Here is a 115,343-nt window from a genome sequence, read left to right on the forward strand (position 1 = left end):
GCGCGCAGTTGGTAGAGCAGACGTTGGCTTTCATAAAGCCGAACCGGCCGTAGCACCCAGCCCTGCCAGCGTGACTGGTTGTTGAGTTGGTTGCGCAAACGTTCCAGTTCGCGAGTTGAGATCAAACGCTGGTCCAGAAGATAACGACGCAGTTCCGGCCACTCGCCGCAGATCCCAAGCAATTCGGCACTAATCAGTTCGGCATTGCGGACCAGCCAGTTGCTGACAAGGGTCTCCAGTTGCAAAAGAGCCCTGGGATGGTCGGCGGGGAGGAGCTGACCGTCCACAAGAACGGGTTGGTCACGTAGCAGTGGATCGAGCATCCGGCGTGGATCAGGCAGTTCTTCATCCCGTTGGCTCAGATCTGAATCGTCAATCAACTGCTGCGCGACGCTCTGCAACGCTTCACCACGAGGAAGGCGCACATAGTTTCCGGTCATCGCTTGGATCGCCTGGCGCCTCAACTCGGGTTGGAGACTTAGCCATTGCTCTTCAACGTCCGTGGGCTGGATCGAGCTGGTCTGGGTTCTCAGACGTTCGATGACCTGGTCGAGTTGGTTGAGAAGGGCAAGCAGCAGATCACGTCGGCGTTCTGGATGGAGACCCTCAATCGCTAGCAATCTGCCGGTGCCATTCCCCAAACCAGTGACTAATGCGGTCTGGACCCGCTCTTGGATCGACGCCCAGACCGCCATCGCATTGCGTTCTCTCACGGTGATGGCCATTCCCGATCCAAGCGGCGCAGGCTGCTCGGAGTGGGTGTCGCTACCCGTGGTTAAACCGTGATGTGCCAAGGGTTGCGCGTCTGCAAGCCCAACTTGCAAGGGGCCCCAGAGCCAAAGCAACAGGTTGCGGGCGCTTCTCAGCTCCCGCTGACGGCCTTCCAGCAAAAAACGGAGGAGCAGGTTCTCCGGTGGGGGGATCAACAGAGCATCGATCAGTTGAAGATCGTTGCTGATCTGTTGCAGCCCACTGCTGAGCAGCCATTGGCCGAGCCCCATCGGAGCTTGTTGTTCTGGTTGTGCTGCTGCTGAGTCGAAGAGGCGAATGATTCGGCCGCCATTTAAAAGAGTGGAGATCCCCTCACGCAGAGTGGGTAGGTCTGGAGCCTGAAGCAGTCCAGGACAGTCCAGATTGAGCAGATCGCTTGTGGATAGTCGCAGAGACTTCGGCAGCAACAACAGCAACGGTGAGGGTTGCCAGTACTCCTGTAGCTTGATCAGTTCCGCTTGAAGCAGGCTGAGCGACTGCACATCTTCGACGGACCAAACCACCAGACAGGGGTGCGATTTGAGCTGATCTGCCCGTAGACAGACAGCGCATTCAGGATCGTCGGCTGTGAGTTGGAGAGCTAGCGACTCACCCAGAAGTCCAGGAGCCAGCAGCAGGATCTCGGCTTTCGCAGCGTTCACCGGGTCACCAGCAGGTCCAACTGCTTCAAACGTAACGAGCAAATGGAGGGATCTCCAGTGCCGAGTGCAGATCAGTTTCCGCTTCGCCGACCGTTGAGCTGAAGGGTGTAGGACTCAATGCGATAGCCGGTAACGGTCTCGATCCGTTCCAGCAGATCTGCGGGGAGTTTCACATCGATGTCTTCGATACGCCCACTGTCGAGGCAGGTGAGGTGACTGTGGGGATCGCTCCGGTAGCCGTAAAGCCGTCCATTGGCCCGGTCGAGGCACTCGATCACACCCGCGGATTGAAGCGCTTCGAGGTTCTGATAAACGGAGGTGTGGCCAATACTCCGGCCCCGGGCATTCAACTTCTCAAAAATGTCACGTGCACTCATATGGCTTGCTTCACTCCACAGCAGATCGAGCACCATGCGGCGCTGTCGACTGAGGCGCATACCAAGCGTTCGACAGCGTTCGAAGGCGTCATGCACCCCTTGACCGATCAGTGACGGTTCAGAAGGCGAATTGTCACCAGATCTGCCCGTCACAGTCGTTGATGAAGTGACTTCACCTTAAGAGGACGGTTCTCTCAATGCACGTCAGGCCAGAGCGTTCATGCCAGTGTCTGGATCCTGAAGGCGGCCTTCTCCGATGGCCTGAATCGCCTCTTTCAGCGTCACTCGGCCGTCGTAGAGCGCGCGACCGACAATCACGCCAGAGACGCCATGTGCGGCAAGACCAAGCAGTGCCAAGAGATCGGCCATGCAGCCCACGCCTCCGGAGGCGATCACAGGAACTGAGCTGGCTTCAGCCATGCAGCGAAGGGCATCGAGATTCGGCCCGGCAAGAGTTCCGTCTGTGGCGATATCGGTGCTGATGATGGCAGCAAGACCGGTGCGGCTGAGCTCGCGGGCTAGGGACGTGGCTTCCACATCACTCTCCTTCAACCAGCCTCGTGTGGCGACCTTGCCGTCTCGGGCGTCAATCCCCACCACGATTCGTCCGGGGTGTTTGTCTGCCAGATCTTTCACCAGACCTGGATCCTCGATCGCTGCGGTGCCAAGGATGACCCGATCAAGGCCGTAATCCAGCAGGGACTCTGCCCGCTCGAAAGAGCGCACCCCACCGCCCAGCTGTACAGGAATCGATAGCGCTTCAGTGATCCTGCGCACCATGGCGTCATTGACCGGAGCACCACTTTTGGCACCATCGAGATCGACAAGATGGAGACGGCTTGCGCCTTGCTCTTGCCAGCTCAGGGCCTGGGTGACGGGGTCATCGCTGAATTGGGTGACCTGGTCGTAGTCCCCCTGATGCAGGCGCACGCAGGCTCCATCGAGAAGGTCGATGGCGGGGATGATCTCCATGCGTCTGGTCAGTGATCTCTTGATCATCCTGCAGTGCTGAGTCACGACACACGCTTCAATAGCGGCGAGTGGCGCTGATGTGATGAAGATCCTTGTGATGGGTGGAACCCGTTTTGTGGGGAAGCCTCTGGTGGCATCCTTGTTGGCTCAGGGGCATGAGCTCACACTCTTCACCCGAGGGCGTCAAGCCGCTCCTGATGCTGTTGTGCATCTCAAAGGCGATCGCACCAATCCGGAGGATCTGCTGCAGCTCAAAGGTCAGCACTTCGATGTGATCATCGATAGTTCAGGTCGTTCACTGGGTGACACCCAGTCGGTGGTGGCCGTTACCGGCGCGCCTTCACACCGGCTTCTTTATGTCAGCTCTGCGGGTGTTTACGCCGGTTCGGATGTTTGGCCGTTGGACGAGCAGGCGGAGGTGGATCCTGCCAGTCGTCACGCTGGTAAGGCGGAAACCGAGGCTTGGTTGCTGCGGGAGGGGATCCCCTTCACCAGCTTCAGGCCGACCTACATCGTGGGCCCGGGCAACTACAACCCTGTGGAACGGTGGTTCTTCGATCGTGTTTGTCATGACCTACCGGTGCCGATGCCCGGTGATGGAACCACGATCACGCAGTTGGGGCATGTGGACGACCTCGCCGACGCGATGCTGAAGTCTCTGGCCGTGGATGCAGCGGCGAATCGGATCTACAACTGCTCTTCTCGCAAAGGAATCACCTTCTCTGGTGTCGTGAAGGCGGCTGCTCTGGCCTGCGGTAAGGATCCCAGCACTGTGGACATCCGTCACTTCGATCCCAGTGGTCTGAATCCAAAGGCTCGAAAGGCCTTTCCGTTACGGCTTGACCATTTCCTTACCGACGTGAGCCGCGCCGAACGAGAGCTTGCCTGGGTGCCTCGCTTTGATGCCATCTCAGCGTTCCAGCACAACTACGATCTCGACTACAGCCAACGACCATCAGCGTCCCCCGATGTCAGTGGTGATGCGGCCTTGATCGGCTTGGCCTGAGGTACCCCACCGCTGAGTGAAGGGCTAAAAGCAGCGAAGGCCAGAACAGCCACCACCCCAGTTGTTGCAAGGTCAGGATCAGAGGCTCTGGCCCCCAAGCATCGGGCCAGAGCAACAAGAGCAGGCTGATGAATTGCAAAACGGTCTTCGCTTTTCCCCATTGCGACGCTGGCGCCCCATCGTCGGCATCCCTGCGCCAACCTGAGATCAACATCTCCCTGGCGAGTAAGAGCCAGACCGCCCACAGAGGCAGGGTTTGATGTGTCGCCAACCAGATCAGAGGAGCGGCGAGGAGGAGCTTGTCGGCGAGTGGATCAAGCCGAGCTCCCCAGCTGCTGCCCCCACCTGCTCGTCTCGCCATCCAGCCATCAAGGGCATCGCTGATACCAGCCAGTAGAAGGAGGTTCCAGGCCAGGGCTTGTTGCTGGGCGATCAGCGCGATCAGCAAAGGAAGACCTGCTATGGCCCTGAATACGGTGAGGCGATCGGCCCAGGTGCGCCATCGGGATTCCAAGCTCAGAATGCATGCAGTTGGTTGCATTCCATGGTGCTTCAGCAGACGGTCCGTGATGTGATGACCTCTCCGGTCTTGACCGTCACGCCTGAAACCGAGCTTCAGGAAGCTGTGAGATTGCTCAGTCAGCATCACATCAGTGGGCTTGCAGTGGTCAACGGCAAGCGTGAACTGATCGGTGAATTGACCGAGCAGAATCTGATGGTGCGAGAGAGCGGTGTGGATGCCGGTCCTTACGTCATGCTTCTGGACAGCGTGATTTATCTGCGCAATCCACTGAACTGGGACAAACAGGTCCACCAGGTACTCGGTAACGCGGTGCAGGATCTGATGGTTGATGACACGCACTCCTGTGCCGAAACACTGCCTTTGCCTAAGGCAGCTGCTCTGCTGCATGAGCGCAGTACCCAACGTCTTTATGTTGTGAATGAAAGCAAGCAACCTGTCGGCGTGATTACCCGAGGGGATGTGGTGAGAGCTCTCGCTGATCAGGGTGGTTGATGCGTAACGCTTTGATCAACGCGATCCGTCCTGCTGCTCTGATTCTCCTGGCGCTGGGGACGACACTTGGACTCCCTCTCCAGCCGGCACAGCCGCAGGCTTCACGTCGTCCTGTCGATGAAATGGAAGAAAGTGATTTCCTTGATCTTGTTGATCAGGAAGGGCTTGTGCTGATCACTGCCATCGGTGTGGAGGCGGTTGATGCAGAGGCTCGTCGGCAACGGCTCAGCCTTCCTGCTTTGGGTTACTGGTCACCTGATGGAGGTTGCTTCCGCCGTCCTCCGCAGGATGACTGCAATGGAATTTTTAACCCCTGAAATCTCCTTAGGGCATTGGTGGAGGCAGCAGTGGCGGCGGCGGCGCGTCATGGAATTGTTCCGGCTGTTGATCCGCGGAAAAATCGTTTTCAGCTCTCTCGCCCATGCCTTCGGTCTCACTGGGTTGGGGGATGGCCACGGGGTCAGGCATGACAAGCGGGGGTGGCAAGTCAGGTGGCAGGGTCGGGCGGAGAGTTGGTTCAGCAGGAGAAAGTTGCTGTTCGGCAGAGTCTCCGGGAATGGGGTTGGGGGCGGGGCTGAGACTCTCTCTCAAGACCAGAGGATCTGCGGTAATCGGTGGCTCAGGCAGAGGGGAGCGATCAGAGGGGATCTCCAATGTTTGCTCTGCTTGGCGATCCGGTCGTTGAGCAGGCCCCGATCTTGGTGGCCAGATCATGCGTGCAACCGGTTCTACGCCTTGTTCCATCACCCGGTTCAGTCCTGCGAGAGAGCGGTCTAAGAGCCGTCCTGCAAACCATTGACTGCAGTCCAAGGGATTGGAACAGCGTTGATTCATCCTGATTTTCAGCCCGATGTTGTCCATCAGGTCACCGCGTAAGGGGGCGCGACGTTGACTCAAACGCAGCAGGTATGGAACGTGCACGAAACTGGTCGCGCCGCCACTGATCCAATTGGCGTCCTCTTCTGTAAAACCTTTGACCCCAGGAATAATCAGTCGGCTCTTGGAGGCGTGATCGGGTAGATAGGCGCTCACTAGCCCGCGACGTCTTGCCAGGTCTCGTGTTTGCTCGAGTGTGAGGCCGTCTTTGCTCATCAACATCTCAAGTCGGCCGTCCTGACGGAGCCCGAACACCATCCGGATCCTTGGCAGGTAGTAGCGGATCCGTTGGCCCATGCTGATGCTGTAAGCACCTGTGTAAGCCGCAGGCGGCTCTTCCAAGTCGTTGTAAACGCTGTGAAGCCCCCCGATGAATGTGTCGTAGAGCGCGGATTTCTCCGCTGTCAGTTCGCCATAACTGAAATCGACTCCTCCGTCTTTGCGGATGCCGATCGAAGCGCGTTGACGCGCAGCGGTGCGGTTACGCCCCTTCCAGACCTTTTGACCGAACTTGAGGTCTCCCAAGGGCACGGTGATCTCCTGGCCCCCTGCTTCGAGGTGACGCTCGTACATCGGCCCGGTGACGTAGGCCAGAGCAGCCGTGTCCTGGAAGGCATCCTGTTCACGGTCCCATCCCTCCAGCAGTCCGATCCTCACTTTGCGGGGATCGAAATCAAGGGCGTAAACCTCATCATCAGGCACGTAGCGAAACGCACCTCCGGCCTCGCCCAGATTGTCGAAACTTGCGCTGGTGCCCTGCTCCCCTGGGCCAGGAGTGTCGGGTGCTAGGGCAATGAGCGTGGCGAACGTGATCAGGGGTAAGCCAACAATCCAGAGCCGTTTGCGCAGTAGCCATGGACGCCTCCTGCGGCGTGCTTGCCGCCGGCTCTTGGTCTTTGGAAGGCGTTGTGGCGATTCAGGCTGAGGCTTTCGTGCTCTGGCCTGGGCCGATTTGGAGAGAGTGCTGGTCACCTGGCCACCCTCGCTTCATCCCGGTTGGGATGGGGTTCAAACCAAGGCACGATGGCATGGTCCGCCACGAGCCATTTGCGATATCCCTCGTCGCAGTGATGACCACCCGTCAATTGCCCAAAGGCCGGAATCAGCAGACGCTGTTGAGAAGGGTTGTAGGCAAAGCAGGGAAGCCTGAGCCTGTCGCAACCGTTGCCAATGCCGGCAACTGGATGAACATGACCGCAGACATTGAGCAGCTGATCCTGCTGTTTAGGCGGTGTTTCCGGTTCATGGCTTAACCAGAGGTCTCCGCATCGATAACTGGGCTGTTGAGGCAGGCCCTCGATCCGGCTGGAGCGGTCGTGGTTGCCTCCGATCAACCTCACAGGGCAGCCACAGAGATCTGGAAGCGAGCGCAAGATTTGGCGCAACCTCTCGGTGAGCCCCAGTTCGCCATGGATCAGATCCCCAAGCACGATTAGCAGTTGAGGGCTGAAGCGTTGGCAGAGCTCGATTAAGGGGTTGAGGGTGCCTTGATCGCCATCGCTAGGGATCGGGATGCCATGGCGTTGAAACAGTTCGGCCTTGCCGAGATGCAAATCAGCGACGAACAACTGGCTGGCCTTGGGTCTCCACAGAGCACGATCGGCCAGAAAAACCAGCTCCTCACGTTGCCATTGCCAGGTGTGACTTATCCCCGGCATGGGTCGAGCCTGATGTCAGATCCGCAGTGCATTTGAGCATCTTGGCGAATAACACCTGTATTGGCCAGCACATTCCTTGAAGAAATGCCAATGTGCGTCCATGTAATTGCTGTGATTTCCGCATGACCCTGGCATTGCTTCTTGCTCTGGCTGGTTCGCTTGTGGCGATGGGCCTGATTGTGCGACGTCTCGATCAGGGTTGAAGTTGTCATGCAGCATCTGCGTCTTCTGCTGCTCGCGGTCATCCTTCTGGCCACCACACCTGTCGATGCCTTTGCAAGGGTGCTTCGGGTTGGAATTAGTGGCACAGCTCCCTTTGTCGTGAGAGAGGGGAGTGTCTACAGCGGTATCAGTGTCGAAATCTGGCAGGACGTATCCACTCGCTTGAATCAGCCATTCGAGTGGGTTGGTCAGCCCAATACCGATGCGAGCCTGCGTGCACTTGCGAAGGGCGATCTTGACCTTGCTGTCGGTCCGATCAGCATTACGCCTCAGCGACTGGCTGATCCGCTGATTGATTTCACCCAGCCCTACTTCCTGGCCGAAGAAGGCTTGTTGGTGCCAATCACTGCGCCGAGCCTGTTCCGTCGCCTCCAACCGTTCTTTGGGCTGGCGGCACTCTCCTCTGCTGGAATTTTGGTCTTCCTGCTGTTTGTTGTCGGCAACCTGATCTGGTTGGCTGAACGTCGCCGCAACAGCGATCAATTCCCCCGCGCCTACGCCCATGGTGTTGGCAATGGCATGTGGTTCGCGTTGGTCACACTGACCACTGTTGGCTACGGCGATCGTGCCCCCCAGTCCCGCACCGGCAGAGCGATTGCCGGTGCCTGGATGGTTCTTTCCCTCGTTGCCCTTTCCTCGATCACCGCGGGCCTGGCGACCGCCTTCACCGTGTCCTTCTCAAGGACGGCGCCATCAGGGATTGAGTCTCTCGATGACCTCAGCCAGATGTCGGTCGCAGTGGTCAAGGGCACCAGTGGCGAATCGCTCGCACGCTTCTACCGGGCTAGGTCTGAAGTGGCGGAGACCCTTCCGGAGGCGGTCAAACTGCTCAAGAGCCACCAGGTGGAGGCCGTGATGTTCGATTCCGTTCAGCTTCGGTACTACCTCAGTCAAAATCCGAGATCTGGGCTCAAAGTCTCTCCGTTCTCTGTCGCCAAGCAGGCTTACGGATTTTCAGTGCCTGTAGGCAGCCCATTGCGCACACCGATTGATGTGCAGTTGGTCAATATGCAGCTCGACGGCAGGATCAAAAACATCACCCGTCAGGCCTTGAAGTAAGAACCTTTCGGGCTTTGCAGAGCAGGGGACGGTTTCACACAAGGCTTTGGTGACGTCGGAGCCCATCCTCAATCAGAAAGGAGGCCAGGCTGCTGCAGCTGCGACCTTCTCGAAGGGCATGTTGCTTGAGTTGTCCCATCACCCCTCCCGGCAATGTCACGTTGAGACGTTCGGACTCAGCTGCCTCGGCGACGTCTGCGGCGGAAGGTGATGGGGTCTCTGCTTCGAGGCGTTCCTGGAGCTCCTTCAGCAGTGATTGGAGGATTGACACGTTTGCGTTACGGATTGGTAACCAAATCGTAGCTCCTGTCGTTCGTCCGGCGGCTGAGGGTGCACGCGTTAATCTGTCCCGGACTTAAAGGGAGTTGTGATGCGATCTCTGGCTATGAAGCTTGCCCCTGGCCAGGATCTGCGTCATGTCCTCGAAGCCCTGGCCCTCAGCCACAACGTGTCGGGTTATGTGCTTGGTGTGGTCGGCAACTTGTCGAGAGCGGCTTTTCAATGCCCAGGCCAGTCGGAGCCCAATGTTCTTGAGGGTGACCTCGAAATCATCACGCTTCAGGGCCATTTCTCACCCGATGGAGCTCATTTGCACCTGAGCCTTTCGGATGCTGCTTGCCAGGTGTGGGGTGGCCATCTCGAGCCGGGCACGCTTGTGCTCAAGGGTGCTGACCTTCTCTTGGGTCTGCTCGATCAACCTCTCCCCCAGGCTCCATCCACTCTGGATCCCAACCAACCGACTGAGGTTGAGCCGAAGCCTGTTGCACCCCTTGCTACTCCCCGCGTGGAGGTGGCCGTGCTTCCAGGTTGTCCCTGGTGTACACGTGCTATTCGCATTCTGCGCAGTCTCGACATTGCTCATGCGTTGATCACGGTCGACAGTGATGAGACCTACAACGCATTGCATCAACGCAGTGCAATGACCACGTTCCCTCAGGTGTTCATCGACGGCGCTGTGATTGGCGGATACGACGCTCTTGCCCAGCTGCATGCGGATGGATCTCTGGACCAACTGCGTTGACGGACCCTCCTTCTCCCCAGGCCTCATCTGATCAAACTGCTGACCTCTGGGCCCTCAAGCCCTGGTGGTGTCAACCCTGGTCAATCCTGCTGACAGGCCTTTGTATTTCGTTGGCCAGTTGGTGGTTCTTTCACCTTCTCTGGCTCACCATTGCCGTTTCGCTGGCGGTGTTGCTTTGGTGGCTGTTGTTTCTGGTGCTTGCACCGAGTGCTTATCGCTTGGCGGCGGAGCAAGACCAGTTGGATCGGAACATCCCATAAACCCTGGTCTGAGGTGTTGGTTGAGCAGACGCTTGGTTAGGGCTGCTGCTCTAGCCGATAGCGCTGCTTTTCGCTCATCAGCTCGTTTTCCAATTGACCAATCAATCTGCTGACGAGGGTTTGAAATTCGGGTTGGCATCCGCGGAATGCTGCTTTGTGGCGGATCGGCTCGTTGCGGGTGCGTAGATCGGTGAGCATCAGCTCCAGGGCGTCGATGCTGGCGTTGCTGTTCATGGCTCGGATCCACGTTCCCGAGAGGCTATGACAGGGGCATGACCTGGCGATAGCCACCAGCTTCGATCACCTGCAGCGACGTGTCGAACAACGTCGTCAGCGCTTGGCCGTTCAGGATGTGATCCTTGGGGCCGTCTTGCATCACAGCCCCATCTTTGAGACAGATCACACGCGTGATCTCGGGGATGATGGCCTCCACCTGATGGGTGATCATCACCAAAGTGGTTTGTGATTGACAGAGCTGACGCAGTTGGTTGAGCAGGCGGTGCTTTGCCCTGAGATCAAGTGCATTGGTCGGCTCGTCAAGCACCAGCACATCCGGTTGGTGGACGAGTGCCCTCGCGATCAGCACGCGACGGCGCTGGCCATCGGAGAGACACGTCCATCGTTCCTGGGCAAGCTCGGCGATGTCGAAGAGCTCTAAAAGCTGGAAAGCTCGATCCAGCTGGGTGTTGCTTGGTGTTTGATCTTGACGTAGCCCAATGGATCCAAAGAAGGCGGAAAGAACCAGATCGATCACACGCACGCGGCGGGGGACACGCTGCTCCAGTTCGGTTGATACCAGGCCAATCCGCCGCCGCAACTCCCACTGCAGGGGCAAGTCAGACCCGAGCAGTCGTAGGTGAGAGCCTGGTTTCACCACAGGATGAATGCTGCGGTCAATCAGTCGTACTAACGTGCTCTTCCCCGATCCATTCGGTCCGAGAATCGCGGTGTGCTCACCGGTGCGAAGGCTGAGAGTGAGATTGTGGAACACACATCTGGTTTCGATCCAGGCTTCAACGGCCTCCATCTCAAGCCAGGGGTGAGTGCTTTCTGTCACTGAGTTGTTGTTGATGTCGGCCGTCTGTTCGCAGTGTGGATCAAGATCATGGCGAGCGGATCGCTCTCTCGGTGGTCGCCTTGTTTGTGCCCGATGTGGAGCGCCTCAGGGCTCTGTTGTGGTTCGCTCTAGGCCTCGGGGTTCTCAACAACGCATCCAGATCAGCTGGTGGTGGTGGTTGCTGCTGGGTCTTGCTTTTGTGGTCATCCTCCAGCTTCTTTGATCGGGTTCAGGTGGCTGTCAAAAGGGAGATTGGAGCGCAGCTGTTGAACCACCAACTTGAGGCAGCCTGCAAGCGCACGATTTTCGTTGAGTTGTCTGCTGTAGATCCTTCCTCCCTGGATCTGGCCCATGCTCGCAAGGGTTAGATCTTGTCCTTCCATCAGATTCAGTGACTCAACCGCCACTGGCAGTGGGCCCACGAAAACGTGCAACAGTCGCTCCCTGTTGTGGTGGGTGAACCAGGGCGTCAAGTGGCTGGCCCGCAGATTGATCTCTTCCAGCAATTCCCGTCTCAATCCAACTTCAGCAGACTCGCCTGCTTCGAGATGACCCCCGAACAGACCCCAACATCCGGGGGCAATGATCCCTTCGACGTCATCTCGGAGTTGCAGAAGCCAGCGGTTGTTCTGATGCAGCATGGCGACGGCTACCTCGGTGCGAGGAGTCATGGTTGAGCGGTTGTGTCGCTGTCATCAGCTTGATTCAGATCATTCACCTAGTCCATTGGCTCAAAGTGAAGTGTTGGTCAGATCAACTCGGGATGGTTGGGATCACCCTTGAAGGGGCCAATGACGGCTGAGCTGATCCAGCCTCCATAGAAGCCTCCCGGTTGCGGTATCACCGCTTCGTCATTGAGCCAGCACCCATCCATCAGGCCTGGGTAAAGAGCGAACCAACCTCGTATCGCCGCAAAGGGAGGTGACGGTTGGTGATAACACCACACAGCTCTGGGCACTGTTCGGCTTTGGCTGCAGACGTCGAAGTAACTGGCGACACCTTTCCATTCGCAGAAACTGTGACCAGAGGTTGGCCGCAACAGTTGCCTCTTCGTCTGGTCCGGTGGAAGGTAATAGGTGGGTGGGTGAAAGGTCTCCAACACCTTCAAACAGCCAGTACCATCGAACAACACGTCATTGCCGATTTTTACAAGAACGTGTTCAGTGGCCTCTTCAATTCTGGGAGGACGTGGATAGTCTCGGACATGTTGCAAGGAGATCAGCTGCATCAGCGTTCACCGATGATGGCGACGGATGGTCAACACTGAGATGCCCAAATCTCCTCCCTTGCAACCGGTGGTCATCCTTGGAGGTTTCTTGATTACTCCGGAGGCCTATGCCGGTATCGCCTCTTGGCTACGTCACCAGGGTGCGGAGGTGGAGGTCGTGCCAGCCAGCCGGTTGGATTGGATGCTCACCACCTGGGCGTTGGGCTGGACGCGTTTGCTGGACAGGGTGCATGAGCTTGTGACGCACCTAGCGCGTCATTCGCCAACGGGGAAGGTGACACTCATCGGCCACAGTTCAGGTGGCGTGATGCTCAGGCTTTATCTCACAAACGAGCTCTTCGCTGGTCGCTGTTATCGGGGCTCGGACGTCTGCAATCGACTGATCACCCTTGGTAGCCCTCATCAAGCCCAGCGCGCCACCCCGCTTAGGGCCATGGTTGATCGTCGCTTCCCTGGTGTAGCCGTCGACGGCATTGATTATTTGGCTGTCGCCGGTTGCCTTGATCTTGCCTCCGCGAATGCGAGTGGATTTAGCCGCCGCAGTGCTTCTGGTAGCTACCGAAACATTGCCGGAACGGTTGATGTCGACGGTGATGGACTGGTGCCCGTCGAGTCAGCGCTGCTGACAGGAGCACGCCATTTGGTGCTGGCTGACACGGCCCATGGCGGTTTGTTTGGTTCGAGCTGGTATGGATCGGATGACCGGATTGGCTTGTGGGCGAATCAGATCGGTTTGTAACCGACCCAGTCGGGTTGGAAGCTGCAGGACGTTTGATTCGGAGCGGGGACCAGATGAACCTGCCAACCTTGTAAGTCGTCGATGGGTAGGCAGTCGTCGACTCCCCCCAGCTGATCAATGGCATGCAAGTCGTCTTTGTGCTGCTGCAAGGCACCACACAGCCAACGTTGACGAGCTCTGGATTTGGCTGCCTCAGCAGTGGGTGCCACCACACACCCGCAATGATGCAGCTCCTGTAACGAATGGGCTTCATAGGCGCCCATGTTCACGAACCAGAGGCGCTGTTTCACGGCTCCACCAGGACTGAATGGCGGCTTGCTTTGGCGTTGCCCCACCCGTTTCAATTCAATCGCATAGCCATCAACACAATGCATGGCGACGTAGCTGTCGATGTGCAGACCTCTACGACTGCCGAACCATTGCAGCTTCAGTTCTGAAAAGGTGTCGTCGATCCTCTCGCCAGCCACCCAACGCACGTCATGAAGCTCAACATGCGACTGGCGTGTGCGGCCACCGAGGACGACTAAAAAAAGAACCGTTTTCGTTCTCATGGCATCAGCGACCGACATGGCTGCAGCGGAGAGACGGATGCTGACCGTAGCTTTCTCTGGGGAATTGGCCTGGTGCTGCTTGGCTTGCCGAAGCATTTCTAGGTCGGTACGGAGAAGCAGCCCTTAAACATTCGATCTCATTCACCATGCCAAGACATGCAGAACGGTCCTATCCCTCACGCTTCAAGGCATCGGCCTGCATGCGTTGAATCCGTTCCAGTATGGATTCATTACTCATCCTGTTGTTCAGTCTCTCAACAAGAAGAGGGAAGGCCAGTGGCCCTGGTCGCGGTGTTGGTTGATGGATGATGTCGCTTTGAACCATCCGTTCTAGTGATGCCTTGAGGCGGGGTAGTTCCAACTGTTCCTTCAGCACTTCCTCGCGGGCTTGGCGTAAGAGCAAGCTTGAAGGCTCATGTCGATTAAAGACATCGAACAGGAGAGACCCGCTGATCTGGAGCTGACCCGTACTTTTGCTCTTACCCGGGTAACCCTGCACCAGCAGCCCAGCCACCTGGGCAATACTGCGGAATCGTCGCTTACACAGTTCTGAGAGATTGAGGGCTTGTTCCAGATCCTCCTCCAGGCATGCAACATCCAAAAGATGTTCCATGTGATGGTTGATCAGCTCAGCAAATGGATAGTGGCGAGTAGCTAGTAGCTCGAAGCCGTAATCGTTCACCGAGACGGTGACCGTGCCTCGATGCAATCGTGTCAATCGGGTGGCAAACAGGAAGCCCAGTCCTTCGTGCACAAATCGGCCTTCAAACGGAAAGACGTAGAGATGGCTCCCTTCCTTTGTTTCACACGTTTCCAGCAGCAGCTGATCCGCCTGTGGAAGGACCGAGAGATCTTGCTGCCTTACAAACAACGGTTCTAAGGCTTGTAATTCGGCATTGTCCAACTCCCCTCGACCGGCCCTAGCAACCTCTTCCCGAAGCTGGTGGGTGAGGAGATCAGAAAGGGCCATCTGACCTCCGGCCCAGGCAGGAACAGTGGTGCTTTTTCGTGTGCTTGCTTTCACGTATGCGGTCATGTCGCGCAGACGGACAAATTCCAGTTGGCGGCCCGCGAAGAAAAAAACATCCTTCGCTTTCAGTTGACTGATAAAGGTTTCTTCCACATGCCCGAGAACAGCACCTCTGACAAAGCGGACTCGTATCGATGGTGCTGATGTGATCGTGCCAATGTTGAGACGGTGTAAGCGTGCGATGGGACTTTGCTTGACCACCAGTCGTCCCTGTTCGTCGACCTCGAGCTTGCGGTAGCGCGAATAAGCACCAAGGCATTCTCCGCCGTGCTGCAGAAAACGTAGACACCAGTTCCAGTCCTGATCACTGAGCTGGCGGTAAGTGGCTGTGCCCCGAATGGCATGCAGGGTCTCCTCTGGGTGGAAGCCTGGACCGCAGCCCAGGGTCGTGAGATGTTGCAGCAACACATCAAGGGGTTGATCGGGGGGGTGACGCTCCTCAACCAAGCCGGAGCAGAGCCCACGCCTCACGGCGCTCAGTTCAAGCAGCTCCAGGGCATTGGTTGGCATGAAGAGCACCTTTGAGGTGGCGCCTGGACGATGGCCGGATCGACCCGCCCGCTGCAGCAAGCGAGCCAGATTCTTGGGCGAACCGATCTGCACAACCCTCTCCACAGGTTGAAAGTCAACGCCGAGATCGAGCGAACTTGTGCAGACCACCCAAAGCAGTGTTCCCGCTTTGACGCCGGCTTCAATCGCTTCTCGTTCCTGTCGATCAACGGCGCTGTGGTGCAGGGCAAGCAACCCCTCCATCTCGGGGCAGGCGAAACGAAGACATTGAAACCAGCGTTCCGCCTGGTTTCGGGTATTCGTGAAAAGCAGGGTGCTGATCGTTGGCACCAGCTGTCCCACCAGGTCTTCGTAACGACGGAGTCCGAGATGCCCTCCCCAAGGAAAACCATCGATGCTGTCTGGAAGGACGCTGCTCACTTCAAAACAGCGTTGTCCTCCTCGCGTGATCAGGACGGGCTGATTGTTTGGGCCGAGAGCATGGTGGGCGGCTGTCTGCAGGTTGCCGATCGTTGCGCTGATGGCCCAGGTCTGAAGCTTCCTGTTCTGCTGCCTCAACCAGCTCAGGGCCAGCTCCGTTTGGGTGCCACGTTTGCTGGCGATGAGCTCGTGCCATTCGTCCAGCACCACCGTGGTTACAGCGGCGAAAAGGCTGTTGGCATGCCGACTCGCCAACAGCACGCAAAGCGATTCTGGTGTGGTGATCAGGATCTGCGGTGGTGTCTTGATTTGTCGATTGCGTTCAGTTGTGCTGGTGTCGCCATTGCGGATGCCGACCCGCAATGGCCAGTTCATCGTCTTGATTGGTTCCTCTAGGGCGCTGGCCAGATCACGGCTGAGGGCACGCAATGGCGTGATGTACAAGAGCTGAATACCCTCTCTCGCTGGTGTTGCAGCGAGCATTTCCGCCATGGGCGCCATCACTGCGGCGTAGGTCTTTCCCGACCCTGTTGGCACCTGAATCAAGCCGGAGTGTCCAGCCAGATGGGACTGCCAGGCCTCCCGTTGAAACTGTTGAGGACTCCAACCCTTATGACTGAACCAAGCATGGATTGGCTCCAGAATCGACGTATCTGGGGTCAACGTCTCTCACCTCGTGGGCTGTTCAACAACTGCTCCGCACTCTCTAAGCAATCGGCACTTTGCGCCGTGCGGTCGTGGCGCCAACGCAGGATGCGTGGGAAGCGCACGGCTAGTCCGCACTTGTGTCTTTTGGAAGGTTGAATCCCCTCGAAGCCGAGTTCAAAGACCAGTTCTGGTTCCACGACCCTTGTCGGTCCGAACCGCTCGCGGGTATGGCTCCTGATCCAGCGGTCAAGCGTCAGAATTTCAGCATCCCCAAGGCCGGAATAGGCCTTGGCGAAGGTCACCAATTTGGGCTTGTTGTTATCCGTCGCCCTGCAATCCCAAAGAGCGAAGGTGTAGTCCGTGAAAAGGTTTGCGCGGCGACCACTGCCTGCCTGGGCGTAGATCAAGACAGCATCCAGCCGCATGGGGTCAAGCTTGTATTTCCACCAGTGACCTCGTTGACGTCCTGCCAGATAGGGCGAACTCAGTTGTTTGAGCATCAACCCTTCGGCACCGCCTTCCCCTGCAATTGTGCGCAGCTGCGCCAAGTGGTCCCAACTCTCTAGGCGATGGCCAGCACTGCGTTGCAGACGCCAGCTCTCCTCAATGTCTGCAACAGAGTTCAGGGCATTAAGCGCAGTGAGGCGCTGAACAAGAGGATGTGCTCGGAGGTCCTTACCCTCTTGCTCAAGTAGGTCATAGGCGATGAACTGCACCGGGCATTCCTGACGAATCTTTGCCCCGACATGCTTACGGCCGATCCGGCGTTGAAGGTTGCTGAAAGGAAGGGGACGGCATTGATCACGTTCCCAACAGATCACTTCACCATCAAGCACAGTGTTGACCGGTAATGCTTTGGCCATCGTCACCAGCTCAGGGAAGCTGACATTCACCAGTTCCTCACCGCGGCTCCAAAGAAAGACGCCCTCTTTGCGATGGATCAGCTGCCCTCGGATCCCGTCCCATTTCCATTCAACCCACCAGTCTTCCGCTGGTGTGCAGACCATTCTCTCTAGTTGCACCGGACTAGCCAGAAAGAAGGGGTAAGGCACAGCCCCTCGATCGCGTCGCGTCTGCTTCGCCGGTGCTGTTAGTTGATCAAACCACTCGGCACTGGGTTCAACCTCTCCCATGAGTCGTTCCAGCACATCGGTGTTGCGTAGAGAGAAGGCAGCGGCAATGGCTTTCACCACGAGGCCGCGGGCCACACCAATGCGAAACCCACCGGTGATCAGTTTGTTGAGGAGCCAATGATGCTCTTCCGGAACCGTCGCCCAAATCGAGAGCATGGCCTCTTGTTGCTGGGTTGGGGAGGAACGCGCCAAGGACGGCAATAACGTCTCCATCCACCAATGCAAGGCGGGTTTGTTCGCCACTGCTGCGAGGAGCTCGCGGAGTTGTGGATCCTTCAGTTCAGGCCGTTGGAGGCATTGATCCTTCAACTGTGGCCATAACAGGCAGATCGTTTCAGCTGAATCGCCGACGTGGCTGTGGCATTCGTTGAATAACCACTCTGGAAATGCGACTGACTCTTGCAGGATCTCGCGTAATCGCCGCCCCGTCAGCATCCGACGTCGGCGTTCCCCGAGCAGCAGTGCCAAGGCCCAGCATCCATCCTTGGGATCAACGGCGACGAGGTAGTGCTTGAGCAACTCCACTTTGCGCAAGGAGCTGCTGGTGCCATCCAAGCAATCGATTAATTCACCGAATGTTTCCACCGATCGGGGTCAGGCTGAGGCCAAGGGCAAGGTGTTGCAGGTGTTGGCTGAGCAGAACAAGGACCAGCACAGGATTGACGAGCCGAGGTTGACGTTAGGTCAACTGAGTTCGCTGAGGGGAGTGGCGTCGATTCCTTCGACTTCCTTGAGGTAGCGCACCAGCACATCGTTCTGGCCGTGGGTCACAAACACCTTTTTCGCTTTGCTCTCCTTTACGGTTTGGATCAGTCCTTGCCAATCGGCGTGGTCACTGAGAACAAAGCCACGTTCATACCCCCGTCGGCGTCGCGCGCCGCGCACAGCCATCCAGCCTGAGGCAAAGCCGGTTTGTGGTGATTGAAATCGGCGCATCCAGCTCGACCTGTGGGCTGATGGTGGTGCCAGCACGAGTCGGCCAGCCAGGCTTTCGTTCTTAGCGACTTCACTCACTGGACGACTGGGCAACATCGCGACCTTCGCTGAGCGGTAATGACGTGTGACGGTCTCCACGGCTCCGTGCAGCAAGACCTCATCATCAAGGCCAATTGCGGCGAGCTCTGCGAGGATTCTTTGGGCTTTGCCGAATGCATAACAGAACAGCAGAGACGGTCGCGTTGTGTCGCTTTTCCACCAGTTGCAGATGTCGTGCGCTATCGCTGCGCCATCAAGCCAGCGATAGATCGGTAGAGCGAACGTCGCTTCTGTGATCAACACATCGCAGCTCACAGGTTCGAAGGCAGAGCAGCTTGGATCGGCAGAACGTTTGTAATCGCCTGTGACCACCCACACCTCTCCATCGACCTCCACACGGATCTGAGCGCTGCCGAGAACATGGCCAGCACTGTGAAAGGACAGGGTTGCCGCTCCGATGCGGTGCTGTTCCCCATAGGCCAGGGTCTGGAGATTGATGTTTTGCCCGAGACGTTGGCGCAGGATTCCAGCACTATTTGTGGTGGCCCAGTACTCCTCACACCCCGCCTTGGCATGGTCTGCATGCGCGTGGGTGATCAAAGCTCTACGCACGGGGCGGTGCGGGTCGATCCAGGCATCAGCCCTGCGGCAATACAGACCGCTATCGGTGAGCTCCATGACTGGCATGCAGACATTCTGACCTTGCGATCACTGGGATTGAGAGCCGATCGTTTGGGTGGAGTGCTGTTTGCTCGGCTTTGGCGAGCTCCGATTCAAGGCCGTTCTCCGCTTGGGATGCCCGGTTGTCGATCGCGTCGGCACCATCCCAGCCCCTGTCCTGCCGCAATGGCGTACGGGGGCGATGACGTGTTCGTCGGAACGTCGGTGCTACGTATCTCAGAACGGCTGGTTCCGATCAGCGACTCATCTCGAGCATTCGCTGGATCGGTGCTTCCGCTTGGGCGCGAAGGGATTCTTCCATGGTGATTTCTGGCGAGAGAGACACCAAGCACGCATGAAGCTTTTCGAGGGTATTGAGCCGCATGTAGGGGCAAGCGTTGCAGCTGCATCCATCAGTGCCAGGAACATCGAGGAAGTGCTTCTGAGGAAGCCTCCTCTTCATTTGATGAATGATCCCAGGCTCAGTCAGAACGATGAACGTCTCAGAGGTGCTGGTTTCGGCGTATTGGAGAAGTTTGCTGGTGGAACCAATGAAATCTGCCTGTTCAAGCAGGGATTGGATGCACTCTGGATGGGCGATCACTTCGGCATCGGGATGACGCAGTTGCAATTTGAGAAGTGCCTCCTCGCTGAAGGTTTCATGCACGATGCAGCGTCCAGGCCAAAGAGTGAGATCTCGGCCGCTCTGGTTCTGAACCCAACGGCCAAGATTGCGATCCGGAGCGAACAGAATGGGTCTGTCATCAGGAAGCTGTCGGACAAGATCAACGGCGTTGCTGCTTGTGCAGATCAGGTCGCTTTGAGCTTTCACCGCAGCACTGCAATTGATGTAACTCACCACCAGATGATTGGGATGCTGCGCCTTAAAGGCAGCGAATTCATCCGGAGGGCAGTCATCGGCTAAGGAGCAGCCTGCCTCGAGATCAGGCAAGAGAACGGTTTTAGCTGGACTGAGAATTTTTGCTGTTTCTGCCATGAAGTGAACACCGCAAAACACGATCACATCGGCGTCGGTGTTGGCTGCCTTGCGTGAGAGTTCAAGCGAATCTCCGATGAAATCGGCGATGTCCTGCACCTCTGGCTCCTGGTAATAGTGCGCCAGGATCACCGCGTTGCGTTGGCGCCTCAGGGCGTCAATCGCCGCTGCCAGTTCCGTGGGTGGCGGAGGGGCTACCACGGCCGATGCGGGAACAGAAACAGCGGTCATTAGGACCATCTGCGGCAGGATGGGGATCAGCCTAGGCACCCCCCCTGACTGCAACGTCCCCAAGCCTGCGTGTGGCCATCGCTGGTGATCTGCATGGGGTTTGGTCTGATGCGGATGCACGTCTGCTTGATTGCCTTGCCCCCGATGCCGTTTTGTTTGTAGGTGACCTCAGCGACGGGGACCGACGCCTGACGAAGGCGATTACACGTCTCTCTTTTCCTGTGGCGGTGATCCTGGGGAATCACGATCGCGGCCGAGATCGCAGTGGGGCTGTTTTTCAACAACAGATTGATCTGTTGGGTGATCTGCACTGTGCCTGGCGGATGCGTCACTGGGACACCCCCTGCTTGGGTGTTGTTGGCTGTCGTCCAGGTACGGCTGGTGGAGGTTTTCACCTCTCCCCTGCTGTTGAGGCGGTTGTTGGTCCGCTCACCATGGAACAGTCGGCCGATCGGATTGTGGAGGCATGTCGTGCGGTCCCTGACGATTGGCCGCTTGTTTTACTTGCGCACTGCGGACCGACCGGACTGGGGTCTGAGGCTGGTGATCCCTGCGGCAGGGATTGGAAGGCTCCAGCCTGTGACTGGGGGGATGGTGATCTCGCTTTGGCCATCGATCGCCTGAGCTGCCAACGTCGTCCCCAGTTGGTGGTGTTTGGTCACATGCACCATCAATTGAAAGCGAAACAAGGGCAGCGCCGCACTTTTTACCGCGACCGTCATGGCACTGTTTACCTCAATGCGGCTTGTGTCCCTCGTCGAGGCCTGGATGGGGACGATCGCACCCTGACCCACTTCTCCTGGGTCGAGTTCGGGCATGGTCAGCTCAATCATGTGAGTCATCGCTGGTACCTGCCCGATGGATCTTTGGCCTACGCCGAAACCCTTTATCAAGTTGGCGAAGGCATCCCGTCATGAAGGTGCTCGTTTATCTCGCTCTCAGCAGTCATGGCTACGGCCACGCTGCCCGTCAGGCGGCCGTGGTTTCGGCTTTACATGCGTTGCATCCGCTCTGGCGCTTCGTCGTCAGTTCCAAAGTGGATCCAGCTTTCCTCAAGCTTGTTTTCGCGGGTTTGCCCGTTCTCTTTCGGCAGCTGCGCTGGGATGTGGGGATGGTGCAGGCCGATGCTCTCCATTGTGATGAGCAGGCCACCTTGATGGCTCTGCGGACCCTGGAACACCATCTCCCGGAGCAGATTGACGAGGAAGCTCGCTGGATCAGGGCTCAGGGGCTGCCTGTTGTGGTGCTCGGGGACATTCCACCTGCGATCAGTACGTTGGCCCGACGCATCCATGCCCAGCTGGTATGGATGGGAAATTTTGGCTGGGACGACATTTACTCCCCGCTGGGGAGAGCCTTTCAGCCTCCCTGCCTTGAGGCCAGGGAGGCTTATGCCAGCGGTGATCGTCTGTTGCGCATGCCTTTCGATCTGGCGATGGACTGGGGTGTGCCTGAACGCAGCATCGGACTGATTTCGGCCCAGCCCAGACCTGTGCCTTTGGATTTTCAGCATTGCCTCAGCAGCCTTCAAACCCGATTGGTGTTTGTTGGCTTTGGTGGTTTGGGCCTCTCGATTGATCCCCGATTGTTTGATCTCTGGCCCGACCATCATTTCCTGATGGCGCCTCCTTCAGATCCCCGTCATGCCGACAACCTGCGGGCCATCACCAACGTGACGTTGCTTCCAGCTGGAGTTCGACCTGTCGATGTCATGCCCATGTGTGAGCGCTTGCTGGGCAAACCTGGTTTCAGCACTTTCTCTGAGGCGCTGAGCGCTGGGTTGGGTTTGCATGTCGTTGAGAGAGAGGGATTCGCAGAGGCGAGGGCGTTGATGCAAGGTCTGCGTCGTCATGGTTGTCATCGTCTTCTCTCAGCCCGCGGCTTTGCGGAGGGTGATTGGCAGCTGAATCAGCCCTTGATTCCATCCACGGAATCACCGTTACCGGCGAACGGTGCTGAGGTTGCAGCCCTGGAGATTTCCCGCCTTGTGATGCGGGGATCCGCTTAAACCACTCTGAGATAAGCCTTTCTTATTCAAAAGCCGCATGGTTTCTTGCGTCGGCTCAAAGCCAAGTCTCAAGGGCTAGCTGAGCGGCGAGATGCGATTCAAAAACCGACATCAATGCCAGGACGGTTGCCTCACTGTCCGGCGTGGGATGGGCAATGGTGATTCTTTCGGGAGAGTTCGGTTGACAACGGACATGAGTTTTTCTGCTTAATTCAGAAATCTCTTCCTTGTTGTGGGTTCCATCCGCTTCTGGTTCTCCACTGGTGTGTTCAACACCGTTGCTCCCTGAACGCAATTCATGACTTTTCTTGCTCCGACCACCTGCCGTGTTCTTGCAGGGGCCGTCGCAAGCACTTGTGTCTTCATTCCATCGGTTGCAGGGCAGGCAGCAACCATTCCATTCCCTTCTCCTGAGACCTCAGCACGTTCTCTCTCCGTTCAATTACCCGAGGAAGCCCCGGCAATCGGGCTTCCTTATGTGATCACACCTGAGCGCCGTGCCCTTCTCAATACCATCCGTTTCGCTGAAGGAACCTGGAAGGGAGGTCTTGACCTTGGTTATCGCGTCATGTTCGGAGGCGGCCTGATGGCTTCCCTCGAACGTCACCCCAACCGCGTGATTTATTCCTCTCGTTATGCCAGTGCAGCTGCGGGTGCTTATCAATTCATGCCCTTCACCTGGGAGATGGTGCAACGCAGCATTGGCGTGCGTGGTTTTGGTCCTGAAGCCCAGGACCAGGGCGCGATTTATCTGATCCAACGCCGGAAGGCCCTTCCCTTGGCTGATACCGGCAACTTGACCCCCAAACTCGCTGCTCTGCTTGCTCCTGAGTGGGCCTCGTTCCCAACCCTTCGCGGCGTCAGTTACTACGGACAACCGGTGAAACGTTTTACCCGGTTGCATAGCTTTTACAACGTTAGCCTGGCTCAACTTCGTCGTGTGCGCGATCAGCGCCGAGAAGCTCTCTCTACAGATCAAGACGAGACTGCCAAGCCTTCAGGTCCTGTTTGCAGGCCTCCGACCATCCTCTGCGGCTTCTGATTTCCGCTGCTCACACACCTTCAGCCCCTTCAGGAACCATCGGATTCTTCCAGCTTCCGACCAACGGTCGCCTGTGCAATCAAATAGGCCAGCACGGCACCTCCAAGGAATCCCATGCCATTGCGAAGCACGGGCAGTAGATCACTGGTTCGGGTCACCACCGGTGCGATTCCGAAGATGCCAAACAACATCACCCACAAAGGAGACAGCAGCAGCAGCCACGGCCAGGCGATCAGATCGCTTTTCTCTCTGGGGTAAGCAGCGAATCCGGCGATCAACCCACCCAGCACAGAGGTGGTGAGGGTCCAGAGCCACTGCTCCAGCGGTAGCCCCGGTACAACCTGGCAACCGCCACGATCCAGGCAAACCTCAACGGCATCTAGGGCTGCATAGATCGATCCGTCTTCACCGTTGTCACGCACATAGAACTGATTGCCGTATCGCGTCTGCAGTTCCACCCACCAGGTGCGTGGCATCAGAGCGAAAAAGGCATCACCCACATTGAAATTGAGCAGGTTGCCGCCGCGAGGATCTGCGATCAGCAAAACGCTGCGCTCATCAAGGCCCCAGAACTCCTTGACCGCCACTCCCGGAGTGCGCTCGTATTGAGTCAGCACACGCAGCTTCCATCCGGTGCGTTGCTCAAATGCTGTCAGGTTGGATTCGAGCTCTGTGCGCTGCCGATCGCTGAGGGCTCTTGCCAGATCGATGACGGGGGTGGGGTGATCCGGCAGCAATTCCGGATTGTCGCTGGCCCAGGCCGGACTGCCTGCGATGAGCAGAACAATCAGGGAGAGCATCGCCAGGACAGGGCGAAAGCCTCGGTGTGCTCCCATAGCTCCAGTGCAGTGAACGGCATTCTCTCGAATGGAAAGCCTCGGTGCGCCTTGTCCGGCCTGGATGGTCACGCGGTTTGAAGAGGCCGGCGGCACCATCTCCTTCCGTCGCTTCATGGAGTTGGCTCTGCATGATCCCGACCATGGCGCCTACGGAGCCGGAATCCTGCGCGTTGGGCCTGATGGCGATTTCGTGACCTCTCCATCCATGGGTCCAGATTTCGCGGCTCTCTTGGCGCTGCAACTGGTGCAATGGTTCGATCAACTGGCGGTTCTTCATCCAGAGGTTCCTCTTTGCCTTGTGGACATCGGTCCGGGAGAAGGAGATCTAGCCGCTGATCTCATCACTGAGTTGAATCGCTTGCAACCGGAGTGGCTTGATCGCCTTGAGTTGATTCTGGTGGAACTCAATCAAGGGATGGCTGCTCGCCAACGGAAGCGCCTCGATCAGGTCGACTCGCTGGCGGTGACCTGGCGCAGTCTTGAGCAATTGTCTTCGCAACCGCTCATCGGGGTCTTTCTGGCTCACGAATTACTCGATGCACTGCCCGTGGAACGACTTGTGAATCGAGAGGGAGAGCTGAATCAGTTGTTGGTCACTGCAGCCATGGGGTCTGATCAGACAGTGCGGCTTCAGTGGGCTGAGCAACCTTTGCCTGAGGCTCTGGAACAGCAACTGCAATGGGCAGAGCATCAGTGCGATTTGGTCCTGCCTCCGGCGGGCGCCCCAGAGGGTTGGACCACGGAATGGCATCACAGTGTTCCCGACTGGCTCCAGTCAGCGGCAGGTGCCTTAGGCCAGGGAGTGCTGCTGATTGTTGACTACGCCCATGAGGCAGCTCGTTATTACAGCGCCCTGCGCAGCGCCGGTACCTTGCTTGCCTACCGCCATCAGAAGGTGTCGAACGATCTGCTCGGCCAGGCAGGTTTGACAGATCTGACAGCGCACCTTTGCATCGATACACTCATCGCCCAGGCGCGCCAGCGGGGCTGGCTCTGCCTGGGTCACTGCCGACAGGGGGAGGCACTGCTGTCACTCGGCCTGGCTGAACGCTTGCACAATCTGCAGAGATTGCCCACGGACCAGTTGGCTCTCGCTTTGCAGCGCCGGGAGGCATTGCTTCGTCTTGTGGATCCTGGTTCTCTTGGTGACTTTCGCTGGATTGCTCTGCAGCGTTGCCGAGATCTTTCGGACGATCCTCTGCCTTTGCAGGCGCGATTCCTGGAGCCTCCGTTGGAGATCAGCTGAGACAGTCCAGACAAGATCTGATTTCTTCGCTGCTGACATCAGAAGCGATATGGACAGAACCGATGGTGGAGGGAATCACGAATCTGACTCGACCGTCTTGAACCTTCTTATCTCCTTGAAGGGTGTCGAGAACGGCATCCTGTGCCAAGGCCGGCCAAATCGCGGGTAAGCCGCATTTCCGCACCAATCGGCGTTGTCGATCTGCATCGAGGCGACTCCAGTCGCCACGTAGAACCGCAAGCTCTCCAACGGCCACCATGCCGATGGCAACGGCTTCTCCATGCAGCCAGGTTCCGTATCCAGTGAGATTTTCGACCACATGCCCGAAGGTGTGACCGTAATTGAGGATTGCGCGGCGACCGCCCTCGCGCTCATCGGCCGCTACCACCTCGGCCTTGGCCTGGGTGGATCGTTCGAGAATGGTTTGCAGGTTTTGTTCGCCTAGACCAGAAGCATCACTGAGTGTCTCGATGTTTTCGAGAAGAGCAAACAGCTCGGGATCTCCGATCACTCCGTATTTGATCACTTCTGCCATCCCGGCACGGAATTCCCTGGCTGGCAGTGTGTTGAGTGTTAACGGATCAATGAGCACCAGTTTGGGTTGATGAAAAGCCCCGATCAGGTTTTTCCCCCCCGGGTGATTCACGCCGGTTTTTCCTCCGATCGCTGCATCCACCATTGCGAGCAGCGTGGTTGGCACCTGCACAACCGCGATACCCCTTAACCAGGTTGCCGCTGCAAAGCCCGTCATGTCTCCGACGACCCCACCACCGAGGGCAACCATCAAGGAACCGCGTTCGAGCCGTAAGCGATGGGCTGCATCGTGAATCCTGCTCACCGTGTCCAGATGCTTCTGGTCTTCTCCGGCCTCGATGACCAGCAGTTCCGGTTCGTAGCCGCTTTCTCGCAGGCTCTTCAAGCAAGTCTCCCCATAGGGAGCGGCCACATCCGGGTTGCTGACAACAAGCACCTTGCGAGGTGCAGGGCGATCTGTGCGCAGAAGCTCCTCGCCCAGACTCTGAAGTGATCCACTCCCGATCACAACGTTGTATGGGTTCAACGCGAGTTTGACGGGGATGCGTTGCATCAGAGGGCAATCAGCGCCATGGGGCGCGGCTGAAGACCGCTCCACTCTGCCGTCTAGATCGGCCATCCCGCCTAACCTCCGCGAAGAATGCTGAGAGTGCATGGGCCGCAGGCTTGATCTAGGCAAATGGCGCCAGACAATCACGGCTTGGTCTTTTCTCGTACCTGCGCTGGTGTTGTTGGCCATTTCGGTGCTCGTGCCCGCTTTGATGGCCTTGGTGATGACCTTCACCCAGACAGGCCTTGATGTTTCCGAACCACTGCGTTTTGTCGGCTTCGCCAATCTGCACAGGTTGAGTTTGGATCCGATGTTTTATCGGGTGCTCATCACCACGTTGCTCTATTTGATTGGGATCGTTCCCCCCATCGTTTTGGGGTCACTCGCTCTGGCGGTTCTGGTCAACCGTCGTTTACCGGGCATGTATGTCCTCCGTGCAGGCTTCTACACACCAGTGCTCGTTTCGATTGTGGTGGCAGCCATCGCGTTCCGATGGCTCTACGCCGAAAACGGTCTGGTGAACGGCTGGATGGTGGCGTTGCTAGGAGACGCATTTGCGCCAATCGGGTTTCTCACTAACCCGCTTCTGGCACTCCCCTCGGTGATGCTCGTGACGTTGTGGAAGGGGCTTGGGTATTACATGGTGATTTTTCTCGCAGGCTTGCAGGGCATCCCTCAGGAGCTCTATGAAGCTGCTGAGCTGGATGGCAGCGATGGCTGGCGTAAACATGTTGATATCACTCTTCCCCTTTTGCGCCCGTATATCACTCTTGTTTCAGTGATTTCTGCGATCGCGGCCACCAAGGTTTTTGAGGAGGTGTTTCTCATGACCCAGGGTGGGCCAGCCGATTCGACCCGCACCCTTGTCTATTACGTCTATGACCAGGCGTTTTCGGAACTCGAGATCAGCTATGCCTGCACAGTTGGCTTGGCCTTATTCCTGCTGGTGATGGTCCTGACTCTGTTTCGTTTGGTTTTCGCCGGCGAGCGAGGATTGATCTGAACACCATCAGCCACAACCCCCTTTTCATGACCAGCGCAGCAGCTGACAACCGACTCTCCCGGATAGGCGTCGTTGGCGGTGGTCAGCTGGCACGGATGCTCGTTGATGCCTCTCGTCAGCGGAATGTGGAGGTGATCGTCCAGACCCCTTCTCTGGCTGATCCAGCTGCCCAGATTGCGGCGGACGTCATTGAGGCGGATCCTGTTGATGCTGACGCCACTCAGGCATTGCTGAAGCGATGTAGCAGCATCACCTTTGAGAATGAGTGGGTCAGCATTGAAGCCCTGACAGCTCTTGAGCGCAAAGGAGCTCGGTTTCGGCCCTCGCTGGCCAGTCTGAAACCCCTGGTGAACAAGCTTCACCAACGTCAACTGCTCGATCGGTTATCCATTCCAAGTCCTGACTGGGTTGAACTGATCTCTATCGATCCAGGTGCTCCGTCATTACCCAAGGGCTGGTCGTTCCCTGTAATGGCCAAGGCCGTGACCGGTGGCTACGACGGCAGGGGCACCAGGGTGTTGAAAACCATTGACTGCCTGGCTGAACTGTTGCGATCTGTCGATCCTGACGACTGGATTTTGGAAGCCTGGGTCGATTACGAGAGCGAACTGGCCCTGGTGGTCAGTCGCGATCAGTCCGGCCGGGTTCGGGCTCTGCCTTTGGCTCAGACGCACCAATCGAACCAGGTTTGTGATTGGGTGTTTGCGCCGGCCGATGTTGAGCAGCTCGTTGAGGCCACTGCATACAATATTGCTGCATCCCTTCTCACCACATTGGACTACGTGGGTGTGATGGCGATTGAGATGTTTTACGGATCTAAGGGGTTACTTGTGAATGAAATTGCTCCACGCACTCACAATTCGGGCCATTTCTCGATTGAGGCCTGTCACAGTAGTCAGTTTGATCAACAACTTTGCATTGCAGCTGGCCTCGACATTCCCGATCCTGTCCTCAAGGTGCCCGGGGCATTGATGGTCAATCTGTTGGGGTTGCCTGCCGATCAAGCGACTCCTCTGGATCAACGCCTTTCAGCCCTGCGTGCTGAACCTTCCCTCAATCTTCATTGGTATGACAAGCACGGTGAAAGTCCTGGTCGAAAACTGGGTCATGTCACTGTTGTGCTCGATGGCGAGGACGCATCCAGTCGCTGGCGTCAGGCCATGGACGCCTTGCAACGGGTTCGCTCTATCTGGCCTTTGCCCTTAAATTGATGAGGGACTGCTGTGTTGGTGACGGCCTTTCTCTAGTGCTCTGATCTGACTCTCTATCGACTTGGGGCGACTGTCGTGACGGTGCCGTAAACCGGCCTCGTAGCCGGAAACGAATCCCCGCTTTGTTGCCCCTTCTGGTTCTTCCAGGTCGATCACTGGGGCTCGCACGGCACAGCGGTTCACCCTCCTCAAAACCTAAGCTCTGACAAGGTTTAGCTCTTTGCGTCTGTTGAAGTGGAATACTCAAACCACTAACTAAGAGCACTAACCAGAGCAAAACAAATGACGATTGATGAAATGTCCCTCTATGGGCTTCGCAAGTGAGGGGGCTGTCCCCTTGCCGTCTGGCAGCAGGGAGTGAGCACAGCTCGCCCTTATGGGCTTCGCAGAAGCTCAGCTACGAACTCACCAGCGGGACGTATGGCGACGAAGGCGGCATCGAGCCACTCCCTAGAAGCTCATTCAGGTGAGTTCTATAGCGCTTCGACACCTACGTGCAGAAGGCTCGGCCGCCGAACCCCAAGGAGTGACAAGCGACTGGGAAGAGACCAAACCTCATCTGTCGTAACTCTGCTTCACCCCCTGCAGAGGCCAAGAACAGGGCTACAAGTCCACCAGCTCACAGTTATGGATATTGCCATCACAGCAGTGATTGCTGTCAGCCGCACCCAGAGTGGAACCATTGCCTTCAGTGAGATCGGAAGAGATAGCCCCAATCAGCTCAGACCTTGGGCACTGACGCCACGAGCACCAGCTCTTAAGGCAGCGATCCTGCCTCCGACATTCTGGTTCTGAACTTTGCCTAGATGGTGACCCCCAGCCACCTTCTTCAGTTCTTCATTTGAAAGATCTTCTCTGCTGCCTTCCTTGTTGAATTGGTCTTCTGACATGGGATAGGTACGAATACAGTAGTCATAGCAGCGTTTCCTTAGCTAGGCTGCTTGGCATCGAGTTAAGTAATTAGTAGAACCAGGCAAGGGTCGTGAATCACAACTAACTTTGGAAGAGAGTATTAATACCCATGCCTGAAAAGAACTCTGACAAGGAACTCTCAATTGATGAGCTGAAAACTATCACTGGCGCTGGATATAGTCCGGAAGACGATGACCTAGAGTTTTCAAACTTTGTAGGTACTGAAAATTGCAACGAAATCCTTGGTCAGGACAAGGCAGTCAGGAAGATATCAAATGACAAAAAATTTGTAGGCAATCCTTATCCATCACCAATTGCTTAGAAAAGCATGATGATTATTAGACCATCGAATGAGTATGAAAAGTTCGCTTCAGAGATGGCCTTAGAACAAGAGGAGGCTGGTGTAGTGGGGTTGTGCCTTAATCCATATGCATCCCCCTTCTAGGCCCTTAATTAGATAAAATTAGTAGCTAGGTAGCTAGGGATTATCAGAGCAGTTTTTCGTAATCTGTAGGGTTCATGGAATCTCAGTTGTGTTGTGTATTCAGTGTTCGTTAGTGATCGTTATGGGCGATGACCTACTCAGTTCTCCAAGTTATTAAAAACCCCCGCATCGCGAGGCCAATCTAACATGCCAGAGTCATTCATCTCAACCATGGCAATTGTACCTAGCTGGATGGCTAAAGATTGCTGAGAGGTACTTTGCGGCTTAAGATCTACACCCTATGCACTGATGCTGGCTTCCTCTTTGGTTATGCAGTAATGCTGCCGGAGAAATTCTTGTTCTGCAGCTTGCCTAGCTGATGGCCGTTAACTGGCGGAGATGTTCAGCCAGATTACTTCACCTATTTTTACATAACTAAGCTCATCTGTGCGGGTATCGGATCACCTTTGGGTGTAGTTAGGCAGGGATTAGACAAATAAATAAACGCTGATTTTGCAGGGCATTTTGGTGAGTGGGATGACTCTTAGATCTACAATACTGACGCTAGAAGTTAGATTGAATATAATAAGGAAATGTCAACAAACGGATCAAAGAGCGTAATCAGGTTGATTCTGTAAGCAGCAGTTGCTCTCACATGAGACGGGATAAACTTAATCGAATAACCACGCATCTCAGTTGCTTGGTGTCGATGTTAGGGAAGTAAAAGCAGAACTGGTTGATGCTTGCTCTATGCTAGGAAAGCCATTGGTTATCGTGGCCCTATTCGTCGAAATCTCTTTTTAGAATTAGTTGATTTTAGCAGGGAGGGTTTTTGATACTTGGAGTTGTTGGGTGCGGACAGAGACCGGCTGCACTCGCTCCAGAACCAAGACAGGTCAATCTACAAGGCCTCCCACCACCGGCGACGTCTTCAACTTCTTCATCTGTAAGGTCAAACTCTTGATTCGGTGATAAGGGATTAAGCAGGATTCCTGGAGGAACTAGAAATCCTTCATCTTTGGCGATCTGTGAAACTGTATCGGCGTCTGCGGCTGCTTTGAGCTTGTCCTGCAATGTGAGATCACCTTTGACCTTCATCAGAAACAATTTGAGCTGCTCTTCAGACATCGTTGGCCTGCATAACTATTATTGGTATAGCATCAGATCGAAGAATTGTCACTAATCGGACCAAGCACCCATTGATGCCGACTGTTTCTATTCAGTCAAGCTGACCGGTCGAAACAGTCTTTCTCAATAGGATTAGGACTTAAATGCCACTGAGCAGTCAAGTCGGCTCTCATGAATTATTGTTTAAATTGATCTGAAACGTAGCGGCCTGACTATATTAGAAAAAAATCAAATTAATGACCGTCGATCAGCTTAAATCATTTATTGAAAAGGTGAAAAACGATCGCGCTCTTCAGCTCAGGTTAAAAGCAGTGGAAACCGATGCCGATTGGTGTGCAATTGCCAAGGAAGAGGGCTTTTCGATCAGTGTTCAAGATTATCGAAAAGGCTGCGATGAACTAACCGATGAGGAGATGGAGGGTATTGCAGGAGGTGGCACTTGCTGGTGCGGTAAAACCAAGAAAGTCTGTCGATTCGACTCGAAGGATTGGATTTGGGAGTGCTGATAAGTCGCCCTTTATTGTCTTGTTAAGCTGTAATTGGTCTTTTAGGCTTTTTTATAACAGGCCACGACTGGGATAATCAAATCTGTCTTAGCCTCATTAACTTTCTTGCTTTCAAGTCCATTGCCTGTCGAAATTGGACAGCTATAAGGCATAAGTATTGATCTAATGAGCCAATATCGATTGCTTTTAGATTTTTCATTCCTTGGTTTTCAGGATGTTACTGTGATGGGCGAATAGGCCTAAGGTTTTCTTTCGGTAATTGCTAAAAGCCAATCGCTTATTGTGGATTGTTTAGCCTTCTTCCTTTCGTTAAAACTGCATTTGCCGGGTTCTTGTAATCATGTAAGTTCCAGTAGCCTCACTTGCCTGGCCATGCGCTCAAAGGCTTTGGTGAATAAATGCCTTCTTCATTCAACTCGTTGATTTCAATATTGTCCGCCAGCCTTGTTCGCTTCCTGTAAGGCTTTCGTCTGCTTACCTGCAGCAATCAGTTATGGTGAGCACTTCTATCTCGTATTGATTTGGGCCCGCTTGCTTTTGTGCCTAGTATTCGTTTCTGGTGTGTCTTGTATATCTATTCTGTGCTATCCATGAGAAATTTTACTGCCCTTGGATCGACCTATGGATCGTCTGTGTTGATGAACTAGTGGTTTGTGTAACCTCAGCGATGATTCCTCTCTTGCCTTAACCCAGGAAGTTCTTGCTCAAACTTACTCTTGCTTTGGCTCACAGGATATAGTGTGACTTGGCTTTGATTTCTGCCTGTTAGTAAAGGGCCAGTTCGAATGAATTTTGCTTGTTTATATCCTGTATGTTTGCTGGATGATGCTGTCTGTATCGACTGTCGGGATTTGCCACCCTTAAACGAAACTCTCTATCAAGAGGCCGTCAGCTTGCCTTGCATGAGATCCATAGAATTCACCAATGCCTAACAAGATTGAGCGGAAGCTTGACCAAGCCCATACTGTCCTTCCTGTTGAAGCCACTTCTCCTCTTTGGATCCAAAAATCACGAACATCTAGCCTGTAAAGATCGTGCTCACCCCTCTCTCGATCGCTACATCTGGAACTCGTCTATGGCCTCAGATGACCTACCTCTGCTTAGATTATTGGCAGATTGATGCCAACGGCTCAATCCCTACTTAGCGTACAAGCACGTACACGCATCGTTTCCCTTGAAAAATAACTGGCAGCACCAGTGGGTAGAAGCGATTGTTCCGGATGAACCGCATAAGTTCTCTCGTCGTTTGCTCTGGGATTGCTACAGCCAGGAGGACTTCCTTCAGTATCTTCAATCACCAGGTCAAAGCCGAAATACCACTGGCCTGAACTGGGAGAGTTGTCTACTTGAGTGTAGGCGTGCACTCAAGAAATCATGGGATCAGTCGCTACTGCCTGTTGGCAGCGACGAAGAGCAACTTGCCTTCGTGGATCTTTGGTGGCCTATTCGTTGTCATGCCAAATTAGTGCTGACGAACCGATTGAAATCTCGCCCTGGGTCTGAATATTTTTTACTACAGGTGTTTGATCAGTTGGCCGATAGCCTGTTGACAAGGCTTTGCAGTCTTGGGGAACAAGTGCTTTGGGAGGAATTCAATTCGGAACGCACTCCAGGAACCATGCTTCTGGCCCATCTTGGTAGTAGCGGAGACGGTTCCGGCCCTCCTGTGCGGGATCATTACGAACGTTTCATTCACCGTCACCGTAAGGATGGTCTTGAGCATCTGCTGGAGGAGTTTCCAGAACTTGGTCGGTTTGTTGGCACGGTGGTGATTCTTTGGTTGCAGTCAAGCACTGAAATGCTGGAGCGGATCTGTGATGACCGTGATGTGCTGGAACGATTGTTCTCGATTCCTATGACTCATTCATTGCTGGCAGTGCAACAAGGTCTAAGCGATCCTCATCGAGGAGGACGCGCTGTAGCAGTTCTCAGCTTTGGCTCAGAGATGAAGGCAGAGCAAAAGGTTGTGTATAAACCAAAGGATATGGGTGTGGATTCAGCTTATCAATCGTTGTTAACTGATCTTAATCGTCATAGCATATTAGCTCCGCTTCGCACCCTCACTATCCACAATGCTGATGGATATGGCTACATGGAGTATGTACCACATCTACTTGTCAAGGACGATATTGAGATGGAGCGGTTTTACGTTAATGCTGGTCGACTCACTGCTGTTCTGCATCTTCTCGGTTGCACAGATTGCCATCATGAGAATCTGATCGCATGCGGTGATCAGATATTGCTGATCGATACCGAAACACTGCTTGAGGCTGATGTACCCGATCATGTCAGCGAAACGAAAGAAAATCAGCAAGAGGCACAACAATCGACACTTGCAAAGCGATTTCAAAGCTCTGTTCTTCGTTCGGGTTTGATGCCCCAGTGGATGTTTCTCGGCGGCGCAAAGACTGCTGTGGATATCAGTGCTCTCGGTATGTCTCCAGCCAAGGAAGCCACTTATCTGGCACACGGCTGGCTTGGACTTAACAGCGACGGGATGATGCCTGGGCGTGTCAGCAAAACATCAGAGATCCCTACAAGTCTCCCTGTTGGTGTAGGTAGTGATAATCCGTTCAAGCGATTCATCACTCCATTCTGTACAGGGTTTCAAGATCAGAGCGACAGTTTGATCAAGATGCGGCATTCGTGGCTTGCCTCCGATGGCCCCCTCGAGCTTTTTGCAGGACTTCGACGACGGATTGTACTGCGCGCCACCAGGGTGTATTTCACGATTCAGCGCCAACAACTAGAACCAGCAGCTTTGCGCTCTCCTCTTGTTCAATCCTTGAAAATTGAGCAATTGGCTCGCAGTTTCCTGCTTTCGGAATCCAAGCCACTCCATTGGCCGGTGTTCTGCGCAGAGAGGGAACAGATGCAGCAGCTCGATATTCCTTTCTTTACTCATGTGATTGATGGTGATTCTTTGGATCTGAATCAAAGCGGAGAAACGCTTTCTGATTTCATCAAAACAAGCGGCCTGAGTGCCGCCCGTGACCGCCTCTTGAATTTGAATCAGGAGGAGATTTCCTTTCAGCTTCGTCTGATCCGTGGTGCCTGTACTGCAAAGCAAATGCGTAGGAGCTCTGAAGAGATACTAACTGACGTAACTAGTACTGATGGATTTATTGTGGATCAGCAAAATAGTGAAATTGAAAGCATCTCAAAGGTTGTAGATAAAATCAATGATCTCGCAATCCATGATGCCAATGGCCAGGTCGAATGGTTGGGAATGGATCTGGGAGGCGATGGTGAATCATTCTCGTTTGGTCCTGTAGGACTCTCCCTTTATGGAGGTTCTATTGGTATTGCTTGCTTAATGGAAAGGATGCACAGTTCTATCAATACTGGCAACCTTCGTGTCTCAATCCTCAAGCCACTCTCACAACTCCTCGAACAAGCTAACGACGACGAACGACTTCGTTGGTGGCGTGATCAACCGCTTGGCTTAAGCGGTTGTGGCGGAATCTTGTTGGCCTTGCATGAGCTCAGCCTCCCCAACTGGGTGGACGAGCTTCTCCTCTCAGCTCGTTCACGTTTCATCGACTCCGATCAGCAATTAGACCTGATTGGTGGCAGCGCCGGCCTCATCGCCCCCTTACTAACGTGCTCTAGCGATCACGCCCTTGCAGTGGCAACTGAAGCCGGCGATCACCTTTTAGCCACACAAACAGAGCGTGGCTGCTGGGATCAGCCACGCTCGAGGAACCCTGGCTTATTGGGATTCTCCCATGGGACTGCTGGTAATGCCGCTGCTCTTGCACAATTGCATCGAGCAACTGGAGAATCACGCTTTTTAAATGGAGCTCAGGCTGCATTGCTCTATGAGAGAGCTCACTACAATCAGTCAAAAGGAAATTGGCCTGATTTCCGTGAATCTGATCAAGATCTCAATTACATGGTGAGCTGGTGCCATGGAGCCCCAGGTATCGGCTTAGCCCGTTCATGCTTATGGGGCACCTCCTTATGGGATGACACTTGCCTAGAGGAAATATCAATTGCTACAGCCACCACAACCACTTTTGCTTCTTCGGGGCAGGCCACCGATCACCTATGTTGCGGCAGCCTTGGACTGATGCTGACACTTGAAGCCCTTACGATGGGGCCTTGGCGTTTGGACGCCTCTGTGGTTGATGATGCACGATTGGCTGCTAATCGCATCAGGAGCGATGCATTGAAGCGGAGTACAGGCAAGGATCTTGAGTTACGTTGTTTCGGAACTCGAGAATCGACTCTTCTGCTTCCAGGATTCTTCACAGGCTTGAGTGGCATGGCAATGGCTTTGATGCAGGATCCTGCATCAAAGAAAACAACACTGAATTTACTAACAGGTGGCCTCTGGTCTTTATCAAGATGAAGTGAATTTGCCTATGAATAGTCCGGCTTCTTGTCACAACTTCGTAAAAGGACTGATCAAGCTAATGGCTATTTAACATTCTCATTAAATAACCGTGAGATTTGAGTTCATTCCAGCTACCTGTTTCGGCTTGTTTTCCTTTTTCGAGAACTACAATCTGATCAGCTCCTTGAATCGTGGAAAGCCTGTGGGCGATGCTAATGCGAGTAATCCCTAGGCCATTAATGACCTCGGTGATATGTTGCTGTGAGCGATTATCAAGCGCACTTGTCGCTTCATCCAGAATGAGTACTTTTGGATTAGTGATCAGCGCCCGCGCGATGGCAATTCGCTGAACCTGTCCACCTGAGATGTTCCCACCTGAGTCACTCAACAATGTCTCTAATTGCATAGGCATGGATCGAATTTCGTCGGCAACAGCAGCACGTTCTAAAGCATCCCATATCTGCTCTTCTGTGTAATTGATACCTCCGCAGATTACGTCATAGATTGAACCTGCATTCAATCTTGCTGTCTGCATGACCACACCGAGTTGACGGCGATATGAACGAATGGCGAGTTGAGGTAGTGGTATTCCATCGACAAGTACTTCTCCGGCCATCGGCAGGATAAATCCGAGTAACATTCGTACCAAGGTTGTTTTTCCGCAACCACTAGCACCTGTGATTGCGGTATGTTTCCCATCAGGAATCAGAAATGATAGGTCTTTAAATAAAGGTTCAGCACTTCCTGGAAACTCATATCCAAGATGCTGAAGGCGAAATTCGCCTTTCAATCGATGATGAAGAGCATCTGGCCGATACCCTTCCTCAACATCCGCATACATCACTGGTTCAGCCCTTTTCCAAAGTACAGCTGCCTTGCCTGCTGTATTTGCAATTAGGTTGGCTGCATTTGTAATCGAACCATTGAAACTATTGAATGCGGCATTAAATGCTATGAAAGCAATGATTTGTTGATTCAGATCAACAGCTCCAGAAGAAGACAGGATGCGATAGGCAACTACAGAAAAAAGAAATAAAGATGCTAAGGGCGAGACAAGTGTGCCATATTGCTCAATAGCGTCATTGTAAATATTATTGCGTAGCTGTAACAGGGCATATCGATTGATCTCGCGCAACCAGCGAAGTAGCAAAAATGGCTCAGCTCCAGCGCTTCGGATTTGTGGCATTCCCATTACGGACTGTAGGGAAAAGTTCGTTATTTCAGCGCCACTTTCAAGCAGAGGCAGCTGCAAAACAATTGAACGCCATGTAAGAAAAAGTACGCAGATTGTAGCGATTAGAGTGAAGCCGCAGGCCCAGATTGCTAGCTCGCGGTCATAGGCAAACATTAGCACAAAATAACTGACGGAAAAAAGAGTAGATAGCAAAGTTGTAAGAACTCCAGTTCCTAGTATTTGGCGTAGTTCGCTAACTGAGCTAACTCTGGATGCAAGGTCGCCAGTCGTGTATCGACTAATGAAACTCATTGGTAGTCTCATTAAACGATCCCAAACTGCAGATTGAAGTCGCAGATCTGCAACGCTCTCCAATCGCAGCATCATTAAATTTTGCAGAAACGATGCTGTTACAGATCCAATCACAATTAGACCAACAACTATCATCCCTTCTACTAGCAATTGCTGGTCATTCTGAGGAAGTATATCCGACACCAACGTTTTTGTTAGCATTGGGATTGATAGGTTGAACAGCATCACCACGGCAGACGTAATGACTAGTGCTGCAATCGGTATCAGTTCAGGAGAAAACGCAAATTTTAGTACTGATATTGGGCCCGTTACAACAGCAGGAAGTGAGGGATAGATTTCATAAGCATCATCCATAAGGATGATGCTTTGATCTGCATGTTTATGCTCCTGACGAAACGCACTATATAACCAGTTCTCACCCCTATACCGGTACAAAGCTTGAGGCTCTCCATTCTTGGAGTCAAAAACGATCATTAATGGAAATTCATTGTCATTCGTTGGATCTAAGTCCCAGTGCTTCGTTGTCAGATCTCGGGGGGCTGAAATACGGCGATGGTGAATGTCGTTATGATCAAGTAGTTGCACAATATCGGCACCGGGCAGATATTCGAGGTGCTGATCACGTCGGCCCAAAGTAGCCATGCAGAAACCTAACAGTCTCAATTCGGGGTATTGATCGTGCTCAGCCTCTGCGCTGAAGAGAAGTTCCTCCTCTAGCAATCGAGCCGCAATGAGTGCTTGACGGGAGGTGCTCATGACCATACCTCTCTTGGAGCAGACTCTGACTGCTCGTTATCGACAAGATTTTTAAATGCTCCAGGTTTCTGCATAAGTTCATTGGGGGAACCTTGCTCCACTACAGAGCCGTTTTGCATCACAAGAACATAGTCACTGCGTAGTGCAGCATCAAGGCGATGTGCAACATTGACTACAGTGATGCCACGTTTCTTGAGTGCATCCAGAACTCTTGACTGCGTTGCATTATCAAGTGCACTGGTTGCCTCATCAAATAGAAGGATCGTGGGCTTTCTTACTAAAGCACGACAAATTTCTAGTCTCTGGCGCTCTCCACCGCTAAGGTCACTACCATTATCATGAAGCTCACGTTGAAATGATTCTGGGTGATCATTGATTGTGCCTAGAATTTGTGCATCATTTGCCGCCTCCTCAAGATCACCAAGCGTGTATCCAGGCCGCCAGAGCGTGATGTTGTCATGAACACTTGCATTAAACACGAAAACTTGTTGAGGGACATAGGCAAGGCTCTTTCGCATCACACCATCGCCATGTGATACCCAAGGCGCTCCGTCATAAAGAATCTCACCTGATGAAGGCTGATAGAGGCCTGCAAGAATGCGGACTAGTGTTGTTTTTCCTGATCCACTTCCGCCAACAATCGCCAATTGTGAGCCTGCGGGTACGACAAGATCTAATCCTTGGATGAAAGGGTTTGAGATTGCATCGAAGGCGAACGATAGGTTACGAAGTTCGATCGAGCCATCTAGACGCCGATCAATAGGATCTGATTCTGGCTGTGAGGATTCCAAGCTAGGATTCACCTCAGGATCTTCTTTGAGCTGAAAGGCCCGTACAAGAGGATCGTTCTCGTTTTTACGCAGATCTTCTAACCTGCCTAGATCACCTATCACTCTTTGAAGTACTGAATTGATCTGTGGAAGTGATGCTATAGGAGCAGTCAGTTGTCCTTGTAAAAATTGAAAAGCAACAAGAGTTCCCAGTGAAATTTTTCCGGCAATAATTAGAAATCCTCCGACAGTAAGTACTAATCCGCTAAGAAGGAATGTGCTGCCACTGGCTGCAATCGAGGACAATGCCATTTGAGCCCCAAGTTTTTGGTTCTGCATCACTACATTTCCAAAACTGCCTTGCCATTGACTGAGAAATTCAAATTCAAGTCCAGAAGCCTTTAATGTTTCAATATTATTGACACCCTGTAATCCCTTGCCTTGGGCTTTCCCTTGTTCGATCGCAAGTTTGCGGTTAGCGTCATAACGTCTTTCGGTCAACCACCAGTTCAGTGCTAAATTTGAGATCATTACTACTAATACAAGTAACGCCAGCCAAACAGAAACAAGAACTGAAATCATCAGGACAAGTAGGCCGATCCAAAGACTCACCGCAAAACGTAGAAGTTGCGCTACGACAACCTGTGTCATTTCCATCCCTAGAAGCATCCGACTCGCTATTTCGCCCTGAAAACGAGCCTGATAGAAGCCATAGGTAACCTGAAAAAGTTTACGGAATAGATCTGCTGTCAGCTTCTTTGAAAGAAGTAATTCCATTCTTCTCAGAAGAACGAACTGTACACTTAGTAATGCGATCCATGACAATACTGTAAGAAGTAATAGCCAGATAATTGGAATGCCGAAATAAAGCCGTTGGTTCTGGAGAAAACTGTCTATAAATGTTGAAGTTAATCCAGCCACTAGTAAGGCGATCACACCCTGACCAGTGGCGATTATTATTAACTGAAGTAACGCCACTCTGTACGGCTTTAACGTGGCAAACAAACCCCATAAAGGTGAATGTTCCTTACCCCCAGGAGTGAATTCAGGGCCAGGTTCGAATTCGAGCACTACGCCTGTGAAATTGTCAAGAAACTCCTCCATCAACACCCGTACTCGTCCTTGTCCAGGATCACTCAGAAAAACATGCTCCCCTTCAAAGCCTTCTACAACGAGGAAATGATTGAAACCCCAGAAGACAACACAGGGGAAAAGACCGTCCGATCGTAGTTGTTCACCTGAGCAGCGATAAGCCCTTGTCTTCAGACCATATCCCCTTGCAGCGATGAGGACTTGTTTGGCATTGGATCCATCACGATTGACTCCACATGCCGACCTCAATTCACTGAGATCGACGATTCGGCCAAAGTAGCCAAGGATTGTCCCCAAGGACGCTGCACCGCACTCCGCCGCCTCGTACTGCAAACGCGTGCGTGCTTTGACACGCCGGCGTTGAAGCTGGCTAGTCATGGCATGTTTCCTTTGATTCGAGTCTCTCCGTTAGGGGGAGAAGCCTCTGGTACATCTGGAGGTGCCATCCCAAAAAAGCTACGGATCGCCGGAAGAACAAGGGCAATCGGAGCAACGCGACGTGTTGTAATTTCAACGTCTATTCGATCACCAGGCGTGGGAGGGAAGGGAAGGGAGGAGTTCGACGTCCAGACATAACCCCCGCTGTTTTTAGAGACATTCGCCTCAGACCGCTCCAGAGCAAGGATCGCCAAAGCTGGCGAGGGATGGCGTGAAACAATGGTTTCAGCTAGGGCTTTGACCCCGATTCTTGCTGATACTTCATCAAGACCACTAGGCAATTTAGCCATCGAAATAACCTCCCCTTTAATTCCTCCAACCTCAGCGCGTTTATATCCCGATGGTGTCGCCAAAGCGCTCATGCCAGGGAAGACTTGAGCCATTTGCTTGCTACTAAGAAATACTGGTACCATTTGAGGTTGGTCAAGTATATCATCGCTTAACTTCAATAGAATCTTGCCTTTGTTGACCGTCTCCCCATTATTTGGAATCACACTAGAGAGATATACATTTCTCGGAGAAAATATTAGTTGTCTGTCGATCACCATGGCTAATTCATTTCTGAGTTTCCGATAAGCTTGGTCTCTTTCGCTTTCAACCTTAATCAGCTCTGTATCAAGGGTGTGTAGATTTGACTTAATGTTGTCAACCTTTGATTGGTTCTGTAAGATCTCTTGCGTCGATACATAACCTTTTTGGGCCAGGCTTTGCATGCCAGATAGATAGGCTGATTGGCTTGCAAGTTCTTCGCGTAGAATATTTTGCTTCGCATTGATGTTTTGGGTCTGTTGGTCTGTCTTACGTAGAAGGCGATTTAGTTGATCAATCTCGCTGCTAAGTTGTTCCAATTCTGCTGATGAGCGTACCCAGATCAATAAACGTCCCTTCTTGACTGGTAAACCCTTAAAAGTTTGCTGTAGATTCTGAGTGAACCGATTTGAGGACGTCATCTTTGAAAAATCCCTTGCTGATGACAATACAAATTGGCTCGCTTGAAACACATCGTTGGCAAGCTCAGCCATCTCCTGATCACTAAATATATCTGGGGAGTGCATAAAACGCCTGGCCTCATCATGCCAAGGTTCGTTGAGCTTGTTAAACATGTAAAAGGCTTCGCCATCAGTCGCACTGAGGCTGGAGTTGATCGTACTTACAGGAAGCAATATCCCAGTTCCTTTGACGCTGACTGGAATTCGTGCGAAAGTGGCCCAAAGGGCTCCACATATCGCAATTAAAGAGCCAAGGCCTAAGGTGGCACGCAACGGAGGTGTTAATAAAGTAACTGGACCATTGCGATCGCCAGCACGGTGACGGTTTTTAAGCGCACGTTCGTTAAAAAGGTTAGTCATTGGTTGCCCTCCTCACGCATATTCATAAGACGTTGATCAACCTTACCCTTTGTATCACTTGGCCATGTTGATGTGTAGCGATATAAATCAGCTATTGCATTGTTGTGGTTTAATATGGAATCCGCAAGTTGAACAGAAGTTTGTGAGACCCTGGCAGTGGCTTGAACTACGGTTGTAATATTTTCGACACCCACTTCATAGCGTGCTTTTGCCGCCTGTTCGGCTAGTTGAGCACTTTGATAACCCTGTCGTGAACTTTCAATAGCCACCTTGGCTGTCAATAGCTGTCCGTAACTTGCACGAACTTGGCGGATCACTTCATTTTCTTTTATTGTTTTGTCTGCAAGATATCCGCGGCTATTAGCAAAGGAAGACTGTGCATTAGCAGCTTTGATACCACCATCAAAAAGTTGCCATTCAAATTCAATGGCGATGGAAGTAGACCAATTTCTACTTGCTTGGTAGGATGTTCCAGGATCATTGCTTAATGGTACTTCTTGATATCCATTAGTACCCGTAAGTGATCCATTGCCAGCGAGGCTGAAGACAGGCAGGTATCTACGCATTTCTGAAACTCCTAACCACTTGGATGACTCCGCTTGTGCCAGAGCGGCGAGAAGCTCTTCTCGCTGAGATATAGCTTCTACGATTGTATCTTCAAGAGGCTTGCTCCAAGCTCCAAAGGGTGCAGCAGGTTCACTAGGGATAGCAATTGCATCAGGTGATAGTGCAATCAGCTCAGAAAGTTCAGCTGTTTCAGTGATATAGTTTCTTGTATATCCAATTAATTGGCTTAAATTGGTGAATAGCTGTGAGCGGATTTGCTCAACTTCAAGTACTGTTGCCATTCCGATCTCCTTTCTGGCTTCTATCGTTTCGAGCTCTATTCTGTTGTTTGTATAAATCTTCTGAAAACTTGAAATCAATTGTGCTGTGCTCTGCACCCTGAAATAGGACTTTTGTATTTCAAGAATAAGTGACCTAGCGGATGAAAGGAATATGTATTGTTGTTGTCTTAATGATGCTTCTTGAGCATTGATCGAAGGTTGTCGCGAAGGATCGAGAAATCTCCATGCAACCTTGATGTTTGGATTGAAGATAAAGCGTTGTCCACTACTGGCTCGATTTTGCGATCTGTCGGCTCGTGCTTTGGAGTTAGGCTTAGGATTTTGTGAGTAAAATTCACCAGCATTTCCGTATTCGTCGCGGATGAAGCTTGTCCATGTATAGCTAGGGGATTGGAGGTTTGTAATGCTGATCTGGGGATACCACGCTCTCTGCGATGCTATGAGCTTCCACTCACGAGCCTGGAGCAACGCGTAATTTTTTGATAAAGTTGGATTATTTTCTAGTCCTATCGCGATTGCCTGGTCGAGTTTAATAGGAATTCCTCTTGCTTTAATCTCTTTCTGTAGACGTTCCAGGCTCTCGACTAAAAGGTCAGGGCTGATTGCTTTTGACCTCTCTTCGGTGAGAGCCGTTGATGGCGCTAGATTGCCAGAAACATGTAGCTGTTCCGTTACAGAGGAAGCTTTTGCAGTGCTGCTTATAGCAGTACACGTAAGAAAAGCTACAGCGCCCAGCCGCGAAAAGAAAGCAGATTTTATCGAATTTTTGAAAACGCTTCGGTAACCATAGCTGTAATTGAACGGATTTCAAGGGTCAGAACGAATTCAACATATGTCGGCGCTTCCTTCCCGCTCTGAGTCGCTCCTTAGGTAATTCGAACCAATTTCGGTCCGTAGAAATTTCAATATGGGGAGCGCTCGTCATTGCCTCGATTGCGATTGCATTTTTCGTAATGCCTCCCTCCGGTCTCTTTGTTGTTCTTTTTCTCATGTTTCCTTTGGTCAATCACAAATTGTGTAATGTCTCCTCCGATTCCTCCGCTGCTTGGGTTGGCTTTGGTCCAATCGTTGTCATCAGGTAGAAATTTAGGTTGTTCTCTTCAGATTTGATTTCTGTTTCACGATAGGCCTAAGTGGAATTGATCGCATTGCCATCGTAATGATGATCACTTTCGTGTGTATCGCCAACGTTCCAACTTTTGAATCCACGGCCTTGCTTTTCTCTCTTCGGTCATTTCAGAAAGGATATGTTTTTTAAGAGTTTTGATGATCATGCTTTTTCCTCGGCTGATCCGTCAATCCCGGCATTTTCGCTAATCCATAGAAATGGTTATCGAGATAATTCGAATTTGTTTTCAATGCTCTATTGCGTCACTTTTTCTTAGAGTCTTTTAATTGCTCTTGCTCTTGTTCTTTGATTTAAGTTTTAATGCTTCTGTTGTAACAAATTAACAGATCTATTTTTGTCCTCCTTCGGCTGGCTTTCAGTGCCAGTTGCCATCGCGAGTGCGGCGCTGTTGGGGATTGAACTGATCGATGGTGTTGCTTGCGGTGCCCATCGGCGTCATGTCGCCGATCAGTTCAAGGAACCGCTTCAGCTGAAGCTTGACCCACTGTTGTTTGGTTTGAGGCCTTTCATCCTTCATTTCTGCTCTCACGTTTTGTTAGTAGAAGTCTGAAGCCATCTAAGGTCTCTGATTCCGTTTCGTATATCAGTGTCATGGTGCTTGTTCAGATATCGGTTTTTTCTGCTTCCCTCTGAGCGGAATACCGCCTCACCCACCACTGTGCTTTCTCGAACAGCCTTGGCCGATCATCGCCCTTTCATCGACCCCGCACGTTGGCATGCATCGATCCTGCATTGCAATTCTTCAGCCTCCAGGTCTGTCACCACAAAAACTTCCTGCACCGTGGCTCCCCTTCGCGCGACAAGCTTGTAACCGCCAAGCATCGGGGTTGAGAGCCGTAGCCTTAATCCTTGGGATCGCCCCCGTACCCTGGCGATCACAGCCGGTGTGATGGTCTGGATCTCCTCATCATCAGCGAGGGCCCTTAGCCAAGGAATCAAGCCCTCCAGGTATGTGCTGTGCGTGATTACCAGACGGCCCAAGGTGATGTAGGTCTTCAGAGTTGCCTGAAGCTAGCGACTTTGGCTACGACAAAGAGAGAGGACGCTCGTGCATGATGCTCAAATCTGTGGACACACTTCGCAGGCTGGTGGCAGAACCCTTGCTCCAACGCCTTGGGCCCGATGCTTGCGTGCTCACAACAGAGATTCATGGCCCCGAGGTGCGAGGTCTTGCTTTCTGCCCAGGCCGCATTCTCCGTTACGTGCTGCACCATCAAAGCAATCAGTTGCGCACGTCAGAGCTTCTGCGTCTGGCAGGTTCAAGAACGATTCCTGCCGCTTGAAAAGGCTGACGCATACGATCATTCTAATTCCTCTGCAGCCACCGATCCCAAGGCCTGGTCGACTTTGGTCTTGAACAGACTTGTATCGACTTTCAGCAACATCAGACCTGCCAAGAACAGGCCAATGGCTTGAAGGCTAAAAACGCCTGCATACGCAGCAAACGTGTTTTGCCCCCCTGTCAAGCTTCCGAAGATGCTGAGTAATGTCCCTCCGCTGACGGTTGCTGCTCCTCGTGCATAGGCCTGCGCGAGACCCCACACACCAATGAATGTCCCAGCCATTAGGGGCGATGTCAGACCAAGCATCAACGTCAGGCTGGCGTTTGTGCTTACACCGGCGCTGTAGCCGAAGAGCAGCAATGCAATCTTGAAATAGCTTTCCGACCCGATCCCCCCTGAGAGCACCATTGAAATCACGAAGACAGCTGAAAGCAGTCCTCCGATCAGAGCAGTGCGTTGGGGCCCTAAGCGAGGAACCAGGAGGAATCCCGTTGTGGAGACACCGATCAGCGTTCCGATGCCCCACCATTTATTCAGTTCCGTGGTTTCGCAGAGATTCATGCCGAACACGGCACCCCCATAGGGCTCGAGTACCGCTTCTTGTAGAAACAGAGAGAAGGTGAACAAGAAGAGAACAGCGAAGAAATAACCAACTTGAGGTGAGGCTTTGACGACTCGCCAGGCCTGGCTTAGGGAGAGTTCTGCGCTTGGTTTCTGGGGCAGAGCATTGGTGACGGACTTTCCGCTGTCAATGGATGGTTCGACTCCAATGATTGAAATCAGCACAAGAGCGAAGATCACCAGTGGAGCCACCACGATCAGGCGTTCAACGCCAGAGATGACCACGCTCAGATCAGCGTTTTCACAAGTTTTGCCGAGAAAGGCACTCAAGAGGTTTGCGCCGACAACGATTCCCACCATGAGCATCGACCAGACGATCGATACCAGTGCTGGACGTTGTTTTTCCGTACTCACATCAACAAGCAGTGCTGCAAAGGGCGTCGAACTGGCTGAAATGGCAAGGCCGTAGCCCACAAAAACAACAGCGAGAAGCAGCCCTCGGACCATGACTGCTGAGCTGTCACCGGCCAGCGAGGCTGCTCCGACCCAGAGGACGGTACGGCCGGCAACCCAGGCCAGTAAACAGAACACAACAGCGCCACTGAGAATGAATGGTGTGCGTCTGAGGCCCTTCCATCGACACCGATCTGATCGTTGACCAAACCACACCCTCGAAAAGGCCACCAGTTGCTGTCCACCGATGGCTAGGGCCGTCAGAGCCGCAGGAACATCAAACTCTTCGATCAGTAAGCGGTTGAAGATTCCAAGCGTGAGAACGGAGAGTGCTCCCAGACAGGCCTGAAATAAGCCGAGTCGGAAGGCCTGGGCAATGAATCGAGCCGATCCCACCGGGACTCTCCAGAGATATTGATTCCGACGCTACCCGCTTCCTGGATGGCTGGGCCAGGTCAACACCGCTCAATCGGCGCCATGGTCAAGCCCTCTGCACCGAGCTGTTGGTGGTAGAGCTCAGCTTGCTCGAGTGGGCCGCACCAGACCTCAGCTGAGCCCTCATTATCGATTTTGTGAGCAAGTTTCCAGGCCCGATCTTTGCCCATTCCTGGAATGATCCGGCACAGGCAATCCACGACGTGCTCAAAGGTGTTCACGTCGTCATTCAGAACGATCACCCTGGCCTGGGGATAGCCCTGCGTGGTGCGCGAACGTTCCAGCAGGGTGGCGGAGCCGGCAGTGGAGCCTGTCATGAGAATCAACAGTACTGGCGGATTGAGGCAGGAGGCTAGTTAAAATCCTCGCACTCGCATCACGCCTTCCATGCTGTTCACCTTTGCCTGGGCATCCCTGGCCGCCATGTTCAGCTTCTCAATCGCCATGGTGGTGTGGGGTCGCAATGGTGACGGCACACTGAATTTCTGAGGTGTTGTCTGAAGCGCTGCAGTCGCCAGTCCTGAGTCAAGGCCTGGCTATCACAGCAGCAACACTGCTGGTTTTTGTCAGTGTTGCTGTGATTTACCTCTCCATAATTGAATGGCGGGATCGTGGCCGTCGGCGCAAAGGAAAAGGATCTGGCAAGGCCTGATCGGTTCTGTTGGCCGATCTCCTTGGTCGGTAGGTGGCCTTGGGCTTCTCCTATCGGTTTCCCTCCTTGGTGTGTGTTGCACCACAGCTTCGGTTGGCACAGCTCGACGCGCCGGCCTGCTGAGGTTGTCCTCAGCCGCGGCACTGCTGCAAAGTTTCCAAGGCGATCCGACCCAGGCTCCACCACCGCTTTGGTACCAAAGGCTTGGTGTGAAGCCTGCTTTATCCCTCTGGAAGCGACTTGGACGAGGGATCTGGTGGCAAGCCTGGACTGCAGATGGTCAGAACTACCTGGCACTACCTACTCACCTGCTCACATCGAGCGAACGTTCCAAGCTCTTCGCACGAGATCTTGATGGGTTAATCCTCATCAGTGCAGATGCGCTCAATCAACAGCATCTCGAGCAATGGCTGGGCCAAGAAGGCACGGCTCCGGCTGTTGTGTCCCCTCTTCAAGACGCCTGCATCCGCCGTCTTGACCGTTCTGCTTCGGTGCAATGGCGGCCTGAGGGTCTGGCTCGGCTCAGTGGGGCACTCTCTCCGTTGTTGCAGCAGGCCCGTCACGGCTGTCTCGCTCTGCGCATGCGCGGTCGTCAACTCCAGTGGCATGGCTGGGTTGGTCTCCGTGATTTTGCTGCTGCGCCTCCGTCCCTTGCTGTGCGGGATACCTTTTCGGACCCTGAGCTTGCGTTGTCGTCGCTCAGCACTGAATCCGGCTCCAATTCGCTCAAACCGTTACTGCAGATCCAGGGGCGGAGCATCGGTTTGCTGATGTCGGCCTTGATCTCGCGCCAGATCATTCGTCAACCCCTGGAACAGCTTTATGGATTGGGGCGTCGAAAACGTACTCAACTGTTGCAGTCACCATTCCAGTTAGTGCTTGTCCCGCAGACGCCAGCGTTCTTTCAAGCCGGGGTTCAATTGCAGTTGAAGCCGGAAGCTGAACAACAGTTCTTTCAAGCGTCACTTGATGCCATCAGTGGACGACTGCGTGATCAGGGCCTTCAGTCAATGCCTGCGACGGCTGTTCTGTGGACGGATCCCCTGACGCAAGAAGGGACTGTGGCTGGAGGTTGGCAATGGCTTCAGCTCCCCTCGAATCAGGCCTTGCTCAGCATCGGTCTTGGCATGGCACCGGCTCAACAACCGTTTCCACCGTTGCTTCCTGAAAAGACACCAGACCTCAGATTGATCCTTTTGGCTGATCCCGCTCAGATCGTTCGGCACAAGCTGCTGAGCGGCAGCTGGCCGAGGGTGTTGAGGCAATCCTCAGCATTGCAGCTTTCGTTGCATACCCTTGGCACTGCTGGCGAACCTGAGTGGTTTGAGCTGCGAGGTCAGCTTTCGCTGCCCGTTGCAGGAGCCTCCTGAGATTCTGTGGTGTCGTCTTGTCGTTCGCGCTTGCGTCGATCGGCAGCAAGGGTCTCTTCCATCAGTTCAACGGCCTGAGCCATCCTCTCCAGATTGCGGTTGTAGATGCCCAGATCCTTTTCAACTCGGTCCTTCGTCATCCCAAGCGGTTCACTCAGTTCGTGAGCCAGCTTGGCTAGTTCGGCAGGGTCCGAGCTTTGCTCTCCCTGAGCTTTTGCTAGCAGGGTGAGCAGACCGACTGCCATCAAGCGCGAATAGTGAAAATTTGGCTGATTGGCCTGATCCAATGCCTTGGCCATCGCTTCTGGCGCTCCAGCACCTTTCTCGCGGACCCAGCCTTGAACGTCCTCGACTGAATGGCTTTCCACAGCCGATTCACTATCTTCAGCGAGTTTGATCAGCTCCTCTCCATCGAAGCCGTTGCAGCTGCAAAGCGCCATGAACAGGGGCTTCCGATGCTGATCAGGGCGATAACCCTGAGTGAAGGCGTTGAACACCTGGTTCAGCCCCACAGCGAACAGGGCATCAGCTGTGAAAAATTTCTGATGGCTGAGCAAGTGCAGCTCGACCAGCAACTCATCGGCTGTCCGCCGATACAGCGAGGGAATCACATGAGGGAACGCGCTGTGAAAGGCCCTTTTGCTGTCAGCAATGGTCAGATGCTCACCCAAGTGCTTGCACCAAAACAAATTGGATAAGACCCTAGCGCCGCTGAAGCCGCCGTTAGGATTACGGCAACCACCAGCAGAGCAACATGATCCCGATCGTGATCGAAGAATCAGGCCGGGGTGAGAGGGCCTTCGATATCTATTCCCGATTGCTTCGAGAGCGGATTGTTTTTTTGGGAGAGCCAGTCACCAGTGACTCTGCCAATCGCATCGTTGCTCAGCTTCTTTTTCTGGAAGCAGAGGATCCTGAAAAGGATATCTACCTCTATATCAATTCTCCTGGTGGATCGGTTTATGACGGATTAGGCATATTCGATACCATTCAGCACATCAAACCTGACGTTCATACAGTCTGTGTTGGCCTCGCCGCCAGCATGGGTGCGTTTTTGCTCTGTGCTGGCACTAAGGGGAAAAGAAGCAGCCTGCGTCACTCCCGAATCATGATTCACCAGCCACTTGGTGGCGCAAGCGGTCAGGCTAGTGATATCCGTATCCAAGCGGATGAAATTCTATTCCTTAAAGACAAGCTCAATAGAGAGTTGTCTGATCGCACCTCTCAACCTCTTGACAAGATTCAGTTGGATACTGATCGCGATTTCTTTATGTCACCTCAAGAGGCTGTTGACTACGGTCTGATCGACTCCGTGATTGATCGGCGTCCTGTTCACTCGGTCTAGTTGTTGACTCAGTCTTAGAACTCAGACTGAGGTTGCGGTTCTTCAACTGATTTGGATGAAAAAAAAACCCCGCGTTTGCGGGGTTTTTTTTGCTCGGTCATGTTTTTTTGAGGCCGAAAGGGAGAATCCCTTAGTTGTCGAGAATGGGGACTGTGCGCTCTTTGTCTGGAATTGTGGTGAACTCTGAAACCAAGGCTCGGAATTCATCACCATCCATGGTTTCGATCTCGATCAATCGCTCGACGAGTTGATCCATTGCTTCCCGATGCTCAGCCACTAGTTCCACGGTTTGTTCATAGCAGCGCTTCACCATTGCACGAACTTGCTCATCAATCTGTTTGGAAATTGCATCAGAGATGTCACTACGAGTCATCAAATCTCGGCCGAGAAACACCTCTTGGTTGCCTCCCTCTAGCGCAACAGGTCCCAGATCAGACATGCCAAACCGTGTGACCATTTGCCTGGCCATCGATGCAACCTGTTGAATGTCTCCACCAGCCCCTGTGGTGACTTCCTCGTAGCCGAAGACGACATCCTCCGCTGCGCGACCTCCGAGCGCTCCCATAATGCGGGCCTTCAATTGAGCACGAGATACAAGCATCTGCTCTTCATCCGGCGAGAACCAAGTCAGCCCTTGTGCCTGCCCTCTCGGAATCAGCGTGACCTTTTGGACAGGGTCATGGGCTTTGACCAATGTTCCAACCAGGGCATGACCCACTTCGTGATAGGCGATCAACCTCTTGCTGCGGCCATCGGTGAGGGGCTGCCCCTCCATTCCTGCAATGATCCGATCAACGGCATCATCGATTTCACTGAGACCGATGCAATCTTTGCGGCGGCGTGCAGTGAGAATCGCTGCCTCATTGAGAAGGTTGGCAAGATCAGCCCCGGTGAAGCCAGGCGTGCGTCGGGCAATGCTCTCAAGCGAGAGTTCAGCATCGATCTTTTTGTTACGGGCATGCACTTCGAGAATCGAAAGTCTGCCTTTGATGTCTGGTGCGTCGACGCTCACCTGGCGATCAAACCTGCCTGGACGCATCAAGGCTGAATCCAGGACATCGGGGCGGTTGGTCGCCGCCAAAATGATGATGCCGCTGTTGCCCTCGAAGCCATCCATCTCAGTGAGAAGCTGGTTCAGGGTTTGCTCTCGTTCGTCGTTACCGCCGCCGATACCAGCACCGCGTTGGCGACCGACAGCATCAATCTCGTCGATGAAAATCAAGCAAGGGCTGTTTTCCTTTGCGCGTTTGAAAAGGTCGCGAACGCGACTGGCGCCCACACCCACAAACATCTCAACAAATTCAGAACCAGAGAGCGAGAAAAAGGGAACTCCTGCTTCGCCAGCAATGGCCTTGGCGAGCAGTGTTTTGCCGGTTCCAGGGGGGCCAACAAGCAAAACGCCTTTAGGGATTTGGGCTCCAACTGACGTGAATCGTTCCGGTTGCTTGAGGAAAGTGACGACTTCCTGCAGGTCTTGCTTGGCTTCTGCAACGCCAGCGACATCATCAAATTTGACTCCTGTCTCTGCCTCCATGGCAAAACGGGCCTTGGTCTTGCCGAACTGCATGGCCTGACCTGGCCCTCCCGGCATCCCATTCGAACGACGAGCAAGGAAGATCAGCGAACCGATCAGAAGCAAAGGGAAGAGCAGGTTCCCTAGCAAGCCCAAGGCAGGTGGGGCCGTGCGGGGAGGGTGAATATCAAAGCTGATTCCCTCCTCTTTCAACGTATTGATCAGCTCTGGTGCAAGGCCAGGCAGATCAACGCGGAGACGCTGTACACGGTTGTCGATTTCAGGGTCAACAGTTTCGACAACGGCATTGCGGCCCCCGTCATAGATATCCACCGCTGTGATTCGTCCCGCTTCCACGGCATCGAGAAAACGCCCATAACCCATGCGACCAACGGCGGCATTCCGAGGGGCCTCTGTCGTTTGATTGGGGTTAAGAGCCTGGAGCCCACCGCTACCGATTAGCTGCCAACCCAGAAGCAACGCAACGCCGATGGGAAGAATCCAGAGAGCGATCTGACGCCAGCGTTGATTCATGGAAGATACGAAAGTGTGTCGACTTTAAGAGTTGCGAATGCACAAATGCCGGCTTTATGGCCAGATCCGTCAGTCGGATGGCTTCAGAGGCTGCGCAGGGCAACGATGGGGTCAAGACGAGCAGCCCGACGGGCCGGAATCACCCCGAAGAACAGCCCGATTGATCCGGACAGGGTCACAGTCACCAAGACAACCGATGCTCCAATGGTTGCTGGCAGTGGTGTTAGAGCCGCCACCACCGCAACGGTGCCGAGTCCGGTGGCTGTGCCAATCACACCACCCAGTGTTGCCAGCACGAGCGATTCGACCAGGAACTGGCTGAGCACATCGGAACTGCGTGCTCCAAGAGCCTTGCGAAGGCCTATCTCCTCGGTGCGTTCACTGACCGAGACGAGCATGATATTCATGATTCCAATTCCTCCGACCAGTAACGAAACGCCGCCGATCGCAGCCAGCATCAACGTGAGGCCCCCAGTGATGGTGCTGACAATCGTGAGCGCATCCTTCTGCGACCGCACAGCGAAATCATCATCACGAAGAATGCGATGGCGCTGGCGTAGAAGATTGGTGATCTGAAACTTCGCCGCTCCTGTGCTGGCCTCATCCAGAGCTTCGACGCTGATGAAGCTGAGGCTCACGCCGTAGGTCGGGTCCCTGCCGGTTAAACGACTCACCATGGTTGAGAGAGGGATATAGGCGTTTTCGTCTTGGTTGTTCCCGAAAACCGCCCCTTTGGGTGCCATCACTCCGATCACGCTGAAGCTCTGGTCCTTGATGCGAAGGCTCTGACCAATCGCTTGTCCTGTCGGGAACAGTTTGTCGCGCAGATCCGGGCCAATCACAACGACACTGCGGGCGCTGCGTAAATCTTGTTGGCTGATGAAGCGACCTCGAGCAACTTCGAAGCTGCGTACGGGTAAGAAGGCTGGAGTGACTCCAGAAATCGAGCTGCTGGAACTACGTGATCCGGCTTGCACAACTGCGGTGGTGGAGATCTGAGGTGCCACACGCTTCACACTGGGCACCTGCTCTGCAATTGCCTCAGAGTCTTCAAGCACCAGGGTTTTAGGAAAGGCGACCCCCCGGCGTCGGGCGTCATTGTTGCCAGGCACAACAAAGAGCACATTGGCTCCAAGATTGCTCAGCTGTTCTTCAGCCAGATTCTGCGCACCACGGCCGACACCGACCAGGGTGATCACCGATGCATTGCCAATCACGATCCCGAGCATCGTCAGCAAGCTGCGCAGTCGATTGGCTCTCAGGGTGTTGAGGGCCATGCCAACGGTTTCGTTCAGTGGCAGCTTGCGTGCCATAGGCAAACAATCAGATCGCTGTGTTGCTGCTGGTGCCGCGGTGGACGAGACCGTCCTTCACCTGGATGGTGACGACCTCGCCCTGTAGCAAGTCTCGAGTTGCATTGGAGACTCCCGTGATGACCGGGATCCCAAGCCGCTTGGCAATCACCGCTGCATGCGATGTCTCGGCAGGCTCTTCAGTGACGATTGCAGAGGCCTCACGGATCGCATCAAGATCATCTGCGTCGGTGTCACGCACCACAAGAATTTCACCCTTTTCAATCTTGCAGGTATCCCCTGGGCATTGGGCAAGGCGAACCTTGCCACTCACTGTTCCGGTACCGATTCCTTGGCCGCGTCCAAGCACAGCACTGACGATGCCTACTTTGACCAGGTCGGTTGAACCCGACACTTCTGGGAGTGTGCCTGCGGTCTGAACAACAAGATCTCCCTCCTTCAGCCAGCCCAGATCTTGGGCGATGCCCATGGCCGTACTGAACGTGCCAGTGGTGCTCTTCTGTTGATGAATCAATAATGGGGTGACTCCCCACACCAGCTGCAGCTTGCGTGCCACGCCGATCTCACTGGTGATGGCCAGGATCGGAGCAGCTGGGCGAAATTTGCTCACGTTGTGTGCTGTCGAGCCGCTTTTGGTGAGTGGAAGGATCGCCGCTGCATTCAGTTGGCTGGCAATTGTGCTGACTGCGCTGCTGATGGCATTGGGAATTGTGCTGGGCAGATGACTATCGATGCTGCGCTGCGGGTAGTCCTTCTCGATGCGACGGGCAATGGTGGCCATGGTTTCCACTGCCTCGACTGGGAAATCGCCCACAGCGGTCTCATTGGAGAGCATCACTGCGTCAGTACCGTCGAGAATGGCGTTGGCCACGTCGCTGACCTCGGCACGGGTTGGACGAGGACTCGCTGCCATCGAGTCGAGCATCTGGGTGGCGGTAATGATCGGAATGCCAAGGCTGTTGGCTTTCTGAATCAGATCTTTCTGCAACAGGGGAACTTCTTCTGCAGGCATTTCGACCCCAAGGTCACCCCGAGCCACCATCACGCCATCACAGAGAGGAAGGATGGCATCGATCTGATCAATCGCTTCGAACTTCTCGATCTTTGCGACCACTGGGGTGGTGTGCCCGTGCTTGCGGATCAGTTCGCGAATCTCCTGCATGTCTGAGGGATTACGAACAAAACTGAGTGCAACCCAGTCAACCCCTTGCTGCAATCCGAAGGCCAGGTCAGTGCGGTCTTTGTCGGTCAATGCCCGAACAGACAACTGCACATCGGGGAAATTGACCCCTTTGTTATTGGACAGGACACCACCAACGGTGACTGTGCAGTGCAAGGTCTGCTCGGATTGTTCCACCGTGTCGACCTTCATCTCCACCCTGCCGTCATCGAGCAGGATGCGGCTACCTGCGGTGACCTCGTCGGCAAGTTTGTCGTAAGTGACCGTGGCAATGCTCTGATTGCAGCTCACCGATCGGGATGTGAGGGTAAATGGATCTCCATTGGCCAGAGTGATCGGCCCATCGGCGAAGCGACCCAGGCGAATCTTTGGCCCCTGGAGATCCTGAAGGATCCCAATGTGCTGACCCAGTTCTGATGCCACCTGACGGATCGTGGCAATACGGGTGGCGTGTTCGCTGTGGTCGCCGTGGGAGAAGTTGAGGCGGAACGTAGTCGCACCAGCCTCAATGAGCTGCCTCAGACGTTCAGGGCTTTCTGTGGCAGGACCGATGGTGGCCACGATCTTGGTTCTACGGGAAAGATCGATGTGAGCCATCCACCGGGCCGGAAACACAGCGGAATCTACCCTCCAGACAGTTCGGGCCAATGATGGTCTTGGATGTCAACGAATCAGGACAGCGCTTGATGGAGCTCAATCGTTATCAGAACGAGGCTCGTAAAACGGCCCGATATCCAGACGTGGGCTCCAATCCGATTTACCCCACGCTTGGACTCGCTGGAGAAGCCGGTGAGGTGGCTGACAAGGTCAAGAAGGTGCTGAGGGACAACGGTGGTGCTTTTGATCTTGAAGTGCGCAACGCGATCAAGCTTGAGTTGGGTGACGTGCTTTGGTACGTGGCCCAGCTGTCGAGTGAATTGGGTTTAAGCCTCGAGGAGGTCGCCGAGGCAAACCTCGGGAAGTTGGCGAGCAGAGCGCAGCGAGGCAAGCTCTCAGGCAGTGGAGACAGTCGCTGATCGCTCTCTTCTGCCTTTCTCAATCAGCTGTAGAACGATGGGCTGTTCAGCAGTGCCATCTGGGCATTGCCGAGGGCCCACTGAAAAACGTTCAGAGCAATAAAGGCCAGGATCGCTGAGAGATCGAGGCCGCCAAGGGGAGGGATGATCCCCCGGAAGGCATTCAAATAAGGATCGGTGATCGAGCTGAGCGTGCTGATCAGTGGATTGCTCTGGTCCACATTCGGGAACCAGCTGAGGAGCACTCTGATCACAAGCACATAAAAGTAGATCTCCAGTGCGCTGGAGATCACACCAAGGAGATTGACGAGATATCCGATCACTTCGGCCGACATGGTGTTCTGCGCAGAAGTCTCAACTTTATGCAGCCTGCGTTGATTCGGCTTGAAGTGAAGGCGCTTCAACCTCTTCAGGCCCTGTGGTTGGCAGCACAGAGAAGGTGCGATGGAACTTATCCGTGAGGTTGATCCAGTAGGACCGCCCTTCACTTTGCCGTTTGCGTTCGATGAAGTTCTGAGCGAGAAGCTCCTTGATGTGGTCATAGGCACCAGAACCACGCAAGTCGACAAGGTCTGATTGGAGGATCCGCTTCTTCAGAGCAATGGTGGCGAGCGTTCGCAGTGCTGCTGTGGAGAGATTGACGGGTAGGAGATCCCGCACCAGTTCCCCAAGGCCAGCCCGGAGTTGAAGGCTGTAGGTGCCGCTGCCCACCACGATGTCTAACGCTGTGTCCCGCTGGGCATAACTCGCTTCCAAGGCCAACATGGCCTGTTCAACCTGTTGTTCAGATGTGTCCGCCAAACGTGCCAGTTCGTTCAGGCTGACTGGGGTGCCTTTGAGGTAAAGAATCGCCTCGAGCCGTGCAGGCAATGAGATTTGCAGCGGCTCTGCCATCACGCTTTGGCGATCAACGCTTCAAACTATCGCCTGTTCTGACATCAGCCAGGTGTTGACTGCCCAAGGAAGAGACGGTATGCGGGGTTGCCAGTTTCCTCCCAGCTCGGATACCCAACATCCCTGAGGAAGTTGTTCCAGTCGTCGAGTTCCGACTGTTTCACCAACACCCCAACCACGATTCGTCCGACATCAGCTCCGTGATTGCGGTAGTGGAAAATGCTGATGGTCCATTCCGGCCGAAGCGCGGTGACAAACGTCATCAGGGCTCCCGGACGCTCAGGGAATTCAAATCGATACAACAGTTCAAGACAGCCATCATCCTGTTTGCATTGGGCCGAGGCGGGTAGTCGTCCCCCCACCATGTGACGTAGATGCACCTTGGCCAATTCATCATCACTGAGGTCTTGGCAGCTGAATCCTTGGTTCTGCAGTAATTGGATTAAGGCTCGTCGGTCTTCATGGTTCTGCACTTGAACTCCCATGAAGATCTGAGCCTGAGGTCCGTCACTCATGCGGTAACTGAATTCGGTGAGGCTGCGGCGATCGAGGCACTCGCACAGCGCTCTAAGGCTCCCGGCTCTCTCCGGTATCTGCACGGCGAGCATCGCTTCTCGCTCTTCACCGAGCTCCGCCCGCTCGGCCACGAAACGCAACCGATCGAAGTTCATGTTGGCACCGCAGGCGACTGCCACCAGAACCTGATTCTTCAAACCACGGCGCGCTACATCGGCTTTGAGGCCAGCGATGGCTAAGGCACCTGCTGGTTCAAGGATCGAACGGGTGTCTTCAAAAACATCCTTAATCGCGGCACAGATCTCATCGGTTCCCACCGTCACCATCGCGTCGACATAGCGTTGTGCGAGGGCGAAGGTGTTTTCTCCGACCTGGCGAACGGCCACGCCATCGGCGAACAGGCCCACCTGTGGAAGACGGATCCGCTCACCGGCCTCGAGGGAAAGGGTCATGGCGGCAGCGTCATGGGGTTCAACGCCAATCACCTGCACATCCGGCCAAAGGCTCTTCACGTAAGCGGCGATACCTCCGATGAGGCCACCACCACCGACAGCCACATAAATCGCGTGGGGAGGCTGGGGGATTTGGCGCAGAATTTCCATCCCAATCGTGCCTTGACCCGCAATCACCTCGGGATCATCAAAAGGATGAATGAAACAGAGACCCTCGTCTTCGCTTCGTCGTTTGGCTTCCGCGTAGGCCTCGTCGTAGGTCTCGCCATGCAGCACGACCTCTGCGCCTCGGTTGCGCACGGCCTCCACCTTCACCACTGGAGTGGTGATCGGCATCACAATCAGCGCCTTGCACTGAAGCTGCTGGGCGCTCAGTGCCACGCCCTGGGCATGGTTCCCGGCACTGGAGGCGATCACTCCCCGCTCGAGCTCTTCAGCACTGAGCTGGGCCATGCGGTTGTATGCGCCACGCAACTTGAACGAGAAGACGGGTTGGAGGTCTTCGCGCTTGAACCAGATGTCGTTATTGAGTCGGCGGCTCAGGCTGATCGCTTGCTCTAGCGGCGTCTCCCGGGCCACGTCATAGACACGTGCTCGAAGAATGCGAGGCAGGTAGTGATCCATCAGAGCAGTCTGGCTCGCCGCTGCTGCCGGGGGCCCCGTAGATTGCCTAGAACGGTCGGTGGAAGGGCATGCATCTCAGCGAGTTGACCCATCCGAATCAGCTGCACGGTTTGTCTGGGCTGGAGCTGGAGGAGATTGCCGCGCAGATCCGCGAACGTCATCTCGAGGTCGTGTCCAACAGTGGTGGACATCTGGGGCCGGGTCTGGGGGTGGTGGAACTCACTCTCGCGCTCTATCAGACCCTTGATCTCGATCACGACAAGGTTGTCTGGGATGTAGGGCACCAGGCCTATCCACACAAATTGATCACCGGTCGCTATGGCGATTTTCATACCTTGCGTCAGCAAGGCGGTGTGGCTGGTTACCTCAAACGTTGTGAAAGTCATTTCGACCATTTCGGGGCAGGACACGCCAGTACTTCCATCTCCGCAGCGCTGGGGATGGCCATCGCCAGAGACCGTCGTGGTGAGTCCTACAAATGCGTCGCTGTGATTGGCGATGGCGCACTGACTGGAGGCATGGCCCTCGAGGCGATTAACCATGCTGGACACCTGCCGAACACACCACTTCTGGTGGTTCTCAACGACAACGACATGTCGATTTCCCCTCCTGTTGGGGCCCTGTCGACCTATCTCAATCGCATGCGGCTGAGTCCCCCCATGCAGTTTCTCTCAGGCAGTGTGGAAGAGAGCATGAAGCATCTCCCCTTCATGGGCGGAGAGCTCCCTCCCGAACTGAACCGACTCAAGGAGAGCATGCGCCGTCTTGCTGTGCCGAAGGTTGGTGCTGTGTTTGAGGAGCTGGGCTTCACCTATATGGGTCCGATTGATGGTCATGACATCTCGGAAATGACCCGCACCTTCCAGGCCGCGCATCGCGTTGGAGGCCCGGTGATGGTGCATGTGGTGACCACCAAGGGCAAGGGATATCCCTATGCGGAAGCTGACCAAGTCGGTTACCACGCCCAGTCGGCATTCGACTTGGACACTGGCAAAGCTCGTCCGAGTAAGACCCCAAAACCGCCTAGCTACAGCAAGGTGTTTGGCCAAACTCTCGTCAAGCTCTGCGAACAGGATTCAACCGTGATCGGCATCACTGCCGCCATGGCCACGGGAACGGGTCTTGACATCCTGCAGAAGGCGATCCCTGCTCAATACGTCGATGTTGGGATCGCCGAGCAGCATGCAGTCACCCTTGCTGGTGGCATGGCCTGTCAGGGTCTCAAACCAGTCGTTGCTATCTACAGCACGTTCTTGCAGCGAGCGTTCGACCAGCTGATTCATGACATCGGCATTCAAAAACTACCGGTCACCTTTGTGCTCGATCGTGCTGGCATTGTTGGAGCTGATGGCCCAACCCACCAGGGCCAGTACGACATCAGTTATTTCCGCGCCATTCCGAATTTCACGGTGATGGCTCCTCGTGATGAGGCCGAATTACAGCGGATGCTGGTCACCTGCCTACAGCATGACGGCCCTGCGGCTTTGCGCATCCCCCGTGGTCCCGGAGAAGGAGTGCCGCTGATGGAGGAAGGCTGGGAACCCCTGCCGATCGGTTGTGGAGAAACGCTCTGCAGTGGCGATGATTTGCTCATCGTTGCCTATGGCTCCATGGTCAGCCGTGCCTTGGCCACAGCTGATTTACTTCGAGCCAGTGGCATCGAAGCCACGGTGGTGAATGCACGCTTCCTGCGGCCTCTGGATGAAGCACTGATTCATCCGTTAGCCCGTCGCATCGGCAAGGTTGTGACGATGGAGGAAGGGGCCTTGTCTGGAGGTTTTGGTGCTGCCCTGCTCGAATCCTTGAGCGATCACGATTTGATGCTGCCTCTTCTCCGTTTGGGCATCCCTGATCAATTGGTGGATCATGCCACTCCCCAACAGAGTTTTGAAGCTCTTGGTCTTACCCCGGAGCAAATGAAAGAACGGATTTGCAATCGGTTTGAATGGGAAGCCAGCAAAACCGGCACCACTCCTGAGACCCCGTCACTTCTTAAGCGCTGACGGGAAAGCTCAGATACAAAAAAAAAAGACCAGCCCTAAGGGCTGATCTTTTCTCATGGGTTTAAGAGGGGCAAAAAGCCCCAAGGTTGCATCTCCTCAGAGAATGCCGCGGGCAGCCAGACCTTGGATTGCACCGATTCCGATGATGTGACCCAGGCTGGTGGTGCCGAGCATGGCTGCATGGCCAAATCCACCGAAGTATTTGGAGCCAGGAAGACCTGCGCCCTCAGAGGGGTGCTTGATAGTCGCCTTGCCGACGCCAATAGCGATGACGTTGCACAGAATCATCACCAGGGCAACCTTCGGCGACCAGGAGAAGGAGGCGGGAGCGATGGCTAGAAGCGGGGAGAACATGCAAACCCTGAAGAGACACCGTATTTTCCGCTTTCAGGCAGCACTCTTCGCAGTCTCGTAAGAGTTATTCACCCGCGCCTTGTGATCCGTGTTGGTTGAGACGCTGCATCAAGCCGGCAACGATCAGCGCATTGCTCAGGGTCAGGAAGGCCTCCGCTCCGCCGTGGAGACGATCGACTGCCACGAGTTCTGAATCGAAATAACGCAGAGCAATGATTGCTGCTGCAATCGTGACGGCAACAAACAGGAGGGTCAGACGAAAACCGAGTTGGGTGAAGCGATGCACGCTCTTGCATTGACCGAGCCAATGCAGAAACAGCAGATAGGGCAGCAGTGAGCCTGCAAAGAACAGGCTTGGGTCAACCGCTGAGAGCTGTGTGATCCAGTTGATCATGCTGCGTGGTCCCCCTCGTTCGCATGACCCGCAGGGGAATCCATCCGTTCCCTGCGCAGCAGATTCCACGCCGCCAGTGCCAGGCAAGCATTGCCAAGCGCTGTGCAGCCAGCCTGAAGCACCACTAGTCCGCGCAACTGTTCGCTGTTATCGAAAAAATGCCAGGTACATGCAGCCATGGCACTCACCAGGGCTGGAGTCATTGCCAAGGCAAGCCAAAGCAGGGCTGGTTTGCCCTCCCGTTGTGCCTGACGCTGCAGCAAGGCAATCGCAGCAATCCATTCAAGAACGGAGGCCACATGGATCCACCATGTGCCAAGAGACAAGGCGTGCATCGAAGCCTGTGGTTGATGCGAGCCTAGAACTTGCTAGCGGTCGATAATGCTGAGGTCAGGTCAAGGCTGAATGGCGGTGACGCGTAGGACCCAGAGCCCTCAGGTGCTGTTATGCGGCTATTACGGCGAGCACAACCTTGGTGATGATGCACTGCTTGCTGTCTTGCTCGATCAGATCCCTTCCCCATGGATGTCTCGGGTTACAGCCCACGACAGCGAGGCGGTTCAAGGGCTGCATCAAGGCTACGGGGTTCGTGCTGTGCAGAGGAGATCGCTGAAGGCCACGGCTCAGGCTCTGATCCATTCAGATGCCTTGGTGCTTGGAGGAGGAAGTCTTCTTCAGGACAGCACCAGTTTCAAGAGCCTGATCTATTACATCTGCTTACTGGCATTGGCCAGGCTAAGGAGCATTCCCGTCATTCTCTGGGGTCAGGGGCTTGGCCCCCTGAATCGTTGGACCAGTCGCCTTTTGGTCCGACTGATCCTGCCGGGGGTCAGAGCCATCGGTTGGCGTGACCCCGCTTCAAAGCGGCTTGCTGACCAATGGCATGTCTCTGTGCCAACCCTTGTTGCTGCTGACCCTGTCTGGAGTTTTCCTGGCTTGGTTTGGGATGGTCAGCACTGCGCCGACGCAGAGCGAAGCGGCATCGTTCTCTGCTGGCGGCCAACGCGTCAGCTCAATCTGCATGAGTGGGCCCGTCTGATTGAGGTGGTGAATCAACTTGCAGAAGACCAAAGCCTGCCTGTCACATGGCTTGCGTTCCACAAGCATCAAGATCATCCCCTGCCAGGTTGGCTCGAAACGCACGGTTTGATGCCAGAAACTCTTGCCCGTCGTTCGCGCTTTCAGCTAGCTGAATCGCTGGATCAGGTCTTAACGCTGTTCTCTCGCTCTCAACTCGTCCTGCCGATGCGTTTACACGCATTGATTTTGTCTCAGTTGGCAGGGGCCCCCTGTGCTGCTCTCAGTTATGACCCCAAAGTCGCTGAGGCAGCTGCCATGGCCAAGCTCGATTGCGTCGATTTAGATCATCTCCCTTCGTTTGACGATTTGATGAGACGTTGGACAGATCAATTGATGCATCCGGTCGATGCCCACACGATCGATTGCATCAAAGAGGATGCTGGCCGTCATGGCGCAATGTTGCATCGGGAGCTCTCACGAATCATGAGCAGCCACTAGGCCGTAAGCCTCTTACCGCTTCTGGCGTTGAAGCGATGCTCCTGTTCCGGTGCCCAACTCACCTGGATCGATTCCGGAACAGTCTGTTCCGATCCCACATGCATTCGCAGTGGCCCCAGACGGGAGTCCAGCTGCCAGATTTGGCTGGCTCCGAGCCATTCTCTGTGCAGCAGCTCGCAGGCAATTCCCCCAGCCTGAAGCTTCAGAGCTTCAGGTCGAATGGCCTTGATGACACCCTGCTCAGGTGGCAAAACATTGATTTGGGGCCGACCGATAAATTCGGCTACGTACAACGAAGCGGGATGCTTGTACAACTCGATGGGGTTCGCAACCTGCTCAATCTGGCCATCCTTCAAGACAGCAATGCGATCAGCGATTGCCATCGCCTCATGCTGATCGTGGGTGACATAAATGACAGGTTTTTGATCTCGTAGCACCAGTCTGCGTAGTTCTGGTCTGAGCTCTTCTCTTAATTGTGCATCGAGATTGCTCATCGGTTCATCAAGCAGATACACCAGTGGGTCCCGAAGTAGAGCTCTTGCCAGGGCAACTCTTTGGCGCTGTCCGCCAGAGAGTTGGGCTGGTTTCTGACTGGCCCGCTCCTCAAGTTGCACCAGTTGCAGAACCTGGCGAACGCGTTGTTGGCGCTCTGATGGGGCGACTCCGCGTACTTTCAGACCCAGTTCGAGATTGGCAGCCACACTGAGGTGAGGGAAGAGGGCGTAGCTTTGAAACACCATGCCCACTTTGCGATCAACCGCTGCGGTGGAGGTGACATCAGTGCCGTCGATAGTGATGGATCCCTCGTCGGCTTGATCTAAGCCAGCGATGATTCGAAGCGTCGTACTTTTCCCGCAGCCGCTAGCCCCCACAAGTGCCAGACATTCACCATTTTGAATCTCTAGATCCAAGTGGCGAAGAATCCACCGACCGTCAATTCGACGTCCAAGATTATTGAGCTTAAGACTCATCCCTTCACCGCTCCACTCGTGAGACCGGAGACAATCGATTTCTGGAAGATTAGGACCAATGCAATCAATGGAATTGAACCGAGAACCGTGGCAGCTGCGTAGGCACCATAGGGAACTGAATAGATGGAAGATCCAGCGATGCGAGCCATGGCGACCGGAAGGGTCAGCAGGCTGGAATCGCTAAGCCAAGTCAATGCAATCGGATATTCATTCCAGGCGAATAAAAATACGAGAATGGCGGTGCTAGCAGTGGCTGGAGCGATCAGAGGAATCAGGACCCAACGCAATCGAGACCATAGGCCTAATCCTTCCAGACGTGCTGCATCTTCTAAATCGATCGGAAGGTCTCGGAATGCGGCTGAGAGCAGCAGAATTGCCAAGGGTTGAGACAACGCTGCATATGGGATTGTTAGGGCAAGAAGGTGATTGCCCAGATGTAGGCTTCGAGCCACTTCCAGCAGGGCAAGAAACAGCAACACATAGGGGAACAGGGCTGCAACGATGAGCATGGTTTGCGCCACATTCGTGATCGTGCCCCTGGACCGTGTAATCGCATAGGCAGCGGGTGTTGCGATGCAAAGGGTGAGAATGGTGCTGCCTGTTCCCACAATCAGGCTGTTGATGAGATACCTCCAGAACGGCGGATTGCCGGTGAGGACATCTTTATAATGGTTCAGAGTCCAGCGGTGATCAATGTTGGCGAAGGGGGTGATCAGAGCTTCGTTGGTGCTGAAAGAGGTATAAAGCTGCCAAAGCAATGGGCCGAGTGACCAGCTGAGCAACAACACAATCAGCAATCGCCGTACCGGGAGAGTCTTCACCGTCAGACTCTCCCGGTACGGCGTTGAAGACGAATCAGAAAGGACCAACTAATCAGGCAGAGCAGTAGTAGCAAGATGAAACTGCCGATCATCACTGTGGCGCTATAGCCGAAATCAAGGAAGCGCATGGCATTGATGTAAGCGTAGAGCGCCAGGCTTTCAGTGCTGCTGGCAGGTCCACCTCCAGTCATGACCTGCACGAGATCAAAGACACCAAAGGCCTGAGCGAGTCGAAACAGGAGAGCAAGCGCGATGTAGGGCTTCAGCAGAGGCAGGGTGATGCGCAGGAAACAGGTTCGCTGGGATGCACCTTCAAGACGCAGCGCCTCGTAGAGATCCGTTGGGATGGTTTGAAGGCCGGCTAGGAGAATTAAGGCGGCGAAGGGGGTGGTTTTCCAGACATCGGCCAACACCGTTGCCATCCATGTGATCGATGGATTGGAAAGGATATTGAGAGGAGCGACCCCCAAGAGAGACGCCGTTTGATTCAGAGGTCCGTAGGGGGTGTTGAAGATCCAGCGCCAGCCCAGCGCCATCACTGTGGTGGGCAGAGCCCATGGAATGAGCGTCAGTGCTCGGGCCACACCACGGCCTCTCCAGCGCTGATCGAGTAACAGGGCAATGGCAAGTGCCAGAAGCACTTCAAGGCTGACCGACACGACGGTGAAACGAAGTGTCTGGCCTGCATCCTGCCAAAAACGTTGATCGCTGACTAAACGAAGCCAATTGGCCCCCTGATTCGGAATTGGTACTAACCCGGTGAGCACCGAGTTGGCGTGAGCACTGAGCCACACGTAGTGCAGCATCGGAGCCACAAACACCACTGCCAGCAGGACGGCGGCTGGCACAAGAAGAAGCAGCATCAACGCCGATCTCCTGCAGAACGCATGATCACAGTGCTGGTATTGGTGGCATTTTTCATTCCCTGTTCTGCACTGACTTCGCCAGTGAGAACGCCACTCAGTTCCCTCTGGAGAACATCACTCAATTGTGCATAGAGAGGGGTTTCAGGTCTGGCTTTTGTGTGTTCTAGAGCCTCCGCAAGCTTTGGCAGGGTGGGATTCACCTTGATCAGTTCCTGATCCTGAAAGAGCGACACGAGTACGGGTGTGTAGCCATGAGAGAGAAAGAGTGTCTTTTGGGCTTCTTCTGAGGTGAGGAAGCGAATGGCCTCTGCCGTTGCATCTTGATGGGCACTGCTCTCCAACAAAGCAAGACCCCAACTCCCCAGGGTTGCTGTTGAGGAGGATGCTTCCTTGGCCACCATGGTGCTGATGCCTACCTTCCCTTTGACCTCACTGTCGGGCTTCTGCAACTCTGCCCAGGCATAGGGCCAATTCCGCATCAAGGCTGAATCCCCTACCTTGAAACTCTGCAGTGCATCTGGCTCGGCGTAATTGGTGACTGCTTGGGGACTAATGCCAGAACTGATGAGATGGCGAAGCCAGGTCGCTGCTTCAACTCCATTGCGTTTGTCGAGACCGAAGGCGCCGTTTTCTGGATCCATCCAATAACCACCGAAGCCGTCGATGATTTCAAGGAAAACACAGCTGAGGCCTTCATATTGACGCCCTTGCCATACGTATCCCCAAGGAACCTTTTGATCGGCTTGAAGCTTCACGCTGATGGCTTCGAGTTGCTCAGGGGTTTCGGGTGGCCGATCCATTAGATCAGTGCGCCAGTAGAGCAGGCCCATGCTTGCCACGAAGGGCCAGCGGTAGAGAGTGCCCTGGTAGGTGTTTCCCTCGCGAGCACCAGTGGCAAGTGTCTCCACATCCGATGCGTCGAACCAGGGATCGAGAGATTGAAGCCATCCTGCAGCTGCATATTTCGGCAGCCAGGTCACATCCATCAAAAGCGCATCGAAGGGTGTATCACCTAGAAGCAGACTGCTGATGGCCAAATCAGAAATCGCTTCTGTTTCAAACGGTCCGCGAATCACGTCAAGGTGAATATTGCCTTTGTGCAAGCGGTTGAATTGTTCCACCAATGGCCTGGTTGCATCGGCGAACGGAGCCGGCATCAGGATGTTGATGCGTTCAACGTGCCGAAACGGTGCCGATGCCAGGCCGATGGGGATGATGAGCAGCGCCAGCAGTGCAGCCAGAAGACGTGGACGCAGCGCAACAACCCTCTGCAGTGGCGTCATCGAGGCGATAACTCGAGGCTTCCCATCTGTTCTTCAGCCCAGTCTTGAACCGTAAAAGCTTCTACCGCGGCAGTCATAGTTCGCATCCGTCGCTTTTGCTCATTTTCGGGCATCTCCAGGGCCAATTCAATCGCGTCGTCCATCCGTCTGTGCGAATAGGGATTAGTCAAGACAGCACCGTCAAGAACCACAGAGGCACCTGTGAATTCTGACAACACCAATACGCCTCCTTGATTCTTGCGTGCGGCTGCATATTCCTTGGCCACGAGATTCAAGCCATCTCGCAAAGGAGTAATCCAGCAGATATCAGATTGAGTAAACCATGCCACCATCTCTTCATAGGGAATGCGGCGAGTCGAAAAACGAATCGGCACCCAGTCAATGAGGCTGAAACGGCCATTAATTCGTCCTGCCATTTCCTCAATTGAACGCTGTGTGTCTTCGTAAATTTTCATGCCGCTGGCTGCAGAGACACAGGCAAGCATTAACACCACTTTTCCATGAAGATCCTTCCGCCGTTCGAGAAGTCGCTCAAAGGCTAGGAGTAGTTCTTCATTACCTTTGGTGTAGTCGACTCTGCTGGCAGAAAGGATCAGCTTCCTCCCCTTTCTAGTGTCTTCTTCAATATGAACACCAAGATTTTTGGTCTCCTGATCGTTGACCAGTGCTTGAATCACATCAGGAGACGTTCCTACTGGTGACGAAACAAGCTGGATCGTTCGCCCCTCGTAAGTAAGCCAAGGGGTTTCTGAAGGCTCTGTGAGCGCCGTACCAGTACTAAGAAAACGAGGGTTCACAGCACGTTTTGGGCCCTTCTTGGCCCCAAGAAGACAGTTTGCCGCTCGTGCAAAGTTTTCTGTGTAACGGGGAATATGGAACCCGACCAAATCACAGCAGAGAAGGCTTTCGAGGATCTGTTGACGCCAAGGAAGAATTGCAAAGACATCGTTCCCCGGGAATGGGGTGTGATGAAAAAAGGCAATCTTTAGATCGGGGCGTTCGGCTCTGATGTAACCAGGAGCTAGCCAAAGATTGTAGTCATGAATCCAAACAGTCGCACCCACTGCGGCTTCTTTGCATGCCGCCTCTGCAAAACGACGGTTGACGTCTTCGAAAATCCCCCAGTCGGCATTGTTAACTTCGAAGTGGGTGGGGAAAGTATGGAGAATGGGCCAGAACGATTCCTTTGATGTGACGTGATAGAAGCTAGAAATCTGGTATTGCTCGAGTGGAATACGCCTCAAAGTAAAGGGAGAAGGATTCTCCATCGAGATCCTTTCGTCAACGCTGGTACTAACCTCGTCTACCTGACGCCATGCAATCCAGGTGCCATCATGATGATTGCGAAATAGGTTTCTTAGAGTTGGAATGATACCGTTTGGACTTTTCTGGTCTCCCCAACTTCGATTTCCCTTGTCATCAATGACCTCATCAAAAGGGGTTCGATGGTAGAGAAGAATAAAAGAACTCTTTCCTTCGTCGTTCAGCATGAAAGCCCTCTAAGTGCCATGTGCCTTGGTAGGCATCTGGTTGACTGCTATTTTCCCACATGCTCCACGACGCAATGGTGTGAACCACAGTGTTCTTAGGCCAATGCGTTGTCCTTATAGGTTTTGAGGGTTTCAAGCACGTCTTTGGCATGCCCTGTTGGCCGAACCCCTGTCCAAGTCTGACGAATCGTCCCGGTTGGATCGATTAAAAACGTATGGCGCAGCGAATACGGTGCCATCCATGAGCCATAGGCTTTGCTCACCCGGCCGTCCATGTCGGACAGCAGCAAGAAATCAAGCTCTTCCGAACTGCAGAAGGAGGCATGGTCGTCGACGCCATCAGCGCTGATGCCCACAATTGACGCTCCAGACTGCTCAAACTGATCGTTCAATTGCTGAAAACCGTGGGCTTCAATCGTGCAGCCCGACGTAAAATCGCGTGGGTAGAAATAAAGCACGATCCATCGACCCCGAAACTGATCAAGGCTCCAGATGTCTTGATCCTGTTGGCCTCGCACCGTTCCTGGCAGTGAAAAATCAGGAGCGCGCTGGTCAATGGACGGTAAAGGGCCCCCTAAAGCTTTTGTAGGCCTTGGGGCCAACAGCAAAGCCCCGAAAGCAGCGAGCCGACGGATGAATTGACGTCGGTTCATGCTGGTTTCGGGGCTGAAGAGATGGCTGCTGCCAGTGGCTTGGAACTCAGAGCTTGCTCAGATCCACACCAAGAGAACGAGCATAGGCACCCAGGCCTTTCTTTTGAATGGTCTTGAGGGCTCGTGTGGTCACACGAAGCTTCACCCAGCGATTGCCTTCTGCCCACCACAGCCGCCTCTGTTGCAGATTGGCTTGCTGCAGTTTCTTCGTACGGATATGTGAATGGCTCACGGCCATGCCGTTGTTAGCCCGAGTACCGGTGAGCTGACACACCCGTGACATGATGAACTTCCTGTAGAGCAGTGGCACTAAGCCAAGAGTTGATCCTACCAAAGAGGGACGCTCACACACCTCTCTCCATCAGTTCTGACATCAGTTTGGTGCTACGGGACTGAAAGCCTGCGAGCTCATTGGGCTCCAGCCCTCCGACCGACAACCGGGCCATGTCATAGAGATGCTGGGCTAGGGATGCCGCTAGTTGCTGGCTTGGAGAACTGGTCTCATTGCTGACGAGAACGCTGCCCGCATTCAGTTTCAAGAGACCTTCCACCATGGGATGACGGCGATTCACCAGCAGAACATGATGGTCTGGTAATCCGGGGAGACGTTGCTCCATCAGAGCACCGATGTCATTCATACGGCGCATCTGCTCAGGAAGAAGGATGAGTGCCGCAGGAGAATCAGCACCACCTTTCAGTGCTTGCACCTGGATCGTGACCTTGTCGTTGTTGAGCGCTTTTTTAATCAAGCCACGCAGGTTTTCACTTGGGCTTTCACCATCTTGATCGGTCAGTTCAGGTTGTTCATCGCGCAGGCTCTCGTCGAGCTCGGCATCAACACGCTGAAATTTGAGCTCACTATGCTTCGATTCAAGCCAAGGAATGAATTGACTGTCGATCACTGTTTCGGCGAGGAGAACTTCCGCTCCCTGGCCTTTCCAAAGGCTAAGAGCCCCTGCTTGTGCAATTTCGTCAGTGCAGTAAAGAACGCGATTGACATGATCGCTCGCTTGGCGGGCTCGATAGCCCGCCAAAGTTGTAAAGGCTTGATCCCCTACGGCAATGGGTTCTTCTGTTTCGCTTGGATTTGGTGGTGCGGTTGTGCCAAACAAGATGAGCTCACTGACCTGATCGGCAAACTTTTCATCCTCCATGGCCCCGATCTTCACGAATGGAGCCAAGGCATCCCATGCCTCGGCGTAGGACTTGGCATCCTCTTGCTTGAGGTTGCGTAGACGATCTGCAACTTTCTTGGCTACAAAATTGCCAATAGACCGCACTCTGCGGTCAGTCTGCAATGCGCTGCGACTGACGTTCAGAGGAATGTCTGGTGAGTCGATCACGCCTCGCAGTGGCAATAGATATCGAGGAACTATTTCCTTGATTGAATCGCTAACGAAGACTTGATTGCAGTAGAGACGGATCTCGCCCTTTTCCCAGTCGGCCCGACCACTCACTTTCGGGAAGAAGAGAATTCCTTGCAGTGCATAGGGGTAATCTGTATTGAGGTGAACCCAAAGCAATGGGTCACCCTGGAATGGATAAAGATATCGATAAAGTTCGATGTAGTCCTCGTCAGTTAGCTCTCTTGGTGATTGCCTCCATGGTGCTATTTTTTTGTTGACTGGCTCTCCTTCTAGCTCCACTGTGACCGGCATGAAGTCGCAATACTGCGTGATCAGATTGCGCAGGCGGGCTGGCTCGAGGTATTCAACTTCTTCGTCGAGAAGATGCAGAATCACGTCTGTGCCTGGTTCACTCCGCTCAGCAGCTTCAAGGCTGAAGTTGGGGGAACCGTCACAACACCAGCGCACAGGCTCTGAGTTGGGTCGAGCTGAACAGGTAATCAGCTCAACTTCTCGGGCGACCATAAAACTTGAATAAAACCCTAGGCCGAAATGTCCAATAATTGCGTCGTCTTCTTTCTTGTACTTTTCCAGGAAATCTTCTGCACTTGAGAATGCAACCTGATTGATATAGCGCTTTACTTCATCGGCGGTCATGCCAATGCCGTTATCTGTGATGGTGATCGTTTTCTTTTCGCGATCAACCCGAATTGAGACGGTGCCTTCGGCTCCTTCGCTGCAGTCTCCCGCCATCGCTGCCATTCGACGCTTGCTAATGGCATCAGCAGCGTTGCTGACTAGTTCGCGTAAAAAGACCTCATGGCCGGAATAAACCGCCTTCTTGATAATCGGGAAAATATTTTCGGTATGGATCTGAATCTGACCCTGTTCTAGAACGGTCATGGCACGAGATCGAACAAGGCGAGATTAGGGATGTCCCTTCAGCTGCTCAAGCCTTTTGTTGGTGAGGTCTCCGTACCTCGCCCGTAGGGTTAGGGAGTGCGCTGGAGATCAGAGCGTTCTTCAGCAAGAATTGCACCCTCCACCGGACAGACTTGCAGACAGATGCCGCAGTCGATGCAGGTATCGAAATCAATCCAGTAGAACTCGGTACCTTTCTTGTTGCGGCCTTGGCCTGCCTGGATGCAGGCGACAGGACACGCATCAAGGCAATCGGCGATGCCTTCGCAGACATCGGTCACGATTGTGTGGGCCATGGGGCACTCAGAGCGACGTTGATCCTAGTCAGCCGTTGATCCCACTCAGCTCGGTAACCAGACAAGAGAGCTACATCGACGCGTTGCCAGTAGTGACTCTGCGTGATCGGAACTCTCCACTGGATCCAGTTCGATCATGGCGTTCATCCCCTTGCCGTGAAGCTCCTGTTGATGGAGCAATGCTGTTTCCAGACTCGAGGCTGGGCCATAGGCCACCAGAACCCGATCCAAGTCGCTCACACAAGGTTGTTCGGCTGCAGGCAGATCTCGGATGTCGTCCACACAAAAACTGAAGCCAAGTCCTGCTGCGTTGTGGCCTGATGCTCCAAAGCGCTTCAAAACACGGTCATAACGGCCGCCACGAGCGATTACGACCGGTGCTGCACGGCCCTGGCAAACCAACTGGAAAACGAGTCCGTCATACAACTCGAAGTGGGGTTGGAAACTTGGGTCGAGCTGCAGTTTGATCCCTAGTTGGGCCGCAATCGGTTGTAGATGGTTGAACATGCGTTCCAGATGGGACAGCACTGGCTGGCTGCCGAAGACGCGTCGTTCCTCGGCGAGAACTGCAGAGGGTTCTCCTCGCAGGTCGATTTGTGTCTGAAGCCGTTGCAGTTGCTCGGCTGGTAAATCGAGTGCTTGGAGTTGAAGGCGATCGAAGCAAACAAGGGCCTGCTTGATCTTGGGACGGACCTCAGGGGCGAAGGGAGACAGAATCAGGTTCATTAAGCCGGCATGGCCGACCAGAAGCTGAGCCCCATGGTTCTGTTGGAGCTCAAGCGCTTGCATCGAGGCCATCAGCAAGGAGAGCAGTTCCAATTCGCCATTGACTTGGCTCGCACCAAACAGCTCAACGCCGCTATGAAGCTTCTCTTCGATTCGCTGCCCACCCTCATCGTTGGCGCAGCTCTCAAACACGGTTCCCGACGACCAGAGTCGTAATGGACGCGGACGCTCAGCAAGTCTGGTGGTTGCCGCTCTGGCAATCGACGCGGTCAGTTCTGGACGGAGTCCGAGCGGCTCATCAGCGACCAGACGCACAATGTCTGCGCTGTCAATGCCACCACCGGCTTTAAGGGTGTCCATCCGCTCCACCTGAGGTGGAGAGACCTCGTCATAGCCCCAACAGCGATAGACAGTGGCGAGGCGCTCGCGCAGCAACTGGTTGTGCTCCACCTGTTGGGGATTGAGATCACGCGCGCCGGAGGCAGGTTGCAGGGCCATCCCAGTGCAAACAACAGATGTCTCAGGATCCCATGAGCCCGAGATTGGGTTCGCCAATGACCTCTCCCAACAGCGGTTTCACCTGTGCCAGTTCGCTTGAGATTTGAGAATGGAGTACAGGATTCGAGGCGAGTACACGGCCTGATCCCAGTTGAAAGGGGCTTCGGTCGTAATCCGATACAACGCCACCAGCCTGTTGCACCAGGGCGACACCTGCCGCTAGATCCCAAGGAGCGAGGCCTCGTTCCCAGTAACCGTCTAACAGCCCAGCTGCGACGAAGGCGAGGTCAACAGCGGCTGCCCCTCCGCGCCGAACACCATGGGTTCGGTGGGTGAGCCAACAGAACTCGGCATAGTTGTTGTCCAGTCTGGTGTGACGGTCGTAAGCAAAACCTGTCACAAGAAGCGAATCCTTGAGATCAGAACACTGAGAGACGGCAATCGGTGCGTCGTTGCAGAAGGCGCCTTGGCCCGGACAGCTGTGAAAGATCTGCTTCAGATATGGAACAGCAATGGCCCCAAGCAATGGAGCACCGTTCCAGCACAAACCAACCGATGTGGCGAAGAATGGATATCCGTGGGCAAAGTTGGTGGTGCCGTCTAGCGGGTCCACCATCCACTGCAAGCCATCCTGTGGCCCAAGATGTCCTGATTCCTCAGCAAGGATTCCGATCTTGGGTGTTTCGGTCTGAAGCAGCTGTAGAACCGCTGCCTCAGCCGCTTCATCAGCTTCAGTGAGCAGATCTCCATGACGGCCTTTGCTGCGAATATTCGACACTCGGCCGTAGTGGACCATCAGCTGCGCTGCACCATGTTCGGCAGCTTTTTTCGCCGTGGCATGCAAGTGCGTGAGTTGCGACGTGTTCAGGCCAGCTGAACTGGCAACTGATTCGCAAGACGATCGGTTCAAGTCATTCCTCGTCGAGTGGGAGACCAGAGGTGACACGGCCTTGGCCGAAGTGACGTCCGAACTGCAGCTCGTACACCTCATCTTCATCCTGGGTTTCAGCTTCCAGATCAGCGGTTGCCCTGGCAACACAAAGCAACCCGTAGCCCTGGTCACGAAGCTCACGTGACAATCCCATCGCTTCTCTCTGATCAAGTTCTCCGCTGAGAACACGCACTGCACAGGCTGTGCAACATCCGTTACGGCAAGAGAAAGGCAGAGGGTCTCCTTGCAGTTCAAAACTGCGGAGGATGTACTCACCCTCCGGCACCTGATGGGTAATCGTGCGTTGCTCCTGTCGCCAATGGATGGTCACCCTGTGGCTGCGGGGCATGGCCGAAATCGATCAAACGCCCTGCTACATTCGCACTGCCCCAATCAGCCGCTGGAGAGGTGGCCGAGTGGTCGAAGGCGCAGCACTGGAAATGCTGTATAGGGGCAACTCTATCGAGGGTTCGAATCCCTCCCTCTCCGCTATCTACCGGCCCTAAGGCCGGTTTTTTTATGCAGTGGTTGGCTCGGTGGACGGTTACGGATCAGCCGAAACGCCCAGAGACATAGTCATAGGTGGCCTGTTGGGTCGGTGCATTGAAAATCTTGTCGGTTTCGTTGAATTCAACGAGGTAACCCACTTTCCCTGAGCCTCCCTCTTGCGCTTCGGCATTGAAAAATGCTGTTCTATCACTGACGCGCACAGCTTGTTGCATGTTGTGCGTCACGATCACAATTGTGAAAGTCTTTTTGAGTTCATGCATGGTTTCCTCAATTTTGAGGGTTGAGATCGGATCAAGAGCAGAACATGGCTCGTCCATTAGAATCACTTCGGGTTGAATTGCAATGGTTCGAGCAATGCATAAGCGTTGCTGTTGGCCACCAGAGAGAGAACATCCGCTTTCATTTAGTTTGTCTTTGCACTCATCCCATACAGCCGCTTGTCGTAAGGAGCGTTCAACTAATTCATCCATATCACCCGTATAGCCATTGATTCTGGCGCCAAAAGCAATATTTTCGAAGATGCTCTTGGGGAATGGATTCGGTTGCTGGAACACCATGCCAATCCGCCTTCTCACCTCAACTGGGTCGACGCCTGGATGGTAAAGATCAGCACCGTCAAAGACAACTCGTCCACTAAGAGTGCAGTTATCAATTAAATCATTCATTCGGTTCAGTGCTCTCAGCACCGTGGACTTCCCGCATCCAGATGGGCCGATGAAGGCTGTGACCTGTCCTCTAGGGATGGCGCAGTAGACGTTGCGCACGGCCTCTTCCCCGCCATAACTGATGGATACATTCTCAAGGGAGAGGCAGATCTCTTCCCCAGTGGTAGGCGTCGCAGTAGTTGCAGAGACTGTCATGGAAAGAAGTGAGGAGGCGCTGCCTTTAATCAGCTAATTGGAGCGATGGGTGGATTGTTAATACCTTAGGAATGGTCAACGAGAGGTGAAGGTATTGATCCACCGGGCCACAAGATTGAGTGCAAGAATGAAGGCCACTAGTACGAACGAGGCAGCCCAGGCAAGTTCGTTCTGTACCTCGTAGGGCATGGTTGCAAACTTGAAGATCAACACGGAGAGACTGCCGACAGGGTTGAAGATCCCTTCTGCCCACCAGGGTGAATACAGGGCTGTGAAGATCAGCGGAGCGGTTTCGCCAGCAGCCCTGGCGATCGAGAGAACAATCCCTGTTGCAATTGAGCGCGAGGCCTTCGGCAACGTGATTCGAATGGTCGTGACAAAACGGGAAGCACCGACGCCGAGAGCGGCTCTGCGTAGGTCATCCGAGACCAGTTTCAGACCTTCATCGGTTGTTTTGATCACAGTCGGCAACATCAAAACAGCCAATGCCATTCCCCCGGCTACAGCGCTGTAGGCGTGACCAAACAGGATTCGTGTTGAAACGATGGCGCTATAGATAAAGACACCGGCAATAATCGATGGAACTCCTGAGAGAACATTGGTGCCAAATCGGATGAAATTAGCAAACCATCCATTACGTGAATATTCTGCTAGAAATACGCCACCACCAATACCGATCGGTATCGCTAGAAGGCTGGCTATCAAGGTCACAATGATTGAACCTTGGATTGCATTGCTGATTCCTCCCACCTCCAAGCCTGGAGCGGGCTGCTCTAGCAAAAACAGGTCGAGGCTGAGCTTGCTAGCACCCTTGTAAAGCACATAGCTCAAAACGAGAAAGAGTGGCAGAACAGCGACGAGTGAAAAGAGCCCTGCAACGGAAGTTAAGGCGATCCCGATGATGTTTCGTGATCGCGTTGGCTTGTATCGGAGATCTGGAATTGGCCGACTGGCCTGAGCAACTGTGGAAGTCATCAGTACTTAAGGCTGAGCCGTTTAACGAGTAACTGGGCCAGGATATTGACCACTAGTGTTAAAAGGATTAAGACGAATGCTGCATACATCAGTGAGGAGACCTGGCTGCCATCAGCCTCGCCAAATTGATTGGCCAACATGGCGGCAATCGTATTGCCCGGAGCGAGTAGAGACCAGCTGAAGTTGTTTGAATTGCCAATGATCATCGTGACTGCCATGGTTTCACCCATGGCACGACCAAGGGCCAACATCACACCTCCCACAATTCCGGAGATGGATGCAGGCAAGATCACATGCAGGATGGCTGACCATTGAGTGCTGCCAACCCCATAGGCAGCCTGCCGCAGCCTGATCGGCACTTGATTCAGTGAATCGCGAGAGATCGCCGTGATGATCGGCAAGATCATCACCACAAGAACCAAAATGGCTGGGGTCATGCCTGGACCCAGCGGTTGGGTGCTGAACAACGGGATGTCCTTCAACGTGACGTGCAACCAGGTCAGGAAGGGGCGCAAGGCTGGCTCCAGAACGAAAATGGCCCATAGCCCTAGAACCACCGAGGGAATCGCCGCAAGCAGCTCGACCATCAGCCCGATGATTTCCCGCAGCGGTCGAGGAATGAACCTTTCTGTGATGAAAATGGCGGTGCCAACTCCGAGTGGAACGGCAATGAGTAATGACACCAACGAAGTCACCATCGTTCCGTAGATGGCTGTTAAGGCTCCGTATTCGTCGTCGACCGGGTTCCAGTTCGAGGTGACCAGGAAGCGCCATCCATAGAGCCCCATCGACTCCAAGGAGCCGTGAAAGACGATGGCCAGGATCAAGACCAGGACAATCGCGACGGTGGAGGCCGTTAAGACAGTCAGCCAATGGAAGCCCGTGTCGAGCTGTTTTTCCGAAGGCGGGCGACGCCGAAGCCTGTAAAGGTCGTTGGGATCGATGGGCATGCAGGCGAACCACTGTGCTTAAAACGTACGCGGAAGCCACCGCTTCGATCACTAAGACCGTATTAACCAATTGGAAATTCGGTCATGAATGGGCTTGGGCCGTTTGGTTTGGCCCGTTAACTTGGAGGTTCGCTAATCACGGCCATGGGGCGGATCGTCGGAATCGACCTGGGAACGACCAATTCCGTCGTTGCGGTGTTGGAAGCGGGTCGACCGCAGGTCATCGCGAACGCCGAGGGCACCCGTACCACACCATCAGTGCTTGGTTACACCAAGGATTCAGAACTTCTTGTTGGTCAGGCAGCTCGGCGTCAACTGGTCCTCAACCCCAGAAATACGTTTTCCAATCTCAAACGCTTTGTAGGTCGCAGTTGGGATGAACTGGATGACAGCAGTCTGACGGTTCCATACACGGTTCGAGCCAATGCTCAGAACAACGTGCGCGTGGCCTGTCCAATCACGGAAAGGGAATACGCCCCTGAGGAATTGGTGGCCAGCATTCTTCGCAAGCTCGTTGATGATGCCGCCACCTATCTCGGTGAAAGCGTGGAAGCGGCGGTGATTACAGTCCCTGCCTATTTCAATGATGCCCAGCGTCAGTCCACCCGCGATGCCGGACGGCTCGCCGGGATTGAGGTTGAACGCATCCTTAACGAACCCACTGCAGCAGCTCTGGCCTATGGCTTTGATCGCAGTGCGGTGAAGCGTGTGTTGGTGTTTGACCTTGGTGGTGGCACCTTCGATGTCTCACTGTTGCGTGTGGCTAACGGTGTTTTTGATGTCAAGAGCACCAATGGAGACACCCAATTGGGTGGTAACGACTTCGATCAGCGCATTGTTGATTGGCTAGCAGAGGCTTTTTTGAAGGCTCACGGTATCGACCTACGTCGTGACAGGCAGGCTCTGCAGCGACTGACAGAGGCAGCAGAAAAGGCCAAACAGGAGCTGTCTGGTGTTGTGATCACACCGATCTCACTACCTTTTATTGCCACAGGTACCGATGGTCCGCTTCACATCGAAACCTCATTGGAACGCTCGACCTTCGAGGGTTTGTGTCCTGATTTGCTCGACCGTCTGCTCGTCCCCGTCCAATCAGCCTTGCGTGATTCTGGCTGGGCGGCAGACGATGTCGATGATGTGGTGCTGGTTGGTGGTGGCACGCGAATGCCGATGGTGCAGCAGCTTGTGCGCACTCTGATTCCTCACGATCCATGCCAATCAGTCAACCCGGATGAGGTTGTAGCCGTTGGGGCAGCTGTTCAAGCCGGGATTCTCACTGGAGAACTGCGTGATCTGTTGCTGAATGATGTGACACCACTATCCCTAGGTCTTGAAACGGTGGGAGGGCTGATGAAGGTTTTGATTCCCCGCAACACTCCGATTCCCGTTCGCCAGTCGGATGTGTTCAGTACCTCCGAATCGAATCAGTCGTCGGTCGAGATTCATATTTGGCAGGGAGAACGTCAAATGGCCTCTGACAACAAATCGTTGGGACGGTTCCGTCTCTCCGGTATTCCTCCCGCTCCTCGGGGTGTCCCCCAGATTCAGGTCGCCTTTGACATCGACGCCAACGGCATCTTGCAAGTGAGTGCAACGGATCGAACCACTGGCAGAAAGCAATCAGTAACGATCCAAGGTGGATCGAATTTGAACGAAGACGAACTGCAGGCTCTGCTCGCCGAAGCTGAAGCTCGGGCCGATGAAGACCGTCGCACCCGTGCTGCGATTGAGCGCCGGAATAGGGCCCTGACGTTGGTCTCCCAGGCTGAACGTCGTTTAAGGGATGCGGCCCTCGAATTAGGTCCTTATGGGGCTGAGCGGCAGCAGCGTGCCGTGGAGATGGCCATGCGTGACCTCCAGGATCTTCTGGAACAGGATGATCTTCAGGAATTGGAACTGGGTGTTAGCGCTCTCCAGGAGGCCTTGTTTGGTCTCAATAAACGTTTGTCTGCAGAACGACGATCTGAGTCCAGTCCATTGCAGGGGATCAGAAACACCCTCGGTTCTCTGAAGGATGAATTGTTCGCCGATGACGACTGGGACGAGGACCCCTGGTCGAGCCCCAGTGGCAGACCTTCCCAGGGCCGATACAGCTCATCAAGACAAGGGATGGATCCCTGGGATGATGACTTCTACCGCTGAACCCAATTACTGGTCCCTGCTCGGTCTCGAGCCAGATAGCGATGCGGATGCCCTAAAGCGGGCCTTCCGTCGTGAGGCAAGACGCTGGCATCCGGATTTGAATGCCAACGACAGGCAGGCAGAAGAGCGGTTCAAGTTGGTCAATGAGGCCTATGCGGTGCTCAGTGATCCGAAGCGGAGGCGCGCCTGGGAAGGACGCAGCATCGATCCCCCTTCCCATGTCGACCCCTTTGCCTCAGGCTTTCCAGACTTTGAGGATTACCTCGAGGTTGTGTTGGGTTTGGGCCGACGCCGGGCCAATGATGAAGACGATGAGGCACGGCAAACGGTGACCGATTCACCAGGTGACTCACAGCATTTTTCTGGTGATTGGCCGGCAACAGCCCCACCACCCCCACCTCCGCCTGTGCAGGCAGCGGAAACTCTTGAGACTGATGTTTTGCTCACGCCGGATCAGGCACTGTGCGGAACCGCTGTTGAGATTGAGCTCAGCGATGGAACCGTCGTTGAGGTGCTGACTCCACCTCAGGCCGGAGATGGCTGGAGGCTCAGGCTTGCCGGCGTGACCCCTGGGGGAGGAGATCACTTCCTCCATTTGCGAGTGCAAACGGAGGAGGGCCTTCGCATTGATGGGCTTCGCGTGCACTATCGCCTGGAGCTCCTACCCGCCGATGCTGCTCTGGGCTGTGCTGTTGACGTGCCGACTCTTACTGGACCGGTCACGCTCCAGGTGCCGCCAGGCTCCTCTAGCGGCCGGTTGCTGCGACTGCGAGGACGAGGACTCGAATCGGACGATCGTCGGGGTGACCAATTGGTGGAGATCGTCGTTGTGATTCCTGCTCAGCTCACGGAGGCGGAGCGGGCTCTCTATCGAAGACTGCAAGAACTAGCTCTCGAAACTGAGCTCGACTGATCTTGTCCGATCGGTTTCTGGCTCATCGGTGAGAGACTGGCCTTGATTATCTGCGCCGAATGCTTGTTCACGTTCTTCTTTATGACGCCGGACAGGACAGTGAAGGCATTCACTCACTGGAAGTCTCCGGAAACACAGTGGTGTTGATGTTCGAGAACCGTGATGATGCGGATCGTTACGCCGGACTGCTGGAGGCGCAGGACTTTCCTGTTCCAACCATCGAAGCCTTGGATCGCGAAGAGATTGAGATCTTCTGCCGTCAGGCCGGTTACGAACCAAGGCTTGTGGAGTCTGGATTTGTTCCCAAGACGGATGAAGACCGGTTGCTGCTTGCGCCTCCATCCGCCAATCGTGATGTGAGCACTTGGCAGGAGTCTGAACCAGGTGATGAAACTGCTGCTCCACCCACAGGCAAGAGCAGTGATCTGGATGAGATCCGCCGGCGCCTTGAAGGATTGCTCTGAGCGACGATGACGGAACCCATCAACTCAGAGCCAATGCTTGTGGCGTCCGAAGATCGTGGCCACTTGCTCACCGAGCAGTCCAATCCCCGCAGCAGCGATCTCGACACCCTCAGCGTTGAAGACCTGGTCACCCTGTTCATTAGCGAAGACGTCAAACCTCAACAGGCTGTGGCTCAAGCTGCTGGGGCAATCACTGAGGCAGTTGAACGCATTTCCGAGCGGCTGCGTGGTGGAGGACGCCTTTTCTATGTGGGAGCTGGTACGTCTGGAAGGCTTGGCGTTTTGGACGCCGCAGAATGCCCACCAACCTTCTGTAGTCCTCCAGAGCTTGTGCAGGGTGTTCTTGCCGGAGGCGCTCCTGCTCTACTCCGCAGTTCAGAAGGACTCGAGGATCTCAGTGATGCTGGAGCCAGTGATCTTCAGGCTTGCCAGCTCGGGCCAGCAGATTGCGTGATCGGAATTGCAGCGGGAGGAACGACACCCTATGTGCATGGTGCCCTGAACTATGCACGAGTCACTGGAGCACTTGCCATTGCGATGGCCTGCGTTCCTGCCGAGCAGGTGCCGATTGGTTGTGACATTGATATCCGTTTGATCACAGGCCCTGAGCTGCTGACGGGCTCAACTCGCCTGAAGGCTGGCACTGCAACCAAAATGGCGCTCAACGTGATTTCAACCTCGGTGATGGTGCGCCTGGGGAAGGTGTATGGAAATCGCATGGTTGATGTCGCAGCAACCAACAGCAAGCTGATGGATCGTGCTTTGCGCATCCTTAGGGATCTCGCCAATGTTCCGCGCGATCGTGGCATCGAGTTGCTGCGACAAGCTGACGGATCTGTGAAGCTGGCGCTGTTGATGGCAGGCACCGAACTTCCGTTGGAAGAAGCCCGCTCAGTGCTCGCCAATCACGGCAATCAGCTACGGGACGCTTTGATCAGTTGTGACGCTGAGTTGAAAGCATCCTGAATCACCAGACTCTCGGCTTAGTCAGCGTTGAAAGCACCCCAATAGGGGCTTGTGAACAGGTCAAGGGCTTGGCGTGTTGTGGCCGGAACCGACTCAGGACGCGTCATCAAGGCATCCGCGAGAGCTGTGTGCGCTGGTGAAAGGGGGCGCGACGCAGCCAGGGCTTGCATGAGCCCCTGAAGAATCGGACCTGTGGCTGCCGCATTGGCCTGCAAATTGGCGATCACCATCTCGACACTGACAGCATCATGATCCGTATGCCAGCAGTCAAAGTCGGTGACCATGCTGAGAGACGCATAGGCGATCTCAGCTTCACGGGCGAGACGGGCTTCCGTGTGGTTGGTCATGCCAATCACATCACAACCCCAACTTCGGTACAGCTCACTTTCCGCCCGGGTCGAAAAGGCAGGTCCCTCCATGCATAAATACGTCCCACCCCGGTGCAGTCGTTGACCATCCGGTAGTGAGGTTTCCGCCGCCGTTGCCAAGAGGGCACTGAGCTTTGGGCAGAAGGGGTCAGCGAGACTGACATGAGCAACACAACCGTTGCCGAAAAAGCTTGACGGTCGCTGCATCGTGCGATCAATAAATTGTTCCGGCACCACCATGTCGCGCGGTTGAAGATGGGCCTGTAAGGAACCAACAGCCGATACGGATACCAGCCATCGAACTTGAAGTGATCGCATGGCCCAGATGTTTGCCCGATAGGGCACTTCCGTTGGCAGCAGATGATGACCTCGACCATGTCGAGCAAGGAACACCACTTCAACTCCGTTCAAGCGGCCGATTCGAAAGGAATCGGAAGGCTCACCGAAGGGGGTTTGCACTTGTAGTTCCTTGACCCCCTCCAATCCATCGATGGCATAAAGCCCACTGCCGCCGATCACTCCAACTCGGGCCTCTTTGAGGTTGTCCTGAAGGGCGTCACTGGGCATGGCAAGGGATGTCATTCAGTCCATCCTGCACCTGCGTAGCATGGTCTTTTGCTGCCAGCGTTTTGACGACTGTTCTGATGGAAACCGATGCCGGCCAGATCAAGCTGGACTTGTTCGATAACGACGCCCCGAAAACGGTGGCCAACTTCGTCAAATTGGCCAAAGACGGGTTCTATGACGGTCTTGCCTTCCATCGGGTCATCGATGGCTTTATGGCCCAGGGCGGCTGTCCGAATTCACGTGAAGGCGCGAAGGGAATGGCTGGAACCGGAGGCCCCGGCTACATGATCGATTGCGAGATCAATAGCCGAAAGCATGGTCCAGGTGCGCTCTCAATGGCCCATGCGGGCCCTAACACCGGCGGCAGTCAGTTTTTTATCGTTCACGAAGCACAGCCTCATCTTGATGGAGTGCACACGGTTTTTGGTCAAACCGGGGATATGAACGTTGTGATGGCTCTGCGCAATGGTTCCCGAATCAACAAAGTGACCGTTCAGGACTGATTGGTCGCCACGATCAAGTCCACATCAACAGAGTCGGCTGCTCAAGCTGACTCTGTTCGGGCATCCGTCCGCTTCTGACGTCTTCGAGGGATGCTTCGATCCGCTCCAAGGTCTGCGATGGATGATTGAGTTGTTCAGCTGTTGGGGCGGTGTAGAGACCAATCCGGCTGGTTTCCTGCCAAGAAGCGAGTGTTTGAATCAGTGACCGGAGTCGCGTCGTGAAGGATGTACCACCGGGTCCTCTCTGTACATCCGTGATGCGCCATGCAAATTGGGGACGTTCCCACAGGGCCAAAAGCCTCGGTGATGAGTTGGCTGTGATCGAGACTTCAAGGTTGCTGGCAGCTGTTTCACATCTGGTGCGGATCAAGGGGAGTTGATCTGAACGGCAATTGCCATCCCAGCTAATCACCGTTTGGCTTGTTATTGGCGCAATGATTGAGTCTTCGCTATTAAAGATTGGCGTATTTGGCTGATCATTGCTAGCTTGAAATAGATGGCCTAACTTGTCACGTTTGACCGCAAGATAATCGGCATTGTGATCGCCTGGATTGATCACCAGCGGCACCCGATCCACCACCTCCAGGCCATAACCACCCAGACCGGCGATCTTGCGTGGATTGTTCGTCAGAAGACGAAGGCGATGAATGCCAAGATCACTAAGGATCTGAGCCCCAACCCCATAGTTGCGGAGATCGGCCGGAAACCCCAGCTTCTCATTGGCTTCAACCGTGTCTAGGCCACCGTCCTGAAGGCTGTAGGCCTTGAGTTTGTTGATCAGCCCGATCCCACGTCCTTCTTGACGCAGATAGACCACCACGCCTTCTCCCTCAGCTTCGATTTGACGCAGTGCAGCCTCCAGTTGTGGCCTGCAATCACAACGCAGTGAGCCGAAGGCATCGCCGGTGAGGCACTCGGAGTGCATGCGCACCAGAACGGGTTCGCTCAAGCGATCGGGATCGCCTTTAACAATGGCGACATGCTCGCTTCCATCAAGCTCATTGCGATAACCAATGGCCTTGAATTCACCGAAAACACTGGGCATCGAGGCATAAGCCTGACGCACAACAAAACGTTCATTCTCAAGCCGGTAACGAATCAGGTCAGCAATGCTGATGAGGCGAAGATTCCATTGATCCGCATACTCCTTGAGTTGGGGAAGCCTGGCCATCGAACCATCCGCATTTTGGATTTCGCAGATCACACCGGCTGGGATGAGGCCAGAAAGGGCGGAAAGATCGATGGCTGCCTCGGTATGGCCGGCTCGCTTCAGAACGCCTCCCTGGCGAGCTCGCAGCGGGAAAATATGACCAGGACGGCGCAGATCCGTAGGACGTGCATCCTGTCGAAGAGCAACCTGGATGGTTTTGGAACGGTCTTCAGCCGAGATCCCCGTTGAAACACCATTCTCAGGGCCTGCATCAATGCTGACCGTGAAGGCTGTTTGGTTGGCATCTGTATTGCGATCAACCATCAAAGGCAGATCAAGAGCATCAAGCTGCTGGCCTTCCATGGCCAGACAGATCAATCCCCTGGCATGAGTTGCCATGAAGTTGATCTGATCCGGGGAAGCGTATTGGGCTGCGCAGATCAGGTCACCTTCGTTCTCGCGGCGTTCGTCATCCACCACAACGACACATTCGCCGTTGCGGATCGCAGCAAGGGCATCAGGAATGGTGTCGAAGCGAACGGTTTGAATCGCGTCAGCAGTGGAAGGCGTGCTCAGGGGAGTTCAGAAGCCAACGATCTGCATTCATTATCGACATCAGTACGATCAGCCGAACTCCCAAACGACGCATGCAGCCCACTTCCACGATTCCCGCCCCTATCGCCTCGGGCGGGGTTGTCGGACGCGTCGCGGTCGTGGGAGCCTCTGGCTACGGCGGTTTGCAGACCCTCCGGCTGTTACAAGCCCATCCCCAGTTCGCAGTCACCTTCCTTGGTGGTGAGCGCAGTGCAGGCAAGCGCTGGAGTGATGTTTGCCCTTTTCTGCCCTTGTTGGATGACCCCGTTGTCGAAGCGCCTGATGCGGACAGGATTTCCGAGGCGGCTGACTATGCCGTGCTCAGTCTTCCCAACGGACTCGCGAGTGAGATGGTTCCCAAGCTGCTTGAGCGGGGTGTTCGTGTTGTGGATTTGTCGGCGGATTACCGCTATCGCAGCCTGGACGAATGGTCTCAGGTCTATGTGCATGAGGCACAGAAGCATCAACGGCAAGACTCCGATTTGTGCCAGGAGGCGGTTTACGGACTGCCGGAATGGCATGGACCGGCCATCGCTCAGGCCCGTCTGGTTGCTGCCCCAGGATGCTTCCCTACAACAAGCCTTCTGCCACTTCTGCCCTTCCTGAAGCAAGGACTGATCGAGACCGACGGATTGATCATTGACGCCAAAACAGGAACCTCCGGAGGGGGAAGAGCTGCGAAGGAAAACCTCCTCCTCGCGGAAGCCTCTGAATCGATCTGCCCCTACGGCGTTGTGGGCCATCGCCACACTTCAGAGATCGAACAGATCGCCTCATCCGTGGCTGGATGTCAGATCAATCTCCAGTTCACCCCGCACCTTGTGCCAATGGTTCGTGGTCTTCTGGCCACCGTTTATGCCCGGCTGAGGGATCCAGGCTTGACTGCAGACGATTGCACAACGGTCTTGGAGGCTGTGTATCGCCACCACCCCTGCGTGCGCGTTCTCCCCGTCGGTACGTATCCGGCCACGAAGTGGGCCAAACACACCAACCAGGCACTGCTGTCTGTTCAGGTCGATAGCCGTACCGGACGGTTAGTGCTGATGAGTGCTGTCGACAATCTGATGAAAGGGCAGGCTGGTCAGGGGGTGCAGTGCCTCAATCTGATGGCAGGCCTCACGGCCACCACGGGCCTGCCACTCGATCCGTTTTATCCCTGATCAGGACAAGGCCTATTCGCTCTCAACCTTCTGATCGCCAACGTTCACCACTTAACGCCACGGCCCAAGGCAAGATCCGGTGCTCTTGAGCACTGATACGGGACGACAGTGTTTCGTGATCGTCGCCTTCCAACACTGGTACGGCTGCTTGGCTGATCACAGGACCGGTGTCCACGTCCTCACGCACCAAATGTGCCGTACAGCCTGTGATTCGTACGCCAGCAGCCAGCGCTTGACCAACAGCATTGAGACCCCGAAAGCTCGGTAGAAGAGATGGATGAATGTTGATCAGTCGTTCCTGATAGGCACTGATCATCACCGGTGTGACAATCCGCATCCACCCAGCCATCACCACCGCTTCCACTCCTGCCTGTCGAAAACTGTCAACAAGGGCCCTGTCGAGGTCTTCACGGCTGCTGTAACAGCGATGGTCATGGACAAGGCAGGGCACAGCGAGGCGTTCAGCTCTTTGTTGGGCCCCACAGCCTGGATTATTCACAACCAGTAGCTCGATCTGAGCATCCAGTCGTTCCTGGCTTGCCTGCACCAGAGCCTCGAAATTGCTGCCATTTCCAGAAGCCATCACGCCAAGGCGCAGCGGTGGGTTGAACTGTGGCCAGGCACGCTCCAACGGAGCCATCAGGACATCCCCACGCCGATTGTCCATTGGATTGAAGTGGCTAATGTTTGACAAAGCGGGCATTCAGACCATGTCCCATCTGTCCATCCTGCCCACAGCCCTCACCGATCTCGACCGTCTTGCCTCTGTCCTTGTGGCTCAGGGCTATCGCGTTGAGCGCGAAGGACGACTGATTGGGTTTGCGGGTGAAAGCCTGCGATTTGATCTCAAAGCCACCAGCTGCGCTGGAATTCACTTCGCTTGGCGACGGTCTGCATCCGGTCCCCAGCTTGAACTGATTGCTGATCTCGAACGCCAAGGTGCCGCTGATACGTACCAACCGAGGTTGCAACGCATTCTTCGGCTCTATGCCTTATCCCAAGCCTTGGATGAGGTTGAGGCTTCTCCCGCTTTGAAGGACGTATGCGCCTGTTGACGTGACGGACCACAAGGATGTTTTCCTACGCATTGATCTCCTGGATCCTGCGTCACAAACGCTCAAGATCGAACTGAGTTGGATTCCCGAAGTCCACATGCAGAGGTGGACCTTGCCGATCTGGACGCCAGGTTCTTACACCGTCCGAGATCCGTCTCAACATTTACATAGTCTTGCCTTCTACCAGCAAGACCAACAAGTCGAGACAACACGTCTAAGCCCATCGCGCTGGAGCGCAAAGCTTCCTTGCCTTGATCGGGTTCGTCTTGTGTATCAGCTTGAGGCCAAGCAACTGACGGTACGAACCAGTTTTCTCGACCCAGAGTTTGCCTCTCTGTGTCTGTCTGCAGTTTGCATGTTGGTGGATGGAAAACGTTGGGAACGCCATGTTCTCGAGTTGCTATTGCCACAAGGGTGGCGTGGTTTTGTTCCGCTTCCTCAAGACGATGCGTTCTATATCAGTCAGGATTTTGATCAACTTGTTGATAGTCCAGTTCATGCGGGTGCATTCGATGATCGTCCATTTATTGTTGATGGCTGTCATCACTCGTTGCTGCTGATCGGTTCACCGCCGACGGGTTGGCCAGACACACTTGTGGAGGACATCGAGGCGGTGTGTGGAGCCGCTGCATCGCTGATGGGTGAATCACCTCCGTCAGGTGATCGCTACCAGCTTGTGATTCAGATGCTCGATAGCGGCTATGGCGGACTGGAGCATAACGATGGGGCTGTTCTTCAGTTCGCTTGGCCTGCTTTAGCTGAACCCAATGGTTACCACCAGCTTCTGCAGCTCGTGGGTCATGAATATCTGCACCAATGGAATGTTCGGCGTCTGCGTCCAAGGGAGTACATCCCTTACGACCATGGAGTTGCTGTGGTGAGTGACAGTCTCTGGTTTGCTGAAGGCATCACGAGTTACTTCGACCTTGCCCTCCCATTGCTGGCAGGACGATCGACTCGAAAAACTTTTTTAAGGGATCTCGGTAAGGACCTTTCGCATGTCCTGCTCAGTCCAGGTGTACAAGTGCAGAGCTTGGCTGATAGTTCACGGGAAGCATGGGTGCGTCTTTACAAATGCACAACTGCAGGAGCCGACAGCCAGATCAGTTACTACAAGCTTGGGGCTGCACTTGCATTCTGCCTTGATGTTCGGTTACGAGCCCTAGGCGTGTCCCTTGCTCAGGTTGTCAGAGATCTTTGGCAGAGCTTTGGCCAGGTCGGCCGAGGCTACGGCCGGTGCGATATCCAAAACGCCTTGGCTGTGTACAGCCAGGAACTCGCCGACCAACTCCCTTGTTGGTTAGATCAGAAGGGCACGCTACCGATTAAGGAGTGTCTTGATCAGTTGGGATTGATCTTGCATCCGGTTTTGGCCAGCACGCCCTGGACGGGCTTAACCCTTGCCGATCATCCAAAAGGTGTGCGGGTGACACGTGTGCGCTCCGAGAGTCCGGCGCATCATGCCAATCTCGTTGCCGGTGACGAGATTGTGGCAGTTCGTGGTCATCGCCTCTACTCAGTTGATCAGTGGACGTTGCTGCAATCAGGTGCTGAGCCGATGGCGATCATCTACGCACGACGGGGACGGTTGGAAGAAACACAGGTGATTCCGGCACCCAACCGCACTCAGGAATACACAGTGGAGTGGAATCCTCACGCACCCCATGAGGCCAGGGTGCTTCGCGACCGATGGTTCGAGATCCACTGACCAGACGATTCAAACATTTAAGGCGACGGTTGGAAGGCCGCCATGGAATCCTGGCGATCGGATCCTTTGGTTTGATCGTGAGTCTCAGTAGTGTGATTTGGCTGAGTTCTAGCGATGTTGCGCTGACCCAGTCGCACCATCAGCCATCACTGCTTGAGCTTCTCGATCAAGTCACCAGTGGTACTCCCAACCAGTTGGATGACGCGTCCAACCGAATGCGGCCAGATCCACCAGAGTCGAGCGCATGGCGTTCACCATTGACACGCCAGTGCAAGGGAATCGACGATCAAATCAGAAAGCGCCTCGTCAAGTTGAAGTCAAGCTTCAAACAACAACGCGAAAGAATTGCAATCGACCCCAGTAATTACGGCAAGCGTTACAGCGTGAATCCCTGGAAGGATTCGATTGACCCTATGCCTCGCATGGTCGTTTTACACGAAACAGCAAATTCACTCACATCGGCGATTAACACATTCAAGACTCCGCACCCGAATGATCATGATCAAGTGAGTTATCACACCTTGATTGGAATGAACGGGCGTGTTGTTGATGTTGTCGATCCACTCCATCGAGCCTATGGAGCTGGCTACTCGGCCTTCCACGGTGAATGGGCTGTGACTAATCCTGAATTTATGGGATCGGTCAATAACTTTGCGCTGCATCTCAGCCTGGAAACTCCGCCTGACGGCTACATCGGAGGTCGACATCACTCTGGCTATACCGAACAGCAGTACGACGCTCTTGCTTTGGTCCTTGATGATTGGATGGAAACATTCAGGATTCCGTCAGAAGCGATCACGACACACCAACATGTTGATCTTGGCGGTGAAAGAGGTGATCCACGCAGCTTTAACTGGAAGAAACTTCAAGTTAGGATGGCAGCATTGAAGAGACTTTGTTGAGCTTCAGATTGTTCTGGGCTCTGACTCCATCTGAGTGGAATAAATCAATCCATGAAGGGCCGGATCCTGCATATAGCGGAGGATACGAGCGGGATAATCAAGTTTTCCGTTATGCAGATAGGCAAGCGTGGCGATCGCCTTGGCGTCTGCAAAGGATGCGCTTGCGCACAGCATGGTGGAGTCAGGTAACCGCAAGGCACGCTTGAGCCTGTGTAGCTTCCCGGCCAGGAGAGAGACATTTTGATGGGGGTCCAGCAGAAAATTCCGGGCCCACGCAATCTGCTCTTGTGAAGGATTTCTTGGCAGTCGTCCCTGATGGATCAGCTCACTAATGCCGAGTTGTGCGAGACCGTGAGTTGAGACCAAGCCTGAATGGGCGACGAAAGGTAACCCTTCTCCAGGCTTGGAATGCTGAATTTCGTCGTAAAGGATGCCAGTCAGCAACATCGGATTGATGTGGTGCTGCTCGGATTCCCTCAAAATCACAGGTTTCAGTTGGCTCAATCGAGAGAGGGTCCTCGCGCGAAGCGGTTCGAATTGATCCACACCGCGGGTGAAAAGCTGCGCCAATGGCGTTTGAGGACCGTGGACGCCGAAACGACGCTGAAGATTCTCGAGTTCTTCGGCGGAGAAATCTGTGGGGTTGGCACGGTCCTGAAGGGCATTCCCAGTCTGGGATTCCAGTGCGACCTGCGCATCGATCACCTGACCGATCGGAACGGGCGTCAGGGTTGAACGAACCACAAAGCCTGCGGCAATGCCGCAGGAGAGCGATGCCAAAAGGCTCGGTCTCAAGAATGGAAGGATGACGCGACCGAATGTGGCCATGGGGAGACGCTAGCTGTGCTGTCGCAGAAAATGGGCATCTGGAGAAATCGAAGATAGCTTCAAGCTGAGAGCGGCCTCGAACCCAGCGATGAGCTTCCCAGATTTCAGCGCCAACGACCCTCAGGTTCAGTGGCAGCGCTTCTGTGAACTGCTTTGGTTCCATGACGACCTGGGTGTATGGCTTGATATCAGCCGCATGCACCTCAACCTTTCGGATCTGGAGGGGCTACGTCCTGGTTTTGATCAGGCCTTTCGATCCATGGCTGCTCTTGAAGCTGGATCGATCGCAAACGCAGACGAACAAAGACAGGTCGGGCACTACTGGTTACGGCAACCCCAGCTCGCTCCAGACGCCGACGTTCAAAGCCACATTGCCCTCGAAGTGGATCAAATCGAGGCGTTTTGTCGCTCGGTGTTGAACAAGGAGATCACCGCCCCCAACGGTCAACCCTTCACAGATGTGCTCTGGATTGGGATCGGTGGCAGCGCTCTTGGACCTCTGTTGATGGTCCGCGCTTTACAAGAGGAGGGTGCTGGCCTCCCCTTCCACTTTTTCGACAATGTCGATCCCAACGGCATGAGCCGTGTGCTTGCAGGCATTGGTGAAGCGCTTCCCACCACATTGGTGATCACTGTCAGCAAATCAGGCGGAACCCCAGAACCACACCTTGGGATGGAACAGGCCAGGCATCGTCTGGAGGCTTGCGGAGGGCGTTGGGCTGGTCAGGCAGTCGCCATCACCATGGCAAACAGCAACCTTGATCAGAAGGCCAGAGAGGAAGGCTGGCTGAAGCGGTTTGACATGTTTGATTGGGTTGGCGGACGAACGAGTATCACGAGTGCCGTAGGACTCGTCCCTGGTGCTCTCATCGGTTCTGAAATCAGAGAATTTCTTGCCGGTGCTGCACAGATGGATGAGGCCACCCGTGTCTGTGATGTCCAACGCAATCCAGCCGCGTTGATGGCTGCGTCTTGGTACGTGGCTGGGGAAGGCCGTGGCCTACGCGACATGGTGGTTCTCCCCTACCGCGACCGGCTTGAGGTGTTTAGCCGTTACCTCCAACAATTGGTGATGGAATCCCTCGGTAAACGTCTGGACCGTGACGGCAATGTTGTCCATCAGGGCATTGCTGTCTATGGAAACAAGGGTTCCACCGACCAACACGCCTATGTGCAACAGCTCAGAGACGGTGTCGACAATTTCTTTGTCACCTTTATCGAAGTGCTTCGTGATTCACAGGAGATCCCTGAAATCAATGGTGAATACCCAGGTGATTTTCTGGATGGCTTCCTGCAGGGAACCCGATCAGCCCTCACCGAAGGCGGTCGTCAGAGCATCAGTATCAGCATGCGTCAATTTGATGCCCGACGCCTTGGTGCTCTGATCGCTCTGTTTGAACGTGCCGTCGGCCTCTATGGCGAGTTGGTCAATATCAATGCTTATCACCAGCCTGGTGTGGAGGCTGGGAAGAAGGCTGCTGCAGCCATTCTTAGCCTTCAAGGGGAGGTGGAGAAGGTCTTGGCGGATGGGCAGGCCAGGTCTGTCAATGAAGTGCAGTCTGCAATTGGTGAGGGAACAGTGGAGGTGGTGTTCTGGATCCTGCGCCACCTCACAGCCAATTCGCGTGGTTATTCAGCGCAGGGAAGCTGGGATAACCCCGCATCACTGCGCTTCAGCAAGGCTTGATCAGCACAACACAAGCTGCTACCGCGGCGATTCAGGGCACAAGATTCACCAGTTTCCCTGGCACAACAATCACGCGGCGGGGTGCCTGCCCCTCAAGCCACTTCTCGGCCACATCACTGGCTAAGGCCAATGTCTCGAGCGTGTCTTTGTCGGCATCGGCGGGGACCTGGAGGCTTCCCCTCACCTTCCCCTTCACCTGAATCACAAGTTCAATCGTGTCCTGAACCAGAGCATTTGGATCATGCATCGGCCAGGCTTGTTGATGGACGCTGCCAGCCCCGTCGAGGCGATGCCAGAACTCCTCGGCCAAGTGCGGTGCAAACGGTGCCAACAATCGAATCAGGACTGACAGGGCCTCTTCGCGTATCGGTGGCTGAACAGTCTGAAGCTTGCCGCTTAGGGCATTCGACAATTTCATCAATTCCGAAATGGCCGTGTTGAATTGAAACTCTCCAGTGAGGTCGTCTCCAATGGCTTCAATAGCGGTGTGAACAGCACGACGCATGGTCTGATCGCTTTCACCGAGATCATCTGGAATCACACTGCCATTCTGGTTAGCAAGGCTGACATGCTGATCACCCTCAGCCGCAGCTGATTCAATCAAGCGCCAGAGCCTCTGGAGAAAACGGAACTGCCCTTCAACATCGGCGTCATCCCATTCCAGATCTTTCTCTGGAGGTGCCTTAAAGAGAATGAACATCCGTGCCGTATCGGCGCCATAGCGGTCAATTACAGAGGCGGGATCAACACCGTTGTACTTCGATTTCGACATCTTCTCGAACAACACCTCGAGCACTCCACCGTCCTCAGGGTCCCGCGGGTCACCTTCATCTGCGACGAGGTTGGGAGCGACATAGCGTCCGGTTCGAGGGTTTCGATAGGTCACTCCCTGCACCATGCCCTGGGTGAGGAGGCGTTCAAACGGTTCATCAATCGTCAGTAAACCTCGATCCCGCAATGCCTTGGTAAAGAAGCGGGCATAGAGGAGGTGAAGGATCGCGTGTTCGATGCCGCCGACGTATTGCTTGACGGGGAGCCAACGTTGGATTGCCTCAGATGAGAAAGGCTGATGGTTGTTGGAGGGATCCGCGAAACGTAGGAAGTACCAAGACGAACACATGAAGGTATCCATGGTGTCCGTTTCTCTACGCGCAGGCTTTCCGCAACGTGGGCAGGGCACATTCACCCAGTCCTCAAGTTGAGACAGGGGTGACCCCCCGCGCCCTGAAAGATCGACGCCCTTTGGGAGCGAGACCGGTAAATCTTCACGCGGTACAGGAACTGCTCCACAGCTTTCACAGTGGATCACTGGGATTGGACATCCCCAATAACGTTGTCTTGAGATCAGCCAATCCCTTAGCCGATACTGCACTTTTGGCGTCGCCCAACCTTCTTCTCTGCCCTTCGTGACAATGGCTTCCTTGGCATCTTCGGATGCAAGACCATTGAACGCACCGGAATGAATCAAGACTCCTGGTTCCGTCCAGGCCTGTCCGTCATTGAGATGCTCATCAGCTCCAGGCACTTGGATGACCACACGGAGCGGAAGCTCATGGCGGCGGGCAAAGAGGAAATCTCGCTGGTCATGGGCAGGCACGCCCATCACGGCACCAGTGCCGTACTCGGCGAGAACATAATCAGCAATCCACACGGGTAGACGCTCTCCATTGGCAGGGTTGATCACCTCCGCACCGATTGGGATCCCGCGTTTGGGCTGATCTTCAGCTGTGCGATCCTCGCTGCTGAGAGTGCTCATCAGATCGCGGAACGCGGTGACTTCATCACGGTGTTCAGCTGAAGTGATGGTTTCGACCAGAGGATGTTCCGGGGCGAGAACGAGGTAACTGGCACCAAACAACGTGTCTGGTCGGGTTGTGAAGACTGTGATGCTCGGCTCAACAGAGCTTTCTTCTGGTGTTGAGCTCTGATCGTGAAGCGAGAAACGAATTTCGGCGCCTTTGGATCGGCCAATCCAGTTGGCCTGCATCGTGCGAACACGCTCTGGCCAACCCTTCAGAAGCGCAAGGTCATCCAGCAGCGCATCGGCGTAATCGGTGATCTTCAAAAACCATTGACGCAAGAGCCTTTGTTCCACGACGGCCCCTGAGCGCCATGACTTGCCGTCGGCATCCACTTGCTCGTTAGCCAGCACGGTTTGATCGATGGGATCCCAGTTGACCTGTGCTTCTTTCTGGTAGGCCAGATCGCCATCAAGTAGCTCCAGGAAGAGCCATTGGGTCCAGCGGTAATAGTCCTCATGGCAGGTGGCCTGCTCCCGGCTCCAATCGATCGATAAGCCGAGTCGGGCCAGTTGGTCTTTCATCTGGTCGATATTGCGATCGGTCCAGATGCCTGGATCAATCTCCCGTTCAATGGCCGCGTTTTCTGCCGGCAGGCCAAACGCGTCCCAACCCATGGGATGGAGTACGGCATCCCCGCGCATCCGCTGCACCCGCGCGATCACGTCAGTGATGACGTAATTGCGCACGTGACCCATGTGCAGGCTCCCTGATGGATAAGGGAACATCGAGAGGGCATAGAACGGTGCCCGGTCGTCATCTAGGGGCGGAGTGACATCCAGATTGATATCACTCCAATGGTTTTGCCAGCGCTGCTCAGTCGCGAGAGGGTCGTAACGACGTTGGCCGTTGTTGGATTCAGGCAGGTTGGTTGTCGACTCGGTGCTCACGGGCAGGCTTCACCTGGAAGCGATCGTGCCACAGCCGTGCTTCTTGAGCGGCCTTGGCTGTTCGTTCACCCCAGTGGCCTAATCAATGTGAGAGACCGGCGAGTGATCAGGATTGGCTCACTGGCATCGGAACGAAGCACAGCAAGAAATTCCGGATCCTGCCAGAGCAGGACACCTTCATGACTGCTGCCATTCAGGAGTTCAATCCGAAGCAGACGTTGCTCTCTGGTCCATGCCTGTAGCTGACGCACACCCGGCAGACTGGGATCAAAATGGGTGCTATTCATCGCAATCACGGAGGCAGGAATGACGATATTGAAGTTATGAACTGAGTCTAGATGCAAATTCTAAACGAGAGCTAGAACGATAAAAATCAACCCATCTGTTGATTGTATAAGTGCTTGTCAGATTTGGATTAATCTCTGGCCATTTGCTCGCACCTAGAACCCAAGTAAATGGCTGATTTGGCTGATGATGGAAGCAGTGGATCAAGCTTAGTTTCTCTTTGTCATTAGTGAATGAGATGAGGTGGGCCTTGATCACTGCTGAAATCTTGTTCAAAGCAGGTAGGACATCACCCACTTCTGGGTTAATCCTGACGATCCGAATGCCAGCCGAAGGAGATGACAGGTAAGGGGCTTGATCCACGAGGCATTGGAGGGCAGACCAAGATTTGAGCAAGATGTTGACGAGATGATTGCAGCGATCACAACCGCCTGTTCGAATCAGGCTGGAATCACAGTGACATGAGCTTCTAAACTTTGTTGATCCAAGCCAATCAGTCAGTCAGGTGCGGTAAGGCAGTGGGCATAACGTCTCGCTGAGATTCCAGACCAAGACAGGAGATGAAGGGAATGCTCTCATTCAGCAAATATCAGGGTCTCGGCAACGATTTCGTAGTGTTGGAGGGGCGCCAAGGGCAGCTTGATGCCACGATCACAGACCCAGATCCTCAATGGGTTCGCAGAATCTGCGACAGACGTTTCGGTGTGGGAGCAGACGGAATCATCTTGGCGCTTCCTGGCGAAGGGGATGCCGAGCTGCGGATGCGCATCTTCAACGCCGATGGCAGTGAGGCGGAAATGTGCGGTAACGGGATCCGTTGTCTGGCTCGCTTTCTTGCCGATAGCGATGGAGATGAGCCAGGTCGTTCCTGGTCGATCCTGACACCTGCAGGGCTGATCGTTCCAGTGCTCCAGGGCGATGGCCAGATTCGAGTCGACATGGGGCCCCCGGTGCTTGACCCTGCCCAGGTCCCCACAACGCTGGGGGTCGGGGAACAGGGGCTTCCTCAAGGCCTGATTGAGTGCCATGGCGCCTCACTTTCTGTGGCGTCGGTCGGTATGGGGAATCCCCACGTCGTTGTCCCCGTCGAGGATCTGGCCACGATCCCCTTTGATCAGTGGGGCGCAGCGCTTGAGCAAGACCCCTGCTTTCCTGCCAAAACGAATGTGCATTTCCTCCAGGTGCACGGCCCCGCATCGCTAGAAATCCGCGTCTGGGAGCGAGGGGCCGGACCGACGCTTGCCTGTGGCACAGGCGCTTGCGCCACCCTGGTGGCGGCCTATTTGCTCGGCTTGAGTGAGGACAGCGCTGAGGTGCTGCTGCCTGGCGGTCCCTTGCAGATCAGCTGGCCGAATGGCGAGGGATCGGTGTTCATGACGGGACCCGCTGAGGCTGTGTTTGATGGGGTTCTGATTCCTGAACTGGTTCCATATGCACTAGAGCCCCTCATCGCCGAACCTGAACCTCAGAGACCAAATCAATCCGATCCCAGGCCTGAAGCGGAGATGCCATCGCCATCAAAGCCAAGCTTTGATTGTTCTCATGACTGTAAAGATGCCTGTCAGCGACCTGATAATTGCCTCCAGGCTGAAGCACAACAACAGGTGCAATCCCTTCTGGATTCGATGTCGCTCGACGCCATGATTGACTTGGCTAGCGATACCCTCGAACAGCGCACTCGTTCTCGCCTCGACCGCCATCAAGGTGGCTAGTGCTTCCGAGGACATTTATCTCGACAGCTGTGCCACATCACCGCCGAGATCGGGAGTGGTGGAGGCGATGAGTGAGGTTCAGACGATGGCTTGGGGCAACCCTTCAAGTCTTCATCGCCAGGGTTTGGCCGCAGCAGAAGTGCTTGAACGCTGCCGTTGGCGAATCGCATCGCAGTTGAACAGTGAGATCGAGGATGTGGTCTTCACGAGCGGTGCAACAGAATCGGTTCATCTGGCCTTGCTCGGCTTTGCAGAGACACTGTCACCTGGCCGTTTGGTGATCAGTGCTGTTGAACATCCTGCTGTGATTGCAGCGGCCAAAGGCCTTGAACGTCTCGGCTGGGATCTGGCTTATTGGCCAGTGGATCGTTACGGAATGATCGACATGGACCAGCTGGATCGCATGCTGGCCCCGCCCACAAGACTGGTGTCATTAATCTGGGGCCAAAGCGAAGTTGGCACCCTTCAACCGATTGAAACGGTTGGTCGTGCCTGCGCTGAGCGAGGCATACCGATCCATACGGATGCGACGCAGGTCTTGAGTCAGGGAAGGCCTGACTGGCAATCATTGCCCGTTGATTTGCTCAGTGCTTCGGCCCACAAATTCGGAGGCCCAAAAGGGATCGGCGTGCTGTTGGCACGAGCACAGTGTCGCCATCGCCTCCGGCCACGACAGGGTGGCGGTGGGCAAGAACACCAACTAAGGGCTGGAACTGAGTCTGTGGCGCTGTTGGCTGGGATGGCCACAGCGATCGAACAGTTGCCGCCATGGTTGTCTCCACCAGCTGTAAGAGCCGAGACCTCTTGTCACCAGATCAGTGATTTACGCGATCAATTGCTGGATGCATTACTCGAGGATCCCCGTCTCAGGCTCACCGGCGACCGCAGGCGAAGACTGCCTCATCACATCTCCTTGCTGGTCTTCGACCACCGAGAACGGCCTTTACCTGGTCGAGCCATCGTTCGTGCCCTCAGTCAACGGGGCATTGCTGTCAGTAGTGGGAGCGCCTGCTCGTCAGGAAAGGACAGTGGCAGTTCCGTGTTAGCGGCGATGGGATTTGGACCCGATTTGCAGCGTGCAGGGCTTCGCCTCAGTCTCGGTTCCTGGATTCATCAGCAACACTTGCCTCGTATTACTTCAGCCCTCATCGAGGCGCTTAATGAGGTCTCGGCTCAGATCTGAGAGGACTAAGACCGCGTTACCCTCCTGGCATTCTCATGAGTGACGTGAGCGCTTCCTTGCCTGCAGATCTGAAAGCTGCTGAAGCCGATGCCCTTGAGGCTCTCTTGCAGGCTCTTCGGAATGGAGAAGGCCTTCGCTGGTCGGTGACCTGGCGTTTCGAAGGGCTGAGAGTGATGCCGGTGGGGATCAGGTTCATGCACGCTCTGCGCGATGCAGGGCTGGATCCTTTGATCGCATGGTCGGACGCAGGTTCAGCTGCTCTGGCGCAGCGCGATGCCCCCGAACTGGCTGATGTGTGCTGTTCGTTGAACGATCTCAAACGAGGAAAGTTTGCTGATGGGCGCGAGCGTTGTCTGCTGGCAATGGCCCCACAGCCAAGTGATTACGAAGAGTTTGAAAGCGTCTGTGACCTCTGGTCAGGCCCGGTGGTGATGCTGAATGGTCGCCTGGAGGATGCTGCCGTGGGAATTGGCAATGTGGCAAGAACGCGACGCAAAGGCTTCGTCTCAACTTGGCAGGTTGCTTATTGGCTACAACCGCTAGCCCAGGGAGCTCTTCAACGTCAGTGGCCTGATGCGTGGTGGGTTTTCCGCAAAGATGCCGATGGTCATCGTGGCGTGACAAGTTTCGAGGTTCGTCCGGAACCGGAAGCGATCGAAGCTGCCCTCTATGGCGATAACGCGGAACTGCAACGACAGATGGGAGCCATGGATCGTTTCCTCAACGACCTGAGCAACTGAACTGCATCGCTCCGATGACGTCCTGTTGTTGGAACTGTTCAAGCTCCTTAAATTGACAGCTCTGAGGGCTGGCTGATGGCAGGTGAGAACAGAAGCAGAGCTGTGTCTTGGATCGATGCCGTCGCAGCAACGGTGGCACTCATCGCCCTCGCCGGTGTCATTTGGAGCCCGAAGCTGAGTAACTCCGTTGCGCGTGCCACCGGGTCGATCAAATCTGTCCAGGTCAGCGTGGACGTGCGCGGGTTGCCCACTGCTGATAAAGCGAAGCTGATCTCGGATGCCTTAGCGCATGGAACCACCAGTCTTGTGATCCGCAATCAACCTGCCGGTTCGCTCACATTGGTGGAGATACAAGACATCTCAAGCAAGCTCAACGCCCTGCTCCCAGACGGCACTGTGATCGAAGTGCCAGATCCGAATCGTGAGCTGCAAGGGATCCTGGAGGCAAGATTTGTGCTGGAAGGTGAAGCCACCGTTTCCGACTCAGGAATCGTCATGGCAGGCACAAAACTGAAGATCGGCTCTCCGGTTGAACTCGAGGGTCCGCGGTATCGCATCAACGGAAGTGTGAGTGGTTTGGAGATGGAGTCATGACCATCACCCAAGGGTCGATTGCAGCAATCTTGCTCACCTCCCTGGCCGCCCCTGCATGGGGTGAGTCTGAACTGAGTGCATACCTCTCGGAGACCACAGACCAACAGCCGAGGATCCCGTTGTTGGCACCACCGCCGCCCTCAAGCAATCAAGCTCTTCCCCTTCTCCAGAAGGGCAAGACCTGCAAGCCATTACAAACGGCCCTCAGCCGGCACGTTGGTTCTTCCAATCGTGCGTGGAGTATCAGTGTTGTTGATCCAACAGGCTCCCTGATCGGTGATGTGAATGGCAGTCGTTCGCTTGTGCCTGCCTCGAACCAGAAACTGATCACCACGGCCTTCGCCCTCGACAGGCTTGGGGCAGACTTCCGGCTGAAAACTCGCCTGCTACGTCGTCCTGATGGAGTGATGGAGATCGAGGGCCAAGGCGATCCGGATTTAGGGCTGGCAGGGGTCCAACGTTTTGCCATGGCAGCCCTTGGTCACGGTGGAGCCCGCACCAATCCTGCTGGAACAGTTCAGTTGATGTTGCGGGAGGAACCACGTCAGCGCTGGTGGCCCACTGACTGGCATCCGGCAGATCGTGCTGAGGCCTATGGCGCTCCAATCACACGACTTGCACTCACGAGTAATGCTCTCGGACGTGCAATCAGTAATCCATCTGCACGGTTCCAAACCCTGATGCAGCGTGAGATCGAGCGTCAGGGCGGTCAGGTGCGCATGCAGATGCTGAAGGCAGAGGAACCCAATGCAACAAGGTTCAAGCACGGTCAGTCCGATCGTCAGCGACGCGTCGTACTCCACGAAGAAACATCAGCACCGATGCATGCTTTGCTCAGCCTGGCCAATACAGAAAGCCATAACTTCACCGCGGAAGTATTGCTTCGCCAGGCTGCTGATCGTTGGGACGTCAAACAAGCTTCCCATCAAGCGATGCGTTGGATGCGATCTCAGAATTTGCCGGTCTCGGGACTGACGATTGCCGATGGCAGCGGCCTTTCACGGGGAAATCGGGTCACGAGTCGCACTTTGGCGGCGCTCCTACTGCGCATGAATCAACATCCACTCAGCGCCTACTACACAGCCTCAATGGCGATTGCAGGACAGCGAGGCACACTGAGGAACTATTTCCGAGGGAGCAGCCTTGAAGGCCGATTCCATGGGAAAACAGGAACATTGACAGGGGTTCGATCCGTCAGTGGAATTCTGCAGACGAACGATGGTCCTCGCTTTGTGAGCATGATCTCGAACGGAGCTCCGAACCCGAACAGCACAATCGGACGGATACTCCGTTCGGTGCAGAGCTTCAGCCCGTGCCCTTCATCGATCTGATTCGTGATGCGGCGCGACGGGCCCGAGAGATTGGTACAGCTTCGTGACCGCTCCGATCTGATGCGGGGCCTCTCTGACCGCTCTCCGGATGAATGGTCTGGATCTTCACTAATTCTTGGCGTCCAGCCAAGACAACTTGGGCCATTTCCTTGAGTCGATTCTCAAGTTCTCCCAGGGTTTGTTCGGCGTAACGATTGGCGCCGTCCTGCACTGAGACCGCTTCCTGACGGGTCCTCTGAATCAGGCTTTCGCACTGCTGCTGGGTTTGTTGCCTGTATTGAAGAGCCTCTTGATGGAGGCGCTCTGATTCAGCCTGAGCCTCTTTCTGAACTCTCAACCCCTCATGCCGAACTTGTTCAAGTTCCTGCAAGGCCTGTTGGCGATTTCGATCATGCTGCTCAGCAAGCTGCCGTTTCAACTCAATCGCCTCTTGATCGAGCTGCTGACGCCGCTGTAGTGCCTCTTGCTCCAATTGCTGACGGCGTGTGGCGAATTGCTGCTCGAGCTGAGAGAGCTTGGTCTGCATTTCATGCTCGATCTGGGCTGATTGCTGACGGGTCGTCTGCAGCAACTGTTCGCATTGTTGACGGGTTTGCTCACGCAGTTCGTTGACCTGTCTCTCTGCTTCCTGACGGATCGAGGCGGCATTGACGAGTTGCTCACGCTGTTGCTGAGCCTTTTGAACGATTTCGTCGGCCTGATGCTTGGCAGTGGAGATGAAATCATCGCGTTTCTGGAGGAGCTGGTCCGCCTGCGTGACCTGGTTGGGCAGGGTTTCGCGAACCGCATCCAACAGTTCAACGGCATCTTGTTCATTAACGAGCCGCCCACCACTGAAGGGGATGCGGCTGCCCTCGAGCAGAATTTCTTCCAGTTGATCCAACTGGTCAAGAACTGGGAACCGCATCTCGCTCATCACATCCTTGCCGGGAAAGGCAAATTAAAGAGCCTCGCGAGGTCATCCGCCACCACCTCGGGGACCATGTGGCTAACCGGCCCACCAAAACGGGCCACTTCCTTGACGACCGAGCTGCTCAGAAAACTGTGGTGAGCTGACGTCGCGAGGAAAACCGTCTCGAATTCAGCGGACAGGGATCGGTTGGTGTGAGCGATTTGCAATTCATATTCAAAGTCGCTCATGGCCCGAAGGCCACGGAGGATCAAATTCACGCCCTGCTCGCGAGCGCACTGGACCGTGAGGCCATCAAAACTGATCACCTCGACTCCGTTCAGATGGTTTGTGGCGGTGCGGATTTGGTTCAACCGTCGTTCCAGGGAAAAGGCTGGTGTTTTGCCAGGGTTCTGCAGGACTGCCACGACCACGTCACCAAACAGACTGCAGCCACGTTCGATCAAATCCAGGTGCCCGAGTGTGAGGGGATCGAAGCTGCCGGGATAAAGAGCCCTCATGGCCTGTCTTGAGCTGGATCGATCCTATGCAGCGAGGCATGTCTAGATTCTCGCCATTGCTTGACGATCAACGATGACCCTCAATGCCGACGCCAAGAAGGTGCTGCTGCGCAAGATCCCTCACGGACTGTTTATCTGCGGTGTGCGCGAAGGTGACCAAGTGAATGGGTTTACAGCCAGCTGGGTGACCCAAGGATCTTTCGACCCCCCCTTGGTGGTGATGGCTGTGCGTAGCGACAGCACCAGCCACGGGATGATTGAGCGCAGCACTCGCTTCTCCCTCAATGTTCTCAGGGCGGATCAGAAGGATTTGGCAGCTGTATTTTTTAAGCCACAAGCAGGGGTAGGAGGTCGATTCGATGCAGCTCCCTATGACGAAGGCCCGCTTGGGCTGCCGCTCCTCAAAGATGCCGTAGGTGGTATGGAGTGCGAACTTGTCGGATCCGTTGCTCATGGTGACCACACCGTTTTCGTCGGAGAAGTCAAAACGGCCACGCTGATTGCAGACGGCGAGGCCCTCAACCTTGCCTCCACTGGTTGGAACTACGGAGGATGAACGTTCTCTGCAACCGTGGCTGCGACTGAAACGCTGCTGACTCATCCAGAGCGCCTCGAGCGAAGGCTGAAGGAGATCCCTCCGGAGCCCGGCTGTTATCTGATGCGTGATCGAGAGGACCGCATCCTGTACGTGGGCAAGTCCAAAAGCTTGCGCAGTCGGGTTCGTAGTTACTTCCGTCATCGCAACGATCTATCACCAAGAATCCGCCTGATGACCCGTCAGGTCTGTGAGATCGAATTCATCGTGACCGATAGCGAGGCTGAGGCGCTGGTTCTTGAATCGAACTTGATCAAGAATCATCAGCCGCATTTCAACGTGCTCCTCAAGGATGACAAAAAATACCCTTACCTTTGCATTACATGGAGTGAGCCCTATCCGCGGATATTTATCACAAGGCGACGTCGCTTCCGCAGTCCTCTAGATCGTTTTTACGGACCTTATGTTGATGTTGGCCTACTGCGCCGCACCCTTTTTCTTGTCAAAAGGGTCTTTCCGTTACGCCAACGTCCTCGACCGTTGTATGCGGATCGCACTTGCTTAAATTATTCAATCGGCCGGTGTCCAGGGGTCTGCCAGCAGAAGGTTAGTTCTGATGATTACCACCACACCTTAAGGAAGGTGGCGATGGTTTTTCAGGGGCGTAGCGATGAGTTGCAGACTCTGCTTTCTGAACAGATGACGCGCTATGCGGAGCGACTTGATTACGAGTCGGCAGCAAAGATTAGAGATCAATTGCAAGGGTTGGATCAGCTTACGGCCGATCAAAAAATGAGTTTGCCCGATTCATCGGTGAGCCGAGATGTTCTAGCCTTGGCCAGCGACGACCGTGTTGCCTCGGTTCAGTTATTTCAGATGAGAGCAGGCAAGCTTGTTGGTCGTCTTGCTTATACCGCCGACGCTCAGGATCTGGAACCAGGCCAGGTTCTTCAGAGGGTGATTGAGGAGCATTACAGCCAGGTTGAAGCTGTGGAAGTTCCTCCTGAATTGCTGGTGCAACACCCGATCCCTCAGCATCAGCTCATGGAGGAATGGCTGGCAGAACAACGGGAACGAAAAGTGGTGATTCAATGTCCTCAGCGTCGTCAGAAAGCAGATCTAATTGAGCTTGTGCAGCGCAATGCCGAATTCGAACTTCTCCGTGCTCAACAAGGCCAAGAGCAGCAGGCCATGGCGACGGAAGACCTTGCGCAGTTGTTGGAACTCCAAACACCTCCAAGGCGAATCGAGGGCTACGACATCAGTCATATCCAAGGCAGTGATGCTGTCGCATCGCAGGTGGTGTTCATCGATGGTCTTCCCGCCAAACAGCATTACCGCAAGTACAAAATCTGCAGCAGCAGTATTCGCGCTGGACACAGTGATGACTTCATGGCGATGGCTGAGATCATGCGCCGTCGATTCCGTCGCTGGGCCCGGGTCAAAGCTGAAGGTGGGGACCTCACCGCCCTTCGTAAGACAGGAGGAAGTGCTCTCCAGACTGATGGGCTCAACGACTGGCCCGATGTCGTCATGATTGATGGGGGCAAGGGTCAGCTTTCAGCTGTGATGGAGGCTCTGCGGGAACTCGATCTGGTTGAGGATCTACACGTGTGCTCCTTAGCCAAGCAGCGGGAGGAAATCTTCTTGCCCGGAGAGAGTGAACCTTTGGAGAGTGAGCCTGACCAGCTCGGTGTGGCCTTGCTCAGACGTTTACGGGATGAGGCGCACCGTTTTGCCGTCAGCTTTCATCGCCAGCAAAGGGGCCAGAGGATGAAACGATCACGCCTCTCGGATATTCCAGGGCTTGGTCCGAAACGAATCCGCGAACTGCTTTCACACTTTCAGTCCATCGACGCCATCCAGCTGGCGAGCTTGGAACAGTTGACGGCAGCACCTGGCGTTGGACCTGGAATGGCAGAGCAGATCAGGGCTTATTTTCACCCTGATCATTCCGATGACAATTTGCCTGAGCAGCACTCTGATCCCTCCCCTAATGCTTGATAGAGGCTTAAAGCACCACCATGGATTCAGCCTCAGACGCTGCTTTAGGGCTCTATTGCTGGTGATCTTTGGCATGTTGCTTGTTTGGCCATCCGAGGCTTTCGCCGCTCCAGGTTTATGCACCGGTCCGGTCTGCGCTGACGCGATCACAAGGAGTGCGAAAAACCATTGGCAATTGCTTTTGCGCCTGGAAGATCAACAGGGGCATCGTGAAAAGGTTGTGATGGACTGCAAGGCAGGGGAGCTCAGTCCAATGGCAGGTCTCGTCGACCGCGGTTATGCCCGTGCTCTTGGCCTCAGACTGTGCCGATACGTGGCCTAATTCACTCAGTATCGACGCGGGAAGTATGGACATCACACTGATCTATCCACACCAATTGTTCTACGAACACCCTTCGGTCCGAAAAGGACGTGCCGTCGCTCTGATTGAGGACCCACTCCTTTTTGGAACCGATCCCAGCTCGCCAATGCGCATCCACCGCCAGCGGGCACTGTTGCACCGTGCCTCGATGGAGTCCTATGCGGAAGATCTACGAGGCCAGGGCTTCGAAGTGATCGTTCAGCGCCACCATCTGGCGAGGCAGACCAGCGGTCATCTACGGATTCTCTGGAACAAGGGTTATCGCTCGTTTTATATGGCCGATCCGGTGGATCATCGCCTGGAACAAGGAATTAAAAAGACAATCAGAGAATTTGGCGGGAACCTTGAGCAGGCTGAGACGCCAATGCTATTAACGCCCGAATCAGTGTTGAACGATCACTTCCACCAGGGTCGGAAACCGTTGATGGCTGGTTTTTATGCCATGCAACGCAAACGCATGAATGTTTTGCTCACACCTGAAGGCAAACCCCTCGGTGGTCAGTGGAGTTTTGATGCTGACAACCGCAAGCGATTACCGAAGGGAATCTGTGTTCCGAAGGAACCCCATTGCGATCACAATCATCAGCTTGGCGATAGTCTCAGGCAGCTGGAGAATGAAGGCTTAACACTTGTTGGATTCGCCGATCGCTTCACCTATCCAATTAATCACAGCCAAGCGGCTGCTTGGCTGGATCATTTTCTAGACGAACGCTTTTACCACTTCGGTGACTATGAGGATGCCATTAGCAGTCAACACCGAGTGCTTTGGCATGGGGTACTCACACCGATGCTCAACATCGGTCTGCTAACACCAAGACAAGTGCTAAAGCGAGCACTGGAGGTCGCTGAGGTTAGGGCCATCCCTCTTAATTCGTTGGAGGGATTTGTCCGTCAAATCATTGGTTGGCGTGAGTTCATTGCCGCGATGTATCGCCAGCATTCTGATCGAATGCGCGACACGAACTTCTGGAATTGTGACCAGAAGCCGATCCCGAGCGCATTTAGCAAAGGAACCACCGGAATAGCTCCAATCGATGATGCCATTCATCATGCTCTTGACACCGGCTGGTGCCATCACATTGAGCGTTTGATGTTGATTGGAAACATCATGTTTCTGTGCAGCTTTCACCCTGATCGTGTTTATCAATGGTTTATGGAGATGTTCGTGGATGCCTATGACTGGGTCATGGTTCCAAATGTGTACGGGATGAGTCAGTTCGCTGATGGAGGCCTGTTCACAACAAAGCCCTATCTCTCAGGTTCGAACTATGTGCGCAAGATGTCCAACTACGCCAAGGGACCCTGGTGTGAGATTTGGGATGGGTTGTTTTGGAGTTTCGTTGCACGGCATCAGCAATTTTTCCGCGGTCAACACCGCTTAGCGATGATGGCCCGAAACCTTGATCGGATGGCCCCCGACACTCTGAAGAGCCATCAACAACGGGCATCACAGTTTCTTGACGAGTTGAGCTGAGTGGTCTCTAAGGTTTTGGCGTTCGCCTCCCAGCCATGACCCTCCCAGCCGAGGCCTACCTGTGGTTCAAGACCCTTCACATCGTTGGGGTTGTGGTGTGGTTCGCCGGACTCTTCTACCTCGTGAGGCTTTTTATCTATCACGTGGAAGCCGAGGAGCTATCGGCTGAGTTGAAAGGGCCCTTTCAGCAGCAGTACTGCTTGATGGAGCGTCGCCTGGCCAACATCATTACCACCCCTGGAATGGTTGTGGCCGTTTCCATGGCCGTCGGCCTCTTGATCACGCAACCGAGTTGGCTGCATCAGGCCTGGATGCACGCAAAACTTGCCTTTGTTGCCGCGTTACTGGTCTACCACTGGTTTTGCTATCGGCTGATGGGTCAGTTGCAACGTGGTGAGTGTCGATGGAGTGGCCGACAGCTACGAGCACTCAATGAACTTCCCACGCTGCTCTTGGTGATTGTGGTGATGCTTGTGGTGTTCAAAAATCAGTTCCCGACAGGAGCTGCCACCTGGTTCATGGTTGCGTTGGTGGTGTTCATGGCCGCGTCAATACAGTTTTATGCACGCTGGAGACGGCTTCGGCAGGAGGCTGCCGCCACGAGCTCCGAAGCCAATGTCGGCTGATCGCCATCCACTCCGGCCGGTTCTTGAAACGGTCGGACCTCAGAGCTGTCCATCAGCTCTCAATTTTCATTGCCACACCCTCTGCAGTGACGGAAGCTTGGAACCCCTGGCCTTAGCAAAACAGGCCGTGGAACAGGGTCTCAATCACTTGGCAGTGACCGACCACCACAGCTCAGCAGCGTTTCTGCCGATGCAGGCCTGGCTTGAGGCAGAGCGTCAACTAGGCACAGCAGTGCCACAGCTTTGGACTGGGATGGAGATCAGTTGCCTGCTCAAAGGGTGTTTGGTTCATGTTCTGGCCCTGGGCTTTGAGCATGGCCACCGGGCCTTGCATCTCTACAACCAGGGGGACGCTGCAGTGGGTGTACCTCTGCGTGCAGATGCAGTGGTGGATGCCATCCACGCTGCAGGCGGATTGGCGATCCTTGCCCACCCCGCCCGTTACAGGTTGAGTCACACACTGCTGATCGAGGCAGCAGCGCTCATTGGCATGGATGGTGGGGAGGCTTGGTATGACTATGAAATGCAAGGCCGCTGGCAGCCAACAGCGGTGGTGTGTGAATCGATCGATCAGCACTTGAAAAAACTTGGCCTTTTACGTACGTGTGGCACAGACACCCACGGGCATGACCTCAAAGGCCGCTAAAATGGACTACGCACCAGACTGAATCAGGCATGGGCATCTTCGACCGTCTGCGGAAATCGGGCTCGCAAGAGGCCGGCGGCAATTCTGGGGGAAAGGAGAAAGCTGCAAAGAAGGATGATTCCTTCTTCCTAGACAGTGACTCTTCCTCCTCCTTGGGCGACCGCAATTACATGCGTGAGGCCAAGACCATTCGTCGCACCTTTCCTGGCTCAGCCGACAGCCCAGGCAACAAGGAGCTTGTGACTGAGGTGGATGCCATGGGGCTCAAGGTTGAAGCGATGACGGAAGGATTAGGAGGAAGCACAGTCCAGGACGACGTCACCTCCGTCACAGGCGGAGTGCCTAAGCCGGTCAAGAAGACGTTTGCAGAGGCGATGAGCAAACAGGAGCTTCAACAGCGCTTGAAAGGCAGTGCAATCAATGGAACAAACACCCGTGCCAGTGCAGATGCGGCACCAGCTGCTCGAAAAGCCGAGTTGAAGCCAGAAACCACCACCACGGCCACAAGCCAAAAGGCGGCCAAGTCGTCCAGGCCTGGTTCGATTGATCCGTTCATGAGCATGGCCCAGAACCTGGATACCTGATTCAACCAAAGCTGCCGTTCTCCACGGCCGTTTCGGCCTGGAGAACCAGCTTGCGAAGCCTGGCAAGCCTGAGCGGATCGACGCTGCTCCACAATCCACGATTCGCAGCTTCCAGAAGACGCTCAGCCATATCTCGAAGCGCCCATGGATTGTGTTGCATCAGGAAGTCACGAGGTCCAGACGCGTCTAACCAGTGCGTCTGGAGAGCGTCGTAACACCAATCAGGAATGACTCCTGTCGCAGCATCGTACGCAAACAGGTAGTCGAGGCTTGCTGCCATCTCAAAGGCTCCCTTGTAGCCATGTTTCTGCATGCCATTCAGCCAGCGAGGATTGAGAAGACGGCTGCGCATCACCTTGTCGATCTCTTGTTCGAGATGGTGGATCCGAAGTCGTTCCTGACGGGAATGATCTGCAAACCAAAGGGCCGGGCTCTTGCCATTGATCCGTGTCACAGCCGCAGCAAGTCCGCCATGGAACTGGTAGTAATCATCGGAATCGAGCAGATCGTGTTCGCGATTGTCCTGGTTATGCAAGACCACTTGCACCCTGGAGAGACTGCGCTCTAAACCGGATCGATCCTTTTGAGGCTCAAGAGATCCGTCGTATCTCCATTGGCTCCATTCGAGATAGGCCTCGCCAAGATCACTGCGCTCTTCCCACTGTCCTGAGTCAATCAACGCCTGGAGACCAGCTCCGTAGGCCCCTGGTGCCGATCCAAAGATCCGCGGCTGATGTTCGTGGTTACGGGATAGAGCCGCTAAGGGGTTCATGGCTTCCGGTTCATCCAGATTGGCTACGAGAGATTGGGCCCGACTCACCCACTCAATTAAATGAGGGAAAGCGTCTCGGAATAAGCCTGAAATCCGCAGGGTGACATCCACCCGTGGACGCCCCAACAAACTGAGAGGAATCAGCTCGAGATCGATCATGCGTCGGGTGGGACCGTCCCACACCGGCCTAACGCCTAACAGCGCCAACAGTTGACCAATATCCTCACCACCGTTGCGCATCGTGGCCGTTCCCCAGACGGACAGGGCAAGATGTCGCAGGGGTTCACCTTGCTCCAACAGATAAAGGTCGAGTAGGCGTTCGGCACTTCTGCGACCAAGGCCCCAGGCCGCCTCTGTGGGCAAACCACGCAGATCGACAGAATAAAAATTTCGACCAGTCGGGAGGACATCAGGCCGACCTCGTGTTGGCGCACCAGAGGGGCCACTGGCAAGACGGCGGCCCTCGAGAGCACGAAGCATTGCCTTCTTCTCCTGGGTTGCACAAGCCTGAAGACGGGGGATCAGGTTGTTGCGAAGGTTGAGCAACACCGGGTCAGTCCCTTCGTCCAGCCAACGTTGAACCGCGTGATGCAGGGGGCGCGATGGCTCTTGGTCAGGACGCTTGAGCAAGCAACCAATCAAGAGTGCGGCTTGACCTTCCAGCCAGGCCACACCGTCAGCCACCCGTCGATGTCCACTCGCCTTGAGTTGGATCAACAGTGCCTGGTCATCGTCACTCAGTGCGTCACCGTCTTCATCGCACCATGGATCGTGATCCAGACCGACGACAGATGCCAGCCGCTGCGTCAAACCAACACCCTGCGCGGTTGGTGCTCGGCTAATGGCGATGAGGAGCTCCACAAGTGCGTCCGGATCCGGAATGGTGCCAAGACGATGCAAGCCAGTACGAATCTGAGCTTCCTTCAGTTCACAGAGATAGGCCTCCACTTGATCCAGACAGTCAGTCCAAGCAGAACTGGAGAAGAGGTCAGGCTTTGACGATCCAACCAGCAGCTCAGCCGGTAATCCAGGCCAGTTGAGCGACTTCAGTAGTGAAAGCAGTTGCCGATTCAGCTCCAAGCCACGGTCTGCATTGAGCTGATTGGCTTCGACATATTCATCAAGCAGAGCTTCCAGACTTGCCAGAGAGCCGTAAGAACCAGCACGTCCAAGTGGAGGTGTGAGGTGATCGAGGATCACGGCATGGCCACGACGCTTGGCTTGAGATCCTTCTCCTGGGTCGTTAACGATGAATGGATACACGTGGGGGACGGGACCTAGGGCGAGCTGAGGTCCACAACCCTCGCCGAGGCCAACGGATTTACCGGGAAGCCATTCCGCGCTCCCATGCTTTCCGAGATGCACAAGCATCTGGGTGCCGTGCACCAGCCGCATCCACAGGTATTGGGCCAAATAACGATGGGGAGGGGGCAGATCAGGTGAGTGCAGATCACTGAGTTGATCAGGGTCATAGCCGCGACTTGGCTGAACCAGGACGCACACATGTCCAAGCTTCAAGCCATGAATGGGAAACCCTTCCTCTTCCAGTTCGAGAGCCTGATGGGCTGGGCCCCATCGCGCTTCGATCGTTTCGCGAGCAGCAATTGGAAGCGTGGCCCACCAGTCCAGATAGTCACTAAGGGGAAGATGGGTGAGCGGTGGAAGATGATGGCTTTCCGGGTCATTGGTACGAGAGGAAAGGAGGCTTGCCATCAGAGCAGTCGACGACTCTGGTAAGACCTCCTGGCCAAGCGTGTATCCGGCGTCTTGCATCCAAGTGAGCACATTGAGAAGACTTGCCGGGGTGTCGAGGCCGACGCCATTCGCCAAACGCCCGTTACGAACCGGGTAATTGGCCAGGACCAAGCCAACTCGCCTTTGCTCGACAGCGGTTTGCTGGAGATTGACCCAGGCGCGAGCATGCTCTGCAAGCCAGGAGAGACCGAGCTGATCCGGCACCGTTGTGTGGACAGCTGTGGCAAGACCTTCATGGGCCAGGTCAACCTCACGAAAACCACCGATTCGGGTGGTGATACGCCCATCCAGCTCTGGCAGAACCACCTGCAGAGACAAATCCAGGGGGTCGAGACCACGACTGGAATTCGACCAGACGCTGCGAGGTTTGCTGCTGCTGAGCACCTGAAGCACAGGGCGATCCAGCTGATCCCAGAGTGGAGCTCCGAATCCTGCCTGTTCGAACTGCACTGAGGCGAAGGAGGTGGCAGTGATCACCACCTCAACGCGCTGTTGCTCGAACAGATTCAGCACCCCTTCCTGAACCACAGGATCACGCAGGCTGCTCACCCAGAGAGCTCGAGGCACCAGTCCGCGTTGACGGAGAGCCTTGAGCAACGCCTCAGCCATGGCCTCATCGCCTGATCGCGCTAAGGCCCGATACAGCACAACACCCACTCGTGCGCCTGAGGCCTCCTCCCACTGCCAAGGTGAGGGGTCTGGCATGCAGTGGGGAACGAGCGTTGAAGGGTCTTGTGTCTTGCCCAGCAAGACGGAATCAAGAGCTTTGAGCAGAGTGATCAAATTCTCGCCACCGCCTTCTCGCAGCAAGACAGCCAGCTGATCACTTAAGACCTTTGGGATCGACCCCAGCGGATGCAACGCATCATCTTGATCTGGGGTTCCAGCAAGCACAACGAGATGACGATGATCTCGGTCTTGCTGCCATTTCTGCAGTTGATCCAGTCCGTAGGACCAATGGCCACGACCGCCGAGCAGTCGCACCACAATCAGCTGGGCATCCTGGGCAGTAACGCTGAGGTAATGATCAATCTGGGCTGGGTGTCCGAGGCTGGCCAAGGGAAGGGCTCGGATCCGATTGTGCCAAGAGACAGCCTCAGGCCTGGAGAGGCAATGCGCTAATGCTGTGAGGTCGGTGACAGCGCTAGAGAGCAGCAGTACAGGTGCTGGCGGTTGCTCAACGAGCGTGATTGCGTCGTCGAAGTCGGCCCCTGGGAGGCTGCTGAGTCGATGCATCTCCCCATTGAAGACTGCAGAGGTGCGGGGGCGGGTGAGAAGATTTGGCCATCGGCCGTTTCCGCCATGCATCAGTTTCTGCCGTTCGCCTGGTTTGAAGGCCGGTGTGTGCGATTTGAAGACGCAAAAGTTTCGATCGCCACCCATGCCCTGCACTACGGCACAGGGGCATTTGGTGGTATGCGTGCCATCCCTGATCCGGTTCGGCCTGGGGGGATGTTGCTCTTCCGTGCCGACCGTCACGCCCGCAGGCTGAGCCAGAGCGCAAAGCTTTTGCTGGCTGACCTGAGCGAGACCACGGTGATGGAGGCTCTTGTTGCCGTACTCAGAGCGAACAAACCCACAACGCCCATCTACCTGCGGCCATTTGTTTACACCAGCGATTTAGGGATCGCACCACGTCTGCACAACATCGAGACTGATTTTCTGATTTACGGTTTAGAGCTCGGCGATTACCTCTCCCCGGAAGGTGTGAGTTGTCGAATCAGTAGTTGGACAAGGCAGGAAGATCGCTCACTTCCTTTGCGTGGCAAGATCAGTGGTGCATACATCACAAGCTCACTTGCCAAAACAGAGGCCGTCACGAGCGGCTTCGACGAAGCCCTGCTCATGAATACGCGGGGGAAGGTCAGTGAGGCCAGCGGAATGAATCTATTTTTGGTTCGCGATGGTGTCCTGATCACCCCTGGTGTTGATCAAGACATACTGGAGGGAATCACCCGCTCCAGCGTGATTGAACTGGCGAAGCACATGGGACTGGAGGTGATCGAACGCCCCGTTGATAAGACGGAACTCTGCATCGCCGATGAAGTGTTCCTGACGGGAACTGCGGCGAAAATCACTCCCATTCGTCAACTCGAATCCACAGTTTTACCGACAAACCGACCGGTGATGGATGCTTTAAGACAACGTCTGGTGGCGATTACAGAGGGGAGAGACCCTGAATTTGGTCATTGGGTGACCAGGATCGAACTCGAGGCCTAGGGATCAGTTTTGGGTCAAGTGACGTTCGTAGAATGGCTTGACTGAAGCCAGTGAGCGATGCAGGCCGTCTCTAAGACACCATCCCTGAACGCTTCCCGCTTTTTAGAACGTCTGCATGATCCCTCGCGTCCCGTCTTGGTGTTTGACGGTGCCACAGGAACGTCGCTGCAACAGATGGATCTCGGTCCAGATGACTTCGGTGGTGCGGATCTGGAGGGTTGTAACGAGAATCTTGTGGTCACACGGCCCGATGCTGTCCAGGAGGTCCATCGCCAGTTCCTTGAGGCGGGCTGCGATGTGATCGAAACCGACACGTTCGGAGCCACCTCACTGGTGTTGTCTGAATACGACCTCCAGGACCAGACCTACGAACTGAATGTTCAGGCGGCGCGGTTGGCCAGGGAGATGGCAGATCGCTACAGCACACCTGAGAAACCCCGCTTTGTGGCGGGATCGATGGGTCCCACCACGAAGCTGCCGACCCTCGGCCATGTGGGGTTCGATGAGATGCGCGATTCCTTCGCCGAGCAGGCCAGGGGCTTGCTGGCAGGGGATGTGGACCTCTTCATCATCGAAACCTGTCAGGACCCCCTGCAGATCAAAGCTGCGCTGGCTGGCATTGAACAGGCATGTGAGGTGGCCGGTGAACGTCGGCCATTGATGGTGAGCGTCACGATGGAAACCACCGGCACGATGCTCGTCGGCTCCGATATCGCTGCGGTGGTGTCAATCCTTGAGCCATTCCCCATCGATGTTCTCGGCCTCAACTGCGCCACCGGTCCGGAGCAGATGAAGGAGCATGTCAAATATCTGAGTGAGCACGCCCCCTTCGTGGTGAGCTGCATTCCCAACGCCGGTCTGCCGGAGAACGTCGGTGGTGTGGCTCACTACCGCTTGACTCCGGTCGAGATGAAGATGGCAATGCACCACTTCATCGAGGATCTCGGCGTTCAGGTGATCGGGGGCTGCTGCGGCACCACCCCCGCGCACATCGCCGCTCTCTCAGAACTGTCACAGGAGATGCGTCCGGCTGACCGGGACGTACGAACCCCAGTGCTCAGAAAGGAACGCCCGCTGCTTGGGGCAGAAGCTTCCGTCTCCTCGATCTACGGAACCACGCCCTATCGCCAGGACAACTCATTTCTGATCATCGGTGAACGGCTCAATGCCAGTGGCTCCAAGAAGGTCAGGGAGCTGCTCAACGCTGAGGACTGGGATGGGCTGGTGGCTGTGGCTCGCGGACAGGTGAAGGAAAACGCCCACGTGCTCGATGTGAACGTCGACTACGTCGGCCGCGATGGCGAAAAGGATATGCATGACCTGGTGAGCCGTTTGGTCACCAATGTCAATCTGCCCCTGATGCTCGATTCCACTGAGTGGCAGAAGATGGAAGCCGGCCTCAAGGTCGCCGGCGGCAAATGTCTGCTCAATTCCACCAATTACGAAGACGGCGATGAACGCTTCTTCAAGGTGTTGGATCTGGCGCGCACCTATGGCGCTGGGGTGGTGATCGGCACCATCGATGAAGACGGCATGGCCAGGACGGCCGAGCGCAAATTCGCGATTGCCCAGCGCGCCTACAGGGATGCGGTCGAATTTGGGATCCCAGCTCACGAGATCTTCTACGACCCTCTGGCGCTGCCGATTTCAACGGGCATCGAGGAGGACCGACGCAACGGCTGCGAAACCGTCGATGCCATCCGGCGAATCATCACAGATCTTCCCGGTGTGCATGTGGTGCTTGGCGTGAGCAATATCAGCTTCGGCCTCTCGCCAGCGGCACGGATCACCCTCAACTCGGTCTTCCTGCATGACTGCTGTGAGGCGGGAATGGATGCGGCGATCGTCAGCCCCGCCAAGATTCTTCCGCTGATCAAAATCAGTGAGGACCATCAGCAGGTCTGCCGTGATCTGATCAATGACAAGCGGCGATTTGAAGGCGATGTCTGCACCTACGACCCGCTCACTGAACTGACCACGTTGTTCGAAGGCGTTAGCACCAAGGAGGCCCGGGCCTCAGGTCCGTCTCTGGCTGACCTTCCCGTTGAAGAGCGACTGAAGCAGCACATCATTGATGGCGAGCGCATCGGGCTAGAACCAGCCCTTGACGAGGGTCTGGGGCAGTACAAACCTCTGGAAATCGTGAACACCTTCCTGCTCGATGGCATGAAGGTGGTGGGTGAACTCTTCGGTTCAGGTCAGATGCAGCTGCCTTTTGTGCTGCAGAGCGCGGAAACCATGAAAAGTGCGGTGGCTTATCTCGAACCACATATGGAAAAAACCGAGGGAAAAAGTTCAGCCAAGGCCAAATTCTTAATTGCAACAGTCAAGGGTGATGTTCATGATATCGGCAAGAATCTTGTGGACATTATCCTCACCAATAATGGATACGAAGTTGTTAACTTGGGCATCAAACAATCGGTCGATGCAATCATCGAAGCCCAGCAAAGCCATGAAGCTGATTGCATCGCAATGAGTGGTCTTTTGGTGAAGTCAACCGCATTCATGAAAGACAACCTGCAGGCCTTCAATGAGGCTGGTATATCCGTTCCGGTGATTCTCGGTGGTGCGGCACTCACCCCTCGATTTGTTCAGAAGGACTGCCGTGAGGTCTATGACGGCCAGGTGATTTATGGGCGTGATGCCTTCGCTGACCTGAGATTCATGGACGCTCTGGTGCAGGCCAAACAAGACGATGAATGGGATAACAAGAAGGGCTTCTTGGGCACCATTCCCGAAGGCCTAGGGCTCAATGGGGACGCGAACAGTCATGACGCCGAGGGGTCTGATTCAAGTGCCAAGGTGGAAGAGGCCAAGCCCAAGGCTCCCGTCAGCCGTGAGCGCTCGGAGGCAGTGCCTGAGGAGCCTGCACTGCAGCCACCGTTCTGGGGCACCAACGTGCTTTCAGAAGAGGAGATCAATCTGGAGGAAGTCTTCAGTTATCTCGATCGCAATGCACTCTTCGCTGGCCAATGGCAGATCCGAAAAAGCAAAGAGCAAAGCCGCGAGGAGTACGAACAGCAGCTCAAGGACAAGGCTGAGCCCGTCCTGCAGGAATGGTTGCAGCGTTCCCTTTCTGAGCAGTTGCTGACCCCACGAGTGGCCTATGGCTATTTCCCCTGCGGCAGAGATGGCAATGCCGTCGTCGTTTTCGATCCTGCGAATTCAAGTTCTGAACTTGGTCGCTTCGATCTCCCCAGACAGCGCTCCGGCAACAAATATTGCATTGCTGATTTCTATC

The 115,343-nt window shown here is 54.7% G+C and carries 108 protein-coding genes, 1 tRNA gene and 1 other RNA gene (2 of these 110 only partly in view); 49 read left to right on the forward strand and 61 right to left on the reverse strand.

The window, feature by feature from the left end:
• From DXY16_RS12590 to hisA, 3 genes are all read right to left on the reverse strand, one after another.
• Positions 1–1,412, reverse strand: partial view of a DUF3685 domain-containing protein gene (locus DXY16_RS12590; protein WP_115121763.1) — the 5' portion only. 262 nt of this gene lie to the left of the window's left edge; only the first 1,412 of its 1,674 coding nucleotides appear in the window; it begins with the start codon at positions 1,410–1,412; its stop codon lies beyond the left edge, outside the window.
• 71 nt (positions 1,413–1,483) lie between these two features.
• Positions 1,484–1,849 carry a Fur family transcriptional regulator gene (locus DXY16_RS12595; protein ID WP_244281710.1) on the reverse strand — a complete coding sequence of 122 codons (366 nt, stop codon included), beginning with the start codon at positions 1,847–1,849 and terminating at the stop codon, positions 1,484–1,486.
• Positions 1,850–1,993: 144 nt separating this feature from the next.
• Entirely contained in the window at positions 1,994–2,761 is a 768-nt protein-coding gene (hisA, locus tag DXY16_RS12600; RefSeq protein ID WP_115121513.1) for a 1-(5-phosphoribosyl)-5-[(5-phosphoribosylamino)methylideneamino]imidazole-4-carboxamide isomerase, read from the reverse strand.
• A gap of 82 nt (positions 2,762–2,843) precedes the next feature.
• Between hisA and DXY16_RS12605 the strand changes: the two genes are divergently transcribed.
• Positions 2,844–3,767 (forward strand): NAD-dependent epimerase/dehydratase family protein, encoded by a 924-nt coding sequence (locus DXY16_RS12605; protein WP_115121514.1) that lies wholly within the window; start codon positions 2,844–2,846, stop codon positions 3,765–3,767.
• Here DXY16_RS12605 and DXY16_RS12610 read toward each other — a convergent pair.
• A complete protein-coding gene (locus tag DXY16_RS12610; protein WP_244281680.1) occupies positions 3,733–4,281 on the reverse strand; it encodes a CDP-alcohol phosphatidyltransferase family protein in 549 nt (182 codons plus the stop codon). The genes DXY16_RS12605 and DXY16_RS12610 overlap by 35 nt on opposite strands.
• A 30-nt stretch (positions 4,282–4,311) precedes the next feature.
• Between DXY16_RS12610 and DXY16_RS12615 the strand changes: the two genes are divergently transcribed.
• Positions 4,312–4,782: a CBS domain-containing protein gene (locus DXY16_RS12615; RefSeq protein ID WP_115121516.1), complete on the forward strand. Its 471-nt coding sequence runs from the start codon at positions 4,312–4,314 to the stop codon at positions 4,780–4,782.
• On the forward strand, positions 4,782–5,099 hold the full coding sequence (locus DXY16_RS12620) for a hypothetical protein (protein ID WP_244281681.1): 318 nt from the start codon (positions 4,782–4,784) through the stop codon (positions 5,097–5,099). The genes DXY16_RS12615 and DXY16_RS12620 overlap by 1 nt, the downstream gene beginning before the upstream one ends.
• Positions 5,100–5,106: 7 nt before the next feature.
• Here DXY16_RS12620 and DXY16_RS12625 read toward each other — a convergent pair whose 3' ends face one another.
• Together DXY16_RS12625 and pdeM are read right to left on the reverse strand one after the other, a co-directional pair.
• Positions 5,107–6,630: a hypothetical protein gene (locus tag DXY16_RS12625; RefSeq protein ID WP_371410917.1), complete on the reverse strand. Its 1,524-nt coding sequence runs from the start codon at positions 6,628–6,630 to the stop codon at positions 5,107–5,109.
• Positions 6,627–7,316: a ligase-associated DNA damage response endonuclease PdeM gene (pdeM, locus tag DXY16_RS12630; protein WP_115121517.1), complete on the reverse strand. Its 690-nt coding sequence runs from the start codon at positions 7,314–7,316 to the stop codon at positions 6,627–6,629. The genes DXY16_RS12625 and pdeM overlap by 4 nt, the downstream gene beginning before the upstream one ends.
• A 210-nt stretch (positions 7,317–7,526) precedes the next feature.
• Here pdeM and DXY16_RS12635 point away from each other — a divergent pair, with 210 nt between their 5' ends.
• Entirely contained in the window at positions 7,527–8,597 is a 1,071-nt protein-coding gene (locus tag DXY16_RS12635; RefSeq protein ID WP_115121518.1) for a transporter substrate-binding domain-containing protein, read from the forward strand.
• A gap of 34 nt (positions 8,598–8,631) precedes the next feature.
• On the opposite strand, the gene DXY16_RS12640 is transcribed toward DXY16_RS12635, so the two are convergent.
• The gene (locus DXY16_RS12640) at positions 8,632–8,868 is read right to left on the reverse strand and encodes a CopG family transcriptional regulator (protein WP_115121519.1); all 237 of its coding nucleotides are present in this window, start codon (positions 8,866–8,868) and stop codon (positions 8,632–8,634) included.
• Positions 8,869–8,967: 99 nt separating this feature from the next.
• On the opposite strand from DXY16_RS12640, the gene DXY16_RS12645 reads away from it, so the two are divergent.
• Together DXY16_RS12645 and DXY16_RS12650 are read left to right on the forward strand one after the other, a co-directional pair.
• Entirely contained in the window at positions 8,968–9,618 is a 651-nt protein-coding gene (locus tag DXY16_RS12645; RefSeq protein WP_115121520.1) for a PCC domain-containing protein, read from the forward strand.
• On the forward strand, positions 9,615–9,878 hold the full coding sequence (locus tag DXY16_RS12650; RefSeq protein ID WP_115121521.1) for a DUF6737 family protein: 264 nt from the start codon (positions 9,615–9,617) through the stop codon (positions 9,876–9,878). The genes DXY16_RS12645 and DXY16_RS12650 overlap by 4 nt, the downstream gene beginning before the upstream one ends.
• Positions 9,879–9,914: 36 nt before the next feature.
• Here DXY16_RS12650 and DXY16_RS12655 read toward each other — a convergent pair whose 3' ends face one another.
• The 4 genes from DXY16_RS12655 to DXY16_RS12675 form a co-directional block, all read right to left on the reverse strand.
• Complete coding sequence (locus tag DXY16_RS12655) at positions 9,915–10,112, reverse strand: hypothetical protein (protein ID WP_115121522.1); 198 nt, start codon at positions 10,110–10,112, stop codon at positions 9,915–9,917.
• A gap of 25 nt (positions 10,113–10,137) precedes the next feature.
• The gene (locus DXY16_RS12660) at positions 10,138–10,935 is read right to left on the reverse strand and encodes an ABC transporter ATP-binding protein (protein WP_244281682.1); all 798 of its coding nucleotides are present in this window, start codon (positions 10,933–10,935) and stop codon (positions 10,138–10,140) included.
• 203 nt (positions 10,936–11,138) lie between these two features.
• A complete protein-coding gene (locus tag DXY16_RS12670) occupies positions 11,139–11,606 on the reverse strand; it encodes an NUDIX domain-containing protein (RefSeq protein WP_115121525.1) in 468 nt (155 codons plus the stop codon).
• Positions 11,607–11,683: 77 nt separating this feature from the next.
• A complete protein-coding gene (locus tag DXY16_RS12675; protein WP_170953964.1) occupies positions 11,684–12,163 on the reverse strand; it encodes a DUF427 domain-containing protein in 480 nt (159 codons plus the stop codon).
• A 40-nt stretch (positions 12,164–12,203) separates the two neighbouring features.
• On the opposite strand from DXY16_RS12675, the gene DXY16_RS12680 reads away from it, so the two are divergent.
• The gene (locus DXY16_RS12680; protein WP_115121768.1) at positions 12,204–12,902 is read left to right on the forward strand and encodes a triacylglycerol lipase; all 699 of its coding nucleotides are present in this window, start codon (positions 12,204–12,206) and stop codon (positions 12,900–12,902) included.
• On the opposite strand, the gene DXY16_RS12685 is transcribed toward DXY16_RS12680, so the two are convergent.
• From DXY16_RS12685 to nadA, 5 genes are all read right to left on the reverse strand, one after another.
• Positions 12,887–13,453 carry a DUF1543 domain-containing protein gene (locus DXY16_RS12685; RefSeq protein WP_115121769.1) on the reverse strand — a complete coding sequence of 189 codons (567 nt, stop codon included), beginning with the start codon at positions 13,451–13,453 and terminating at the stop codon, positions 12,887–12,889. The two genes, DXY16_RS12680 and DXY16_RS12685, sit on opposite strands and share 16 nt — an antisense overlap.
• Positions 13,454–13,622: 169 nt before the next feature.
• On the reverse strand, positions 13,623–16,058 hold the full coding sequence (locus tag DXY16_RS12690) for a ligase-associated DNA damage response DEXH box helicase (RefSeq protein ID WP_371410928.1): 2,436 nt from the start codon (positions 16,056–16,058) through the stop codon (positions 13,623–13,625).
• Positions 16,059–16,072: 14 nt separating this feature from the next.
• Positions 16,073–17,779 carry an ATP-dependent DNA ligase gene (locus DXY16_RS12695; RefSeq protein ID WP_115121527.1) on the reverse strand — a complete coding sequence of 569 codons (1,707 nt, stop codon included), beginning with the start codon at positions 17,777–17,779 and terminating at the stop codon, positions 16,073–16,075.
• 99 nt (positions 17,780–17,878) lie between these two features.
• Positions 17,879–18,856, reverse strand: coding sequence for a ligase-associated DNA damage response exonuclease (locus tag DXY16_RS12700; RefSeq protein ID WP_115121528.1), 978 nt, complete (start codon positions 18,854–18,856; stop codon positions 17,879–17,881).
• Between the two features lie 229 nt (positions 18,857–19,085).
• Complete coding sequence (gene nadA / locus DXY16_RS12705) at positions 19,086–20,057, reverse strand: quinolinate synthase NadA (RefSeq protein ID WP_115121529.1); 972 nt, start codon at positions 20,055–20,057, stop codon at positions 19,086–19,088.
• Between the two features lie 65 nt (positions 20,058–20,122).
• Between nadA and DXY16_RS12710 the strand changes: the two genes are divergently transcribed.
• The 3 genes from DXY16_RS12710 to DXY16_RS12725 all read left to right on the forward strand — a co-directional run bounded on the left by DXY16_RS12710 (position 20,123) and on the right by DXY16_RS12725 (position 23,107).
• The gene (locus DXY16_RS12710) at positions 20,123–20,974 is read left to right on the forward strand and encodes a TIGR04168 family protein (protein ID WP_115121530.1); all 852 of its coding nucleotides are present in this window, start codon (positions 20,123–20,125) and stop codon (positions 20,972–20,974) included.
• A complete protein-coding gene (locus DXY16_RS12715; RefSeq protein WP_371410918.1) occupies positions 20,971–22,065 on the forward strand; it encodes a hypothetical protein in 1,095 nt (364 codons plus the stop codon). Before DXY16_RS12710 ends, DXY16_RS12715 begins: the two co-directional genes overlap by 4 nt.
• 298 nt (positions 22,066–22,363) lie before the next feature.
• A complete protein-coding gene (locus tag DXY16_RS12725; RefSeq protein ID WP_115121532.1) occupies positions 22,364–23,107 on the forward strand; it encodes a glycoside hydrolase family 104 protein in 744 nt (247 codons plus the stop codon).
• Between the two features lie 29 nt (positions 23,108–23,136).
• On the opposite strand, the gene DXY16_RS12730 is transcribed toward DXY16_RS12725, so the two are convergent.
• A complete protein-coding gene (locus tag DXY16_RS12730; protein WP_115121533.1) occupies positions 23,137–23,943 on the reverse strand; it encodes a TPM domain-containing protein in 807 nt (268 codons plus the stop codon).
• A 31-nt stretch (positions 23,944–23,974) separates the two neighbouring features.
• Here DXY16_RS12730 and DXY16_RS12735 point away from each other — a divergent pair, with 31 nt between their 5' ends.
• A complete protein-coding gene (locus DXY16_RS12735; protein ID WP_115121534.1) occupies positions 23,975–25,192 on the forward strand; it encodes a class I SAM-dependent methyltransferase in 1,218 nt (405 codons plus the stop codon).
• Here the strand turns inward: DXY16_RS12735 and aroB are convergent.
• Positions 25,185–26,279, reverse strand: a complete 1,095-nt coding sequence (gene aroB, locus DXY16_RS12740) for a 3-dehydroquinate synthase (protein WP_115121771.1) — start codon at positions 26,277–26,279, stop codon at positions 25,185–25,187. The two genes, DXY16_RS12735 and aroB, sit on opposite strands and share 8 nt — an antisense overlap.
• Positions 26,280–26,379: 100 nt before the next feature.
• On the opposite strand from aroB, the gene DXY16_RS12745 reads away from it, so the two are divergent.
• The 4 genes from DXY16_RS12745 (at position 26,380) to DXY16_RS12760 (ending at position 29,724) form a co-directional block, all read left to right on the forward strand.
• Positions 26,380–27,279, forward strand: coding sequence for a carbohydrate ABC transporter permease (locus tag DXY16_RS12745; RefSeq protein WP_115121535.1), 900 nt, complete (start codon positions 26,380–26,382; stop codon positions 27,277–27,279).
• 26 nt (positions 27,280–27,305) lie between these two features.
• Entirely contained in the window at positions 27,306–28,490 is a 1,185-nt protein-coding gene (locus DXY16_RS12750; protein WP_115121536.1) for a 5-(carboxyamino)imidazole ribonucleotide synthase, read from the forward strand.
• A gap of 1 nt (position 28,491) precedes the next feature.
• A non-coding RNA gene (gene ssrS, locus DXY16_RS12755) (6S RNA) lies at positions 28,492–28,675 on the forward strand.
• 836 nt (positions 28,676–29,511) lie between these two features.
• The gene (locus tag DXY16_RS12760) at positions 29,512–29,724 is read left to right on the forward strand and encodes a hypothetical protein (RefSeq protein ID WP_115121537.1); all 213 of its coding nucleotides are present in this window, start codon (positions 29,512–29,514) and stop codon (positions 29,722–29,724) included.
• A gap of 918 nt (positions 29,725–30,642) precedes the next feature.
• Here DXY16_RS12760 and DXY16_RS12765 read toward each other — a convergent pair.
• Positions 30,643–30,954 (reverse strand): Nif11-like leader peptide family natural product precursor, encoded by a 312-nt coding sequence (locus tag DXY16_RS12765; RefSeq protein WP_115121538.1) that lies wholly within the window; start codon positions 30,952–30,954, stop codon positions 30,643–30,645.
• Positions 30,955–31,190: 236 nt separating this feature from the next.
• Here DXY16_RS12765 and DXY16_RS12770 point away from each other — a divergent pair, with 236 nt between their 5' ends.
• Positions 31,191–31,460, forward strand: coding sequence for a Nif11-like leader peptide family natural product precursor (locus DXY16_RS12770; RefSeq protein ID WP_115121539.1), 270 nt, complete (start codon positions 31,191–31,193; stop codon positions 31,458–31,460).
• Positions 31,461–32,634: 1,174 nt separating this feature from the next.
• Positions 32,635–35,814, forward strand: a complete 3,180-nt coding sequence (locus tag DXY16_RS12775) for a type 2 lanthipeptide synthetase LanM family protein (protein WP_115121540.1) — start codon at positions 32,635–32,637, stop codon at positions 35,812–35,814.
• A gap of 61 nt (positions 35,815–35,875) precedes the next feature.
• Here DXY16_RS12775 and DXY16_RS12780 read toward each other — a convergent pair whose 3' ends face one another.
• The 6 genes from DXY16_RS12780 to DXY16_RS12800 form a co-directional block, all read right to left on the reverse strand.
• Complete coding sequence (locus DXY16_RS12780; protein WP_244281683.1) at positions 35,876–38,041, reverse strand: ATP-binding cassette domain-containing protein; 2,166 nt, start codon at positions 38,039–38,041, stop codon at positions 35,876–35,878.
• Positions 38,038–40,281 (reverse strand): ATP-binding cassette domain-containing protein, encoded by a 2,244-nt coding sequence (locus DXY16_RS12785; protein WP_115121542.1) that lies wholly within the window; start codon positions 40,279–40,281, stop codon positions 38,038–38,040. The genes DXY16_RS12780 and DXY16_RS12785 overlap by 4 nt, the downstream gene beginning before the upstream one ends.
• A complete protein-coding gene (locus tag DXY16_RS12790; RefSeq protein ID WP_115121543.1) occupies positions 40,278–41,690 on the reverse strand; it encodes a hypothetical protein in 1,413 nt (470 codons plus the stop codon). The genes DXY16_RS12785 and DXY16_RS12790 overlap by 4 nt, the downstream gene beginning before the upstream one ends.
• Positions 41,687–43,297: a TolC family protein gene (locus DXY16_RS12795; protein ID WP_371410929.1), complete on the reverse strand. Its 1,611-nt coding sequence runs from the start codon at positions 43,295–43,297 to the stop codon at positions 41,687–41,689. Before DXY16_RS12795 ends, DXY16_RS12790 begins: the two co-directional genes overlap by 4 nt.
• Positions 43,298–44,022: 725 nt before the next feature.
• Positions 44,023–44,184, reverse strand: coding sequence for a hypothetical protein (locus DXY16_RS14920; RefSeq protein ID WP_170953965.1), 162 nt, complete (start codon positions 44,182–44,184; stop codon positions 44,023–44,025).
• Positions 44,185–44,351: 167 nt separating this feature from the next.
• Complete coding sequence (locus DXY16_RS12800; RefSeq protein WP_115121545.1) at positions 44,352–44,648, reverse strand: DUF2103 domain-containing protein; 297 nt, start codon at positions 44,646–44,648, stop codon at positions 44,352–44,354.
• A 71-nt stretch (positions 44,649–44,719) separates the two neighbouring features.
• Between DXY16_RS12800 and DXY16_RS12805 the strand changes: the two genes are divergently transcribed.
• Positions 44,720–44,950 carry a hypothetical protein gene (locus DXY16_RS12805; RefSeq protein WP_371410919.1) on the forward strand — a complete coding sequence of 77 codons (231 nt, stop codon included), beginning with the start codon at positions 44,720–44,722 and terminating at the stop codon, positions 44,948–44,950.
• Between the two features lie 18 nt (positions 44,951–44,968).
• Here the strand turns inward: DXY16_RS12805 and DXY16_RS12810 are convergent, their stop codons facing one another.
• Together DXY16_RS12810 and clpS are read right to left on the reverse strand one after the other, a co-directional pair.
• Positions 44,969–46,360, reverse strand: a complete 1,392-nt coding sequence (locus tag DXY16_RS12810; protein ID WP_115121546.1) for a BCD family MFS transporter — start codon at positions 46,358–46,360, stop codon at positions 44,969–44,971.
• 59 nt (positions 46,361–46,419) lie between these two features.
• The gene (gene clpS, locus DXY16_RS12815) at positions 46,420–46,716 is read right to left on the reverse strand and encodes an ATP-dependent Clp protease adapter ClpS (protein ID WP_115121547.1); all 297 of its coding nucleotides are present in this window, start codon (positions 46,714–46,716) and stop codon (positions 46,420–46,422) included.
• 70 nt (positions 46,717–46,786) lie between these two features.
• On the opposite strand from clpS, the gene petN reads away from it, so the two are divergent.
• Complete coding sequence (gene petN, locus DXY16_RS12820; RefSeq protein ID WP_007097877.1) at positions 46,787–46,888, forward strand: cytochrome b6-f complex subunit PetN; 102 nt, start codon at positions 46,787–46,789, stop codon at positions 46,886–46,888.
• A gap of 288 nt (positions 46,889–47,176) precedes the next feature.
• On the forward strand, positions 47,177–48,421 hold the full coding sequence (locus DXY16_RS12825) for a hypothetical protein (protein WP_115121548.1): 1,245 nt from the start codon (positions 47,177–47,179) through the stop codon (positions 48,419–48,421).
• Here the strand turns inward: DXY16_RS12825 and psb29 are convergent.
• Entirely contained in the window at positions 48,388–49,092 is a 705-nt protein-coding gene (gene psb29 / locus DXY16_RS12830) for a photosystem II biogenesis protein Psp29 (protein WP_115121773.1), read from the reverse strand. The genes DXY16_RS12825 and psb29 overlap by 34 nt on opposite strands.
• Before the next feature lie 83 nt (positions 49,093–49,175).
• Between psb29 and clpP the strand changes: the two genes are divergently transcribed.
• On the forward strand, positions 49,176–49,766 hold the full coding sequence (gene clpP, locus DXY16_RS12835) for an ATP-dependent Clp endopeptidase proteolytic subunit ClpP (protein ID WP_115014987.1): 591 nt from the start codon (positions 49,176–49,178) through the stop codon (positions 49,764–49,766).
• A gap of 130 nt (positions 49,767–49,896) precedes the next feature.
• Here the strand turns inward: clpP and ftsH are convergent, their stop codons facing one another.
• From ftsH to pyk, 3 genes are all read right to left on the reverse strand, one after another.
• Entirely contained in the window at positions 49,897–51,813 is a 1,917-nt protein-coding gene (ftsH, locus tag DXY16_RS12840) for an ATP-dependent zinc metalloprotease FtsH (protein ID WP_115121549.1), read from the reverse strand.
• Between the two features lie 83 nt (positions 51,814–51,896).
• Positions 51,897–53,126, reverse strand: a complete 1,230-nt coding sequence (locus DXY16_RS12845; protein ID WP_115121550.1) for an ABC transporter permease — start codon at positions 53,124–53,126, stop codon at positions 51,897–51,899.
• Positions 53,127–53,136: 10 nt separating this feature from the next.
• A complete protein-coding gene (gene pyk / locus DXY16_RS12850; RefSeq protein WP_115121551.1) occupies positions 53,137–54,903 on the reverse strand; it encodes a pyruvate kinase in 1,767 nt (588 codons plus the stop codon).
• 89 nt (positions 54,904–54,992) lie between these two features.
• On the opposite strand from pyk, the gene DXY16_RS12855 reads away from it, so the two are divergent.
• Complete coding sequence (locus DXY16_RS12855) at positions 54,993–55,322, forward strand: nucleoside triphosphate pyrophosphohydrolase family protein (protein ID WP_115121774.1); 330 nt, start codon at positions 54,993–54,995, stop codon at positions 55,320–55,322.
• 23 nt (positions 55,323–55,345) lie between these two features.
• Here DXY16_RS12855 and DXY16_RS12860 read toward each other — a convergent pair whose 3' ends face one another.
• The 3 genes from DXY16_RS12860 to ilvA are packed head-to-tail and all read right to left on the reverse strand — an operon-like array spanning position 55,346 to position 57,808.
• Entirely contained in the window at positions 55,346–55,657 is a 312-nt protein-coding gene (locus tag DXY16_RS12860; protein WP_115121552.1) for a YggT family protein, read from the reverse strand.
• Between the two features lie 25 nt (positions 55,658–55,682).
• Positions 55,683–56,216, reverse strand: coding sequence for an SMC-Scp complex subunit ScpB (scpB, locus tag DXY16_RS12865; RefSeq protein ID WP_115121553.1), 534 nt, complete (start codon positions 56,214–56,216; stop codon positions 55,683–55,685).
• Positions 56,217–56,260: 44 nt separating this feature from the next.
• Positions 56,261–57,808 (reverse strand): threonine ammonia-lyase, biosynthetic, encoded by a 1,548-nt coding sequence (gene ilvA / locus DXY16_RS12870; protein WP_115121554.1) that lies wholly within the window; start codon positions 57,806–57,808, stop codon positions 56,261–56,263.
• Between the two features lie 68 nt (positions 57,809–57,876).
• Here ilvA and dxs point away from each other — a divergent pair, with 68 nt between their 5' ends.
• On the forward strand, positions 57,877–59,811 hold the full coding sequence (dxs, locus tag DXY16_RS12875; RefSeq protein ID WP_115121555.1) for a 1-deoxy-D-xylulose-5-phosphate synthase: 1,935 nt from the start codon (positions 57,877–57,879) through the stop codon (positions 59,809–59,811).
• Between the two features lie 96 nt (positions 59,812–59,907).
• Here the strand turns inward: dxs and psaK are convergent, their stop codons facing one another.
• The 3 genes from psaK to DXY16_RS12890 form a co-directional block, all read right to left on the reverse strand.
• Positions 59,908–60,165 carry a photosystem I reaction center subunit PsaK gene (psaK, locus tag DXY16_RS12880; protein WP_115015005.1) on the reverse strand — a complete coding sequence of 86 codons (258 nt, stop codon included), beginning with the start codon at positions 60,163–60,165 and terminating at the stop codon, positions 59,908–59,910.
• Positions 60,166–60,229: 64 nt separating this feature from the next.
• Positions 60,230–60,559, reverse strand: a complete 330-nt coding sequence (locus DXY16_RS12885) for a DUF3593 domain-containing protein (RefSeq protein ID WP_115121556.1) — start codon at positions 60,557–60,559, stop codon at positions 60,230–60,232.
• Positions 60,556–60,894: a DUF2499 domain-containing protein gene (locus DXY16_RS12890; protein ID WP_115121557.1), complete on the reverse strand. Its 339-nt coding sequence runs from the start codon at positions 60,892–60,894 to the stop codon at positions 60,556–60,558. Before DXY16_RS12890 ends, DXY16_RS12885 begins: the two co-directional genes overlap by 4 nt.
• A 70-nt stretch (positions 60,895–60,964) precedes the next feature.
• On the opposite strand from DXY16_RS12890, the gene csaB reads away from it, so the two are divergent.
• Positions 60,965–62,077 (forward strand): polysaccharide pyruvyl transferase CsaB, encoded by a 1,113-nt coding sequence (gene csaB / locus DXY16_RS12895; protein ID WP_115121558.1) that lies wholly within the window; start codon positions 60,965–60,967, stop codon positions 62,075–62,077.
• Here csaB and DXY16_RS12900 read toward each other — a convergent pair.
• From DXY16_RS12900 to DXY16_RS12955, 12 genes are all read right to left on the reverse strand, one after another.
• Positions 62,074–63,048, reverse strand: a complete 975-nt coding sequence (locus DXY16_RS12900) for an ABC transporter ATP-binding protein (RefSeq protein WP_115121559.1) — start codon at positions 63,046–63,048, stop codon at positions 62,074–62,076. The two genes, csaB and DXY16_RS12900, sit on opposite strands and share 4 nt — an antisense overlap.
• Positions 63,045–63,869 (reverse strand): carbohydrate ABC transporter permease, encoded by an 825-nt coding sequence (locus tag DXY16_RS12905; protein ID WP_115121560.1) that lies wholly within the window; start codon positions 63,867–63,869, stop codon positions 63,045–63,047. The genes DXY16_RS12900 and DXY16_RS12905 overlap by 4 nt, the downstream gene beginning before the upstream one ends.
• 2 nt (positions 63,870–63,871) lie before the next feature.
• Positions 63,872–64,735, reverse strand: a complete 864-nt coding sequence (locus DXY16_RS12910) for a carbohydrate ABC transporter permease (protein ID WP_115121561.1) — start codon at positions 64,733–64,735, stop codon at positions 63,872–63,874.
• Positions 64,732–66,018 carry an ABC transporter substrate-binding protein gene (locus tag DXY16_RS12915; RefSeq protein ID WP_115121562.1) on the reverse strand — a complete coding sequence of 429 codons (1,287 nt, stop codon included), beginning with the start codon at positions 66,016–66,018 and terminating at the stop codon, positions 64,732–64,734. Before DXY16_RS12915 ends, DXY16_RS12910 begins: the two co-directional genes overlap by 4 nt.
• Positions 66,015–67,508 carry a glucosylglycerol-phosphate synthase gene (gene ggpS / locus DXY16_RS12920; protein WP_115121563.1) on the reverse strand — a complete coding sequence of 498 codons (1,494 nt, stop codon included), beginning with the start codon at positions 67,506–67,508 and terminating at the stop codon, positions 66,015–66,017. The genes DXY16_RS12915 and ggpS overlap by 4 nt, the downstream gene beginning before the upstream one ends.
• 95 nt (positions 67,509–67,603) lie before the next feature.
• Positions 67,604–68,161: a peroxiredoxin gene (locus DXY16_RS12925; protein ID WP_115121564.1), complete on the reverse strand. Its 558-nt coding sequence runs from the start codon at positions 68,159–68,161 to the stop codon at positions 67,604–67,606.
• Between the two features lie 46 nt (positions 68,162–68,207).
• Positions 68,208–68,444 carry a 50S ribosomal protein L28 gene (gene rpmB, locus DXY16_RS12930; RefSeq protein WP_115015341.1) on the reverse strand — a complete coding sequence of 79 codons (237 nt, stop codon included), beginning with the start codon at positions 68,442–68,444 and terminating at the stop codon, positions 68,208–68,210.
• Between the two features lie 61 nt (positions 68,445–68,505).
• Positions 68,506–70,410 (reverse strand): molecular chaperone HtpG, encoded by a 1,905-nt coding sequence (gene htpG, locus DXY16_RS12935; protein WP_115121565.1) that lies wholly within the window; start codon positions 70,408–70,410, stop codon positions 68,506–68,508.
• Positions 70,411–70,499: 89 nt separating this feature from the next.
• Entirely contained in the window at positions 70,500–70,724 is a 225-nt protein-coding gene (locus DXY16_RS12940) for a ferredoxin family protein (RefSeq protein WP_115015026.1), read from the reverse strand.
• Positions 70,725–70,769: 45 nt separating this feature from the next.
• A complete protein-coding gene (locus DXY16_RS12945) occupies positions 70,770–71,948 on the reverse strand; it encodes an ATP phosphoribosyltransferase regulatory subunit (RefSeq protein WP_115121566.1) in 1,179 nt (392 codons plus the stop codon).
• A gap of 22 nt (positions 71,949–71,970) precedes the next feature.
• Positions 71,971–72,858, reverse strand: coding sequence for an inositol monophosphatase family protein (locus DXY16_RS12950; protein WP_244281685.1), 888 nt, complete (start codon positions 72,856–72,858; stop codon positions 71,971–71,973).
• A gap of 1 nt (position 72,859) precedes the next feature.
• Positions 72,860–73,228: a 2Fe-2S iron-sulfur cluster-binding protein gene (locus DXY16_RS12955; RefSeq protein WP_115121568.1), complete on the reverse strand. Its 369-nt coding sequence runs from the start codon at positions 73,226–73,228 to the stop codon at positions 72,860–72,862.
• Positions 73,229–73,281: 53 nt separating this feature from the next.
• Between DXY16_RS12955 and DXY16_RS12960 the strand changes: the two genes are divergently transcribed.
• Positions 73,282–73,368: transfer RNA gene (locus DXY16_RS12960), tRNA-Ser, on the forward strand.
• A 62-nt stretch (positions 73,369–73,430) separates the two neighbouring features.
• On the opposite strand, the gene pstB is transcribed toward DXY16_RS12960, so the two are convergent.
• The 3 genes from pstB to pstC form a co-directional block, all read right to left on the reverse strand.
• A complete protein-coding gene (gene pstB / locus DXY16_RS12965; RefSeq protein WP_115121569.1) occupies positions 73,431–74,249 on the reverse strand; it encodes a phosphate ABC transporter ATP-binding protein PstB in 819 nt (272 codons plus the stop codon).
• Positions 74,250–74,324: 75 nt separating this feature from the next.
• Positions 74,325–75,224 carry a phosphate ABC transporter permease PstA gene (pstA, locus tag DXY16_RS12970; protein WP_115121570.1) on the reverse strand — a complete coding sequence of 300 codons (900 nt, stop codon included), beginning with the start codon at positions 75,222–75,224 and terminating at the stop codon, positions 74,325–74,327.
• Positions 75,224–76,174, reverse strand: a complete 951-nt coding sequence (pstC, locus tag DXY16_RS12975; RefSeq protein ID WP_115121571.1) for a phosphate ABC transporter permease subunit PstC — start codon at positions 76,172–76,174, stop codon at positions 75,224–75,226. The genes pstA and pstC overlap by 1 nt, the downstream gene beginning before the upstream one ends.
• A gap of 144 nt (positions 76,175–76,318) precedes the next feature.
• Here pstC and dnaK point away from each other — a divergent pair, with 144 nt between their 5' ends.
• The 4 genes from dnaK to murQ are packed head-to-tail and all read left to right on the forward strand — an operon-like array spanning position 76,319 to position 80,659.
• Positions 76,319–78,316: a molecular chaperone DnaK gene (gene dnaK, locus DXY16_RS12980; protein WP_115121572.1), complete on the forward strand. Its 1,998-nt coding sequence runs from the start codon at positions 76,319–76,321 to the stop codon at positions 78,314–78,316.
• Entirely contained in the window at positions 78,300–79,229 is a 930-nt protein-coding gene (locus tag DXY16_RS12985; RefSeq protein WP_115121573.1) for a DnaJ C-terminal domain-containing protein, read from the forward strand. Before dnaK ends, DXY16_RS12985 begins: the two co-directional genes overlap by 17 nt.
• Before the next feature lie 59 nt (positions 79,230–79,288).
• A complete protein-coding gene (locus tag DXY16_RS12990) occupies positions 79,289–79,693 on the forward strand; it encodes a DUF3110 domain-containing protein (RefSeq protein WP_115121574.1) in 405 nt (134 codons plus the stop codon).
• 6 nt (positions 79,694–79,699) lie between these two features.
• Positions 79,700–80,659, forward strand: coding sequence for an N-acetylmuramic acid 6-phosphate etherase (gene murQ / locus DXY16_RS12995; RefSeq protein ID WP_115121575.1), 960 nt, complete (start codon positions 79,700–79,702; stop codon positions 80,657–80,659).
• A 17-nt stretch (positions 80,660–80,676) separates the two neighbouring features.
• Here murQ and mtnP read toward each other — a convergent pair whose 3' ends face one another.
• Complete coding sequence (gene mtnP, locus DXY16_RS13000; protein ID WP_115121576.1) at positions 80,677–81,594, reverse strand: S-methyl-5'-thioadenosine phosphorylase; 918 nt, start codon at positions 81,592–81,594, stop codon at positions 80,677–80,679.
• 77 nt (positions 81,595–81,671) lie between these two features.
• Here mtnP and DXY16_RS13005 point away from each other — a divergent pair, with 77 nt between their 5' ends.
• On the forward strand, positions 81,672–82,097 hold the full coding sequence (locus DXY16_RS13005; protein ID WP_371410920.1) for a peptidylprolyl isomerase: 426 nt from the start codon (positions 81,672–81,674) through the stop codon (positions 82,095–82,097).
• A 13-nt stretch (positions 82,098–82,110) separates the two neighbouring features.
• Here DXY16_RS13005 and ribBA read toward each other — a convergent pair whose 3' ends face one another.
• Positions 82,111–83,796, reverse strand: coding sequence for a bifunctional 3,4-dihydroxy-2-butanone-4-phosphate synthase/GTP cyclohydrolase II (gene ribBA, locus DXY16_RS13010; RefSeq protein WP_170953978.1), 1,686 nt, complete (start codon positions 83,794–83,796; stop codon positions 82,111–82,113).
• Positions 83,797–83,894: 98 nt separating this feature from the next.
• Between ribBA and argC the strand changes: the two genes are divergently transcribed.
• Positions 83,895–85,001, forward strand: a complete 1,107-nt coding sequence (gene argC / locus DXY16_RS13015) for an N-acetyl-gamma-glutamyl-phosphate reductase (RefSeq protein ID WP_115015051.1) — start codon at positions 83,895–83,897, stop codon at positions 84,999–85,001.
• Between the two features lie 22 nt (positions 85,002–85,023).
• Here argC and purN read toward each other — a convergent pair whose 3' ends face one another.
• The gene (gene purN, locus DXY16_RS13020) at positions 85,024–85,704 is read right to left on the reverse strand and encodes a phosphoribosylglycinamide formyltransferase (RefSeq protein WP_244281686.1); all 681 of its coding nucleotides are present in this window, start codon (positions 85,702–85,704) and stop codon (positions 85,024–85,026) included.
• 7 nt (positions 85,705–85,711) lie between these two features.
• On the opposite strand from purN, the gene DXY16_RS13025 reads away from it, so the two are divergent.
• From DXY16_RS13025 to DXY16_RS13035, 3 genes are read left to right on the forward strand one after another with little or no spacing between them, the layout of a single operon-like run.
• Complete coding sequence (locus tag DXY16_RS13025; RefSeq protein ID WP_137007104.1) at positions 85,712–86,056, forward strand: hypothetical protein; 345 nt, start codon at positions 85,712–85,714, stop codon at positions 86,054–86,056.
• A 1-nt stretch (position 86,057) separates the two neighbouring features.
• A complete protein-coding gene (locus tag DXY16_RS13030) occupies positions 86,058–87,764 on the forward strand; it encodes a signal protein PDZ (RefSeq protein ID WP_244281687.1) in 1,707 nt (568 codons plus the stop codon).
• A gap of 29 nt (positions 87,765–87,793) precedes the next feature.
• Positions 87,794–88,666 carry an N-acetylmuramoyl-L-alanine amidase gene (locus DXY16_RS13035; protein WP_244281688.1) on the forward strand — a complete coding sequence of 291 codons (873 nt, stop codon included), beginning with the start codon at positions 87,794–87,796 and terminating at the stop codon, positions 88,664–88,666.
• A 3-nt stretch (positions 88,667–88,669) separates the two neighbouring features.
• Here DXY16_RS13035 and DXY16_RS13040 read toward each other — a convergent pair whose 3' ends face one another.
• A complete protein-coding gene (locus DXY16_RS13040; RefSeq protein WP_244281689.1) occupies positions 88,670–89,494 on the reverse strand; it encodes a helicase DnaB in 825 nt (274 codons plus the stop codon).
• Positions 89,495–89,582: 88 nt separating this feature from the next.
• Between DXY16_RS13040 and DXY16_RS13045 the strand changes: the two genes are divergently transcribed.
• A complete protein-coding gene (locus DXY16_RS13045) occupies positions 89,583–91,181 on the forward strand; it encodes a glucose-6-phosphate isomerase (RefSeq protein ID WP_115121580.1) in 1,599 nt (532 codons plus the stop codon).
• 31 nt (positions 91,182–91,212) lie between these two features.
• On the opposite strand, the gene leuS is transcribed toward DXY16_RS13045, so the two are convergent.
• Both leuS and DXY16_RS13055 read right to left on the reverse strand, forming a co-directional pair.
• Positions 91,213–93,870 (reverse strand): leucine--tRNA ligase, encoded by a 2,658-nt coding sequence (leuS, locus tag DXY16_RS13050; protein ID WP_115121581.1) that lies wholly within the window; start codon positions 93,868–93,870, stop codon positions 91,213–91,215.
• 65 nt (positions 93,871–93,935) lie between these two features.
• Positions 93,936–94,157, reverse strand: coding sequence for a hypothetical protein (locus DXY16_RS13055; protein WP_115121582.1), 222 nt, complete (start codon positions 94,155–94,157; stop codon positions 93,936–93,938).
• Positions 94,158–94,724: 567 nt separating this feature from the next.
• Between DXY16_RS13055 and dapF the strand changes: the two genes are divergently transcribed.
• From dapF to dacB, 5 genes are all read left to right on the forward strand, one after another.
• Positions 94,725–95,867: a diaminopimelate epimerase gene (dapF, locus tag DXY16_RS13060; protein WP_115121583.1), complete on the forward strand. Its 1,143-nt coding sequence runs from the start codon at positions 94,725–94,727 to the stop codon at positions 95,865–95,867.
• The gene (locus DXY16_RS13065) at positions 95,860–97,050 is read left to right on the forward strand and encodes a cysteine desulfurase family protein (protein ID WP_115121584.1); all 1,191 of its coding nucleotides are present in this window, start codon (positions 95,860–95,862) and stop codon (positions 97,048–97,050) included. Before dapF ends, DXY16_RS13065 begins: the two co-directional genes overlap by 8 nt.
• 35 nt (positions 97,051–97,085) lie before the next feature.
• Positions 97,086–97,790: a DUF1995 family protein gene (locus tag DXY16_RS13070; protein ID WP_115121585.1), complete on the forward strand. Its 705-nt coding sequence runs from the start codon at positions 97,086–97,088 to the stop codon at positions 97,788–97,790.
• A gap of 75 nt (positions 97,791–97,865) precedes the next feature.
• The gene (locus tag DXY16_RS13075) at positions 97,866–98,384 is read left to right on the forward strand and encodes a DUF4330 domain-containing protein (protein ID WP_115121586.1); all 519 of its coding nucleotides are present in this window, start codon (positions 97,866–97,868) and stop codon (positions 98,382–98,384) included.
• Positions 98,381–99,715: a D-alanyl-D-alanine carboxypeptidase/D-alanyl-D-alanine-endopeptidase gene (gene dacB / locus DXY16_RS13080; RefSeq protein WP_115121587.1), complete on the forward strand. Its 1,335-nt coding sequence runs from the start codon at positions 98,381–98,383 to the stop codon at positions 99,713–99,715. Before DXY16_RS13075 ends, dacB begins: the two co-directional genes overlap by 4 nt.
• On the opposite strand, the gene DXY16_RS13085 is transcribed toward dacB, so the two are convergent.
• Together DXY16_RS13085 and coaD are read right to left on the reverse strand one after the other, a co-directional pair.
• Positions 99,690–100,631 carry a hypothetical protein gene (locus DXY16_RS13085; RefSeq protein ID WP_115121588.1) on the reverse strand — a complete coding sequence of 314 codons (942 nt, stop codon included), beginning with the start codon at positions 100,629–100,631 and terminating at the stop codon, positions 99,690–99,692. The genes dacB and DXY16_RS13085 overlap by 26 nt on opposite strands.
• Positions 100,631–101,125: a pantetheine-phosphate adenylyltransferase gene (gene coaD / locus DXY16_RS13090; RefSeq protein WP_115121589.1), complete on the reverse strand. Its 495-nt coding sequence runs from the start codon at positions 101,123–101,125 to the stop codon at positions 100,631–100,633. Before coaD ends, DXY16_RS13085 begins: the two co-directional genes overlap by 1 nt.
• Positions 101,126–101,198: 73 nt before the next feature.
• Here coaD and DXY16_RS13095 point away from each other — a divergent pair, with 73 nt between their 5' ends.
• The 7 genes from DXY16_RS13095 to DXY16_RS13125 all read left to right on the forward strand — a co-directional run bounded on the left by DXY16_RS13095 (position 101,199) and on the right by DXY16_RS13125 (position 107,355).
• On the forward strand, positions 101,199–101,681 hold the full coding sequence (locus DXY16_RS13095; RefSeq protein WP_115121590.1) for a flavin reductase family protein: 483 nt from the start codon (positions 101,199–101,201) through the stop codon (positions 101,679–101,681).
• 15 nt (positions 101,682–101,696) lie between these two features.
• Positions 101,697–103,664 (forward strand): excinuclease ABC subunit UvrC, encoded by a 1,968-nt coding sequence (uvrC, locus tag DXY16_RS13100; RefSeq protein WP_115121591.1) that lies wholly within the window; start codon positions 101,697–101,699, stop codon positions 103,662–103,664.
• Positions 103,665–103,737: 73 nt separating this feature from the next.
• Positions 103,738–103,986 (forward strand): hypothetical protein, encoded by a 249-nt coding sequence (locus DXY16_RS13105; RefSeq protein WP_115121778.1) that lies wholly within the window; start codon positions 103,738–103,740, stop codon positions 103,984–103,986.
• A 25-nt stretch (positions 103,987–104,011) separates the two neighbouring features.
• On the forward strand, positions 104,012–105,499 hold the full coding sequence (locus tag DXY16_RS13110; protein ID WP_115121592.1) for a cryptochrome/photolyase family protein: 1,488 nt from the start codon (positions 104,012–104,014) through the stop codon (positions 105,497–105,499).
• 35 nt (positions 105,500–105,534) lie between these two features.
• Positions 105,535–106,125 (forward strand): protoporphyrinogen oxidase HemJ, encoded by a 591-nt coding sequence (hemJ, locus tag DXY16_RS13115; protein WP_115121593.1) that lies wholly within the window; start codon positions 105,535–105,537, stop codon positions 106,123–106,125.
• Positions 106,115–106,771 (forward strand): PHP domain-containing protein, encoded by a 657-nt coding sequence (locus DXY16_RS13120; RefSeq protein WP_115121594.1) that lies wholly within the window; start codon positions 106,115–106,117, stop codon positions 106,769–106,771. The genes hemJ and DXY16_RS13120 overlap by 11 nt, the downstream gene beginning before the upstream one ends.
• A 29-nt stretch (positions 106,772–106,800) precedes the next feature.
• A complete protein-coding gene (locus tag DXY16_RS13125) occupies positions 106,801–107,355 on the forward strand; it encodes a hypothetical protein (RefSeq protein ID WP_115121595.1) in 555 nt (184 codons plus the stop codon).
• 1 nt (position 107,356) lies between these two features.
• On the opposite strand, the gene cobN is transcribed toward DXY16_RS13125, so the two are convergent.
• Positions 107,357–111,118 (reverse strand): cobaltochelatase subunit CobN, encoded by a 3,762-nt coding sequence (gene cobN, locus DXY16_RS13130; protein ID WP_115121779.1) that lies wholly within the window; start codon positions 111,116–111,118, stop codon positions 107,357–107,359.
• A 66-nt stretch (positions 111,119–111,184) separates the two neighbouring features.
• Between cobN and DXY16_RS13135 the strand changes: the two genes are divergently transcribed.
• Both DXY16_RS13135 and metH read left to right on the forward strand, forming a co-directional pair.
• A complete protein-coding gene (locus DXY16_RS13135) occupies positions 111,185–112,102 on the forward strand; it encodes a branched-chain amino acid transaminase (RefSeq protein WP_115121596.1) in 918 nt (305 codons plus the stop codon).
• Positions 112,103–112,159: 57 nt separating this feature from the next.
• Positions 112,160–115,343, forward strand: partial view of a methionine synthase gene (gene metH / locus DXY16_RS13140; protein WP_115121597.1) — the 5' portion only. The gene runs 437 nt beyond the window's last position; only the first 3,184 of its 3,621 coding nucleotides appear in the window; its start codon is at positions 112,160–112,162; its stop codon lies beyond the right edge, outside the window.

It is taken from the genome of Synechococcus sp. UW105, from assembly GCF_900473935.1.
In the GTDB taxonomy this organism is placed as follows: Bacteria; Cyanobacteriota; Cyanobacteriia; order PCC-6307; family Cyanobiaceae; genus Synechococcus_C.

Coding starts and splice junctions, on each gene's coding strand:
- DXY16_RS13135 (WP_115121596.1), top strand. CDS start 111,185: ATGCATCAGTTTCTGCCGTTCGCCTGGTTTGAAGGCCGGTGTGTGCGA.
- psaK (WP_115015005.1), bottom strand. CDS start 60,165: ATGTTCTCCCCGCTTCTAGCCATCGCTCCCGCCTCCTTCTCCTGGTCG.
- DXY16_RS12750 (WP_115121536.1), top strand. CDS start 27,306: ATGACCAGCGCAGCAGCTGACAACCGACTCTCCCGGATAGGCGTCGTT.
- DXY16_RS13040 (WP_244281689.1), bottom strand. CDS start 89,494: ATGGCCACATTCGGTCGCGTCATCCTTCCATTCTTGAGACCGAGCCTT.
- DXY16_RS12890 (WP_115121557.1), bottom strand. CDS start 60,894: ATGCACGCCTTGTCTCTTGGCACATGGTGGATCCATGTGGCCTCCGTT.
- DXY16_RS12990 (WP_115121574.1), top strand. CDS start 79,289: ATGCTTGTTCACGTTCTTCTTTATGACGCCGGACAGGACAGTGAAGGC.
- petN (WP_007097877.1), top strand. CDS start 46,787: ATGCTGTTCACCTTTGCCTGGGCATCCCTGGCCGCCATGTTCAGCTTC.
- DXY16_RS13045 (WP_115121580.1), top strand. CDS start 89,583: ATGAGCTTCCCAGATTTCAGCGCCAACGACCCTCAGGTTCAGTGGCAG.
- DXY16_RS12595 (WP_244281710.1), bottom strand. CDS start 1,849: ATGCGCCTCAGTCGACAGCGCCGCATGGTGCTCGATCTGCTGTGGAGT.
- DXY16_RS13075 (WP_115121586.1), top strand. CDS start 97,866: ATGGCAGGTGAGAACAGAAGCAGAGCTGTGTCTTGGATCGATGCCGTC.
- clpP (WP_115014987.1), top strand. CDS start 49,176: ATGATCCCGATCGTGATCGAAGAATCAGGCCGGGGTGAGAGGGCCTTC.
- DXY16_RS12605 (WP_115121514.1), top strand. CDS start 2,844: ATGAAGATCCTTGTGATGGGTGGAACCCGTTTTGTGGGGAAGCCTCTG.
- DXY16_RS12765 (WP_115121538.1), bottom strand. CDS start 30,954: ATGTCTGAAGAGCAGCTCAAATTGTTTCTGATGAAGGTCAAAGGTGAT.
- DXY16_RS13085 (WP_115121588.1), bottom strand. CDS start 100,631: ATGAGCGAGATGCGGTTCCCAGTTCTTGACCAGTTGGATCAACTGGAA.
- pdeM (WP_115121517.1), bottom strand. CDS start 7,316: ATGCCGGGGATAAGTCACACCTGGCAATGGCAACGTGAGGAGCTGGTT.
- DXY16_RS12680 (WP_115121768.1), top strand. CDS start 12,204: ATGCCCAAATCTCCTCCCTTGCAACCGGTGGTCATCCTTGGAGGTTTC.
- DXY16_RS12730 (WP_115121533.1), bottom strand. CDS start 23,943: ATGGGAGCACACCGAGGCTTTCGCCCTGTCCTGGCGATGCTCTCCCTG.
- DXY16_RS12940 (WP_115015026.1), bottom strand. CDS start 70,724: ATGGCCCACACAATCGTGACCGATGTCTGCGAAGGCATCGCCGATTGC.
- DXY16_RS12700 (WP_115121528.1), bottom strand. CDS start 18,856: ATGCCAGTCATGGAGCTCACCGATAGCGGTCTGTATTGCCGCAGGGCT.
- DXY16_RS13110 (WP_115121592.1), top strand. CDS start 104,012: ATGGACATCACACTGATCTATCCACACCAATTGTTCTACGAACACCCT.
- DXY16_RS13005 (WP_371410920.1), top strand. CDS start 81,672: ATGGAAACCGATGCCGGCCAGATCAAGCTGGACTTGTTCGATAACGAC.
- DXY16_RS12805 (WP_371410919.1), top strand. CDS start 44,720: ATGATGCTCAAATCTGTGGACACACTTCGCAGGCTGGTGGCAGAACCC.
- DXY16_RS12670 (WP_115121525.1), bottom strand. CDS start 11,606: ATGACTCCTCGCACCGAGGTAGCCGTCGCCATGCTGCATCAGAACAAC.
- htpG (WP_115121565.1), bottom strand. CDS start 70,410: ATGACCGTTCTAGAACAGGGTCAGATTCAGATCCATACCGAAAATATT.
- ftsH (WP_115121549.1), bottom strand. CDS start 51,813: ATGAATCAACGCTGGCGTCAGATCGCTCTCTGGATTCTTCCCATCGGC.
- csaB (WP_115121558.1), top strand. CDS start 60,965: ATGGCGGTGACGCGTAGGACCCAGAGCCCTCAGGTGCTGTTATGCGGC.
- pstB (WP_115121569.1), bottom strand. CDS start 74,249: ATGACAGTCTCTGCAACTACTGCGACGCCTACCACTGGGGAAGAGATC.
- dxs (WP_115121555.1), top strand. CDS start 57,877: ATGCATCTCAGCGAGTTGACCCATCCGAATCAGCTGCACGGTTTGTCT.
- scpB (WP_115121553.1), bottom strand. CDS start 56,216: ATGGCAGAGCCGCTGCAAATCTCATTGCCTGCACGGCTCGAGGCGATT.
- DXY16_RS14920 (WP_170953965.1), bottom strand. CDS start 44,184: ATGAAGGATGAAAGGCCTCAAACCAAACAACAGTGGGTCAAGCTTCAG.
- DXY16_RS12845 (WP_115121550.1), bottom strand. CDS start 53,126: ATGGCACGCAAGCTGCCACTGAACGAAACCGTTGGCATGGCCCTCAAC.
- DXY16_RS12655 (WP_115121522.1), bottom strand. CDS start 10,112: ATGAACAGCAACGCCAGCATCGACGCCCTGGAGCTGATGCTCACCGAT.
- DXY16_RS13025 (WP_137007104.1), top strand. CDS start 85,712: ATGTCCCATCTGTCCATCCTGCCCACAGCCCTCACCGATCTCGACCGT.
- dapF (WP_115121583.1), top strand. CDS start 94,725: ATGCTCTCATTCAGCAAATATCAGGGTCTCGGCAACGATTTCGTAGTG.
- DXY16_RS12770 (WP_115121539.1), top strand. CDS start 31,191: ATGACCGTCGATCAGCTTAAATCATTTATTGAAAAGGTGAAAAACGAT.
- DXY16_RS12855 (WP_115121774.1), top strand. CDS start 54,993: ATGGAGCTCAATCGTTATCAGAACGAGGCTCGTAAAACGGCCCGATAT.
- DXY16_RS12645 (WP_115121520.1), top strand. CDS start 8,968: ATGCGATCTCTGGCTATGAAGCTTGCCCCTGGCCAGGATCTGCGTCAT.
- murQ (WP_115121575.1), top strand. CDS start 79,700: ATGACGGAACCCATCAACTCAGAGCCAATGCTTGTGGCGTCCGAAGAT.
- DXY16_RS13125 (WP_115121595.1), top strand. CDS start 106,801: ATGGGCATCTTCGACCGTCTGCGGAAATCGGGCTCGCAAGAGGCCGGC.
- pstC (WP_115121571.1), bottom strand. CDS start 76,174: ATGCCCATCGATCCCAACGACCTTTACAGGCTTCGGCGTCGCCCGCCT.
- coaD (WP_115121589.1), bottom strand. CDS start 101,125: ATGAGGGCTCTTTATCCCGGCAGCTTCGATCCCCTCACACTCGGGCAC.
- DXY16_RS12725 (WP_115121532.1), top strand. CDS start 22,364: ATGACTTTTCTTGCTCCGACCACCTGCCGTGTTCTTGCAGGGGCCGTC.
- clpS (WP_115121547.1), bottom strand. CDS start 46,716: ATGACAGGCTCCACTGCCGGCTCCGCCACCCTGCTGGAACGTTCGCGC.
- rpmB (WP_115015341.1), bottom strand. CDS start 68,444: ATGTCACGGGTGTGTCAGCTCACCGGTACTCGGGCTAACAACGGCATG.
- DXY16_RS12620 (WP_244281681.1), top strand. CDS start 4,782: ATGCGTAACGCTTTGATCAACGCGATCCGTCCTGCTGCTCTGATTCTC.
- DXY16_RS12745 (WP_115121535.1), top strand. CDS start 26,380: ATGGGCCGCAGGCTTGATCTAGGCAAATGGCGCCAGACAATCACGGCT.
- DXY16_RS12955 (WP_115121568.1), bottom strand. CDS start 73,228: ATGCCCCGCAGCCACAGGGTGACCATCCATTGGCGACAGGAGCAACGC.
- DXY16_RS12900 (WP_115121559.1), bottom strand. CDS start 63,048: ATGAGTCTTAAGCTCAATAATCTTGGACGTCGAATTGACGGTCGGTGG.
- pyk (WP_115121551.1), bottom strand. CDS start 54,903: ATGGCTCACATCGATCTTTCCCGTAGAACCAAGATCGTGGCCACCATC.
- DXY16_RS12785 (WP_115121542.1), bottom strand. CDS start 40,281: ATGACTAGCCAGCTTCAACGCCGGCGTGTCAAAGCACGCACGCGTTTG.
- purN (WP_244281686.1), bottom strand. CDS start 85,704: ATGCCCGCTTTGTCAAACATTAGCCACTTCAATCCAATGGACAATCGG.
- pstA (WP_115121570.1), bottom strand. CDS start 75,224: ATGACTTCCACAGTTGCTCAGGCCAGTCGGCCAATTCCAGATCTCCGA.
- DXY16_RS12760 (WP_115121537.1), top strand. CDS start 29,512: ATGCCTGAAAAGAACTCTGACAAGGAACTCTCAATTGATGAGCTGAAA.
- DXY16_RS12715 (WP_371410918.1), top strand. CDS start 20,971: ATGAAGGTGCTCGTTTATCTCGCTCTCAGCAGTCATGGCTACGGCCAC.
- DXY16_RS12945 (WP_115121566.1), bottom strand. CDS start 71,948: ATGGCCCTGCAACCTGCCTCCGGCGCGCGTGATCTCAATCCCCAACAG.
- DXY16_RS12790 (WP_115121543.1), bottom strand. CDS start 41,690: ATGACTAACCTTTTTAACGAACGTGCGCTTAAAAACCGTCACCGTGCT.
- nadA (WP_115121529.1), bottom strand. CDS start 20,057: ATGACCGCTGTTTCTGTTCCCGCATCGGCCGTGGTAGCCCCTCCGCCA.
- hisA (WP_115121513.1), bottom strand. CDS start 2,761: ATGGAGATCATCCCCGCCATCGACCTTCTCGATGGAGCCTGCGTGCGC.
- hemJ (WP_115121593.1), top strand. CDS start 105,535: ATGACCCTCCCAGCCGAGGCCTACCTGTGGTTCAAGACCCTTCACATC.
- DXY16_RS12860 (WP_115121552.1), bottom strand. CDS start 55,657: ATGTCGGCCGAAGTGATCGGATATCTCGTCAATCTCCTTGGTGTGATC.
- DXY16_RS12885 (WP_115121556.1), bottom strand. CDS start 60,559: ATGATCAACTGGATCACACAGCTCTCAGCGGTTGACCCAAGCCTGTTC.
- dacB (WP_115121587.1), top strand. CDS start 98,381: ATGACCATCACCCAAGGGTCGATTGCAGCAATCTTGCTCACCTCCCTG.
- DXY16_RS13070 (WP_115121585.1), top strand. CDS start 97,086: ATGAGTGACGTGAGCGCTTCCTTGCCTGCAGATCTGAAAGCTGCTGAA.
- DXY16_RS12675 (WP_170953964.1), bottom strand. CDS start 12,163: ATGCAGCTGATCTCCTTGCAACATGTCCGAGACTATCCACGTCCTCCC.
- DXY16_RS13120 (WP_115121594.1), top strand. CDS start 106,115: ATGTCGGCTGATCGCCATCCACTCCGGCCGGTTCTTGAAACGGTCGGA.
- DXY16_RS13055 (WP_115121582.1), bottom strand. CDS start 94,157: ATGAATAGCACCCATTTTGATCCCAGTCTGCCGGGTGTGCGTCAGCTA.
- mtnP (WP_115121576.1), bottom strand. CDS start 81,594: ATGCCCAGTGACGCCCTTCAGGACAACCTCAAAGAGGCCCGAGTTGGA.
- ggpS (WP_115121563.1), bottom strand. CDS start 67,508: ATGCTGAACGACGAAGGAAAGAGTTCTTTTATTCTTCTCTACCATCGA.
- argC (WP_115015051.1), top strand. CDS start 83,895: ATGCAGCCCACTTCCACGATTCCCGCCCCTATCGCCTCGGGCGGGGTT.
- DXY16_RS12925 (WP_115121564.1), bottom strand. CDS start 68,161: ATGAACCGACGTCAATTCATCCGTCGGCTCGCTGCTTTCGGGGCTTTG.
- DXY16_RS13095 (WP_115121590.1), top strand. CDS start 101,199: ATGACCCTCAATGCCGACGCCAAGAAGGTGCTGCTGCGCAAGATCCCT.
- cobN (WP_115121779.1), bottom strand. CDS start 111,118: ATGCATCGACTCAGCAGCCTCCCAGGGGCCGACTTCGACGACGCAATC.
- DXY16_RS12615 (WP_115121516.1), top strand. CDS start 4,312: ATGGTGCTTCAGCAGACGGTCCGTGATGTGATGACCTCTCCGGTCTTG.
- ilvA (WP_115121554.1), bottom strand. CDS start 57,808: ATGGATCACTACCTGCCTCGCATTCTTCGAGCACGTGTCTATGACGTG.
- dnaK (WP_115121572.1), top strand. CDS start 76,319: ATGGGGCGGATCGTCGGAATCGACCTGGGAACGACCAATTCCGTCGTT.
- DXY16_RS12985 (WP_115121573.1), top strand. CDS start 78,300: ATGACTTCTACCGCTGAACCCAATTACTGGTCCCTGCTCGGTCTCGAG.
- DXY16_RS12915 (WP_115121562.1), bottom strand. CDS start 66,018: ATGACGCCACTGCAGAGGGTTGTTGCGCTGCGTCCACGTCTTCTGGCT.
- aroB (WP_115121771.1), bottom strand. CDS start 26,279: ATGCAACGCATCCCCGTCAAACTCGCGTTGAACCCATACAACGTTGTG.
- DXY16_RS12780 (WP_244281683.1), bottom strand. CDS start 38,041: ATGAGCACCTCCCGTCAAGCACTCATTGCGGCTCGATTGCTAGAGGAG.
- DXY16_RS12685 (WP_115121769.1), bottom strand. CDS start 13,453: ATGAGAACGAAAACGGTTCTTTTTTTAGTCGTCCTCGGTGGCCGCACA.
- DXY16_RS12735 (WP_115121534.1), top strand. CDS start 23,975: ATGGAAAGCCTCGGTGCGCCTTGTCCGGCCTGGATGGTCACGCGGTTT.
- DXY16_RS13105 (WP_115121778.1), top strand. CDS start 103,738: ATGTTGCTTGTTTGGCCATCCGAGGCTTTCGCCGCTCCAGGTTTATGC.
- DXY16_RS12635 (WP_115121518.1), top strand. CDS start 7,527: ATGCAGCATCTGCGTCTTCTGCTGCTCGCGGTCATCCTTCTGGCCACC.